Annotated in this window: 114 protein-coding genes, 1 pseudogene and 1 other annotated feature (2 of these 116 only partly in view); of the genes and pseudogenes, 101 read left to right on the plus strand and 14 right to left on the minus strand. The window is 41.2% G+C overall.

Annotated features, from left to right (window positions below; all coding sequences use genetic code 11):
* Window positions 1-79: the final stretch of a PhoH family protein gene (locus tag ACXAD1_RS07045; RefSeq protein WP_474911289.1), read on the plus strand. It extends 1,253 nt beyond the left edge of the window; 79 of the gene's 1,332 nt are visible here — the last part of the coding sequence; its start codon lies beyond the left edge, outside the window; it ends in the stop codon at window positions 77-79.
* Window positions 80-174: 95 nt separating this feature from the next.
* Here ACXAD1_RS07045 and ACXAD1_RS07050 read toward each other — a convergent pair whose 3' ends face one another.
* Window positions 175-672, minus strand: coding sequence for a molybdopterin-binding protein (locus ACXAD1_RS07050; protein WP_370225108.1), 498 nt, complete (start codon window positions 670-672; stop codon window positions 175-177).
* A gap of 272 nt (window positions 673-944) precedes the next feature.
* Here ACXAD1_RS07050 and ACXAD1_RS07055 point away from each other — a divergent pair, with 272 nt between their 5' ends.
* The 3 genes from ACXAD1_RS07055 (at window position 945) to pyc (ending at window position 6,308) form a co-directional block, all read left to right on the plus strand.
* Complete coding sequence (locus ACXAD1_RS07055; RefSeq protein ID WP_206836024.1) at window positions 945-1,226, plus strand: Fpa/YlaN family protein; 282 nt, start codon at window positions 945-947, stop codon at window positions 1,224-1,226.
* Window positions 1,227-1,484: 258 nt separating this feature from the next.
* On the plus strand, window positions 1,485-2,687 hold the full coding sequence (locus ACXAD1_RS07060; protein WP_206836026.1) for an FtsW/RodA/SpoVE family cell cycle protein: 1,203 nt from the start codon (window positions 1,485-1,487) through the stop codon (window positions 2,685-2,687).
* Window positions 2,688-2,867: 180 nt separating this feature from the next.
* Window positions 2,868-6,308 (plus strand): pyruvate carboxylase, encoded by a 3,441-nt coding sequence (gene pyc / locus ACXAD1_RS07065; RefSeq protein ID WP_474909724.1) that lies wholly within the window; start codon window positions 2,868-2,870, stop codon window positions 6,306-6,308.
* A 150-nt stretch (window positions 6,309-6,458) separates the two neighbouring features.
* Here the strand turns inward: pyc and ACXAD1_RS07070 are convergent, their stop codons facing one another.
* Window positions 6,459-7,436, minus strand: a complete 978-nt coding sequence (locus ACXAD1_RS07070) for a COX15/CtaA family protein (RefSeq protein WP_206836032.1) — start codon at window positions 7,434-7,436, stop codon at window positions 6,459-6,461.
* Between the two features lie 647 nt (window positions 7,437-8,083).
* Here ACXAD1_RS07070 and cyoE point away from each other — a divergent pair.
* From cyoE to ACXAD1_RS07110, 8 genes are all read left to right on the plus strand, one after another.
* The gene (gene cyoE / locus ACXAD1_RS07075; protein ID WP_474909725.1) at window positions 8,084-9,022 is read left to right on the plus strand and encodes a heme o synthase; all 939 of its coding nucleotides are present in this window, start codon (window positions 8,084-8,086) and stop codon (window positions 9,020-9,022) included.
* A gap of 111 nt (window positions 9,023-9,133) precedes the next feature.
* On the plus strand, window positions 9,134-10,210 hold the full coding sequence (coxB, locus tag ACXAD1_RS07080) for a cytochrome c oxidase subunit II (RefSeq protein WP_474909726.1): 1,077 nt from the start codon (window positions 9,134-9,136) through the stop codon (window positions 10,208-10,210).
* A 27-nt stretch (window positions 10,211-10,237) separates the two neighbouring features.
* Window positions 10,238-12,106, plus strand: a complete 1,869-nt coding sequence (gene ctaD, locus ACXAD1_RS07085; RefSeq protein ID WP_370225106.1) for a cytochrome c oxidase subunit I — start codon at window positions 10,238-10,240, stop codon at window positions 12,104-12,106.
* Entirely contained in the window at window positions 12,106-12,735 is a 630-nt protein-coding gene (locus ACXAD1_RS07090) for a cytochrome (ubi)quinol oxidase subunit III (RefSeq protein ID WP_009330943.1), read from the plus strand. Before ctaD ends, ACXAD1_RS07090 begins: the two co-directional genes overlap by 1 nt.
* Window positions 12,736-12,739: 4 nt before the next feature.
* Window positions 12,740-13,075, plus strand: coding sequence for a cytochrome c oxidase subunit IVB (ctaF, locus tag ACXAD1_RS07095; protein ID WP_206836034.1), 336 nt, complete (start codon window positions 12,740-12,742; stop codon window positions 13,073-13,075).
* 190 nt (window positions 13,076-13,265) lie between these two features.
* Window positions 13,266-14,168 (plus strand): cytochrome c oxidase assembly factor CtaG, encoded by a 903-nt coding sequence (ctaG, locus tag ACXAD1_RS07100; protein WP_206836037.1) that lies wholly within the window; start codon window positions 13,266-13,268, stop codon window positions 14,166-14,168.
* 235 nt (window positions 14,169-14,403) lie between these two features.
* The gene (locus ACXAD1_RS07105; protein ID WP_206836040.1) at window positions 14,404-14,871 is read left to right on the plus strand and encodes a DUF420 domain-containing protein; all 468 of its coding nucleotides are present in this window, start codon (window positions 14,404-14,406) and stop codon (window positions 14,869-14,871) included.
* 131 nt (window positions 14,872-15,002) lie between these two features.
* Window positions 15,003-16,175, plus strand: coding sequence for a GNAT family N-acetyltransferase (locus tag ACXAD1_RS07110; protein ID WP_474909727.1), 1,173 nt, complete (start codon window positions 15,003-15,005; stop codon window positions 16,173-16,175).
* A gap of 72 nt (window positions 16,176-16,247) precedes the next feature.
* Here ACXAD1_RS07110 and ytvI read toward each other — a convergent pair whose 3' ends face one another.
* Complete coding sequence (gene ytvI, locus ACXAD1_RS07115) at window positions 16,248-17,306, minus strand: sporulation integral membrane protein YtvI (RefSeq protein ID WP_206836046.1); 1,059 nt, start codon at window positions 17,304-17,306, stop codon at window positions 16,248-16,250.
* Window positions 17,307-17,463: 157 nt separating this feature from the next.
* Here ytvI and ACXAD1_RS07120 point away from each other — a divergent pair, with 157 nt between their 5' ends.
* On the plus strand, window positions 17,464-17,820 hold the full coding sequence (locus tag ACXAD1_RS07120) for an Asp23/Gls24 family envelope stress response protein (protein WP_244671069.1): 357 nt from the start codon (window positions 17,464-17,466) through the stop codon (window positions 17,818-17,820).
* 98 nt (window positions 17,821-17,918) lie between these two features.
* Here ACXAD1_RS07120 and ACXAD1_RS07125 read toward each other — a convergent pair whose 3' ends face one another.
* Window positions 17,919-18,278, minus strand: coding sequence for a YugN family protein (locus tag ACXAD1_RS07125; protein WP_206836047.1), 360 nt, complete (start codon window positions 18,276-18,278; stop codon window positions 17,919-17,921).
* 234 nt (window positions 18,279-18,512) lie between these two features.
* Between ACXAD1_RS07125 and ACXAD1_RS07130 the strand changes: the two genes are divergently transcribed.
* The 3 genes from ACXAD1_RS07130 to ACXAD1_RS07140 all read left to right on the plus strand — a co-directional run bounded on the left by ACXAD1_RS07130 (window position 18,513) and on the right by ACXAD1_RS07140 (window position 20,862).
* Window positions 18,513-19,154 (plus strand): CAP domain-containing protein, encoded by a 642-nt coding sequence (locus ACXAD1_RS07130; RefSeq protein ID WP_474909728.1) that lies wholly within the window; start codon window positions 18,513-18,515, stop codon window positions 19,152-19,154.
* Between the two features lie 3 nt (window positions 19,155-19,157).
* On the plus strand, window positions 19,158-19,589 hold the full coding sequence (locus ACXAD1_RS07135) for a CBS domain-containing protein (RefSeq protein ID WP_370225100.1): 432 nt from the start codon (window positions 19,158-19,160) through the stop codon (window positions 19,587-19,589).
* A gap of 247 nt (window positions 19,590-19,836) precedes the next feature.
* Window positions 19,837-20,862, plus strand: coding sequence for a CAP domain-containing protein (locus ACXAD1_RS07140; protein ID WP_370225098.1), 1,026 nt, complete (start codon window positions 19,837-19,839; stop codon window positions 20,860-20,862).
* 14 nt (window positions 20,863-20,876) lie between these two features.
* Here ACXAD1_RS07140 and ACXAD1_RS07145 read toward each other — a convergent pair whose 3' ends face one another.
* The gene (locus tag ACXAD1_RS07145) at window positions 20,877-21,254 is read right to left on the minus strand and encodes a hypothetical protein (protein ID WP_474909729.1); all 378 of its coding nucleotides are present in this window, start codon (window positions 21,252-21,254) and stop codon (window positions 20,877-20,879) included.
* A 14-nt stretch (window positions 21,255-21,268) separates the two neighbouring features.
* Window positions 21,269-21,766, minus strand: coding sequence for a PaaI family thioesterase (locus ACXAD1_RS07150; RefSeq protein ID WP_474909730.1), 498 nt, complete (start codon window positions 21,764-21,766; stop codon window positions 21,269-21,271).
* Between the two features lie 162 nt (window positions 21,767-21,928).
* Between ACXAD1_RS07150 and ACXAD1_RS07155 the strand changes: the two genes are divergently transcribed.
* The 5 genes from ACXAD1_RS07155 to ACXAD1_RS07175 all read left to right on the plus strand — a co-directional run bounded on the left by ACXAD1_RS07155 (window position 21,929) and on the right by ACXAD1_RS07175 (window position 24,096).
* Complete coding sequence (locus ACXAD1_RS07155) at window positions 21,929-22,336, plus strand: YlbD family protein (RefSeq protein ID WP_206836059.1); 408 nt, start codon at window positions 21,929-21,931, stop codon at window positions 22,334-22,336.
* 12 nt (window positions 22,337-22,348) lie between these two features.
* Complete coding sequence (locus ACXAD1_RS07160; RefSeq protein WP_009330929.1) at window positions 22,349-22,591, plus strand: YlbE-like family protein; 243 nt, start codon at window positions 22,349-22,351, stop codon at window positions 22,589-22,591.
* A gap of 178 nt (window positions 22,592-22,769) precedes the next feature.
* The gene (locus ACXAD1_RS07165) at window positions 22,770-23,198 is read left to right on the plus strand and encodes a hypothetical protein (RefSeq protein WP_474909731.1); all 429 of its coding nucleotides are present in this window, start codon (window positions 22,770-22,772) and stop codon (window positions 23,196-23,198) included.
* A gap of 59 nt (window positions 23,199-23,257) precedes the next feature.
* A complete protein-coding gene (locus tag ACXAD1_RS07170) occupies window positions 23,258-23,698 on the plus strand; it encodes a YlbF/YmcA family competence regulator (RefSeq protein WP_206836065.1) in 441 nt (146 codons plus the stop codon).
* Window positions 23,699-23,820: 122 nt separating this feature from the next.
* Window positions 23,821-24,096, plus strand: coding sequence for a YlbG family protein (locus ACXAD1_RS07175; protein ID WP_474909732.1), 276 nt, complete (start codon window positions 23,821-23,823; stop codon window positions 24,094-24,096).
* A gap of 40 nt (window positions 24,097-24,136) precedes the next feature.
* On the opposite strand, the gene ACXAD1_RS07180 is transcribed toward ACXAD1_RS07175, so the two are convergent.
* Window positions 24,137-24,526, minus strand: coding sequence for a DUF7147 family protein (locus ACXAD1_RS07180; protein WP_370225094.1), 390 nt, complete (start codon window positions 24,524-24,526; stop codon window positions 24,137-24,139).
* 128 nt (window positions 24,527-24,654) lie between these two features.
* Between ACXAD1_RS07180 and ACXAD1_RS07185 the strand changes: the two genes are divergently transcribed.
* From ACXAD1_RS07185 to coaD, 4 genes are all read left to right on the plus strand, one after another.
* A complete protein-coding gene (locus tag ACXAD1_RS07185; RefSeq protein ID WP_206836071.1) occupies window positions 24,655-24,969 on the plus strand; it encodes a hypothetical protein in 315 nt (104 codons plus the stop codon).
* Between the two features lie 177 nt (window positions 24,970-25,146).
* Entirely contained in the window at window positions 25,147-26,559 is a 1,413-nt protein-coding gene (locus ACXAD1_RS07190; protein WP_474909733.1) for a stalk domain-containing protein, read from the plus strand.
* A 344-nt stretch (window positions 26,560-26,903) separates the two neighbouring features.
* Window positions 26,904-27,455: a 16S rRNA (guanine(966)-N(2))-methyltransferase RsmD gene (gene rsmD, locus ACXAD1_RS07195; protein ID WP_206836077.1), complete on the plus strand. Its 552-nt coding sequence runs from the start codon at window positions 26,904-26,906 to the stop codon at window positions 27,453-27,455.
* A 63-nt stretch (window positions 27,456-27,518) separates the two neighbouring features.
* On the plus strand, window positions 27,519-27,998 hold the full coding sequence (gene coaD / locus ACXAD1_RS07200) for a pantetheine-phosphate adenylyltransferase (RefSeq protein ID WP_206836079.1): 480 nt from the start codon (window positions 27,519-27,521) through the stop codon (window positions 27,996-27,998).
* 82 nt (window positions 27,999-28,080) lie between these two features.
* Here the strand turns inward: coaD and ylbJ are convergent, their stop codons facing one another.
* The gene (gene ylbJ / locus ACXAD1_RS07205) at window positions 28,081-29,298 is read right to left on the minus strand and encodes a sporulation integral membrane protein YlbJ (protein ID WP_206836083.1); all 1,218 of its coding nucleotides are present in this window, start codon (window positions 29,296-29,298) and stop codon (window positions 28,081-28,083) included.
* Window positions 29,299-29,615: 317 nt separating this feature from the next.
* Here ylbJ and ACXAD1_RS07210 point away from each other — a divergent pair, with 317 nt between their 5' ends.
* Entirely contained in the window at window positions 29,616-30,407 is a 792-nt protein-coding gene (locus tag ACXAD1_RS07210) for a patatin-like phospholipase family protein (RefSeq protein WP_206836086.1), read from the plus strand.
* Entirely contained in the window at window positions 30,404-31,414 is a 1,011-nt protein-coding gene (locus ACXAD1_RS07215; RefSeq protein ID WP_206836090.1) for a SepM family pheromone-processing serine protease, read from the plus strand. The genes ACXAD1_RS07210 and ACXAD1_RS07215 overlap by 4 nt, the downstream gene beginning before the upstream one ends.
* A 116-nt stretch (window positions 31,415-31,530) precedes the next feature.
* On the opposite strand, the gene ACXAD1_RS07220 is transcribed toward ACXAD1_RS07215, so the two are convergent.
* Entirely contained in the window at window positions 31,531-32,745 is a 1,215-nt protein-coding gene (locus ACXAD1_RS07220) for a nucleotidyltransferase (protein ID WP_206836092.1), read from the minus strand.
* Window positions 32,746-32,947: 202 nt separating this feature from the next.
* Here ACXAD1_RS07220 and ACXAD1_RS07225 point away from each other — a divergent pair, with 202 nt between their 5' ends.
* The 4 genes from ACXAD1_RS07225 to ACXAD1_RS07240 all read left to right on the plus strand — a co-directional run bounded on the left by ACXAD1_RS07225 (window position 32,948) and on the right by ACXAD1_RS07240 (window position 35,432).
* Window positions 32,948-33,472: a YceD family protein gene (locus tag ACXAD1_RS07225; protein WP_206836095.1), complete on the plus strand. Its 525-nt coding sequence runs from the start codon at window positions 32,948-32,950 to the stop codon at window positions 33,470-33,472.
* Between the two features lie 118 nt (window positions 33,473-33,590).
* Window positions 33,591-33,764 (plus strand): 50S ribosomal protein L32, encoded by a 174-nt coding sequence (gene rpmF, locus ACXAD1_RS07230; RefSeq protein ID WP_009791160.1) that lies wholly within the window; start codon window positions 33,591-33,593, stop codon window positions 33,762-33,764.
* A gap of 141 nt (window positions 33,765-33,905) precedes the next feature.
* The gene (locus ACXAD1_RS07235; RefSeq protein ID WP_206836097.1) at window positions 33,906-34,664 is read left to right on the plus strand and encodes an enoyl-CoA hydratase/isomerase family protein; all 759 of its coding nucleotides are present in this window, start codon (window positions 33,906-33,908) and stop codon (window positions 34,662-34,664) included.
* Window positions 34,665-34,799: 135 nt separating this feature from the next.
* Window positions 34,800-35,432: an RsfA family transcriptional regulator gene (locus tag ACXAD1_RS07240; protein ID WP_206836100.1), complete on the plus strand. Its 633-nt coding sequence runs from the start codon at window positions 34,800-34,802 to the stop codon at window positions 35,430-35,432.
* 76 nt (window positions 35,433-35,508) lie between these two features.
* Here the strand turns inward: ACXAD1_RS07240 and ACXAD1_RS07245 are convergent, their stop codons facing one another.
* Window positions 35,509-35,982: an N-acetyltransferase gene (locus ACXAD1_RS07245; RefSeq protein ID WP_206836102.1), complete on the minus strand. Its 474-nt coding sequence runs from the start codon at window positions 35,980-35,982 to the stop codon at window positions 35,509-35,511.
* Between the two features lie 264 nt (window positions 35,983-36,246).
* On the opposite strand from ACXAD1_RS07245, the gene ACXAD1_RS07250 reads away from it, so the two are divergent.
* From ACXAD1_RS07250 to ftsZ, 24 genes and pseudogenes are all read left to right on the plus strand, one after another.
* Window positions 36,247-37,590, plus strand: a complete 1,344-nt coding sequence (locus ACXAD1_RS07250; RefSeq protein WP_206836105.1) for an acetyl-CoA carboxylase biotin carboxylase subunit — start codon at window positions 36,247-36,249, stop codon at window positions 37,588-37,590.
* A 15-nt stretch (window positions 37,591-37,605) separates the two neighbouring features.
* On the plus strand, window positions 37,606-37,818 hold the full coding sequence (locus ACXAD1_RS07255) for an acetyl-CoA carboxylase biotin carboxyl carrier protein subunit (RefSeq protein ID WP_009330910.1): 213 nt from the start codon (window positions 37,606-37,608) through the stop codon (window positions 37,816-37,818).
* Between the two features lie 117 nt (window positions 37,819-37,935).
* A complete protein-coding gene (locus ACXAD1_RS07260; protein ID WP_206836108.1) occupies window positions 37,936-39,477 on the plus strand; it encodes an acyl-CoA carboxylase subunit beta in 1,542 nt (513 codons plus the stop codon).
* Window positions 39,478-39,665: 188 nt separating this feature from the next.
* Window positions 39,666-40,562: a 2-dehydropantoate 2-reductase gene (locus ACXAD1_RS07265; protein ID WP_474909734.1), complete on the plus strand. Its 897-nt coding sequence runs from the start codon at window positions 39,666-39,668 to the stop codon at window positions 40,560-40,562.
* Between the two features lie 10 nt (window positions 40,563-40,572).
* On the plus strand, window positions 40,573-40,959 hold the full coding sequence (locus ACXAD1_RS07270) for a DUF3397 domain-containing protein (RefSeq protein ID WP_312886137.1): 387 nt from the start codon (window positions 40,573-40,575) through the stop codon (window positions 40,957-40,959).
* A 142-nt stretch (window positions 40,960-41,101) separates the two neighbouring features.
* Window positions 41,102-42,736, plus strand: a complete 1,635-nt coding sequence (bshC, locus tag ACXAD1_RS07275) for a bacillithiol biosynthesis cysteine-adding enzyme BshC (RefSeq protein ID WP_206836117.1) — start codon at window positions 41,102-41,104, stop codon at window positions 42,734-42,736.
* A 278-nt stretch (window positions 42,737-43,014) separates the two neighbouring features.
* Window positions 43,015-43,446 carry a division/cell wall cluster transcriptional repressor MraZ gene (gene mraZ, locus ACXAD1_RS07280; RefSeq protein WP_206836120.1) on the plus strand — a complete coding sequence of 144 codons (432 nt, stop codon included), beginning with the start codon at window positions 43,015-43,017 and terminating at the stop codon, window positions 43,444-43,446.
* A 111-nt stretch (window positions 43,447-43,557) separates the two neighbouring features.
* Window positions 43,558-44,490 (plus strand): 16S rRNA (cytosine(1402)-N(4))-methyltransferase RsmH, encoded by a 933-nt coding sequence (rsmH, locus tag ACXAD1_RS07285; protein ID WP_370225081.1) that lies wholly within the window; start codon window positions 43,558-43,560, stop codon window positions 44,488-44,490.
* 53 nt (window positions 44,491-44,543) lie between these two features.
* Entirely contained in the window at window positions 44,544-44,909 is a 366-nt protein-coding gene (ftsL, locus tag ACXAD1_RS07290; protein ID WP_206836127.1) for a cell division protein FtsL, read from the plus strand.
* Window positions 44,909-47,131 carry a penicillin-binding protein gene (locus tag ACXAD1_RS07295; RefSeq protein WP_206836129.1) on the plus strand — a complete coding sequence of 741 codons (2,223 nt, stop codon included), beginning with the start codon at window positions 44,909-44,911 and terminating at the stop codon, window positions 47,129-47,131. Before ftsL ends, ACXAD1_RS07295 begins: the two co-directional genes overlap by 1 nt.
* A 97-nt stretch (window positions 47,132-47,228) precedes the next feature.
* A complete protein-coding gene (locus ACXAD1_RS07300; protein ID WP_206836132.1) occupies window positions 47,229-49,145 on the plus strand; it encodes a stage V sporulation protein D in 1,917 nt (638 codons plus the stop codon).
* A 236-nt stretch (window positions 49,146-49,381) separates the two neighbouring features.
* Window positions 49,382-50,842 (plus strand): UDP-N-acetylmuramoyl-L-alanyl-D-glutamate--2,6-diaminopimelate ligase, encoded by a 1,461-nt coding sequence (locus ACXAD1_RS07305; RefSeq protein ID WP_474909735.1) that lies wholly within the window; start codon window positions 49,382-49,384, stop codon window positions 50,840-50,842.
* Between the two features lies 1 nt (window position 50,843).
* Entirely contained in the window at window positions 50,844-51,293 is a 450-nt protein-coding gene (locus ACXAD1_RS07310; protein WP_474909736.1) for a hypothetical protein, read from the plus strand.
* Window positions 51,294-51,295: 2 nt separating this feature from the next.
* Window positions 51,296-52,270, plus strand: coding sequence for a phospho-N-acetylmuramoyl-pentapeptide-transferase (gene mraY / locus ACXAD1_RS07315; protein WP_474909737.1), 975 nt, complete (start codon window positions 51,296-51,298; stop codon window positions 52,268-52,270).
* Window positions 52,271-53,623: a UDP-N-acetylmuramoyl-L-alanine--D-glutamate ligase gene (gene murD / locus ACXAD1_RS07320; RefSeq protein WP_474909738.1), complete on the plus strand. Its 1,353-nt coding sequence runs from the start codon at window positions 52,271-52,273 to the stop codon at window positions 53,621-53,623. It abuts the gene before it with no gap.
* 170 nt (window positions 53,624-53,793) lie between these two features.
* Window positions 53,794-54,894, plus strand: coding sequence for a stage V sporulation protein E (gene spoVE, locus ACXAD1_RS07325; RefSeq protein WP_009330880.1), 1,101 nt, complete (start codon window positions 53,794-53,796; stop codon window positions 54,892-54,894).
* Window positions 54,895-55,196: 302 nt separating this feature from the next.
* Window positions 55,197-56,300 (plus strand): undecaprenyldiphospho-muramoylpentapeptide beta-N-acetylglucosaminyltransferase, encoded by a 1,104-nt coding sequence (murG, locus tag ACXAD1_RS07330; RefSeq protein ID WP_474909739.1) that lies wholly within the window; start codon window positions 55,197-55,199, stop codon window positions 56,298-56,300.
* 66 nt (window positions 56,301-56,366) lie between these two features.
* Window positions 56,367-57,275, plus strand: coding sequence for a UDP-N-acetylmuramate dehydrogenase (murB, locus tag ACXAD1_RS07335; protein ID WP_206836150.1), 909 nt, complete (start codon window positions 56,367-56,369; stop codon window positions 57,273-57,275).
* Window positions 57,276-57,467: 192 nt separating this feature from the next.
* A pseudogene (locus ACXAD1_RS07340) lies at window positions 57,468-58,258 on the plus strand (cell division protein FtsQ/DivIB).
* A complete protein-coding gene (locus tag ACXAD1_RS07345; RefSeq protein ID WP_243508336.1) occupies window positions 58,206-58,937 on the plus strand; it encodes a DUF881 domain-containing protein in 732 nt (243 codons plus the stop codon). The pseudogene ACXAD1_RS07340 and the gene ACXAD1_RS07345 overlap by 53 nt, the downstream one beginning before the upstream one ends.
* 74 nt (window positions 58,938-59,011) lie before the next feature.
* On the plus strand, window positions 59,012-59,743 hold the full coding sequence (locus ACXAD1_RS07350) for a DUF881 domain-containing protein (protein WP_370225072.1): 732 nt from the start codon (window positions 59,012-59,014) through the stop codon (window positions 59,741-59,743).
* Window positions 59,743-60,111 (plus strand): small basic family protein, encoded by a 369-nt coding sequence (locus tag ACXAD1_RS07355; RefSeq protein ID WP_206836162.1) that lies wholly within the window; start codon window positions 59,743-59,745, stop codon window positions 60,109-60,111. The genes ACXAD1_RS07350 and ACXAD1_RS07355 overlap by 1 nt, the downstream gene beginning before the upstream one ends.
* 124 nt (window positions 60,112-60,235) lie before the next feature.
* On the plus strand, window positions 60,236-61,522 hold the full coding sequence (gene ftsA, locus ACXAD1_RS07360; RefSeq protein WP_206836165.1) for a cell division protein FtsA: 1,287 nt from the start codon (window positions 60,236-60,238) through the stop codon (window positions 61,520-61,522).
* Window positions 61,523-61,672: 150 nt separating this feature from the next.
* A complete protein-coding gene (ftsZ, locus tag ACXAD1_RS07365) occupies window positions 61,673-62,818 on the plus strand; it encodes a cell division protein FtsZ (protein ID WP_206836167.1) in 1,146 nt (381 codons plus the stop codon).
* A gap of 114 nt (window positions 62,819-62,932) precedes the next feature.
* On the opposite strand, the gene hmpA is transcribed toward ftsZ, so the two are convergent.
* The gene (gene hmpA, locus ACXAD1_RS07370; RefSeq protein WP_474909740.1) at window positions 62,933-64,162 is read right to left on the minus strand and encodes an NO-inducible flavohemoprotein; all 1,230 of its coding nucleotides are present in this window, start codon (window positions 64,160-64,162) and stop codon (window positions 62,933-62,935) included.
* Between the two features lie 403 nt (window positions 64,163-64,565).
* Between hmpA and spoIIGA the strand changes: the two genes are divergently transcribed.
* From spoIIGA to pyrE, 24 genes are all read left to right on the plus strand, one after another.
* The gene (gene spoIIGA / locus ACXAD1_RS07375; RefSeq protein ID WP_474909741.1) at window positions 64,566-65,504 is read left to right on the plus strand and encodes a sigma-E processing peptidase SpoIIGA; all 939 of its coding nucleotides are present in this window, start codon (window positions 64,566-64,568) and stop codon (window positions 65,502-65,504) included.
* 44 nt (window positions 65,505-65,548) lie between these two features.
* Window positions 65,549-66,268 carry an RNA polymerase sporulation sigma factor SigE gene (sigE, locus tag ACXAD1_RS07380; protein ID WP_009330857.1) on the plus strand — a complete coding sequence of 240 codons (720 nt, stop codon included), beginning with the start codon at window positions 65,549-65,551 and terminating at the stop codon, window positions 66,266-66,268.
* A gap of 167 nt (window positions 66,269-66,435) precedes the next feature.
* A complete protein-coding gene (gene sigG, locus ACXAD1_RS07385; RefSeq protein ID WP_026041699.1) occupies window positions 66,436-67,215 on the plus strand; it encodes an RNA polymerase sporulation sigma factor SigG in 780 nt (259 codons plus the stop codon).
* Window positions 67,216-67,308: 93 nt separating this feature from the next.
* A complete protein-coding gene (locus ACXAD1_RS07390) occupies window positions 67,309-67,578 on the plus strand; it encodes a YlmC/YmxH family sporulation protein (protein WP_206836176.1) in 270 nt (89 codons plus the stop codon).
* 69 nt (window positions 67,579-67,647) lie between these two features.
* Window positions 67,648-68,475, plus strand: coding sequence for a peptidoglycan editing factor PgeF (gene pgeF, locus ACXAD1_RS07395; protein ID WP_474909742.1), 828 nt, complete (start codon window positions 67,648-67,650; stop codon window positions 68,473-68,475).
* Complete coding sequence (locus ACXAD1_RS07400; protein WP_474909743.1) at window positions 68,476-69,162, plus strand: YggS family pyridoxal phosphate-dependent enzyme; 687 nt, start codon at window positions 68,476-68,478, stop codon at window positions 69,160-69,162. It begins immediately after the preceding gene.
* Window positions 69,163-69,166: 4 nt separating this feature from the next.
* Window positions 69,167-69,610 (plus strand): cell division protein SepF, encoded by a 444-nt coding sequence (locus ACXAD1_RS07405; RefSeq protein WP_009330849.1) that lies wholly within the window; start codon window positions 69,167-69,169, stop codon window positions 69,608-69,610.
* 6 nt (window positions 69,611-69,616) lie between these two features.
* Complete coding sequence (locus ACXAD1_RS07410) at window positions 69,617-69,880, plus strand: YggT family protein (RefSeq protein WP_009330847.1); 264 nt, start codon at window positions 69,617-69,619, stop codon at window positions 69,878-69,880.
* Window positions 69,881-69,945: 65 nt separating this feature from the next.
* The gene (locus tag ACXAD1_RS07415; protein ID WP_206836184.1) at window positions 69,946-70,719 is read left to right on the plus strand and encodes a YlmH family RNA-binding protein; all 774 of its coding nucleotides are present in this window, start codon (window positions 69,946-69,948) and stop codon (window positions 70,717-70,719) included.
* Window positions 70,720-70,862: 143 nt separating this feature from the next.
* Window positions 70,863-71,381: a DivIVA domain-containing protein gene (locus tag ACXAD1_RS07420; RefSeq protein ID WP_206836186.1), complete on the plus strand. Its 519-nt coding sequence runs from the start codon at window positions 70,863-70,865 to the stop codon at window positions 71,379-71,381.
* A 51-nt stretch (window positions 71,382-71,432) separates the two neighbouring features.
* Window positions 71,433-71,695, plus strand: a binding site (T-box leader).
* Between the two features lie 94 nt (window positions 71,696-71,789).
* Window positions 71,790-74,561: an isoleucine--tRNA ligase gene (gene ileS / locus ACXAD1_RS07425; RefSeq protein ID WP_474909744.1), complete on the plus strand. Its 2,772-nt coding sequence runs from the start codon at window positions 71,790-71,792 to the stop codon at window positions 74,559-74,561.
* 461 nt (window positions 74,562-75,022) lie between these two features.
* Entirely contained in the window at window positions 75,023-75,310 is a 288-nt protein-coding gene (locus ACXAD1_RS07430; protein WP_206836195.1) for a hypothetical protein, read from the plus strand.
* A 79-nt stretch (window positions 75,311-75,389) separates the two neighbouring features.
* On the plus strand, window positions 75,390-75,887 hold the full coding sequence (gene lspA, locus ACXAD1_RS07435; protein WP_009330836.1) for a signal peptidase II: 498 nt from the start codon (window positions 75,390-75,392) through the stop codon (window positions 75,885-75,887).
* Complete coding sequence (locus ACXAD1_RS07440) at window positions 75,859-76,770, plus strand: RluA family pseudouridine synthase (RefSeq protein ID WP_474909745.1); 912 nt, start codon at window positions 75,859-75,861, stop codon at window positions 76,768-76,770. Before lspA ends, ACXAD1_RS07440 begins: the two co-directional genes overlap by 29 nt.
* A 205-nt stretch (window positions 76,771-76,975) precedes the next feature.
* Entirely contained in the window at window positions 76,976-77,521 is a 546-nt protein-coding gene (gene pyrR / locus ACXAD1_RS07445; RefSeq protein WP_206837642.1) for a bifunctional pyr operon transcriptional regulator/uracil phosphoribosyltransferase PyrR, read from the plus strand.
* Window positions 77,522-77,660: 139 nt separating this feature from the next.
* Window positions 77,661-78,965, plus strand: a complete 1,305-nt coding sequence (locus ACXAD1_RS07450; RefSeq protein ID WP_370221611.1) for a solute carrier family 23 protein — start codon at window positions 77,661-77,663, stop codon at window positions 78,963-78,965.
* Window positions 78,966-79,117: 152 nt separating this feature from the next.
* The gene (locus ACXAD1_RS07455; RefSeq protein WP_474909746.1) at window positions 79,118-80,056 is read left to right on the plus strand and encodes an aspartate carbamoyltransferase catalytic subunit; all 939 of its coding nucleotides are present in this window, start codon (window positions 79,118-79,120) and stop codon (window positions 80,054-80,056) included.
* Entirely contained in the window at window positions 80,019-81,305 is a 1,287-nt protein-coding gene (locus tag ACXAD1_RS07460) for a dihydroorotase (protein WP_474909747.1), read from the plus strand. The genes ACXAD1_RS07455 and ACXAD1_RS07460 overlap by 38 nt, the downstream gene beginning before the upstream one ends.
* Window positions 81,302-82,408, plus strand: coding sequence for a carbamoyl phosphate synthase small subunit (locus ACXAD1_RS07465; protein WP_370221613.1), 1,107 nt, complete (start codon window positions 81,302-81,304; stop codon window positions 82,406-82,408). Before ACXAD1_RS07460 ends, ACXAD1_RS07465 begins: the two co-directional genes overlap by 4 nt.
* Window positions 82,387-85,599 carry a carbamoyl-phosphate synthase large subunit gene (gene carB / locus ACXAD1_RS07470; protein WP_474909748.1) on the plus strand — a complete coding sequence of 1,071 codons (3,213 nt, stop codon included), beginning with the start codon at window positions 82,387-82,389 and terminating at the stop codon, window positions 85,597-85,599. Before ACXAD1_RS07465 ends, carB begins: the two co-directional genes overlap by 22 nt.
* Window positions 85,599-86,375, plus strand: a complete 777-nt coding sequence (locus ACXAD1_RS07475) for a dihydroorotate dehydrogenase electron transfer subunit (protein WP_370221631.1) — start codon at window positions 85,599-85,601, stop codon at window positions 86,373-86,375. Before carB ends, ACXAD1_RS07475 begins: the two co-directional genes overlap by 1 nt.
* On the plus strand, window positions 86,372-87,313 hold the full coding sequence (locus ACXAD1_RS07480) for a dihydroorotate dehydrogenase (RefSeq protein ID WP_474909749.1): 942 nt from the start codon (window positions 86,372-86,374) through the stop codon (window positions 87,311-87,313). The genes ACXAD1_RS07475 and ACXAD1_RS07480 overlap by 4 nt, the downstream gene beginning before the upstream one ends.
* Window positions 87,285-88,001: an orotidine-5'-phosphate decarboxylase gene (gene pyrF, locus ACXAD1_RS07485; protein WP_370221615.1), complete on the plus strand. Its 717-nt coding sequence runs from the start codon at window positions 87,285-87,287 to the stop codon at window positions 87,999-88,001. Before ACXAD1_RS07480 ends, pyrF begins: the two co-directional genes overlap by 29 nt.
* Window positions 87,991-88,623 carry an orotate phosphoribosyltransferase gene (pyrE, locus tag ACXAD1_RS07490; protein ID WP_474909750.1) on the plus strand — a complete coding sequence of 211 codons (633 nt, stop codon included), beginning with the start codon at window positions 87,991-87,993 and terminating at the stop codon, window positions 88,621-88,623. Before pyrF ends, pyrE begins: the two co-directional genes overlap by 11 nt.
* A gap of 55 nt (window positions 88,624-88,678) precedes the next feature.
* On the opposite strand, the gene ACXAD1_RS07495 is transcribed toward pyrE, so the two are convergent.
* On the minus strand, window positions 88,679-90,394 hold the full coding sequence (locus tag ACXAD1_RS07495; RefSeq protein ID WP_474909751.1) for an Rqc2 family fibronectin-binding protein: 1,716 nt from the start codon (window positions 90,392-90,394) through the stop codon (window positions 88,679-88,681).
* Between the two features lie 480 nt (window positions 90,395-90,874).
* On the minus strand, window positions 90,875-91,084 hold the full coding sequence (locus ACXAD1_RS07500; RefSeq protein WP_258743748.1) for a hypothetical protein: 210 nt from the start codon (window positions 91,082-91,084) through the stop codon (window positions 90,875-90,877).
* A 40-nt stretch (window positions 91,085-91,124) separates the two neighbouring features.
* On the opposite strand from ACXAD1_RS07500, the gene ACXAD1_RS07505 reads away from it, so the two are divergent.
* From ACXAD1_RS07505 to spoVM, 17 genes are all read left to right on the plus strand, one after another.
* Entirely contained in the window at window positions 91,125-93,803 is a 2,679-nt protein-coding gene (locus ACXAD1_RS07505) for a calcium-translocating P-type ATPase, SERCA-type (protein ID WP_474909752.1), read from the plus strand.
* A 179-nt stretch (window positions 93,804-93,982) separates the two neighbouring features.
* Window positions 93,983-94,855, plus strand: a complete 873-nt coding sequence (locus tag ACXAD1_RS07510) for a YicC/YloC family endoribonuclease (protein WP_474909753.1) — start codon at window positions 93,983-93,985, stop codon at window positions 94,853-94,855.
* Window positions 94,856-94,915: 60 nt separating this feature from the next.
* Window positions 94,916-95,179, plus strand: coding sequence for an extracellular matrix/biofilm regulator RemA (remA, locus tag ACXAD1_RS07515; protein ID WP_009330821.1), 264 nt, complete (start codon window positions 94,916-94,918; stop codon window positions 95,177-95,179).
* A 10-nt stretch (window positions 95,180-95,189) separates the two neighbouring features.
* Window positions 95,190-95,804 (plus strand): guanylate kinase, encoded by a 615-nt coding sequence (gene gmk / locus ACXAD1_RS07520; RefSeq protein WP_206836237.1) that lies wholly within the window; start codon window positions 95,190-95,192, stop codon window positions 95,802-95,804.
* Window positions 95,805-95,806: 2 nt separating this feature from the next.
* Window positions 95,807-96,028: a DNA-directed RNA polymerase subunit omega gene (gene rpoZ, locus ACXAD1_RS07525; protein WP_206836240.1), complete on the plus strand. Its 222-nt coding sequence runs from the start codon at window positions 95,807-95,809 to the stop codon at window positions 96,026-96,028.
* 197 nt (window positions 96,029-96,225) lie between these two features.
* The gene (coaBC, locus tag ACXAD1_RS07530; RefSeq protein WP_206836243.1) at window positions 96,226-97,434 is read left to right on the plus strand and encodes a bifunctional phosphopantothenoylcysteine decarboxylase/phosphopantothenate--cysteine ligase CoaBC; all 1,209 of its coding nucleotides are present in this window, start codon (window positions 96,226-96,228) and stop codon (window positions 97,432-97,434) included.
* Entirely contained in the window at window positions 97,431-99,845 is a 2,415-nt protein-coding gene (gene priA / locus ACXAD1_RS07535; RefSeq protein ID WP_474909754.1) for a primosomal protein N', read from the plus strand. The genes coaBC and priA overlap by 4 nt, the downstream gene beginning before the upstream one ends.
* A gap of 191 nt (window positions 99,846-100,036) precedes the next feature.
* Window positions 100,037-100,522 carry a peptide deformylase gene (gene def, locus ACXAD1_RS07540; RefSeq protein ID WP_474909755.1) on the plus strand — a complete coding sequence of 162 codons (486 nt, stop codon included), beginning with the start codon at window positions 100,037-100,039 and terminating at the stop codon, window positions 100,520-100,522.
* Window positions 100,519-101,469: a methionyl-tRNA formyltransferase gene (gene fmt / locus ACXAD1_RS07545; protein ID WP_474909756.1), complete on the plus strand. Its 951-nt coding sequence runs from the start codon at window positions 100,519-100,521 to the stop codon at window positions 101,467-101,469. The genes def and fmt overlap by 4 nt, the downstream gene beginning before the upstream one ends.
* Window positions 101,466-102,821: a 16S rRNA (cytosine(967)-C(5))-methyltransferase RsmB gene (gene rsmB / locus ACXAD1_RS07550; protein WP_474909757.1), complete on the plus strand. Its 1,356-nt coding sequence runs from the start codon at window positions 101,466-101,468 to the stop codon at window positions 102,819-102,821. The genes fmt and rsmB overlap by 4 nt, the downstream gene beginning before the upstream one ends.
* Window positions 102,822-103,907: a dual-specificity RNA methyltransferase RlmN gene (rlmN, locus tag ACXAD1_RS07555; protein ID WP_206836258.1), complete on the plus strand. Its 1,086-nt coding sequence runs from the start codon at window positions 102,822-102,824 to the stop codon at window positions 103,905-103,907. It abuts the gene before it with no gap.
* A 4-nt stretch (window positions 103,908-103,911) separates the two neighbouring features.
* On the plus strand, window positions 103,912-104,676 hold the full coding sequence (locus tag ACXAD1_RS07560) for a Stp1/IreP family PP2C-type Ser/Thr phosphatase (protein ID WP_474909758.1): 765 nt from the start codon (window positions 103,912-103,914) through the stop codon (window positions 104,674-104,676).
* Window positions 104,669-106,663, plus strand: coding sequence for a Stk1 family PASTA domain-containing Ser/Thr kinase (gene pknB / locus ACXAD1_RS07565; RefSeq protein WP_206837645.1), 1,995 nt, complete (start codon window positions 104,669-104,671; stop codon window positions 106,661-106,663). Before ACXAD1_RS07560 ends, pknB begins: the two co-directional genes overlap by 8 nt.
* Before the next feature lie 15 nt (window positions 106,664-106,678).
* On the plus strand, window positions 106,679-107,560 hold the full coding sequence (gene rsgA, locus ACXAD1_RS07570; RefSeq protein WP_474909759.1) for a ribosome small subunit-dependent GTPase A: 882 nt from the start codon (window positions 106,679-106,681) through the stop codon (window positions 107,558-107,560).
* 3 nt (window positions 107,561-107,563) lie between these two features.
* Window positions 107,564-108,214 carry a ribulose-phosphate 3-epimerase gene (gene rpe / locus ACXAD1_RS07575; RefSeq protein ID WP_474909760.1) on the plus strand — a complete coding sequence of 217 codons (651 nt, stop codon included), beginning with the start codon at window positions 107,564-107,566 and terminating at the stop codon, window positions 108,212-108,214.
* 63 nt (window positions 108,215-108,277) lie between these two features.
* A complete protein-coding gene (locus tag ACXAD1_RS07580; RefSeq protein ID WP_474909761.1) occupies window positions 108,278-108,925 on the plus strand; it encodes a thiamine diphosphokinase in 648 nt (215 codons plus the stop codon).
* Between the two features lie 177 nt (window positions 108,926-109,102).
* The gene (gene spoVM, locus ACXAD1_RS07585; RefSeq protein WP_019381739.1) at window positions 109,103-109,183 is read left to right on the plus strand and encodes a stage V sporulation protein SpoVM; all 81 of its coding nucleotides are present in this window, start codon (window positions 109,103-109,105) and stop codon (window positions 109,181-109,183) included.
* 147 nt (window positions 109,184-109,330) lie between these two features.
* Here spoVM and rpmB read toward each other — a convergent pair whose 3' ends face one another.
* Window positions 109,331-109,519, minus strand: a complete 189-nt coding sequence (rpmB, locus tag ACXAD1_RS07590; RefSeq protein ID WP_019381740.1) for a 50S ribosomal protein L28 — start codon at window positions 109,517-109,519, stop codon at window positions 109,331-109,333.
* Between the two features lie 447 nt (window positions 109,520-109,966).
* Here rpmB and ACXAD1_RS07595 point away from each other — a divergent pair, with 447 nt between their 5' ends.
* The 5 genes from ACXAD1_RS07595 to plsX all read left to right on the plus strand — a co-directional run.
* Window positions 109,967-110,329 (plus strand): Asp23/Gls24 family envelope stress response protein, encoded by a 363-nt coding sequence (locus ACXAD1_RS07595; RefSeq protein WP_009330806.1) that lies wholly within the window; start codon window positions 109,967-109,969, stop codon window positions 110,327-110,329.
* A 16-nt stretch (window positions 110,330-110,345) separates the two neighbouring features.
* Complete coding sequence (locus tag ACXAD1_RS07600) at window positions 110,346-112,022, plus strand: DAK2 domain-containing protein (RefSeq protein WP_474909762.1); 1,677 nt, start codon at window positions 110,346-110,348, stop codon at window positions 112,020-112,022.
* A 230-nt stretch (window positions 112,023-112,252) separates the two neighbouring features.
* The gene (gene recG, locus ACXAD1_RS07605) at window positions 112,253-114,301 is read left to right on the plus strand and encodes an ATP-dependent DNA helicase RecG (protein ID WP_474909763.1); all 2,049 of its coding nucleotides are present in this window, start codon (window positions 112,253-112,255) and stop codon (window positions 114,299-114,301) included.
* Between the two features lie 111 nt (window positions 114,302-114,412).
* Entirely contained in the window at window positions 114,413-114,973 is a 561-nt protein-coding gene (fapR, locus tag ACXAD1_RS07610; protein WP_206836280.1) for a transcription factor FapR, read from the plus strand.
* Between the two features lie 20 nt (window positions 114,974-114,993).
* On the plus strand, window positions 114,994-115,343 hold the 5' portion of the coding sequence (plsX, locus tag ACXAD1_RS07615) for a phosphate acyltransferase PlsX (RefSeq protein ID WP_206836283.1). Its footprint extends 655 nt past the window's final position; the window shows 350 of its 1,005 coding nt (coding positions 1-350); its start codon is at window positions 114,994-114,996; its stop codon lies off the right edge, out of view.

Consider the following 115,343-nt stretch of genomic DNA (forward strand, 5'->3'; position numbering starts at 1 on the left):
TCAGGTTATCTCAGGCCATGTCAAGCTTGTTAAGGGTGAGAGATCAGGCCTTGCCCAGCTTGCGGCTGACCTATTATAGCCAGCCTGGAAGAGACTGCGAAATCTGCAGTCTTTATGCCGGGGAGGTCTATTATCTTTAAATAAAAAAGGGCGATGCACAATCGCCCTCTCCGGTCATTCCACTCTAAATGCCTTCACTCTTTTTATGGGGGAGCTTTGATTGCTTCCATCCCCATAATAGACATGAACTGGTCCATCTTCTTTTAAAGGTTTACCATCCTGTGAAAACCCCAATATTAATTCCTCGGCTTGAGATAGAGTTAAACGGGCCTCCCCATCTTCGCTTTCGATGATAACGATTTCTGCATTGTCCTTCGGTTCTGCATTCTTTAGGAATGGTTTAAAAGGTATGCCGAATGTGCCTGTAAGAACCTTTTCTTTTTCAAATTTCTTTTCTGTTTTAAGTGTTGGAGGAAATACTGCACCTTCCATGATTTCTCTATCCCAATGCTTTGAGACTGCTTTGGTATATTCCTCAAGTTCATTTTTCCTGATATATTCCTGATTAAAGTATGTTGTTAAATCGATTCTCCGATCATCGAATATCCAGACTCCTGGATCTAAGGTGATTTGGTATTTAACGTTTCCTTTAAAGGCAATTATATTCTCCATTTTGAACCTCCTGGCAGTTCCATGTATGCTTTAAGTATGTATGTTTAAGTATACAGATTTTTAAACTGCTTGTCAGTCGTTCAATTGGTAAAGGCGATATTAATGAACAGGACGAATCCTGGAGTGTGGCTGATGACATGCCATATTAGCGGTGTTCTGCTGAAAAATCAGAATCATTTCTCTTCGGAATCCCTTATTATCCTTGCTTTTTTCCAAGCTTAAGTATAAAATTTATAGATAGGATAATCGCTCGGAAATGGAGGGATTGAAAGTTGGCTTCTGACATGATTATTGATCACAAAGAAAAAGCAAATGCTCTATTAAAGGCGGATGCTGCTAAAATATTAAAATTAATTAAGGTGCAAATGGATAACCTTACTATGCCTCAATGTCCTCTATATGAGGAGGTTCTTGATACCCAGATGTTTGGTTTATCCAGAGAAATAGATTTTGCTGTCCGTCTTGGATTGATTGAAGAGGCTGAAGGCAAGGCTATTTTAGATGAATTGGAAAGGGAGCTATCCATTCTCCACGAAGCCTCAGTAAAAAAATAAAAAAAAACTCAAACATCTTTTAAAGATTGTTTGAGTTTTTTTATAACTGGATGAACTTTTAAAAGAATTGAAATAGTATATCTATAAGAAAAGAATAGTCCTATTTGTATAACTTAATTTTAAATTAGTATGACATAATTATAGAATTTTTTTCTTTGCTGTGTTACAGTTAAATTAACTTTTCTTTTCTTCAAAGCAGGATATTCAATACTATAGTAGAATAAGTAATAAACTTAGAAGATAAGGGAAGAGGGCTGGATGTTTAAAAAAATATTAAAATCATATGATTATACCCTGATTATTGCAGTAGCCCTGTTATCTGTTTTTGGACTCATTATGGTTTTCAGTGCAAGCATGGTAACAGCTGTTCAGATCTATGGTCAGGAAAGCGACTTTTTTTATAATAAGCAAAAAATGCATTTAATTATCTCAGCAATTGTTTTTATTATTGTCGCTCTATTTCCTTACAAAGCTATGCAAAGCAATAAATTTCTTGTTCCGATGGTGTTCATTTCGTTATTCGGCCTGATTGCGCTATTTATCTTTGGAAAAGTAGCCGGAGGGGCGATGAGCTGGTTTGAAATCGGGAGCAGAAGCCTTCAGCCTGCAGAATTTGTCAAGCTTTCAGTTATCATATATTTAGCAGCTGTCTATGCAAAAAAGCAGCCCTATATTAATGAGTTTAATAAAGGGGTTCTTCCCCCGCTTGCATATCTGATTCTAGCCGCTTTGCTTGTTGCAGTTCAGCCAGACTTTGGTTCCGCGATGATTATTTTTCTGGTAGCTGCTGCCGTAATTTTTACATCAGGCATGAATTTCAAAAACATATTTAGACTTGGACTATTCGGAGTATTGTTAGCTGCGCCTTTTATCCTTCTTCTAAAAGATAAGATTTTTGCACCTTATCGAATGGGAAGGGTTGAAGCTTTTAGAGATCCTTTTGGTTCCGAATTCGGGTATCAGCTTTCGAATTCCTATATTGCCCTTGGTGCAGGCGGATTAAAAGGGCTGGGCCTTGGTGAAAGTATACAAAAGCTTGGTTATCTTCCTGAAGCTCATACAGACTTCATAATGGCTGTAATCGCAGAAGAGCTTGGGGCGTTTGGAGTAGGTTTTGTGATATTGCTTCTCGGGTATATTGTCCTGAGGGGAATCTTTATCAGTTTAAAGTGTAAAGATGCTTTTGGCAGCTTATTGGCTATTGGCATATCCGCGATGATAGGAATTCAGGCATTCATCAACCTTGCAGGGATTTCCGGTGTTATGCCGCTGACTGGTGTCACACTTCCTTTTATCAGCTATGGAGGTTCATCTCTGCTTCAGCTTTCGATTGCTATGGGGATTTTAGTAAATGTCTCAATGTTTGTGAATTATGAACAAAAATACAAAAATAAAGATGAGCAGACAAAACCGGAATCCATGGAACTGGCTTCCGAAAAATCATTTTCCATTCGTAAATAAGCACAGAAAATTTTTCAGTGCTTTATTTATACATCAATCAGCAGAAGCTGATTACATAATTGCTTCCATCAGGGAGCAGCCAATCAAGGTAAAATAGGCCGGCTAGCGGGAAACCGACCCGGCCTCAACTTGAATTTGGCAGAATATTGCCAAAAAATACATAAAGACGGGGTGTTTTGATTGAGCCGAAGAATTAACAAGGTATTAGTAGCCAACAGAGGAGAAATTGCCATTCGTGTGTTCCGTGCCTGCACAGAGCTGGATATCCGGACGGTAGCCATCTATTCTAAAGAGGACTCCGGATCCTATCACCGCTATAAAGCAGATGAAGCTTACCTGGTAGGAGAGGGAAAAAAACCGATTGATGCCTATCTTGATATTGAAGGAATTATTGACATTGCGAAAAGCAGTGATGTCGATGCCATTCATCCAGGATACGGATTTCTGTCTGAAAATATAGAATTCGCAAAACGCTGCGAGGAAGAGGGCATCATATTTATCGGTCCTGCATCTAAGCATCTGGACATGTTTGGAGATAAAGTTAAAGCAAGAACGCAAGCACAGCTTGCTGAAATTCCGGTTATTCCAGGCAGTGATGGCCCTGCCGAAACTCTGGATGAAGTGATTAGCTTTGGCAAAAATCATGGATTCCCGATTATCATAAAAGCTTCACTTGGCGGTGGCGGAAGAGGCATGCGCATCGTAAGGAGCCTGGAAGAAATAAAGGAATCATATGAGCGTGCAAAGTCGGAAGCTAAAGCTGCTTTTGGCAATGATGAAGTTTATGTTGAAAGATTCATAGAAAGGCCAAAACATATAGAGGTTCAAATCATTGGTGACCATGAAGGAAATATTATCCACCTATATGAAAGAGATTGTTCAGTCCAGAGGCGTCACCAAAAGGTTGTAGAAGTAGCACCTTGCGTATCCCTTTCTGAAAAATTAAGAGATGATATATGTCAGGCTGCCGTCAATCTTATGAAGAATGTAGACTATATTAATGCAGGAACTGTGGAATTTCTGGTATCAGGTGATCAGTTTTATTTCATTGAAGTAAATCCGCGCGTGCAAGTTGAGCATACGATCACCGAAATGGTAACAGGAGTTGATATTGTACAAACACAAATTTTAGTAGCTGAAGGATATGCGCTGCACAGCAAAGAAGTGGGTGTTCCTGAACAGGAAAATATTCATATTCATGGATTTGCCATTCAATCACGTGTTACAACAGAAGATCCTTTAAATAACTTCATGCCTGATACTGGCCGGTTAATGGCTTACAGATCGGGCGGCGGTTTCGGTGTGCGGCTTGATGCGGGGAACGGTTTCCAGGGGGCAGTGATTACACCTTATTATGATTCACTGCTTGTTAAACTCTCAACACACGCTATGACTTTCCAGCAGGCAGCATCAAAAATGGTGAGGAACCTGCAGGAGTTCCGTATCAGGGGCATTAAAACAAATATTCCTTTCCTTGAGAATGTAGTAAAACACGAGAAATTCTTAAGAGGAGAATATGATACATCATTTATTGATGAAACTCCTGAACTATTCCTGTTCCCGAAAAGGAAAGACCGCGGAACGAAGATGCTTAATTATATCGGGAATGTAACTGTTAATGGATTCCCGGGAATTGAAAAGAAAAAACGTCCGGTATTTGATGAGCCGCGGGTGCCAAAATTAAAATACAGCACAGATTACCAGGACGGGACAAAACAAATTTTAGATAATCAGGGTCCTGAAGGACTAGTTAAATGGATTAAAGAGCAAAAAGAAGTTTTAATTACTGATACAACCTTCCGTGACGCCCATCAATCATTGCTGGCGACAAGAGTAAGGACAAATGACCTGAAGCATATCGCAGAACCGACAGCAAAATTGCTTCCTGATATGTTTTCCTTTGAAATGTGGGGCGGTGCAACTTTTGATGTAGCATATAGATTCCTGAAAGAAGATCCTTGGGAAAGGCTGCTGACATTGCGCGAAAAAATGCCAAATGTTTTATTTCAGATGCTTCTTCGTGCTTCAAATGCAGTGGGATATAAAAACTATCCGGATAATGTAATAAGAGAGTTTGTTGAAAAATCAGCCTATGCTGGCATTGATGTCTTCCGGATTTTCGATAGCCTTAACTGGGTTAAAGGGATGGAAGTTGCAATTGATGCTGTCCGCCAGACAGGAAAAATTGCAGAAGCCTCCATGTGCTATACAGGTGATATTTTGGATCCTGCCAGAACAAAGTACAATCTTAAATACTATAAAGACCTGGCAAAAGAGTTAGAGAATCAGGGAGCCCATATACTGGCAATCAAAGATATGGCTGGTTTATTAAAGCCGCAATCAGCCTACACCCTTATTTCTGAATTGAAAGAGACTGTTGACATTCCGATTCATCTTCATACTCATGATACGAGCGGAAATGGAATTTTCACATATGCAAAGGCTATTGAAGCAGGGGTGGATATTGTGGATACGGCCCTAAGCACAATGGCAGGCTTAACATCCCAGCCAAGTGCTAATTCTTTATATTACGCACTCCAGGGGAATGAAAGACAGCCAAAAATTAATATTCAGGCGCTTGAGCAGTTATCATACTATTGGGAAGATGTGCGCAAATACTACCAGGACTTCGAAAGCGGTATGAAGGCTCCTCATTCAGAAGTCTATCAGCATGAGATGCCTGGCGGACAATACAGTAATCTTCAGCAGCAGGCTAAAGCTGTTGGCCTTGGAGAGAAGTGGGATGAAGTTAAGGACATGTATTCCCGTGTGAATCAAATGTTTGGTGATATTGTTAAAGTTACACCTTCTTCCAAGGTAGTTGGTGATATGGCGTTATTTATGGTCCAGAATCAGCTGACAGAGCAGGATGTTCTGAATAAAGGCAAATCTATGGATTTTCCTGACTCAGTTGTAGAATTGTTTGAAGGCTACTTAGGACAGCCATATGGAGGATTCCCGGCAGAACTGCAAAAGGTCATATTGAAAGACAGGGAGCCAATCACTGTCCGCCCGGGAGAACTTCTTGAAGATGCGGACTTTGATGCCTTAAAAGAAAAACTCTTTAAAGAATTGGGAAGGCAGGTTACAAGCTTTGATGCGATTGCCTATGCACTTTATCCAAAAGTATTTATGGACTATATTAAGACCTGTGAACAATTTGGTGATATTTCTGTTCTTGACACCCCAACATTTCTATATGGTTTAAGACTGGGTGAGGAAGTGGAAATTGAAATTGAGACAGGTAAAACGTTAATCGTAAAATTAGTTTCTATTGGCCAGCCTCAGGCTGATGGCACAAGAATTGTGTATTTTGAGCTAAATGGCCAGCCTCGTGAAGTAAGCATAAAAGATGAAAGTATTAAAGCAACTGTAGCCTCCAAAGCAAAAGCTGACCCGCATAATGAAAGTCATATTGCTGCCAGCATGCCGGGAACTGTAATCAAGGTGCTTGCAGAAAAAGGTGAAAAAGTCGAAAAAGGCGATCACTTAATGATTACAGAAGCCATGAAAATGGAAACAACTGTACAGGCGCCATTCTCTGGAACAGTTAAAGACATCTATGTCTCGAACGGTGAAGCAATTCAAACTGGAGACTTATTGCTGGAGCTCTCAAAATAAAGTGAAACTTCAAATGGGAGGGCTTTTCCCCCGCGTATCCTCCATTATTGATTCCACTCTGTCATGAAGTGGGGGGGTACTGCCCGTTAGACTGCGATAAATAAAACAAAAGAGCTTCGGCGATTGCCGAAGCTCTTTTGTTTTAAGCAATTATGGAATGGAAGTAACGGTCGGGATAGGAGATTCATCATTTTTCTCTTTTTCCCTGACAGCTGAAACAGCAAGCTCATTCTTCCTGCTCCGTGAGGACAGAAGGATAAAATAGCTTAATAGCCCAAATAAGCAGGAAATAAAGAAGGCGTGGGCAAGAGCTATATACAAGTTAAGTCGGGTTAATACAACTAATGCACCAGCAGCAACCTGAAGCGTTACTAAGATAAATGAAATGATCCAGCCCCAATAAACGACTTTCTGTTCCTTGTAATGCTTAATTGCAAGAAAAGTAATGAAACCGATCCATATGAAAATTAATCCGGCAGCAGCCCGGTGGCCCATTTGCACCCATTCATACATATTTTCCGGAAGAGCGAAAGAACCGTTAAAGCAAAGCGGCCAGTCACGGCAGACTAGACTTGCATTAACATGGCGCACAAGCGCGCCTGTGTATACTACGGCATAGCTGTATATAGAAACTCCAATAATATGTTTCCTCATTCTTTTATCAATAATGAGCTTCTCGGCCTCGAATTTCTTATCTACTTCAAAAATAAGCAAAGTCAAAAGCAGTACTGCTGCAAAAGATATTAAAGAAATCCCGAAATGAAGGGCAAGTACAAAATCAGATTGCCCCCACACTACTGCGGCCGCTCCGATTAAAGCCTGGAGGACAAGGAAGAAGAACGAAGTGAGTGATAAAAATTTTGTTTCCCTTATATGTCCCAATTTTCTCCATGTCCAAATCGATAATATCAGGACCATAAAACCAACTGAGCCTGAAACAAGTCTGTGCGCCAGTTCGATAATCAATTCAGGAGTAATGTCGCTTGGAACAAATTCACCATTGCAAAGCGGCCAGGATTTCCCGCATCCCATTCCGGATTCAGTTTTAGTTACCAGGGCACCGCCGAGCAAAATTAAAAGCATGCCGATAGTTGTAAGAACGGCAAACCATTTTAAAGATCGTTGCAAAGCCTTTCACCTTCTTTAAATATTCTATGTCTATCAATGGGAAAACGATTTAATTACTAAGTATTTGTCCGTTATCTATCTTATCAAAGATTCTATAAAAAGCCATATAGTAATGTGCGTCATTTTACTTTTTCGATAGTACAGGAATAAAGCTTTTTTTACAACAGTAATAAAATTAATAAAGTTAATTATAGTAAAAAAGGTTGAAACTTGTAATGGAGTTTGCTAGAAATATAAAGGGGGTATAAAATGGTAAACCCCTGTCGCGGAAAGTATCACAAAATACATAAAAGTGAGTATATTTTTTCTTCCTTAGTTTTCTGAAGCAGTTTTATTATCTCAAAAAAGCAACCATTCTTTAAGTGAATTTAATTTTTGACACAAATTAGTCATAAATTATTCTAAAAAAATTCACAAAAGAGTTTTAAAGTGTGATTTAATATACAGAGAAATGGTTTAGTTTCATTTAGATAATAAACAGTTTGAATACATTATTAATGGTAGAAAACTATTAGGATTATTATTATTCATCAAGGGTTTACCCCTCGTTTTTTATCGCGAACATAGCTTTGCAGGCATTTATGCTTTATAGTAAGTGTAGTGCAAAGATGCTATTGTCTGCGATAAGAGATAAAGGAGGAAAAGATATGTCTAACTCACGGGCTTTGAGTGATGCTGCTATTGAGGACAGTGAGCGAAGCCTTCAAAAAGATATACCTGAGACTACAGTTTGGAAGGATTTCCTTGCCCTTATCAAAATCGGCATTGTAAACTCCAATCTGATTACAACCTTCACCGGTCTTTGGCTTGCACTGCATTTTTCCGGAAAGGGATTTTTCAATAATCTTGATCTGGTTCTTTATACAGTCATTGGCTCCTCATTGATTATTGCAGGCTCGTGCAGCTTAAATAATTATATTGACCGCGACATTGATCCATTAATGGAAAGAACAAAAGGGAGGCCAACTGTTACTGGGAAAGTAAACCCGGGCAAGGTTGCACTTTTGAGCTTTCTGCTTATTGGCCTTGGTACGGCCTTTTTAATGTTTACAACAGCAGCAGCAGCTGCAATTGGATTAATTGGCGTTTTCAGTTATGTTGTTTTATATACAATGTGGACGAAACGCAGATTTGTATCCAATACGATTGTAGGCAGCATTTCAGGAGCGGTTCCCCCGCTGATCGGGTGGGCAGCTGCCGATGGCAATCTCGACCCAATGGCTTGGGTGCTGTTCGCTATCGTTTTTATCTGGCAGCCTCCTCATTTTTATGCTTTAGCAATGAGAAGGGTGGAAGAATACCGGGCTGCGGGAGTTCCCATGCTTCCAGTTGTAAAAGGGTTTAAAACTACCAAAAGGCATATTTACATTTGGGTTGCAGCATTATTGCCGCTGCCATTTCTTATGCCATCGCTTGGATTGCCTTTTTTAATCCTTGCCACAGTTTTGAACATTGGATGGTTATTGACGGGATTTTATGCAAGGAAATTTAACAATGATATAAAATGGGCTACATTAATGTTTGTATACTCCCTGCAATATCTGACCATCATGTTTGTAGCTATGGTGATCATCACACTTATCTAACTTAGTTAGGAAATTCTTTCTTTCGCTAGTAACGAGAGAGGATTTATCCATATTTTTTGATCAAACAATTCAAAAAATGAAATTTTTACGAAAGAGGGGTTTGATTAAGCTATGAAAAGGCTTGCAAAGTGGCGTCTTTTTTCTATGTTTGCAATGATGGCGCTCATTCTTTCCGCTTGCTCCGGCAAACCGTATTTATCTACGCTGAATCCTGCCGGCGAAGTGGCGCAAACACAATTTGATTTGATGGTGTTAAGTACTGCAATAATGGTAGGAGTAATTGCGGTCGTAACAGTAATCTTCTTTATTGTTGTTTTTAAATTCCGCCGCAAGGACGACAGAATTCCAAAACAAGTTGAAGGAAGCCACAAACTGGAAATCATTTGGACTGTTATTCCTATTCTTTTGCTTCTAATTCTTGCTGTACCTACAGTTTCTGCTACCTTTAAGCTTGCAGATGTAAGCCCAATGGAAAAGAAGAATGAAGAAGGCAAAACAGATGCACTTGTTGTTAATGTGCGTGCAAACTTATACTGGTGGGAATTCGAATATCCTAACCAGGAAATTATCACTGGCCAGGAATTAGTTGTGCCAACTGATGAAAAAGTTTATTTCAATCTGATTGCTTCAGATGTTAAGCACTCCTTTTGGATCCCAGCTGTAGGCGGTAAGCTGGATACGAACACTGACAACGTGAACAAATTCTGGCTGAAATTTGATGGTGAAAAAGCTGCTGAGGCTGATAATTTCTTCTATGGAAAATGTGCTGAGCTTTGTGGTCCTTCCCACGCTCTAATGGATTTCAAAGTTAAAGCGGTTCCACGTGATCAATTCGATCAATGGGTAACTGCCATGCAGGACGTTAAAGAACCTAAAAAGGCAGAGACAGATCTGGCTCAAGCTGGTCAGGAAGTCTTCAACAACAGCTGTATCGGCTGTCATGCTGTAACACCGGCTAACACTGCTCCTGAAGCAGCTCGTCTAGCTCCTAACTTGACGAACTTCGGTGATCGTGACCGTATTGCTGGTATCCTTGACCATTCTGAGGAAGATCTTAAGGATTGGTTAAGAGATCCAGAGACATTCAAGCCTGGAAATAAAATGACAGGTACGTATGGCGAATTGACTGAAGAACAGCTTGATGCCCTTACAGAATACTTAATGGGCTTGAAAGTTACCGAACAATAGGGGATTTTTGAAAAGGGAGGTAAAATTGTGAGTACCTTAGCACAAAAAAAAGGTGTCGGAGCGGTTTTATGGGATTACTTAACAACGGTTGACCATAAAAAAATCGCAATCCTTTATCTTATAGCTGGCGGATTTTTCTTCTTGCTTGGCGGATTAGAAGCCATGTTCATCCGTATCCAGCTTGCAGTACCAAATAATGACTTTGTAAGTGCCGGATTGTATAATGAGATATTAACAATGCACGGTACAACGATGATCTTCTTGGCGGCAATGCCACTAATTTTTGCTTTTATGAATGCAGTTATGCCACTGCAGATCGGTGCGCGTGACGTAGCATTTCCATTCTTGAATTCTTTAGGATTCTGGCTGTTTTTCTTTGGAGGAGTTTTCTTGAACCTATCATGGTTCTTAGGCGGAGCTCCTGATGCCGGCTGGACTTCTTATGCTTCTTTATCAATTGCTTCTGAAGGGCATGGGATCGACTTCTATGCACTTGGGCTGCAGATATCAGGTGCTGGTACTTTAATCGGGGGTATCAACTTCCTTGTTACCATCATTAACATGCGTGCTCCTGGTATGACATATATGCGTATGCCAATGTTCACATGGGCAACTTTTGTTACATCTGCTTTGATTTTATTTGCATTCCCTGCTTTAACAGTAGGATTGTTCCTGTTAATTTTCGACCGTATGTTTGGATCTAACTTCTTTGATCCTGCAATGGGCGGTAATACAATTATCTGGGAGCACTTCTTCTGGATTTTTGGTCACCCGGAAGTTTACATCTTGGTATTGCCGGCTTTCGGAATTTTCTCTGAGATATTTTCGATTTTCTCAAGAAAGCGCCTATTCGGATACTCCTCCATGGTATTCGCAACGGTTCTTATTGGATTCTTAGGATTCATGGTATGGGCTCACCATATGTTTACAACTGGTATGGGGCCGATTGCTAACGCGATTTTTGCCGTTGCCACAATGGCGATTGCAGTACCGACTGGTATTAAGATATTTAACTGGCTATTTACAATGTGGGGCGGAAGCATAACGTTTACAACTCCAATGCTTTGGGCTGTTGCCTTTATTCCTTCATTCGTAGCTGGTGGTGTAACCGGTGTAATGCTTGCATCTGCTGCACAGGATTATCAGTACCATGACAGCTACTTTGTAGTTGCTCACTTCCATTATGTTATTGTCGGCGGTGTTGTGTTTGCACTATTTGCTGGTGCACATCTATACTGGCCAAAAATGTTTGGAACAATGTTAAACGAGTTCCTTGGAAAAATTACATTCGTATTATTCTTTATTGGATTCCATTTGACATTCTTTATCCAGCATTTCCTGGGGCTTTGGGGAATGCCGCGCCGCATCTTCACTTTCCTTCCTGGACAGGGACTAGAAACGGCAAATATGGTTAGTACTGTCGGTGCCTTCTTCATGGCAGCTGCAGTAATCATTATGTTAATTAATATTGTCATTACAAGTGTTAAAAATGAAAAAGTTGGCAATGATCCTTGGGGAGATGGCCGTACTTTAGAATGGGCCATTCCATCACCGCCTCCATTCTACAACTTCAAGCAGCTTCCGCTGGTTCGCGGTCTTGATGCATATTGGCTTGAAAAGATGGAAGGCAAACAAGGCATGTCACCTGCTGAACCGCTTGGTGATATCCATATGCCAAATAACTCTTTCATTCCATTTGTAATTTCTTTAGGTCTATTTGTTGCTGCGTTTGGTGCAATGTACCGTGCGGAGCACAGCTGGGGTATTCCAGTTCTAATCGCTGGTATGCTTATTACCTTAGGTTCAATGTTTGTTCGTTCTGTTAAGGATGATCATGGATACCACATTCATAAAGAAGATTTGGAAGATAATAATGATAAGGGGGTTAAGGCATAATGGCTGCTGAACAAAAAATGACTTATGAAACTTGGCCGGCGTCGCCTGAAAAGCAAACCCTCGAAGCCAAGAACAAATTCTTAGGTTTCTGGTTTTTCCTTGGGGGAGAGACGGTTCTATTCGCATCCCTCTTCGCAACATACCTTGCTTTAAAAGATAAAGTACCTAGCAGTGATATGGCTTTAGCGAAGGACTTGTTTGAAATTCCATTGGCATTCATTATGACGATGCTATTATTAACAAGCTCGTTAACAAGCGTGTACGCTATGTACCATATGAAGAATTTTAACTTTAAAAAGATGCAGCTATGGCTTGGAATTACTGTTTTGCTTGGACTTGGATTCCTAGGATTGGAAATTTACGAGTTCAATCACTATGTGCATGAATTTCATCATAGCTTTACAAGCAGCGCCTTTGGTTCAGCTTTCTATACATTAGTCGGCTTCCATGGCGGTCACGTTGCATTTGGTTTACTGTGGATCACTACTTTAATGATCCGCAACAGCAAGAGGGGATTAAGCCTTTACAATGCTCCTAAGTTCTATGTTGCCAGCCTGTACTGGCACTTCATCGACGTTGTTTGGGTATTCATCTTCACTGTAGTATATTTAATGGGAATGGTGGGATAAACTGATGGCCAATCAACAACCAAACTCAGGTAACCCAAGAGTAGACATTGAATATAGACGCAAAAAAAGTGCAGAAGAGATGAAACATCAAGTTATCACATTTGCACTTATGATCTTCCTGACAATTGTTGCGTTCGTAGCAGCAGGTTATGAAGGTTTCTCTGGATGGTTTATTGTTCCATTCATCCTGATTCTTGCTCTCGTGCAAGTAATCTTTCAATTATATTATTTCATGCATATGAGTCACAAAGGTCATGAAGCACCTGCATTGTTCTTATATTCCGGAGCATTAGTCGGATTTATCACAATCATTGCTTTCTTGACTGTTATTTGGTGGTAGTATAAGAGAAAATCGGCTGATGGCCGGTTTTCTTTTTATGTAACGCAGCTTTGGCAATTAATAAGCATTTACTGAATTATTGAGATTGCAGGCTGAAAAGAGTATAATGATACTTGTCAATCTGGAAAGCAGAATATTCATGGCAGGATGCGTTTTTGGCAGTTTGAGCAATATTGAATGAGGTGAAAGCATGTCTTTAGAAATATTCGGTTTTCGTGCACTTTGGAGTCCATATTTCTTTTTATTTGTACTATTGATACTTGCAGGCTACTATATGATTACAATAAAGTACCGCGGAAAGTTCAAAAGTAGTGAGCCTTTAACTAGAAGGCAGGGAGTGTATTTTACAGTGGCGATGGCAGTGTTATATGCCATTAAGGGCTCCCCTGTTGATCTTATGGGTCATTTAATGTTTTATGCTCATATGATTCAAATGGCAATACTGTATCTAGTTGTTCCTCCTCTTGTTGTTATGGGAATCCCTCAGTGGGTGTGGAGAGCAGTGATTAATCATAAAGCTATTAAACCGGTATTCCGTCTTTTTACAAAGCCTTTAGTAGCAATAATCCTGTTTAATGGAGTATTTTCCATGTACCACATACCAGATGTTTTTGATGTGGTCAAAACGGATATGATGCTCCATACTGTGTATACATCTGCTCTATTCCTGCTTGCGATCTTTATGTGGTGGCCAACGATTAATGAGCTTCCTGAAATGGAGTCCCTTGACGGCCTGAGAAAGGTAGGATATGTTTTTGCCAATGGTGTTTTATTGACACCTGCGTGTGCACTGATCATATTTGCAGATACTCCAATGTACAACACATATTCTGATCCGAATGCCTGGGCGCAGGCCCTTCAGTTATGTGTCCCTTCTGCGACACTGGCAAGCCTGAACCTCAGCGGTCCTGAAATGTTTAACTCAATGTCACTTATACATGACCAGCAGCTTGGCGGAGTAATTATGAAGATCATTCAGGAAATTGTCTATGGCATCATCCTCGCACAAATCTTCTATGCATGGTATAAAAAGGAACAGGAAATTACACCTTCAGAGGAAGAACCATTGTTAAATCCGCATTTAGTAAAATAAATGGAAACTCCAGTGTGCAGCTGGAGTTTTTTTTATAAAAAAATGAGTTGCCTCTTTCTTATACCAGCAATGAAATCTATGCTTACTTATTGATAAATATTGAACATTTAAGGAACTTTTATTAAATGCCCTTACAGTTTGTTGAAAAAAACAGTGCACTCTACTAAAATTAACTTTGTAATAATCAATAACATGCTATTGAATTTCAAACCGATATTGGAGAGAGGAAGAATTTATGGAATACTCATTGCCTATACTGCCTACCATCAGCACGACTTTTATTGTGCTAAGTGCAATAACAGTTGCGATTGGCTGGGTTCAAATTAGCAAAAAGAAGCTTGAAGCTCATAAAAAAACAATGACTTTGGCTGCTGTGTTTGCTGTTATTTTCTTTATCATATATGCCAGCAGAACAGTTTTTATAGGAAATACTGCTTTTGGGGGCCCTGATGATATAAAAATTTATTATACGATTTTCTTAATTTTCCATATTACGCTTGCAACTGTAGGAGCAGTGTTAGGGATAATCTCATTATATACAGGCTATAAAAATAAATTGGCTGCCCATAGAAAGTTAGGCCCAGTTACCAGTGTGGTCTGGTTCTTTACTGGCATAACAGGTGTCGCAGTTTATCTGCTGCTGTATGTTTTCTATCACGGTGGAGAAACAACCTCCGTTATAAAGGCGATTTTGGGTACTTAATCGGTTAAGGATACCGCTATCTATTTAGCGGTATTTTTTATGCTCGAAATAATATCCGCTTCCCTATTTTAAAAGGACTTATTAAGTATATGGCGAATATTTATAATGATATATAATTGGGAGTGAGTTTGGTGTCGGTAAGAAAATTATCAGAGAATGAATATATAGAGGCCATGAAGCTTTCCATGTATGCCTTTCAGTACAATGTGCCTGAAGCTGAAATTCCAGCCCGGAAGGAACGATTAGAAAGTCATTCCATTTTTGGTATTTGGGAAGAGGAAAGTTTGGCTGCCAAGCTTCACATCATCCCCCTTAAAGTTCATATTAATGGATTTGAATGGGACATGGGAGGTGTTGCAGGTGTGGCAACATATCCTGAATTCAGAAGAAAAGGGTATGTAAGCAGACTGATTAAGCACGCTTTGGCCGAGATGAACAAAAAGAATCAGCTATTTTCATTTTTGCATCCTTTTAATATTTCTTTCTATCGGAAATACGGATGGGAGATATTCACCGAATATAAGAAAACAATTATTAACAGAATAGATTTAGTAATGGCAGGAAAATCTTCAGGGACCATTAAACGATATACTAAGAACCAGCACACAAAAACCATCGAAAAGATTTATAAAGAATATATGCTGAGGTATTCAGGCGGGCTTGTGAGAGACTCATATTGGTGGGAGAACTTTGTGTATTCTGACTACCAGATTGCTGTGTATTTTGACGAAGCAGGTGAAGGACAGGGCTATATATTATTTAAGGTAAAAGACAATAAAATGGATGTCGAAGAATTTGCAGCATTAAATCAGGATGCCAGAGTGAATTTATGGAATTTTATCTGTCAGCATGATTCGATGGTTGAGGAAGTAAAGATCATTACATCGGTACACGATCCATTTCCTTATTACCTGAATCAGCCTAATTTAAAAATGGAGGTTTTTCCGTACTTTATGGGGAGAATCGTCAATGCTGAAAAGTGTCTCGGCCAATATTCATTCAATGAAAATAGTGAAAATGTCTTTCTGCATATTGAGGATCACCATGCACCATGGAATAATGGAAGCTACTTAATTGCTGACGATGGTGTCAGGGTGTTTAAAGAGAAAGAAGGAAGCCAATGCACAAACCCTCCTGCACGAGGTCTGCATATGTCTATCAATGCTCTTTCAGCGATAATAATTGGCTATAAGAGGCCAATAGAGTTGTATGATCTAGGTGCAATAAAAGGTCCAAGAAATGATGCAGAAATACTTGAAAGAAAAACTCCTGTGCAAAAATCCTTTTTCTATGACTTTTTTTAAGGAAACTCAGTTGAGATGTATTCAGGAAAGAAAAAGCGTCCAGGCGGACGCTTTTTTGCATTTTCATTAAGTTTATATTTTAAAATTCATCTTAATAAGTCCTGCTTCTTTTGCGGAATTAAAGGCAATGACCAGTAATGGGCCAATTATGAAGCCCAGTATTCCAATGAGTTTCAGGCCAAGATACATCGCTATTAGCGTAGCAAGCGGAGATAACCCTATATGGGTGCCCATTACCTTTGGCTCAACTGTCCTGCGGATGATTAAAAGGACGGCTGCGAGAATGGCTAATTGTGTCCCCATAGCTAAATCTCCTGTCAATAAATGAAACAATGCCCACGGGCCAAGAATGACAATGGAGCCAATAATAGGGATAAAGTCAATAACCCAAATGATTATTGACATGATCAATGCCATTTCTGGATTGATGAATAATAATCCAATCAGGGAAACGATAAAGATAATCACACTTACTAGGAATTGAGCCTTGAAAAAGCCAAATCCGACATAAGAGAGCCGTGAGGTCATAAATTTGACTTTATCTGCAGTTCTTTCTGTAAGGTGATTATACAAACCTTTTCTTAATCGCGGAAGATCTATTAAAAACAAAAATAAGGCAATCAAATATACGATGAAACTGACAAGATAGTTCGGGATGTTTGTCAGAAGTGCTTTTAAGCTATCAATATTTACGTATGCGACAAGGTCATTCTTCGTTTTATTAAGGAAGGATTGAATCTGGTTGCTAATTTCAGCAACAAGGTCTTTAGGAAGGTCCTTGGCAGCATTGGAAAAGTCCGCTTCTGCCCTGAGCCATGCTTTTGTAATTTCATTAATGTACATAGGAGCATTTTCAACAAGTTTAATGGCTTCTGTTATCACTTTTGTCGTAATAAAGTAGCCTGATAATCCAATGAAGAGGACAAATCCCAGAAAAGTAATCAGCACGGATACTCTTCGGCTTATTTTTATTTTATTTTGCAGCAGTTTCACAGCTGGCTCCAGGATTAATGCCGTAAAAAATGCAACAATTAGCGGAACAGAAACAGGCAAAATGAAATAAAAAAGGACAGTTATAAGAATTACAGCAATCAATATTAATAAAAAACGTTTTGTGAAAATCGCAGACAAAATAAGTCCCCTTTCCCAATGTTGTTAACCATCAAAAGACCGTAACACTTTGATTATAGTATGCATTAAATATTATAAAAACTAAAAATAATTGGTTTGAAACTGAGAGATTATTGCCCGGAATATAATAAATCGTACAGAAAGAAGTGAAAGAAGGATGCATATTGATCATCTTGACTTCGAGACGATTCAGGCAGCCAGTGATATAATCTCCGCAATCGTAGAATCCAGTCTGCAGGAAAGAGAAAGCGTCATTCCGCTCAATCATAAAAGATTCACATTCTTTAAGAAAATAAAAGATCCGATCTCCATATCTTTTAGGAATACTGAAGTATATTTGAAGATCAAGATTAACTTAATAAAGGGAAAAAATATTTTGGAGGAAACTCTCCAGATTCAGAAAGAAATCAAAGATGAAATTGTTCATGTAACCGGACTGGAAGTTAAAAGAGTTGATCTCTCGATTAAAAAATTATACCTGCCTGAAACAGTCTTCCGGAGCACTGATTACTGAATTTTGAACTCATACAGCTAATGTAAAAAGACGCATGATGTACATGCGTCTTTTCCATGCAGAAAATACATTCATTAATCATAATGAAAAAGCAAAAATTACTCAGCGAATTGGTCAATCTCTGCTTTGATCTCACTTAGAATTTTCTCGCATTGACTTACTAATGATTTTGGGAAGCTTTCACCTTCACCGTATTCTATCCCATGCGGATAATAATGCTTGCCAAGCAGGGGAGTCATAATCTGGATGGTTGCTCTATGTGCTCCTACATCACCTTCAGCAGCATATCCAAATACACGAAGGTAAAAAACACCCTCTTTTAATTCGAACTTGCGGTCATATGTAACTCTTTCATAATCCCATTGCCCTTCACGGACAAGGCCGTGTGAAAGCATTACTTCATCTAAGCGGGTTAAGTCTGCTTTTTTATTTTCCAGACCTGTGTTTTCAAATTTCATTATTGTCCCTCCTGAAAACAATCCATGGTTCAGATGAACGATCCATGCATAATTTTAACAAGTTTATCTCAAATTTAATAATAGTAGAAAAAAGCGTAACATGCAACGGATTCATGCAAGAAAACATCCATATCTCAAAGAACGTTAGTTGAAAAGGAATTAATTTAGGACTGGCTGCCTTATGATAAGCAAATAGAATTCAGAGCTGCCAAACTGTGAAAGGGGAAGCGTCAATTGCAGAAATTCAAAACAATCATTATCTTCTTATTTCTTATATTTTTAACAGCAGATCCTGCGGGCGCTGCAGCAGATTACAGGGTTGAGCAAAAGGACACTCTTTGGGAAATTGCCCTAAGATTCCAGCAGGATTTACAAGATATTATTAATAGCAACCCCCAGATAGAAAACCCTGATTTAATTTTTCCAGGTGAAATTATTATCATTCCTGGCCATGGAAGGAAAAGAGCTATTCCTAAAATGGATGTGAATGAAAATGAGCTTATGGAGCTTGCCAACCAAAAACGAAAAGAATTAAGGTTAAAACCATTGTCTGTAGATTTGCATCTGAATGGTGCAGCAAAGAAAAAATCTTTTGACATGATGAAATTAGAATATGTTTCACATAATTCTCCTACGTATGGAAATCCTACAGAAATGTTAAGGAATCAGCAGATTTCTTTTCTGACCGTAAAGGAGAACATTGGGGCGGGCTATAAAACAGCTGATGAAATGTTTGCTGCCTGGATGAATTCCTTAGTCCACCGGGAAAATATTCTAAGCAAAAAGGCGACACATATTGGTGCTGGATATATTCAAGGAGGCTTGCACGGTCACTATTGGACCATATTCATTGTTGAGAAAAATGAAGGAGGATAAAAAATGGAAAAGATTCGTGATATTATGACCGGCCATGTTGAAAGCTGCTCTCTATTGGACAATGTCTATGAAGTGGCAGTTAAGATGAAAGAATTAAACGTAGGGGCTATCCCGATTGTGGATAACGAAAAGCTAGTAGGAATGATTACTGACCGGGATATTGTTCTCCGCTGTGTTGCAGAAAAACACCCTGCTTCATCCAAAGTAGAAGATATTATGAGCAGCCATTTAGTAACCGTTACCAGGGATACAGAGTCTCGGGAAGCAGCACGCTTGATGGCTGAACATCAGATTCGCAGGCTTCCTGTTGTGGAAGGTGACAAGCTTGTGGGAATCGTATCACTCGGAGACTTTGCCGTCCGTCATTTAACAGATGACCAGGCTGGCGAAGCACTTACTGATATTTCAAAACACGAAAGTGAAGCACATCATTAAGAGGACACCATTAGGGTGTTCTTTTTATTTTAAGTAAAACATTACATACAAGATGTTGTGAAAAGAATAGATAAACAATACACCTAATGGTATGATTAATAGTAAATATTGAGAGAATTTTATTCGGATTTCATTACTCAGTACACCCTGCATGTTATACTTTTAAATACATTGTAAGAGAGAAGGGAGGGACGGTTCTCTGCAGGCACTTTTTCGAATTTTAATATTAATTTCCATTTTTCTTGCAGTGGGCTTTTACATAGATATTGGACGTAATGAGAATGGGGAAATACTTGTCAATCAGGAAAATACACAGCCTGGTGCAGTTAAGGATATAAATAACAATGACAATAGTTTATCTTCCAATACAGGGTTTCCTGAAAAAGGTCTGGCATCACTAATGGGAAAATCCGCCGCGGGACTTAAAGAAAGTTTAGGAGCACCGTCCAGAATAGATCCTTCTTTTTATGGTTACGATTGGTGGATTTATAATAAAAGCAGCACTGAGTATATTCAGGCTGGGGTAAGTAAAAATAAAGTGGTTAGTTTGTTTGCGACAGGTGAAGATGCAGACATTTATCCTTTCAAAATAGGACAGCCCATCGGTGAATTATATGCTTCCGTCTTTTTTGAAACAGATTTCAACTTAAAAGTAAAAGATAGCTCATATCGTTTCGAATTGTCTGAAGATGACCTCAATACAAGGCCCTTGGTTATGATTGGAGAATATTATGCACAGCTGAATATAGATAGATTTACAGGGACACTCTCCAGTGTGAGGGTAATGGATGCAGCCGCCTTAATTAAGCTTCGTCCGTATGAAATGGTTTACCGCGGTGAATTGTTGGAGCCCCCACAGCCATCTCCTGCTTTTGAGGAGGATGTAGAGAGAGCGAAAGAGAAGCAAATTTTTGACCTTACAAATATTATAAGGGTCAGACATCATTTACAGCCGCTGATATGGGATGATATGACTGCAGCCGCAGCTTTTGGCCATAGTAAAGATATGTATGAAAGCAATGACTTTTCGCATACTTCTAAAACTTATGGCGATTTGGCAGACCGGCTCGAAGCTGAAGGAGTCTCATTTGAGGCTGCAGGGGAAAACATAGCTGCAAATTATACAGATGCCCCCGCTGTCGTTGAAGGATGGCTTAACAGCAAAGGCCATCGGGATAGTCTGCTGAACGAAGAATTTACCCATCTTGGAGTTGGAGTTTATAAAAAGCATTATACGCAAAACTTTATAAAAAAAGCTGATGGAGAACCCTGAAATTAAAAAAGAGCCTAAGTAGGCTCTTTTTTTGCTCTAGCATTTCGAATACGGCCAACATGAAAGAAGTCATCTTTCCAATTTCCATATAGGTGAACTGCATCGCCAATTTTCACAGAAGGGATTATGGTATTTTTCATTAAAGGGGTGATTTTTTTTAAATTGGATTGCGTGCTGCTCTTTGTTTGGATGGTCAGCTCAAGAACATGAACATAGCGGCTGTAATTATAGCGCTGCCTGTTTTCGCTGATTTGGACGACTTCACCCGATATTATGGCCTCTTCAGGAACATTTTGTAAACTTGCCCACTTCTCATAACCCTCACGCATTTCCTTTTTTGTCAGCCAAAAAAAATAAAGGCAGATTATTGGTATAACGATAGCGGTGACCATCTTCCCACCTGCTTTTAATTATTAACGTTTTTCTTTTTGATGATAAAAAAGCTGCCTGTTGCCTGTGCAATTTTTCTTCCATCCGAACGGAGTACATCTGCAGATAATACCATGCTTTTTGTGCCCTTATGATCAATCGTCGCTCTGCATGTCACGTATTCCCCTTTACCAACTGCAAGATAATGAATGTTTAACTGTGTCGTAACAGCCCCAAAGCCTTCCGGTAGCAGTGAAGATGCAAGTGTTCCCATGGCAGAGTCAATAATGGTTGCGGTTATTCCCCCATGGACAATGCCAAGCGGATTATTAACTATCTGACTTAAAGGAACAGTCAGAATGCATTCATCCTCAGTTATTTGCCGTTCCATATGAAGAAGTCCCCCGATATAGGAACTGTTTTGACCGGTCTGTCTTTTATGAAAACCTGAAAGCAGGGACTCTAAAGCGTTTAATTCTTCCTCAGTTGCATTCTTGGTGCACTGATCAAATAATTCCATAAGATCTCTATTCATTATAATTCACCTTTCGATAACTTTCTGCATTCATATATTATCATTAATGGCAGAATTTTTGAATTTATTTTAATGACTGAATAGAGCAGGCATTTCATTCACCTTTTCCATTCACTGTCATATGGTATTATAGGCATTTGTATCAGAACGAGGTGATATGGCATGACCAAAACGAAACTTCATCCCTCCGTCGATAAGTTTAAAGAGTTTGTTAAACAGAATCCGCGAATCATCAAGGAAGTCAGGGCTGGAAATACAACCTGGCAGGAATTATATGAGGATTGGTATTTGCTTGGGGAAGAAGATTCAAGGTGGGATTCCTATAGAGAAAACAAAGAAGAAGCACAAAAGCCAGAAGAGAAAAAAAGTGACTGGATGGGCAGTATTATGGGGACTCTTAAGCAAATGGATACGAATCAAATGCAGGGGTACATCAGTAATCTCAGCCAGGCGCTTTCAGCAGTACAGGGTGTTATTTCCCAATTCCAGGGCGGTGGCCAGAAACCATCGGGAGGCTCAAAGCCAAGTGTGACTAAACCAAGCAGCCCTTTTACATTTAAAAAGGATTAAGGGGTTAAAAAGATGAGAAAAGATATTGTCGAGTATCTTGAACAAAAAAAGGAACTAAAGCAATTTATCCGTGAGCAGCCTCATTGGTATAGAACACTAAGCAGAAATCCAAATGAAATTCAATCTCTTGAAGTTGCCGCGCTGCATTATTACAAAAAAACGATTCCCCACCAAGTTGAAAAGTTTACTAATGGTGTGCAAATGGCTTCCATGATGATGAGCATGTTTCAGGCTATGAATTCTCAATCCAGTTAGGAAGCTTTCTCGTAACCGAGAGAGCTTTTTATTGGTTCTGTCCAGCTTTTAAAGCCATTGACTTCTCGAGGGTGGGCAAGGCGCTTTCGCTATAATAATTAAAGAGTAAAAATTAGCTGCGGGGCAAACACTATCTTTATGAAATGGTTACGGATGCCATCATAAGGAGTGTAAAATAATGAAAAGGCAAAAATGCATCTTTTTATCTCTGGTTATTTTTTTACTTGCAGCATGTCAGAAAGATTTACCAGAACCAGAAACAAAAATGGAAGCCATTCCAGTAAAAGAAGTTGAAGCAGCATCGCTTATGCCTCTTTCAGGTGTGGAAAGCGCAGCCAAAGATCCCTTTTTTGTCAGGCACCAGGTGAAAGGAAGAGACATTTTCGTTGAATGCATTGTGCAGGACGTTTCCTTTAGGAAACAAAGCAGCAAAGAAAAGGGAAAAATTCTGCTGTATGTGAACGGAAAGAAGAAGGATGAAATCCATTCAGCTGCTTTTATAGTAAAAGGACTTCCATCAGGCAAACATCGAATTGGACTGGAGCTCATAAAAGGCAACAGTGCTGAGGCATCTTCAAAAAGAGAGTTTATTGTAGTGATCCCTTAGTTTACTTGCTTTAGCTTTAAACCGTTTCATGATAAAATAAGAAACGGAGGTGAGCTGTTTTGCTTGCTACATTAGAAAGAATGGCTATTTTGGACAAAGCTGACGAACTTGCAGCGATGATTACAGAATCTGAAGAAGCGGAACATTACCGCAAAAGTTTATATAAATTAAAGAACAGCCGTGAAACACAAAGGAAGATTCAGGACTTTGTCAAAATGAAAGAACTGTATGAAGAAGTTCAGCGATTTGGCAAATATCATCCCGAATACAAAATGGTGATGATGTCCATAAGGGAGCTAAAGCGTGACATGGATATGGATGCCCATGTGGCAGAGTTCAGAAGAGCCGAAACGGGCCTGCAAAACCTGCTCGATGAGGTAAGCATGCTGATAGGGCGTTCTGTCTCTGAACATATTAAGGTTCCTGCCGGCAATCCCTTCTTTGAATCAAGCTGCGGAGGCGGCTGCGGTTCTGGAGGCAGCTGTGGGTGTTCTGCTTAAAAAAACCAGCATATGCTGGTTTTTGTTTTGAATTAATGCACAGTTTGAACCTTCCCATTGAAAACTGTCATTTTTCTATGCTAGACTAAATAAAACAAACGATCGCTGAAGGGGAAAACTATATGCTTGGTCAAAGGCAAGGAATAATTGTATGGCTTTATTCATTAAAACAGGCGAAAATGTTAAGAAGATTTGGAAATGTACATTATGTTTCAAAACGGCTGAAATATGTAGTGCTATATTGTGATCTTGCCGATACGGAAACAATTATGGAGAAGATAAATTCCTATTCTTTTGTTAAAAAAGTGGAGCCATCCTATAAGCCGTACCTTAAAACGGAATTTGAAAATTCCAAACCGGACAAGGCTAAAGAATATGATTATAAGATGGGAATCTAAAAAGGCGTGAGCATAAGCTCATGCCTTTTTGTAAAATCTTTTATTGCAGTGGTGCAATATAGTGATTAAGCCTTAAGATCCCAATCAAATACTGAAAATATAATTCCTTTTCATTAAAGATAACAGATGGTTTTACTGTCAGCTGAATAATTTCCTTATTCAGGTTTTCCGCAGCATCCGCGAATAATTCATATCGTTTATTTGGTGCTGCCTTTGGATTCGGTATTCCTTCCCGGCATAAATATATAGGCTGAAATCCGCCAGGGTCTGTCGGCTTCAGTATGACTGCCAGGGAAGTCACTTCTTTATTATCAATGCTCGTATGGAAAGCAGCCATGTGGGACAAACGATGCTTATTTCCACGGGCGATTTCAATTAATTCATAAATATCAGAGTATCCTTCACCAATTTCTATAAAACGCTGTATCAAATTAGAACCCCCTTAAAACTCTTAGCATTCACTTCTTAAAAATAAAATACATTTTGTCCATCCATACTTTATCATTTTCAGCATAAAAATAGAAGTAGCACCTAAAAAGCAGAGGGGAGAGTGATTGAATGCTTTACCTTTTTCTTTCGATGACATTTCTTCTATGGGCAGCATACTTAGTAAAATCGGATATTTCTGCTATTGAAAAAAGGGATATTCATCATATGAATGGTTTTATTGTGGTCTCCATCATCGCAGCACTCAGTGCAAAAGGGATGCTGGCAGCAGCAAATAATATGGATGTCTTTTCCCTGACCCTTGGCGAACTTGAAGAATTTATATCGTCACAAGGTGTATCGTTTAATGATTGGGCATCTACCTGTATGAGTATTGGGGATATGAGCTGTATTTTAGATCATGGTATGGACTTTGACTTTGCATAAAATGTACTTAGGAATGCGGCGAAGAAATTTTATGATCATATTATCACCGTTGTTCATGAAAAACTCTATCCGGGCATAAAAGATGAAATTTCATACAAATTATACAAAATAAATGTGACGGATGACCTTCCCTTTGGTATTGTTAGGTTAAAAGAAATTGATTAAGAGGGCATAGCAATGTGGAAGGCATCTTTATTTATTTTTTTAATTTTGTCTGGAATTATTTCAGGCATGCTGTTTTGGCAGTGGCAGGCTTATTCTGAGCATGCGATTGCCTTGGAGAGTTCCGAGGCTATTACACAGGAAATCACAGTAGAAACACGTTTAAAGGAACTTAAAATCACTCAAAAGATAAACGGACTCATGGCACATGAAGAATATAGGCTTGTTATTCCCGACACTCTATTTAAATGGAAATGCAAGAATGGAACGGGAGAAGCCTGTGATTCAGCAGACGAAAATCCTTTTACCTTTTTTTCTTCTGATGATCAGATGATATTTGAATATGCTGTACCGATAAATGAAAGAAATAAAGCATTATTGTTAACAAATTGGTTTGTGAAAATTCCCGGCAAAAAGGCTGAAGGCTTGTCCATAACTCTTACGGATTCTTTCAAAAGAGAGGGTTCATGGGCTGCGGGAATCCGGCTAAAAGCCCGAAAGAAATTAGACCATATTGATTATTATTATTTCGAGGGCAGAGGGGATGTTCCAACACTTTACTGGCAGCAAAAACCGCTGTTGAAGAAAGCTATTAACAACGCAGAGGTATACTCAGAAGACATACAGGCAGCCAGCTTAAATTTCCAAAAACTAAATGACATTGGGAATTTTCCATTCTTGACGATTATCTTTACTGATCAATATCCTGAATATAAGGATGAAAATATCCTTATTGCATCTTCTCGTACTGAGGCCAAAATGCTGGAAAGGGATATTATTACATTGCAGTTTCAAAGAAAGTTTGCAGAAAACACTCAAATGTGGATAATCGATGTTTTAACCTCAGGCTTATTAGATATGAATCCCATTTCATCGAAAGGAAGCGCAGCACTGCAGGAATTGCAGGGCGAGCTAACCGAAGATGAGCTGAAAGCCTTTCTTATGAAAGCAATAAAGGTGAATTCTTTGAATGCAGAAAAACTGGACAAGCTCTTAAGTGATGTGAAAGGTCTTAATACACATTTTTTCACGATGAATACCAAAGGCGATGCTCCAGTTGTTCCTCTGTATTTTCAGAAAGAAAAAAAACTATTGGTGTCTGGTGCTGAGAAAGCAAGCATTGATTTAATCTATAGGGATGGAAAGAGGCTTCTTCCGTTTGCAGTGACGATGAAGGCATTAGGTTATGAGGTTAAGTTCCTATCCAGTGAGGAAACGATGCTTTTGTCAAAGGGGAATAACATTTATCGGTTTTATTTAAATAAAAATGTTTTTATTTATAATGAAGAAGACTATGGACTGCTTGAAAATCCATTAACCAATCAAAACGGAACCGTATTTATGGAATTTCAATGGTTTAAATCTCTCTTCGGAGTCTCTGCTGAAGATAAAGAAGGCGAGATTCAGCTGAATTCCGAACCGGGCTAAATAAATTCAAAATAAAAAGCCCTGCAGATAACTGCAGGGTCCTTCTATATCCTTTTCAGGATAGAAGGCAAAGGGAGAGGAGAAACCGGAGGAAGAACTTATGGGGAAACGTAAGTCTTCTCCGCGGTTGGCAACAACATCCTCGAATAGATGCTGTTAATTACATTATTTCCACAATCCTCACCAATATACACTTCATGTTATATTTTTTTCGGATGATGATTCCGCTTACAATTTGCCGGGTGGCTACCATTTGTAAGATATGGTAGGATAGGATAGAAAAAAGCAGTTTTCCCTTCTCAGCAGGCAGGGAAATTGAAATTTTGCAGGTTAGCGGTGATAGTATGCGAGTGGTATCAGGAACAAGAAAAGGGAAAATATTGAAAGCTGTTCCGGGCAGTTCAACCCGTCCGACTACTGATAAAGTAAAAGAAGCTATTTTTAATATAATTGGGCCGTATTTCGACGGGGGCTATGGGCTTGATCTATTTGCGGGCAGCGGCGGTCTTGGCATCGAAGCCCTCAGCAGAGGAGCAGACAAGGTCATTTTTGTGGATAGGGACGGAAAGGCCATCCAAACCATCCATGAAAATATTCGGACATGCGGTTTTGAAGAAAAGGTGGAAGTATATCGAAATGATGCGGATCGTGCCATTAAGGCAATATTAAAAAGAGATCTTGTTTTCGATTATATATTTCTCGATCCGCCTTATCGCAAGCAGCAGCTTCTTAAGCTTCTGAACGTTATTGATGAGAATGATTTGCTTTCGGGTCAGGGAACGATTCTATGCGAACATGGTTCTGATGTAGAGCTCCCTGATACAGTGGGGAGACTGGTTCAGCGGAAACAGGAAAATTACGGGATAATATCTATCTCTATTTACAGCTGGGCTTAATAATACATACTTAGAATGCTTATGGAAAACGATACATAATAAGAACATGACAGGGGGATATCAATGGGCGGCATCGCGGTTTGTCCAGGCAGCTTCGATCCAATAACTTATGGCCATCTGGATATTATTAAGAGGGCGGCAAAGGTATTTGAACAGGTTTATGTAGTTGTATTGAATAACTCTTCAAAAAAACCTCTTTTCACTGTTGAAGAAAGAATTCAGCTGATAGAAGAAGTTACAAGGGATATTAAAAATGTTAAAGTAGATTCGTTTCAGGGGCTGCTGATGGATTATGCAAAATCTGTTAATGCGAATGCTGTCATCCGAGGCTTGCGGGCTGTTTCTGATTTTGAATATGAAATGCAGATAACATCCATGAACAGAGTCTTGAATGATGAAGTGGAAACCTTTTTTATCATGACTAATAATCAGTATTCGTTCTTAAGTTCAAGCATTGTGAAAGAAGTCGCAAAATATAACGGGGACATATCAGAACTCGTTCCTGACACTGTAGAAAAAGCTCTTAAGAACAAGTTTAGCTAAACATAAAGCGGGGTGTCTTACCCGCAGATTGTACTTTGAATAATATAAAACGGGTGACCGATTGATAGGTACCCGTTTTTTGTTATCTCTTGTCCAAGCGCCTTGCGAGCATAAAGGTATAAACAGAAAGTGCAAGTATGGTTATAAGCGGTCCTGAAGCGGCTATTCCATCAAATAATTTTCCGAAAAATGAATTATTCTCAAAAAACCCGACCGGTATGGCATTGGATGGCTGCTCCGTATTGTAAAACCGTTCATAAATTGGCTGCCAAAGGATGAATGCATAAAAGGCAGCTGCAAAGCCATGAACGATTCTTGCAAAAAAGAAAGGCTTGAAATTAATATCAGTTTGGGCCAGGATGCTTGCAACCTGAGCCTGTACGCTGAAGCCGCTGAATGCGAGTATAAAGCTGACAATAATGACCTGCTGCATTAATGTTGCCTGCTGAACCTGGCTTGTCATCTGGCTGCCAAGTGTTATTTCAAATAAGCCTGAAATGAATGGGATGCTCAATTCTGCTGGCAGACTGAATATTGACAATACAGCTTCTATGCCTTTAGCAAGGAATGCCGTGATTCCAAGATGATATAGAAGTTTGTTAATAACAGAGAATAATATGATAAATCCGCCTATCATCAAAAGTGTTTGGATGGATGACATGACTGCATCCCCAAGAAGCTTGCCTATCGGGCGATTATCTTTTATTCTTGTCCGATGAAGAGCTGATAAGGCTGCCCGTAAAGATGGTTTTGATGTCTTTGCGCCAGGGGGAGACTGTCTGGTTTTTTTTCCGTAGAACCTCATTAATAAACCGACGGTAATATTGCCGAGATAGTGAGCCAGGGCCAATATTACCCCAAGCTTGGCATTATTAAAAAAACCAACTGATACAGCACCGAAGATAAACAAAGGATTTGAACAATTAGTAAAAGAAACCAGGCGCTCTGCTTCTGTTTTTGAGAGCTGTCCTTCCTGCCGCAGTCTTGCGGTCAGTTTGGCGCCGGCTGGATAGCCTGAAGCCATTCCCATTGCCCAAACAAACCCTCCAACTCCAGGTACTCTGAATAAAGGTCTCATCAAAGGTTCAAGGAGTACCCCAATGAATTTTACTACACCGAAGCCGATCAGCATTTCTGATACAATGAAGAAGGGCAGCAATGAGGGAAACACAATTTCCCACCACATATTTAATCCCCTGATTGATGCATCAACCGATTCCTGGGGAAAGGAAATTAATGAGATGGCCATTAAGGTTACAGAGAGTGCAAGAGTAACCGTTTTTAATTTGGAACGAAACACGGACAAGCCTCCCTCAAGTTGTACTGACTGTGAAATGATTTTAAACAATGATAAAATAAAGAAGCGTTTGAAGATATATTTTCTCTGGCCTTTTTCATTTAATGTTAAGGGTATACAAGGGTCAAATTTTTGCTGTAAAGTCTTGTCCCCATATAACTCAATATACTCATAGAAGTTTAAAATAGACCATAGAATTAGGTACAGGCAAATGTGAATTTTCAGCTGAAGATTTTTATTGTATGCTTCTTTTGGAAATAAAAAGAATAGAATAACTTAAAGGCAAAGTTCGGCCATTGGCGTTTTGAGGGGGGAGTCTTTTGCAGCGACCGAAAATAGGTTTGGCACTTGGTTCGGGAGGAGCTCGGGGATTCGCCCACCTCGGTGCCATCAAGGTCTTGAAGGAAGCCGGCATACCGATTGATTATATTGCCGGCAGCAGCATGGGTGCCATGGTAGGCTGCTTTTATGGGGCTGGGCTTGATGCTGACCGTTTATATAAGCTTTCCAAGGCTTTTAAAAGGAAGTATTATTTAGATTTCACCGTGCCTAAAATGGGTTTTATTGCAGGGAAACGAGTAAAGGAACTCATCCGTATATTTACCCATGGAAAAAATCTTGAGGACCTCGATATTCCTGTCAATGTTGTGGCTACTGATTTAATGACTGGAGAAAAGGTTGTTTTTAAGAGCGGCCCGATTTCTGATGCTGTAAGGGCAAGCATTTCCATCCCGGGCATATTTGTGCCTGAAAAATTAAATGGACGCCTTTTAGTGGACGGAGGAGTAGTGGACAGGGTTCCTGTGTCTGTTGTTAAAGAAATGGGGGCTGATATTATCATCGCAATCGATGTCTCACATGTCAAAACGAATGCCGAAATAACTTCAATCTATGACATTATTATGCAAAGTCTGGATATCATGCAGATGGAGCTGGTTACTCACCGGGAAATAGCTTCTGATTTTATGATCAGGCCCCGGGTCGAGATGTATAGTTCCCGTGCATTTACCAATATTGAAGAAATCATCAAAATCGGCGAAGAGGAAGCAAAAAAGCATATTGACAGTATTTATCATTACATAACTAAATGGAAGGAGCATCCTGATAGATGAGAAGCAAGTTTTATACCCGTTCCTTCTTGGTTCTGGCTGTTATTCTTCTGGTCAGTTCGTTTTATTATCTGCCTTACTATGTATCAAAGCCAGGTATGGCTAAAGAGCTGGAACCAATTATTGAGGTTGAAAACGGCAATGATGAACAGGGCAGTTTTATGCTGACGACTGTAAGAATGGGCCGGGCTAACATATATGCATACGTAGCTGCTAAATTCAGCAAGTATCAGGAACTATATCCTGAAGAAGAAATACGTTCCGAAAATGAAACAGAAGAAGAATATAATGTACGGCAGCTGCATCTTATGGCAACTTCCAAAGTGGCTGCTATTGAAACTGCCTATAAAAAAGCTGGTATACCTATTCATTACCATTATAATGGCGTATATGTCCTTAATGTGCTGCCTGATATGCCTGCTCACGGCAAACTGCAGGCTGGTGACCGCATTTTTAAAGTGGGCGGCAAGGAGTTCAAGTCCTCTGATGAATTTATCAGCATGGTATCAAATAAACAGGAAGGCAGTGAAATAACATTAACCTTTGAACGCCAGGATAAGACTAAGGAAACGTCGATTCCTTTAAAGACACTTAAAGAAACAGGAAAGCCGGGCGTGGGAATCACCCTGGTCGATGACAAAGAAATAGAGGTCGAACCAGCCGTGAATATTGACAGTAAAGAAATTGGCGGCCCATCAGCCGGGCTGATGTTTTCACTTGAGATTTACAATCAGCTTATAAAAGAAGATTTGACTGGAGGCTATAAAATAGCTGGAACCGGAACTATTAATTCGGAAGGGACAGTCGGAAGAATAGGAGGCATCGAGCAAAAAATAGTGGCCGCTGACAAAGCCGGAGCAGAAATCTTCCTTGCCCCTAATGAAAAAGGAGCAGAAGACTCAAATTATGTAGCCGCTGTTGCAACAGCCAGGGATATCAAGACTGATATGAAAATTATTCCTGTGGACACTTTTGATGATGCGGTTGAATATTTAAGGAACCTGGATTAATTGGAACATGCACCAATCAATGAAAAGCCAGCGGCAATTAAGAAATGCCGCTGGCTTTTCATTTTTATAAACTGACAAACTCTGCTGTCAGTTTATAAAATTATATAGTTAATGATTTAATCAACCATAATAGGCGGCTGATTAAATTCTTTCTGCATTAGATTTTGGTCCCGAGCACCCTCTATACCCATTGCATATACCCGGGAAGCTTTGATATCCAAATGCAGCTTTTGTGCATTATGTGAAGAAATTCTTGAAATCAGCGGCAGTTTTAAGTCGGATTTATGCCTGTTTAAATACTTTCTGCCGTTCTTGGACATCCCCAAAAGATGCAAATATTTCGCTTTTAATGGTTTATTGGGCATCTCTGATTTTTCTGTATTCGTGAGGATATGTACACAAGCCCGCTGAAGCCTTGTCCAGGTGTACCTCTTCGTTTTAATTTTTTCCATAAACTGCTGAAAACTTTCTGCCTGGAGTGCTGCTGATAGAAATCTATGCTCAAGGCCTTCCTCCATTTCATAAATGCCTCTTAACTTTTCTGGCTGAAGATGGACCAGACGGAATTTTAAAAAAGGCCAGTATTGTTCCCATTGGTGAAATCCGCCAAACTCTTTTTTATAGTGGAGTAAACCCTGATATGTAGTTTCAGGAACATATTGGCGAATGCATTCAATCTCTCCATTCTCGGAAAAAAGTGCTTTTCTGATGCTTGTCGCACTTGCTATGGAATCTGAAGCAAATTGTTCATCATGGTAACCTGCGCTTTTTCTTGCAATTGTAAAAAGCTCCATCGATGAATTTTGTCTTCTGGCTGATTTTAAATATTGAAAGCCAAGAATATTATTTGGTTTTGAAAGGTCTACCAATTCACCTTGGGGGTTCAGGTCCAGGAACGCCATGGATGTTGCTTTTGGATAGCTGAAGCCTGCATCCAGATGCACTCTGACCTTTTCCTGATAATCGGCATTATGTTCCTCCAGAAAAGATAGCGTTTGGTGAAAGCTTTCCATATTACCGGATTCACTTCCGAAACAAAGGCTCCTGCAGCCGGCAGCTTCTAAAATGGATACAGCGCCGCTGGCAAAAATATCTGCCTGCTGAACTGCAAACTGGTATGGAAGCTCAAACACAATGTCTGCACCAGCTCTTAGCGCCATTTCTGCACGCTTCCATTTGGAAACTAATGCAGGTTCTCCCCTTTGCAGAAAGTTGCCGCTCATGACAGCAATGATGGTTTCTGCACCTGAGAATTCTTTTGCCTGCTCCAAATGAAAGGCATGGCCATTATGAAAAGGGTTATATTCTACAATTACACCTGTTGCATTCATATTGACATACTCCTCGAAAAGGTTTAAAAAGAAATGTATTGGAAAAAGTATTAAGAAACAAAATCTAAAAATCCTGCAAAAACTTTTTTACTAAAGAAGCCTTCAATAGTAGGATATTAGCTACATTATAGTGTAAAGAAAAAATATTGACAAATAATTATAGGAAGGCTATAATTACCTTTGTTGCCTTGGGGTGATTCGTATGAAATGGACTTTAAGTCAGTTACAAAAATATCGAAGCAAGGATTTTCCCATTGATGAAACTGTCAATGTTGATGAGGTCATGAAACTGAATCCGGAAATACGCGGTGCATCACCAATGCATGTGACGGGCCGTGCGGATATCGATTCTGCCAAAGTGACTTTTCATTTAAATATAAAGGGTCATTTAATACTGCCTTGTTCTCGTACTTTAGTTGACGTAAATTATCCAATTAATGTTGAAACAACCGAAACTTTCCTCTTAAAAGGTCTTGATTATGAGACTGAAGAGGAGGTTCACCAGGTAAAAGGGGATGTGATTGATTTAAATCCGATCCTTCATGAAATCCTTTTACTCGAAGTCCCAATGCAAGTTTTCTGCGAAGACAGCAGTGAAGAAGGAGCTCCTCAATCCGGCAAGGATTGGGAGGTCATTCAGGAGCAGGATAAACAGGATAAAGTAGATCCTCGTCTTGCCGGACTTGCTCAATTTTTTGATCAGAATGATCCTTCTTCCGATTCATAACGGAAGAAAAACAAGAAGCACTTGAAGACACCAGCTTGCTCTGGCCTTCATAACTTTCTTAATGGGTGTGTCCAATTCCTATGGACATCCTCTAATACTCTTTAAGGAGGTGGGAAGAATGGCTGTACCTTTTAGAAGAACATCTAAAACTGCGAAGAGAAAACGTCGTACCCATTTTAAATTACAGGTTCCTGGTATGGTAGAATGCCCAAACTGTGGTGAAATGAAACTTGCTCACCGCGTTTGCAAAGCTTGCGGAACTTACAAAGGAAAAGAAGTAGTTAACGACTAATCCTTTAGATATAAAGCACAAGAACTTAGTTCTTGTGCTTTTGTCGTTTTTTTGGCATTGATTTGGCTCATCGATAAGTACAAGTCTATGAGTATTTTTGCTAATATTAAAAATAGTTTAACCAAATACAAGGAGGCAGCCATGAACCCTTACATAATTGAAGAATTCGAGAATGGACTTTTAGTATTTAAGATTAACAGGCCTGAGAAAAGAAATGCCATAAGCTATGAAGTTATGGATGGTCTTGAGATCTCACTCCGTAAAGCAGGAGAGAAATCAGTTAAGGCACTTGCGATTACCGGTGAGGGAGGCCGTGCTTTTTGCTCAGGAGGTGATCTATCTTCCTTTCACAGCTTAAAGACTGAACATGAAGCATTTGGAATGTTAAGCAGAATGGCTAGTCTTTTAAAAAAAATACTATTTCTTCCAAAACCAACTATTGCCATATTGAATGGAACAGCTGTCGGCGGCGGCTGTGAGCTGGCTGCTGCATGTGATTACCGGATTGCCAATGCAGGAATAAAAGCCGGTTTTATCCAGGGAACCTTAGCCATAACAACCGGATGGGGCGGCGGTTCCATCATTATGGAAAAGATGCTTCCTGCCAATGCCCTAAGAATGCTGATGGAAGCAAAATTATATTCTGATAAGGAATTAAAAGAATTAGGTTTCATACATTCTGTCATAAAAGGGGATCCAATCGACGGGTGCAGGAGCTTTCTGGAAGAAATGCTCAGGCTTGAGAGTGAGGTTTTGGAAGCTTATAAAGACCTTCTTGTAAAAAAGTGGACTGCTGCTGGCTTAGAAGAGAGAATCGATCAAGAAGTGCGTCGCTGTTCGGTTTTATGGGAGGGAGAAGCGCACCATAATAAAGTTGACAGTTTCCTGAATAAGCGCTAAGCATATTCTTCCGATATAGACAATAACCCATTAATTTCCTGATGATGAATAAAGTTACACTTTATAATATGATATCAGTCTATCTTTTCTAGCATTGGCATATGTATAAAGAAAAACACTAGGAGGGATACACTGATGTCTTCTACACGTCAGGATGCTTGGTCTCAAGATGAAGATTTGCTGCTTGCAGAAGTTGTGCTCCGACATATACGTGAAGGAGGAACTCAGCTTCAGGCATTTGAAGAAGTTGGCAAACAGTTAAGCAGAACCGCGGCTGCCTGCGGATTTCGCTGGAATTCCTATGTAAGAAAACAATATAAAACAGGAATTGAACTGGCAAAAAAACAGAGAAAAGAAATGAAGAAAAACCCGGAGGCTGTTCAAAGAGATCATGAGCTACCTGCTGTTCCAGAGGAAAAGACGGAAAAAAGAAATGAAAACTCAGTTCAGGCAATTAAAAGGACTATCGAGTTTGAGGAATTAGTCTCATTCCTGAAAGAGTTATATGAAAGTGCTCAGAAGCCTGCTGTCTCAGAAGATCCTTTTCCTAAAAAACGCATTCAGGAGCTTGAGAAGCAAATGTACTACCTGGCAGCGGAAAATGAAAAATTAATTAAAGAATTGAATACGATGGAGCAGGATTACAAAGCACTGGTAGAAATTATGGAAAGTGCAAGAAAGATTGTCGGTCTAAAAGACGGCACCCGCCACAAAAACTTGAATTTTACTGTGAATCCCGATATAAAGCCTGAAAAGGTGGAGAAATAGATAACGGTAAATAAATAGAAATAAGCGGACAAAATTAGTCCGCTTATTTAATGTCTTAGCTTTAGTGGACAGCAGCTTAATGGGTTTGTTCTTTAACTCCTGCCGGGAACCAGGCCAGCGGATTCTCACCCAAATCGCGTTCCATATCATAATGGACGGGTTCGAATCCCATTTTCTCCCAGAAAGCTTTCGATTTTACGCGTGGATTTGTTTTGATAGGAAGTCCAAACCCTTTGGAAAATTCTACAAGTGTCTGGCCATAGCCTTTGTTTTGATAGTCAGGCAGGACTTCAAGCTTCCACAACTCCAAATAATCCTGTGCGGGTTCGAAATATCGGTCGAATCTTGCTTCTATCTGGTAAAGGCTCATGCGTGCTACAAGCTTATCCCCAAAATAAATGCCGTAGAAAGGCGACTCGCTGTCATTTTCAATAATATTAGCTTCAAGGTCTTCAAGCATTGACAGCTCCTGCAGTCCATACTCTTTGAATTTCTTAAACTCTTCCAGTGTTTTATAATTTACTTTTAATTTTTCAACTTTATATTTCATAAAATTTCCCCCTTAGCCATAGATGTATAGGAATTCTGCTGATGTAACCGCTTTATAATGCCTTCCTGATAATTGAAAGTTTTTTTCTATATCTATTATTATATAACAAGTAAACAAAAAATTCTGCACATATGAAAAACTTAATATATTTTTAGTTTTTTTATAAAAATCAGAAAGCGTTTACAAAAACAGCAGGAAATAGGCAGAAGATTGTAGAAATATATATTATTGCAGGAATTACTACATTGAGAAAGGGGACAGATTGTGCGAAAAATTCTGATTGCCAACAGGGGAGAAATTGCTTTAAGAATAATAAAAACCTGCCGTGAAATGGGAATTGAGACTGTTGCTATATATTCTGATGCAGACAAAGACCTTCCGTTTGTTAAAGAAGCTACATATGCTTTCCGTATAGGTGAGCCGCCTGTTAATAAATCTTATTTAAAGACAGAAGCCATTCTGGAAATTGCAAAGAATGAAAATGTGGATGGAATTCATCCTGGATATGGATTTTTATCAGAAAACTCCGGCTTTGCAAGAGCTGTACTTGATGCAGGGATTGCTTTTATTGGACCAGATCCTGAAACCATTGAATTGATGGGGGATAAAATTGTATCCCGCAAAACTATGAAGGACGCGGGAGTACCGGTTGTCCCAGGAAGCGGAGAGGGAACATCCACACTTGAGGAAGCATGCAGTCTTGCAAATTCTATGGGCTATCCAGTCATGCTGAAGGCCAGTGGAGGAGGCGGAGGAATTGGAATGGTACGCTGCGAAAATGAGCAAGCGCTCACTAAGTCTTTCGACTCCACAAAAGCCCGCGCCAAAGCTTATTTTGGTTCTGATGAAGTATTTGTCGAAAAATATATAGAGAATGCCAGACATGTCGAAATACAGGTGTTTGGTGACCGTTATGGGAATATCGTACATTTATTTGAAAGAGATTGCTCTATTCAAAGAAGACATCAGAAAGTAGTGGAGGAATCACCATCACCTTTCCTTTCAGAGCAAACAAAACAAAAGATGTATGATACTGCTTTGACTGCAGCCAAAGCGGTCAATTATAAAAATGCCGGAACAATTGAATTTATTGTGGATGAGCAGGAGAACTTTTATTTTCTTGAAATGAACACAAGACTCCAGGTTGAACATCCCGTAACTGAACAAGTAACTGGGCTGGATCTTGTAGAGTGGCAGCTGCTTGCAGCAAGAGGTGAAAAGCTGCCGCTGCAGCAAAATAGCATTAAGCAGTCTGGCCATTCAATTGAATTTAGACTGTATGCTGAGGATCCCGTAAGCTTTATGCCTTCTCCTGGCAAATTGTCTAAATTTGAATGGACAGATTCTCCGCGAATACGCGTTGATTATGGATATGCTTCGAATACAGCAGTCAGCCCATTTTATGATCCAATGATCGCAAAATGCATTATATTTGGTCAAACAAGGGATGAAGCGATAGAAAATGCCTTGCAATTCTTTGATGGACTTAAAATTGAAGGCATTAAAACGAATGCACCTTTATTTAAAGAAATATTAAAAGACGAAGATTTCCGTAAAGGGAATTATTCTACATCATTTCTAGCGCAGAAGGCATTTGCCGTTAACTAAAAGGAGGAAATAACAATGAAAGAAATTACATCATCAATGGCAGGTACTGTATTGAATGTTTTGGTCGAAGCGGGTCAGGAGGTTAATGCAGGCCAGGAAGTATTAATGCTTGAATCAATGAAAATGGAGATTCCGGTTGAAAGCGAAGCTGCTGGAAAAGTAGCTGAAGTGAAGGTAAGCATAGGAGATTTTGTTAATGAAGGCGATGTGCTGATCGTATTCGAATAAAAGGGCTGGGACACGGATATCCAGTGACAGGGGGGCTTGCGCTGAGCAATCTTTGCACCGTGAAGCAATAAGCAAGTTTAACGAAGTATGGAAAATTCATATTTTAGGAGGATGGGAATGACCACTGCAAAGACATTAACTGAGACGCTGCAGGAAAGAAGCAGGGTAATAGAAGCTGGCGGACATCCAAAATATCATGAAAAGAATGAAGCCCAAAACAAACTCTTTGTCAGAAGACGGCTTGAACTTCTTTTTGATGACGGATTCTACGAGGAAGATGGCAAGTTTGCGAACTGCCAGGAAAGTGATCTTCCGGCAGATGGAGTTGTAACAGCAGTTGGAAGAATAAATGGCCAGACAGTTTGCGTAATGGCTAATGATTCCACAGTAAAAGCCGGTTCCTGGGGTGCGAGGACGGTTGAAAAGATCATCCGTATACAGGAAACAGCAGAGAAGTTAAAAGTTCCGATTCTTTACCTGGTTGACTCTGCCGGTGCCCGTATTACGGATCAGCTCGAGATGTTCCCGAATAGACGCGGAGCAGGCAGAATTTTTTATAACCAGGTAAAACTTTCAGGCATGGTACCGCAGATTTGTCTGCTTTTTGGACCCTCTGCTGCAGGCGGAGCTTATATCCCTGCGTTTTGTGATATCGTTGTTATGGTAGATCAAAATGCATCTATGTATTTGGGTTCGCCAAGGATGGCGGAAAAGGTTATAGGAGAGAAGGTTACCCTTGAAGAAATGGGCGGCGCCCGCATGCATTGTTCTGTCAGCGGCTGTGGTGATGTGCTTGCATATAGTGAAGAAGAGGCTATTGAATCAGCAAGAAGATATTTGGCGTACTTCCCTGCAAGCTTCAAAGAGAAATCAGTGAAGCTCGAGGCGGCAATGCCCAAATCCGGCCGCAGTCTTGAAGAAATTATCCCTAAAAATCAAAATGCCCCATTTGATATGTATGAGTGTATTGATTCCGTAATTGATGAAGGCAGCTTTTTTGAAATTAAGAAACTTTTTGCTGCGGAACTCATTACGGGACTTGCTCGGATAGGGGGGAGGCCTGTAGGGATTATTGCCAACCAGCCAAAAGTTAAAGGCGGGGTTTTATTTGTAGATTCCGCTGATAAAGCCGCGAAATTTATTCAGCTTTGTGATGCTTTCCATATTCCGCTATTATTCCTTGCAGATGTCCCTGGATTTATGATTGGGACTAAGGTTGAAAGAGCGGGGATTATCCGGCATGGTGCCAAGCTTATTGCTGCGATGAGTTCTGCAACAGTGCCGAAAATTTCAGTTGTCGTCAGAAAGGCATATGGAGCCGGATTGTATGCTATGGCCGGGCCAGCGTTCGAACCTGATTGCTGTATAGCCCTGCCTACAGCACAAATCGCTGTAATGGGTCCTGAAGCAGCAGTAAATGCGGTTTATTCCAATAAAATCAATGCGATTGAAGACCCGAAAGAAAAGGTTAAATATGTACAGGAAAAACAGCAGGAATATAAAGAAACAATTGATATCTATAAGCTTGCCTCAGAATTAATTGTTGACGATATTGTTGCACCTCAGGAATTAAGAAATGTTTTAATTAACCGTTTTAATCTGTATGAGACTAAAGAATTGACATTCAGCGTTCGCAAACATCCAGTTTATCCAGTTTAATACTTTATCCTTTAAAAAAATCCCTTTTTCGATTTTCGAAAAAGGGATTTTTTTAAAGGATTTATCTGATGAAAAATGGAATTAAGAAAATATATATTGGAATTAATAATTAAAACATTCCATTTTACCCATGAATTTATCTTAATTTGTTAAAATATGCTTAAAAAGTAAAAATGGTGGAGTCAGTTATGAGAATAGCTATTATCGGAGGAGGCGCCATTGGCCTTCTGTTTGCTCATTATTTGAATGAAAATCATGAAGTCCGTGTTTATATTAGAAGAAATAGTCAATTGCAAAAGCTGCGCATTAATGGACTTACAATCGAGAGAAAAGGCATTCGCAGTAATGCCCCCGTCAAGGTATGCCATTTTAAAGCATGGAAGGGGGAAGAGGATTTAACAATCATTGCGGTTAAGCAATACAGCATTCCTGAAGTTGTAAAGGAATTATTGGAAATGAATACCAGTCAGTCTGGATCATTTTTGTTTTTGCAAAATGGCATGGGGCATTTGAAGTGGGCTGAAATGCTTGAAGCGGAAAATCTTTATGTGGGCAGTGTAGAGCATGGAGCTTTAAAGTCAGAGCCTGACACAGTGCGGCATACTGGGATTGGGGTCACCAAAGTGGCTGCTTTAAAGGGGGATGTGGATCTATTATCGAAAATATCCGATTCGGCATCTAGTTATTTTCCTTTTAAATTTGTCGGGGATTACAAAGAAATGCTAATTGAAAAATTAATCGTAAACTGTGTTATAAATCCTCTTACAGCAGTTCTCCGTGTGAGAAATGGTGAGCTCTTAGCAAATAAATATTATCATCAGCTATTTTTGAAGTTATTTGACGAGGTAAGTGCCATATTAGATATTCCTGATAAAGCAGGTGCTCTAACCCATGTGAAAAGTGTTTGTGAGGAAACAGGGATGAACAGATCCTCAATGCTTAAGGATATCGAAGAAGGCAGAGAAACAGAGATAGATGCTATTTTAGGATATATCCTGGAGAAAGCTGAGAAGAAGAAGATGTCTGCTCCATATTCTGAAAGTCTTTATTGTCAGATCAAAGGCAGGGAGAAAAGGGGGAAATGAGTTGAACACTGTGTTCTCAAGCCTAATTGCAACATTGGTGACCATACCGCTGCTCGGATATCTGGCTGTTTTTATTATCAGCAAACAAATTACTAAAAAACACAAAAGATCTGTCCATATTGCCCTGGATGTCAGCACATTATTATTAATTATGGCGGTTCACTATCTAATTATCGTAATCTGGGATAAATCCTATTTGTGGATGATAGTCCTATCCCTGCTGATTACAGCGGTCACTTTTATTATTATGCATTGGAGAATTAAGCAGGAAATCAATCTGCGTGTCTTATTCAAAGGATTCTGGAGATTCAATTTTTTACTCTTTTTCACCGCTTATATAGTTCTGATATTCATAGGGCTTGTTCAAAGGGTAACTTCTGTTGTCTTTATTCCATAGTAAGCATTCTGAGAACATAATTATTTTACATTTAGAATTAAAGCATTTAGGTAAGCAAAGTTTTTTTATTTTCATTTAAGACAATGCTATACTCATAAGATGAAAATTAAAATTGATCAGCTATGAGAAAGGAAGTTCATTAATGGAGATTCTTAATCTCTCATTGCCGGCAACAAACCGGTTTGCAACAGATTATATAGCACAAACAGAAGAAATTATGCAGTTTTTTCATTATCGTTATAATTCCGACTCTGATTATAAAGCACGATTAGCTGAACTGAGGGGCCGGTCGTTTATGAGAAATGAACTTTCTCAATATATTGGAGAGTTTATGGATCAATTTCCTTCTTCCCCTGCTGTTCATGACTCGCTTAAGAAGCTAAAGCAGGAAAATAGTGCAGTGATAATCGGAGGGCAGCAAGCAGGAATTCTGACGGGACCTCTTTACACTATACATAAAATCATCTCAATCATAAATCTTGCAAAGCAGCAGGAAAGTGAGCAGGGAATCCCGGTTGTTCCTGTATTCTGGATTGCTGGGGAAGATCATGACTATCACGAAGTAAATCATATTTTCATCGAGAAGAATAATAAAATGGAAAAAAAGACATATCCTGAAAAAGTTTTAGAGAAGAAGATGGTTTCAAATATCCCTTTGAACCGTGAAAAGTGCAGGGAATGGGTGAGAGACATCATTGAGACTTTCGGAGAGACAAAACACACAAAAAATCTCGTTCTGCGATTAGAAGAAATTATTTCGCATTCTCAAACCTATGTGGAGTTCTTTGCCGGCATAATTATGCATTTATTTAAAGAATCAGGGCTTCTTCTGATTGATTCCGGTGACTCAAAGCTTCGCAGACTTGAAAGCAGCATTTTTGGCAAACAAATCAAAGGTTTTGAATATATTACAAAACGTGTGAAAAGCCAGCAGCAGAATTTAGAGAATTCAGGCTTTCCAAATGCCATTGACTTAAGTGAAAATGCTGCCAACCTATTTTATTATGACGAAAAGCATAAAGAAAGAATTCTTTTGGAGTTCAATCAGGAGAAAAAGGTATTTACGGGTAAGGAACACACTCATGAGTTCACAATGAATGAGCTTCTGGAGATTGCAGAAAACCATCCCGAACGACTGAGCAATAATGTGGTGACGAGGCCCATCACACAGGAATGCCTGTTTCCGGTTCTTTCCTTTATAGCCGGGCCTGGCGAAATTGCCTATTGGGCTGAACTAAAAATGGCATTTGAATGGTTTGGAATGAAAATGCCTCCTATTATGCCCCGTTTAAATATCACAATCTTAGAACGTTCTGTGGAAAGTGATTTGCTGGAATTAGGACTTGATTTGCAGGGCGTGCTTGTATCTGGTACGGAATCAGTTAAAGATGAGTATATGAGGAGTATTAAAAATGAAAGCATAGAAGCTCATTTCCGAAAAACAAAAGCTCAAGTAAAACAAAACTATGAGCTAATCGAAGAGCTTACTATGAAAGAGGTTCACGCCCTACTGCCAATGTTAAAGAAAAATGAAGATCTTTTAATAAGGCAGATGGATTTCATGGAGAATAAAATCCAGAAATCCATCCAGCAAAAACATGATGTAATCATTAAGAAATATGAAAAAGCTGAAAACTCCCTGAGACCGGGTGGAGTTCCTCAGGAGAGAGTTTGGAATGTCCTCTATTACCTTAATAAATATGGGATGGATTTCCTTGAAGAATTTATTGATTACTCCTTTCGTTTTGATGGGACACACAAAGTCATAAAAATTTAATATTCGCCATTATTCTTCGGACCTTTTCCATGCGGATGAGGTCTTTTTTTTGATAGAAAAGGGGTGAATTCCCTTTATCTCCTGACTATTTCCCCACATAAAAATTCTGTGAAAAAACAGTAAAGACTTTAAAGAAAATGTAATAAAAAGACGAACGATAAATGGGGGAATACCTTATGGGAAGCAGGATTTTATATGAAGTGGTAGAATAATTAAAAACATGTGGAGGAAAGTGGGGGATTGTGGTACATTTGAGTTAGAAAGTGGGTGCAGTGGGTATGTTCATGGGTGAGTTCCATCACAACGTTGATAATAAAGGCCGTCTCATCGTGCCAGCCAAGTTTCGTGATAACTTGGGTGAAACATTTGTTTTGACACGAGGACTTGATCAATGTTTGTTTGGCTATCCCATGGATGAGTGGAGGCAGCTTGAAGAAAAATTAAAGGGCCTTCCGCTGACCAAAAAAGATGCCCGTGCATTTACCCGTTTTTTCTTTTCAGGTGCCACTGAATGTGAAATTGACAAACAAGGAAGAATAAATATTGCTTCCCCGCTTCTGCAATATGCAAAATTGGAAAAAGAATGTGTAGTGCTGGGCGTTTCCAATCGGATCGAGATATGGAGCAAAAATCTTTGGGAAGATTATTTTGCAGAATCAGAGGAATCTTTTTCTGATATTGCGGAAAACATGATTGGGTTTGATATATAATGGGAATGTTTTATTAATATAATTTCCCATGATACAAAGATATTTGTTTAGCTCCAGATGCCTATTATGCGTCTCGTGCTTTTCGGATTGGAAAGGTGGATTCATACAACAATGTTTGAACATACAACAGTGCTATTAAAAGAAACAGTAGAAGGCTTAAATATCCATCCTGATGGAGTGTATGTGGATTGTACACTGGGCGGCGCAGGCCACAGTGAATTAATTCTTTCCCAGCTGTCTGAAAAGGGAAAGCTGTACGCATTTGACCAGGATGACACAGCCATTGCTCACGCAAAGGAAAGACTGGCGGAATATGGTGACAGAATTACGATCATCAAAAGTAATTTCAAGTATCTGCAGGAAGAGCTTTCAAATCTTGGTGTATCAAAAGTAGATGGTGTTTTATATGATCTTGGTGTTTCATCACCTCAATTGGATACACCTGAAAGAGGTTTCAGCTATCATAATGATGCCCCGCTTGATATGAGAATGGATACAGGCGCTGACATTTCCGCTTATGATGTGGTAAACAGCTGGGAATATGGTGAACTTGTGAAGATCTTCTTCAGATATGGAGAAGAAAAATTCTCGAAGCAAATTGCGAGGAAGATTGAAGCGGCCAGGGAAGTTTCCCCGATAGAAACAACAGGCCAGCTGGTTGAACTGATTAAAGAGGCAATACCTGCTCCTGCCAGACGAAAAGGCGGACATCCCGCCAAACGTGTATTTCAGGCCATTAGAATAGCTGTTAATGATGAACTCGGTGTATTTGAGGACTCTCTGCACCAGGCTATTGACATATTAAATCCCAATGGAAGAATCAGCGTGATCACGTTTCATTCATTGGAGGACCGGATTTGCAAAGCTGCCTTTAAAAAAGCCAGTGAAACACCAAATCTGCCTCCCGGCCTCCCGATTATTCCAGATGAATATAAACCAATCCTAAAGCTTATTAACAGAAAGCCGATTCTGCCATCAGAAGAAGAGCTGGAACACAATAATCGTGCAAGGTCCGCTAAACTGAGAATAGCAGAAAAGCTTTAAGTAAATACCTATACCGCAGCAGACCATAAATAAAAAATTACAGGAGGGGAATTATGAGCAATTTAGCCCGAAAAATTCAGGAAGAAAAACAATTTGATGTGCAAACCCAGCCCGTCCAGGCCCCCAAAAAATTAAAATCAAAAAAGTCATGGCTTTCCCCCGGGGAAAAAATACTGGGACTGGCTTTTACTGGTATTGTATGTTTTGGTGCAGTGCAAATGGTCTCAAATCAGGCAGCCATCTACGAAGTGAATAAAGAAATTCAGCAAACAGAGGAAGCAATTCAAACGCAGAATAAAGTGAATACAGATCTGAAAATGCAAGTGAGCGAATTAAGTACATACGAGCGCATTAAAGCAAAAGCTGAGGAAATGGGACTTAAATTCAGCGGAAATAATGTCAAGGTCGTGGAAGATTAATGAAGAAACAGCCAAATATCAATTTTGGAGCAGCGATATTATTTTTAATATTCAGCCTGCTCTTTTTTGTATTAATTTTCCGCTTTGTTTCCATTCAGGTTACAGGTGAAGCAGCGGGACATGCACTTGCAGCAAAAGCTCAGCAAAAATATGAACGGGAAAAGACAATTCAAGCCAAAAGGGGTACTATTTATGACCGCAATGGTGAAGTCATTGCCGAGGATACTATTTCCTACAAGCTTGTAGCAATCCTCGATAAAAGCATGAAACCGGATTATGTGAAAGACCCTGAAAAAACAGCAGCGGCGCTTTCAAAAGCTATTGATCTGGAAGAGTCGGAGATATATAGGATCCTAACGAAGAAAACAAAAGATGGGGAAACACCATTCCAGGTGGAATTTGGTAAAGAGGGTCGCGATCTTCCTTTAAAGACTAAAAGAGAAATTGAAGATTTAAAATTACCGGGGATTACATTCATAACTGATTCAAAACGGTTCTACCCGAATGGGGTCTTCGCCTCACATTTAGTCGGATATGTAGAAAAGAAAAAATCGAAGACAAATAAAACCGATACAGTAGGGATGCTGGGCCTTGAACAGAGCTTGAATGATGTGCTCACAGGAAAAGATGGAATGTTCAGCTACGAAAGTGATATATGGGGCTATCTCCTCCCGAATGGAGATCAAAAAATCCAGCCTGCTCAAAATGGTAAAGATGTGTATTTGACAATCGATAAAAAGATCCAGACTTTCCTCGAAGATTCCATGAATAAAGTAGACGAAGAGTATAAGCCGAAAAAGATGGTTGCCGTAGTCGCGGATGCCAAAACGGGCGAGATTCTGGCAATGGGACAGAGGCCATCCTTCCATCCGAAAACAAAAGAAGGCATTGAAGATACGTGGCATAATGAAGTGATCGAAAATTCATTTGAGCCTGGCTCCACGATGAAGATCTTTACTTTGGCTGCAGCCATTGAGGAAGGAAAATTTGATCCGAATGAATGGTATAAATCAGGAAGTTATAAAGTAACAGAAAACTCACCAGCTATACGCGATCATAACCAGGGACGGGGCTGGGGGTCCATTACTTACCTTGAAGGCGTTCAGCGTTCGTCGAACGTGGCTTTCGCGAAAATAGTTAAAGAGAAGCTTGGTTATGAAAAATACAGGGAATATATAACAAAGTTTGGATTTGAAAATCCAACTGGAATTGACCTGCCGAATGAAACAGGCGGAAAAATCGCTTACGAGTGGCCGCTTGATAAGGTAACGACCGGATTCGGGCAAGGTTCTGCCATTACGCCGATTCAGCAGGTACAGGCAGCTACTGCCATTGCAAATGACGGCAAAATGATGGAGCCTCATGTGATCAGCAGTATTGTTGATGCTGATAAAAATGAAGTCTTAAAAAAAACAAAGCCGGAAGTGAAGGGGAATCCAATCTCGGCAGAAACGGCTAAGAAAACAAGGGATATCCTGGAAACGGTGGTATCTTCCGAAAATGGAACGGGCTACAAAAGGTATAATATTGAGGGCTATGAGGTTGCCGGAAAAACGGGGACTGCTCAAATCCCTGACCCAAATGGCGGAGGATATTTAACGGGACATGAAAATTTTATCTTCTCCTTTTTAGGCATGGCTCCAAAAGATGATCCTGAGCTGATCATCTATGTAGCGGTCCAGCAGCCGGATATTGACCTCAGTACAAACGGTGCTGAGCCGGTTTCCAAGATTTTTACTCCTGTGATGAAAAGCAGTCTTCAATATTTAAATATTGAGCCGGCAAAGGAACTGAAGGCAAACTCTGAACAAGCACCTGAAGTGGAAGGCAAAACAATTGAGGAAGCAAAAGCAGAATTGAAAAAATCCGGTTTCGAAGCTATTGTACTGGGAAAGGGAAGCAAGGTTGAAAGACAGGTCCCTGGAAATATGTACAATTTGCTGGAAGGAGAACGTGTAATCTTAAAAACGGAAGGCGAGTTAACGGTGCCTGAAATGAATGGATGGTCGCTTAGGGACGTTATGAAGGTGGCAAAGCTTGCTGACTTAAAGCTGAATACTGTAGGAAGCGGATATGTGGTGAAACAAAATCTGAAGGCTGGTTCTGCACTCAGGGAAGGTGACTATTTAATCGTAGAACTTGAGCCGCCTGCAGAGAAATACAATGAGGAAAACTTAGAATCAGAAGAGCAGAAGGATGAAGAGGAAGCAGTGCTGGATTAATTTAGAACGTACTGCCGGATGAGCGGCAGTGCGTTCTATTCATTTATGTACAAGCATATATTGGAACGAGCCATAATCTAAGGAGGTTCGTCCGTACATGCGTGTTTCAAATGTAACCGTTCGAAAACGGCTGACTGCAGCGTTGTTTGTTGGTATTCTCGTTTTTTTTATTATTGATTTGCGTCTTGGATATGTTCAATTCTTTCTGGGCAATTTGCTTACAGATGGCGCAAAGGAACTGTGGAGCAGAGACATCCCTTTCGAACCGGAAAGAGGGGAAATCGTCGACCGCAACGGTGTTCCGCTGGCTACGAATGTCAGTGCCCCAACTGTCTATGTTGTCCCCAGGCAAATAAAAGATCCTGGGGATGCTGCAGAGAAATTGGCTGCAGTGCTGAATATGTCAAAAGAAAAAGCTTACCAGCTTATCACAAAAAGAGCATCAAGTGTGAAAATCCCTGAAGGCCGAAAGATTTCCCATGAAAAAGCGAAAGAAATCCGTGCCCTGGAAATTGAAGGCATATATATCGGAGAAGATTCAAAACGCCATTATCCTTTCGGGAATTATCTCTCGCATGTTTTGGGATTTTCGGGAATTGATAATCAGGGTCTTATGGGTCTTGAATTATATTATGATGAAGAACTAAAGGGAAAAAAAGGATCTGTTAAGTTTTATGCGAATGCAAAGGGTGAACGGATGAACGATATGGCGGATGACTACAAGCCGCCAGTTGATGGAATGGATTTAAAGCTCACCATTGATTCCAAGATTCAGACAATCGTAGAAAGGGAGCTTGATATTGCCCAGGCTGAATACAACCCTGATGGAATAATAGCAATTGCCATGAATCCGAATAATGGAGAAGTTCTTGCCATGGCCAGCAGGCCCGATTTTGACCCTGCAAATTTCAGGAATGTACCCCCGGAAATTTACAACCGCAACCTGCCAATCTGGAGTACATACGAGCCTGGTTCTACATTCAAAATTATCACTCTGGCAGCTGCGTTAGAAGAGGGAAAGGTAGACTTGGAAAAGGATCATTTCCACGACCCGGGGTCTGTTGAAGTTGGCGGTGCCAGATTAAGATGCTGGAAAAAGGGAGGCCATGGCAGCCAGACTTATCTGGAAGTAGTCCAGAATTCCTGTAACCCTGGTTTTGTAGAGCTGGGTGAGCGATTAGGCAAAGAAAAACTGTTTAAATATATCCGCGACTTTGGGTTCGGCGAAAAGACCGGTATCGACCTGCAGGGCGAAGGGAAAGGGATTCTATTTAACCTCGATCGGGTTGGTCCTGTTGAGCAGGCAACTACTGCTTTTGGACAGGGAGTTTCCGTTACCCCGATTCAGCAGGTAGCAGCCATTTCGGCAGCCGTTAATGGCGGAACACTATATACCCCTTATATAGCCAAAGAGCTTATTAATCCTGCTACCGGGGAAATATTGATGAAAAAATCACCTGATGCAAAGAGAAAAGTAATCTCAAAGGAAACATCAGATGAAATCCGAAAAGCGCTGGAATCAGTTGTAGCAAAAGGATCAGGAAAAAAGGCTTTTGTAGACGGGTACCGAGTAGGCGGTAAAACTGGGACTGCACAAAAAGCGCAAAATGGCCGGTACCTGGAAAATAACCATATTGTATCATTTATAGGATTCGCACCTGCTGATGATCCGCAGCTTGTTGTTTATGTGGCTGTGGATAATCCAAAAGGAACTGTTCAATTTGGCGGCGTAGTTGCTGCACCTATTGTAGGGGAGATCATGGGGGACAGCTTGCGGGCAATGGGAGTAAAGCCGCGGAAAAATCAAATTGAAAAAGAGCTTACATGGATGGATTCCCCAATGATAGAAGTTCCTGATATGGTCGGTCTGACAAAGAAGGATCTGGGTGAGCTCTACCTTAACCTGAAAATTGATGCGAGCGGCACAGGAAATACAGTGGTCAAGCAAACGCCTCAGCCTGGCATCAAGCTAAAAGAAGGGTCAACGATCCGGTTGTATTTTGACGACAAATAAGAATAGAACTGAGGGCGGCATGATCCTGCGCCGCCTGAATTTTTTTTGTTTGTAAGGAAACCGCAACATACTTTCTGGGTTTAGGTTCTATATATTAAATAGCTAAATAAGCAATTATCATGTACAATATATATCGCCATCATTTAGAATATTAGTTTGGGGATTTAAAAATGAATATGGCCAGAATCATTAAAAAGGATTAGATTTTTTTGTTTAACACGAGAGGATTGGTAGAAATGGAATTACATAAATTGCTGCGATTTTTGCAGCCTTATATGACTTATAAAGGGGAAAACCCGGAAATTACAGCAATTGTTAACGATAACAGGAAAGTTACACCTGGAAGTCTGTTTGTTTGTATTGAGGGGTATACGGTGGATGGCCATGACTTTGCGGCTTCTGCAGCAGAAAAAGGTGCTGCAGCTGTCATTTCCCAAAGAGAATTGGATTTGGATATCCCAGTTATAGTGGTAAAGAATACAAAACGGGCCATGGCCGTGCTGGCTGATGCTTTTTATGGACAGCCGAGCAAGCAGCTTCATTTAATTGGCATAACAGGCACGAATGGCAAAACAACAACAAGCCATTTAATAGAGAAGATACTTGCCGATGCAGGAAGGCAAACAGGCTTAATTGGCACGATGTATACGAAGATTGCCGATGAAACCTTTGAAGTGAAAAATACCACTCCTGAAAGTTTGACTCTGCAAAGTACATTTAGAAAAATGGCAGATGCAGGTGTAGATTCAGCCGTAATGGAAGTGTCTTCGCATGCACTTGTTGAAGGGCGTGTTCATGGCTGTGATTTTAATATAGCCGTATTTACAAACCTGACTCAGGATCATCTGGATTATCATAAAACAATGGATGAATATAGGAGAGCAAAAGGGCTGCTTTTTGCCCAGCTCGGAAGCGCCTATAATCATGGGGAGCCTAAGTATGCCATATTAAATTCAGATGACCCCGCTTCTGCAGAATATGAAAAATCTACGGCTGCTCATGTCATAACCTATGGGATTGATCAGGAAGCTGACATTCGGGCCATTAATATTCAGATGACTGCTGGCGGTACGGAATTTGACTTGATCTCTCCATTCGGGAAGCATAAAGTTTCTCTTAAAATGATAGGCAAGTTCAGCATCTATAATGTTCTTGCCAGTATAGGTGCAGGAATTGCTTCAGGAATATCAATCTCGCAAATCATCAAATCTGCTGAAGAAGTTAAAGGTGTAGCAGGCAGATTTGAAACCGTTGATGCAGGTCAGGATTTTTCTGTGATTGTTGATTATTCACATACTCCCGACAGCCTGAAAAATGCTTTGGAAACAGTAAAGCAATTTGCCCAGAAACGCATTTTTGCCATCGTAGGATGCGGCGGAGACAGAGACAGGTCCAAGCGGCCGCTAATGGCTGAAATTGCATGCCAGTACAGTACAGACCCGATCTTTACTTCTGATAATCCCCGAAGTGAAGACCCAATCCAAATCCTTAGGGATATGGAAGAGGGAGCAAAAGGTGAAAGTTATAAAACAATCGCCGATCGAAAAGAGGCCATTCACTATGCCGTGAAAAATGCCAGTAAAGGAGACGTTATTTTAATAGCTGGCAAGGGCCATGAGACATATCAGCAGGTAGGGAACCAGGTTTTCGACTTTGATGACCGTCTTGTCGCAAAAGAGGCTATAGAGGAGCGATAAAATGTATTTGATGTATCGGGATATAGCGGTATTGTTTCCGTCCGTAAAAGGGATAAAGGATAATGAGCTTGAATTTCATACGGTCGCTTCCTCCTCTTCCGCTCTGCAGCCAAAAGGAATTTATATTCCTTTTGGAGAGGCCGGTAATCTGAAAGAAGCTATAGAAAATGGGGCTGTTGCTGCTCTCTGGCATGAGAATGCAGAGACACCGGCATATACCCCAAATCATTTCCCTATTTTTTATACTAACGACTTAACGAAAGGCTTAAAGGACATCATGAAATTATATATAGAAAAATTAAACAAATCAGAAGAAAAGATGAACACAACTAATTTCCTTATTTCAGGTGAAAAAAGTCTTAAAGAAAACGAAGCAACATATGATATTGCTGTGATGGCTGAAAGATTAGCGGAAGCTGCAGGAAATGCCATGCGGGAAAGGAGGGGATAAGTATGATGGAGCAAGTTATTTTTTTCACAATATTGGCAGGCTTTTTAATAACTGTTTTGCTGTCTCCCATTTTTATTCCCTTCCTGAGAAGACTGAAATTCGGGCAGAGCATCCGTGAAGAAGGCCCTAAATCCCATCAGAAAAAGACAGGTACCCCGACAATGGGCGGAATCATGATTCTTCTTTCTGTTACGGTGACCACTTTGCTTATGACCGGGAAATTTTCAGGGCCTACTGTAGAAACTTATTTGCTGCTGCTGGTTACCCTGGGCTTTGGACTCCTCGGTTTTCTTGATGACTTTATTAAAGTAGTATTAAAGCGCAACTTAGGTCTGACTTCAAAGCAGAAGCTTCTGGGCCAAATCATTATTTCTGTTATTTTTTATTTTGTTTTCAAGCAAAATGATTTTTCAACAGAAGTGCATATTCCGCTGACAAACATTTCGATTGATTTGGGCTGGTGGTATGTTTTATTTATTATTTTCTGGCTGGTCGGATTCTCGAATGCTGTCAATCTGACAGATGGACTTGATGGTCTTGTTTCAGGAACTGCTGCAATCGCTTTTGGAGCATTTGCAGTACTGGCATGGAATCAATCCCAATTTGAAGTTTCCATTTTTTCTGTAGCTGTAGTGGGAGCGGTATTGGGTTTCCTTGTCTTTAATGCCCACCCTGCAAAGGTGTTTATGGGAGATACAGGATCACTGGCTTTGGGAGGGGCTATTGCGACCATAGCCATCTTGACAAAACTTGAAATCATCCTGATTATTATCGGCGGTGTTTTTGTTATTGAAACATTATCTGTTATTTTACAGGTGGCATCTTTTAAGGCCACCGGGAAGCGGATCTTCCGTATGAGCCCGCTCCATCATCATTATGAATTGGTGGGCTGGTCAGAATGGCGTGTTGTCGTTACATTCTGGACCGTAGGCCTATTATTTGCAATCTTAGGAATCTATATTGAGGTGTGGGTGTAAGTGAAAGAAGTCAATCGCTATCGACATAAAAAAATATTAGTACTGGGTCTGGCCAAAAGCGGAGTGAGTGCAGCTTCCCTTTTACATAAGCTTGGAGCATTTGTAACTGTTAACGATTTTAAGCCTCTTGCGGAAAATCCTGAAGCTCAAGGACTGCTTGAACAAGGGATCACGGTTATATGCGGGGGCCATCCAATTGAACTTCTGGAAGAGGGGTTCGAGCTGATTGTAAAAAATCCGGGTATTCCTTACCATAATCCAATGATAAAAGGAGCTCTTGAAAAGGGCATACCGGTCATTACAGAGGTAGAGCTTGCCTTTCAGGTCTCTGAAGCTCCTTTTATTGCGATTACAGGTACAAATGGTAAAACCACCACAACTACTCTTGTGTTTGAAATGCTTCAGGCAGGAAGCAAAATGCCGCTGATAGCAGGAAATATTGGAACAGTAGCTTCCGAGGTTGCCCAGAATGCTGCAGAAGAAAATAATATCGTGATTGAGCTTTCATCGTTTCAGCTGATGGGTATTCAGGATTTCAGGCCGAGAATCTCCATTTTAACAAATTTATATGATGCCCATTTGGATTATCATGGCACTAGAGAAGAGTATCATGCAGCCAAAGCCAATATTACGATGAATCAGACTGAAAAGGATTATTTCATAGTCAATGCCGATCAAGATAAAGTAATGGAAGCCGCTGCACGGTCAGAGGCGAAAATAATACCTTTTTCAACTTCCAGAGTCCTGTCTGAAGGGGCATATGTCAAAGATGGCTGGATTTATTTTAATGATGAACAAGTGATGAAAAGAAAAGATGTTTCATTGCCGGGAGAGCACAATCTTGAGAATATCCTGTCCTCAGTGGCTGCTGCCAAGCTGACCGGTGTCGGGAATGAAGCCATTAGCGAAGTTCTAAGTTCGTTTACCGGGGTCAAGCACCGCCTGCAGTATGTAGGCGAATACCAGAGCAGGAAATTTTATAATGATTCTAAAGCAACGAACATTTTAGCAACGAAGAATGCAGTGTCAGCATTTGATCAGCCTGTCATTCTTCTTGCAGGCGGTCTTGACCGCGGAAATGGCTTTGATGAACTCATCCCATCTCTCAAAAAGGTAAAAGCTCTTGTAACCTTTGGACAAACAGCTGAAAAGATTGAAAATGCAGCGATGGAAGCGGGAATAAAAACAATTGAGCGTGTCGATAATGTTGAAAAAGCCGTACCTGCCGCCTTTAAGCTTTCAGAGCCAGGAGATGTGATTCTGCTTTCTCCTGCTTGTGCAAGCTGGGACCAATATAAAACTTTTGAGGTTCGGGGAGACATGTTTATAGATGCGGTGCATAAGCTTAATTAAGGGCTTGTCTGCGGGACTATGGGAACTTCAGCAAAGGCATACATCTGCTTCGCGTGACATTTAGAGCTTTAATAAGGAACGCAATAAGACTTCCGGAAAACAGGTAAGTTTATTTGCGGCAGGAAAAAGGTTCCTTGATAGCCCTAAAACTTGCATTCGAGGTGTTTTCGTTGCCGACCAAAAAAACCACTCCCGATGTTATATTAATGATCGTCACTTTTATGCTGCTTGCTGTAGGATTGACTATGGTATATAGTGCAAGTGCAATTTGGGCAGATTATAAATTTGATGATTCTTTCTTTTTTGCGAAAAGGCAAATGCTTTTTGCCGGAGTTGGAATTATTGCGATGTTTTTTATCATGAATGTGGATTATTGGACCTGGAGAACATGGGCAAAGGTTTTAATCATTGTCTGTTTTGTACTTTTGCTCCTGGTGCTCATTCCGGGAATCGGCAATGTACGTAATGGCTCGCGGAGCTGGATTGGTGTAGGAGCATTTTCTGTTCAGCCTTCCGAGTTTATGAAGCTTGCCATGATTGTGTTTATGGCAAAATTCCTCTCTGAAAAACAAAAGCTGATCACCTCTTTCAGAAAAGGTCTTGTTCCATCTTTAGGGCTTGTATTTTTAGCATTTGGATTAATAATGCTGCAGCCTGATTTAGGCACTGGAACAGTAATGGTGGGTACTTGCGTCGTCATGATTTTTATTGCGGGAGCGAGGATCAGCCACTTTGTCTGGTTTGGCGTTGCAGGCTTGGCCGGATTTGTCGCACTTGTTCTGTCGGCCCCATACAGGATAAAGCGGATTACTTCATTTCTAGACCCATGGGAAGATCCTCTGGGCAGCGGATTTCAGATTATCCAGTCCTTATATGCAATAGGGCCTGGAGGATTGTTTGGCCTTGGTCTGGGACAGAGCAGACAGAAGTTTTTTTATCTTCCTGAGCCGCAGACAGATTTTATTTTTGCTATTTTAGCTGAGGAACTGGGATTTATAGGCGGATCCTTTGTCATTTTATTATTTGCACTTCTTTTATGGCGAGGCATCCGCATAGCACTGGGCGCCCCTGATTTATATGGGAGTTTCTTGGCTGTTGGGATCATAGCAATGGTCGCTATTCAGGTAATGATAAATATTGGAGTAGTAACAGGACTGATGCCTGTTACTGGCATCACACTTCCGTTTCTGAGCTACGGGGGATCGTCTTTGACACTGATGCTCATGGCTATAGGGGTTCTGCTTAATATAAGCAGATATGCAAGGTACTAGCGCATTTTATAACATGCATTTCGGAAACCCTGTGAAGCAGGGTTTCTTTTTTGGAAGAAATAATTTATCCAGCATAGGAGAATTATCAAACTTCTTTGCAATTTTGCACATTATTACATTTCTTTAACATTATGATGTACGTTCCTATCTATTTGTTTTGAATATAGTAGAATAGGGAAAAGAGGGGGAGTGTTTTCCGCTCGAACGCTGGATGACCTTCACTAAATCTGTAAGCTTTATATTTGTTCATAAAATAAAGCTTTGATTTCTTTGATAATTAGACTCTTTTTTGAGGTGAAAGAATGAAAATTGCTGTTAGCGGCGGAGGAACTGGCGGACATATATATCCGGCACTTGCGCTTATAAGACAAATAAAGAAAGAACACAAAGATGCCGAATTTTTATATATTGGAACTGAAAAAGGGCTTGAAAATACGATTGTCAATCGTGAAAATATCCCTTTTAAATCAATACATATTACGGGTTTTAAAAGAAAACTTTCTTTGGAAAATGTTAAAACTGTTTTAAGGTTCCTGAAAGGCGTTCGTGAAAGTAAAAAGATGCTTAGGGAATTTAATGCGGATGTCGTCATCGGCACCGGCGGTTATGTTTGTGGTCCTGTTGTATATGCTGCATCAAAGCTTGGCATCCCAACCATAATCCATGAGCAAAACAGCGTCCCGGGATTAACCAATAAGTTTTTAAGCAGATATGTTGATAAAATCGCAGTCTGCTTTGAAGAAGCAAAGGCTTTTTTTCCGGATACTAAAACAGTCATGACAGGGAATCCGCGTGCTTCAGAGGTGCTGGGACAGGATGGAATCAGGGGGAGACTTTCAGCAGGATTAAAAACGGGTGTCCCTGCTGTGTTAATTTTTGGAGGGAGCAGAGGGGCAAGGCCAATTAATGATGCAGTTCTAAAAACTCTGGCTGAGCTGGGTGAAAAGCCTTATCAGGTTCTATATATTACAGGGGATGTCCATTATGAGGATGTACAAAAAGAAGTAGTACTGGTCGGAAGCCCTGAAAATGTAATGATTAAACCATTTATTCACAATATGCCAGAAGTGCTGGCCGGAGCAGACCTCGTCGTATCACGTGCGGGAGCCACCACTTTGGCAGAGATCACCTCTTTAGGAATACCGAGCATTTTAATCCCAAGCCCATATGTTACAAACAACCATCAGGAGAAAAATGCAAAAGCGCTAAGTGACCATGGTGCTGCAGAATTATTGCTTGAAAAAGAGTTAACAGGCAAAAAGCTTATTGACAGCATCGACCGAATCATCCTAGATAAAGAAAAGATGAGTAACATGAAGGAAGCTTCGAAAAAACTTGGAATACGTGATGCATCAAATAGGCTTTATACAGTAATGGCCGAATTGGTTTCAAATAATGGGAAGTAGCCCTGAATAGTAAATTTGCATAGAATAAATAAATTTAGGTTGAAATCAATAGAAAGGGAGGTAAATATGGACGAATTTATCAGCAAGCTTAGAGAGTTAAACATCGGAACAGTTAAAGAAAATGAGCCGATGGCTAACCATACAACAATGAAAATTGGCGGACCCGCCGATTTGTTTATTGAGCCTTCTTCCATAGAAAACCTGGCAAAAGCGATGGAATTGATCCATCGCTATGAACTGAAATGGAGAGCAATTGGAAGAGGATCTAATTTGCTCGTATCTGATGGAGGCATAGAAGGTGTGGTCATTAAATTAGGCCGGGGCATGGATCACCTGGATCTTAATGAAACGGAGCTAAGGGCAGGCGGCGGTTATTCATTGGTTGCCCTCTCCACAATTATCAGCAAAAAAGGCTTGTCAGGTCTTGAATTTGCCAGCGGGATTCCCGGGTCTGTAGGCGGAGCAGTTTACATGAACGCTGGTGCTCACGGTTCTGATATTTCACAAATCCTGACCAAGGCACATGTCCTTTTTGAGGATGGGAAGATGGAGTGGCTCACGAATGAAGAAATGACATTTTCTTATAGAACATCCGTCCTTCAAACGAAGCGTCCAGGGATTGTTCTTGAGGCCGTTTTCCGGCTTACAGAGGGAGACCGGGAGAGAATATCCTCTGCAATGCAGAGGAATAAGGACTATAGGAAGGAAACCCAGCCCTGGAACTTCCCATGTGCAGGCAGTATTTTCCGTAACCCGCTTCCAGAATATGCTGGCCAGCTTATTGAAAAAGCCGGCATGAAGGGGCATTCCATCGGCGGTGCGCAAATTTCAAATATGCATGGAAATTTCATCGTGAATGCAGGAGATGCCAAAGCGGAAGATGTACTTGCTCTTATCCAGCATATTAAGGATACAATCTTTGATTTGTACGGAGTAAAAATGGAGACAGAAGTGGAAATAATCGGTCGAAAGTAACGGGGAATAATACCTTACGGATACCATTTATTGTGATATAATAATTTATTAGATAACAGTAAATGTAGTAAAAACGGCATGGCTCACATGCCGTTCTCTTCCCTAATTTGGTATTGCATAAGTTGTGCTGGGACAAGCTGCTAAATTGTTGTAATACATTGTCCTTGCGCTTTTCTTAATGGGGTGATAAAAGTGGAGAAAAGTAAGGTTGTCTCGCTGGAGGATCGAATACCGAAGCTTAAACAGCAAAGAAAGAAGAAAGCGAACAGAAGACTGATCTTTTTGCTGCTGCTTTTTTCTCGCTGATTGTTTTAGTTATTTATTTTCAATCGCCCTTAAGCCATATTAAACAAATCAAGGTTTCCGGCAATTCAATTTATGATAATGAAGAAATTATTCAAATCAGCGGTGTTACTGAAAAAACAAATATTTGGAAGGTTGACGAAGAGGGCATTGAGGGTAAGCTTAAAGAGCTGCCTGAAATAAAATCTTCAAGTGTTAAAGTTCAGCTGCCAAGCACAATTAACATACAGGTAGATGAACTGAAGCGCATTGCCTACATAGCGAAAGAGAAGCACTATCTTCCTGTTATGGAGAATGGGAGCATATTAAAGGATGAAAAAGTTGCGGAGATCCCTGTCAACGCTCCTATCCTCAATGACTTTTCTGAGGGTGACATCCTTGATATGATGATTGGAGAGCTTGAATCACTGCCTGAAGAGGTGTTAAATTCGATTTCCGAAATCCATCATTCTCCTAAAAAAACTGATTCCAACCATATTACTTTGTATATGAATGATGGTTTTGAAGTCAGTGCTACTTTAAGAAGTTTTTCAGAAAAAATGGCACACTATCCTTCTATCATAAGCCAGCTGGATCCCGAGAAAAAAGGAATCATCGACCTGGAAGTAGGCTCTTATTTTAAAGCTTATGAAACAGAGGGAGCTGAAGAAGTTGAAAAAGAAAATGAAGGTGAAGGGTAATCATGTAATATTCTCCCTGGTGTTTCTAGTACTGGGTTACATGATGGCATTTTCCTATCACCTTACACAGGGAGAAGAAGAAAAGCCGGCACTAAGCGGAAAACAGTGGGAAAGAGATTTGGAACTTCGTAATCAGCTTGTTGAACTGGAGGAAAAAAACAGAGCTCTTCAAAAAGAATTAAATACAAAACAGGAAAACGTTCTTGATATTGAAAAAGAGCTTTCACAGGAAGCGCAGGTTTATTTTAATCTTGCTGAGGATGCTGAGAAATATAGGATGCATCTTGGCAAAGTAAAAGTAAAGGGCTCAGGAGTGGAAGTCACTCTGGCAGATGGTGACTACGATCCGGATGAAGATAATATTAACAACTATATCGTCCATGAACACCATGTCTTTAAGGTGATTAATGAACTCTATATTTCGGGTGCTTCCGCAGTTGCCATAAATGGCCAACGACTATCGCACAGTTCCTATATTGTTTGCAATGGACCTGTAATAGAAGTTGACGGCTACCAGCATCCTGCCCCTTTTGTCATTACTGCCATTGGTGATGCCGAGGTGCTTTCTTCTGCTCTGAACCTGACAGGCGGAGTAAAAGACACATTGGTAGATGAAAATATCCAATTCACATTAGAGAAAAAGGGCGAAATCATCATGGAACCATTACTGGGTTCGTAAAGCCAAACCAGCATTTGTATATAGTAAAATTTGTCCACAGAATAATTTATTCGGGAAAGCAAGGTGGAATGAAAGTGGACAGCAATAAGAAATTCAGCTTTACCTTTATAACAGTTGTAATTGGCTTTATGATTGCCATACAGTTTCAAACAGTTAAGGAACCGGCTGTACGTGATACAAGGGATACCTGGCAGCTTAGAGCTGATATCCTTAAGGAAAAGGAACTGCAATTAAAACTTTTGCGTGAAATCAGTTCAAATGAAGAAAAAATTGCCCAATATGAAACAAAGCGCAAACAAAGCAAAGAGCAGGTGCTTCGCGATACGCTGGAGGAACTAAAAATGGAAGCCGGATTAAGTGAAGTGACGGGACCAGGCATAATCATAAGCATTGAACCGGTACATGAGGAGCTTCTTCTGGGCAAGCAGGCTGATTCTGTTTCCCCGGATTTGCTCAAGCGCCTTGTCAACGAGTTAAATATGTATGATGCCCAGCACATTTCCATTGGAGGAAGAAGGATCATCAACACTACTGTCATAAGGGATATTAACAGAGAAACCATGATAGACGGTTATGCCTTAAATCGCCTGCCTATTGAAGTGAAAGTAATAACTGAGAATGTCCAATCTGCGGAGAAGCTTTTTAATCGCATGCAAGTATCAAATTCTGCTGAAGAATTTTTCATTGATAATTTGCGGGTAAAGGTGGAAAAATCTGCAGAGCCTATCACGATTCCTTCATATGACGAGGCATTGAGAATCAGATATATGGAGCCTGTGAAACCCGAAGAAGGAGGCAAATCATAATGTGGCTTCCCGTATTAGGATTGATCATAGGTGTGATACTAGGACTTATGACAGAAATAAAAGTGCCGGATGAATACTCGAATTATCTTTCCATTGCTGTTCTTGCGGCATTGGATACTCTATTCGGCGGGATCAGGGCACAGCTTCAAAATATTTATGATGAAAAAGTTTTCGTTTCCGGTTTCTTTTTTAACATCCTGCTGGCAGCAAGTTTAGCTTTTCTGGGTGTCCATCTTGGTGTAGACTTGTACTTAGCAGCAGTATTTGCTTTTGGGGTCAGACTATTCCAAAATATTGCCGTCATCAGAAGAATTTTAATCGCAAAATGGTCCCAAAACAGAGAAAAAACAGAAAAAAATGATATTTAAAAAAGGGAAAATATTAGTTTTGACGAATAATTTTATAGATAAACTAACTTATTAAATCACGCAACAGCAAAAAAATGATTGTTGTTCAATAATCGTAATTGCAAAAAAAAGGAGGTGCCAGAGAATGAACAGCAATGAAATATATGTTAGTCTTGACATCGGTACATCCAGTGTAAAAGTAATCATTGGGGAAATGGTCAATGACTCTTTAAATATTATTGGTGTTGGCAATGTACATTCAGAAGGGTTACGCAAGGGGTCCATTGTTGATATAGACGAAACCGTTCATTCTATTAAAAAGGCAATCGAACAGGCTGAGAGAATGATAGGAATGGAGATAAAAAATGTGATTGTAGGAATTACCGGCAATCATGTTATGCTTCAGCCATCCCATGGTGTTGTTGCAGTCTCGAGTGAAAATAGGGAAATTACAGACGAAGATGTTGCTAGAGTTATAGACGCGGCACAAGTTGTATCAATCCCGCCGGAAAGAGACATCATTGATGTCATTCCAAAACAGTTTATCGTTGACGGATTGGACGAGATCAGTGATCCCCGCGGAATGATTGGTGTGCGGCTGGAAATGGAAGGCACCATTATTACAGGATCGAAAACGATTTTACATAACACCCTGCGCTGTGTTGAACGCGCTGGCCTTGAAATCATGGATATTACACTTCAGCCACTGGCAGCAGGTGCATTCGCTTTATCAAAGGATGAGAAAAGTCTAGGAGTTGCACTTGTTGATATTGGCGGCGGCTCCACAACCATTGCCATATTTGAAAATGGGTCTTTAAAGGCAGCCAGTGTTCTACCTGTAGGGGGAGACCATATCACAAAAGACTTATCCATCGGACTCCGCACATCTACAGAAGATGCAGAAAAAATCAAAACAAAGTATGGCTATGCGTTTTATGACCATGCATCTGAAGATGAGGTATTCAGTGTTCCCATCATCGGAAGCGATCAGCACCAGCAATTTAATCAGCTGGAAATATCAGATATTATAGAAGCACGCATGGAAGAGATTTTTGATCTTATCCAGCACGAAGTGAAACGTCTTGGAGCAAAAGATCTTCCAGGGGGCTATGTATTATCTGGAGGCGTAGCGAATACACAGGGAATCCTCGAACTGGCACAGGATGTTTTCCAAAATAGAGTCCGCATCGCAATTCCTGATTATATTGGCGTGAGGGAGCCGCAGTATACGACTGCTGTTGGATTGATTAAGTTCGCGTATAAAAATGCTAAAATACAGGGCAGAAAAATGGAACAGCCAGTGACTGTCCCTGAAGCAAAAGAAAAACGAGTGCAAAAACCGCAACCGCAACCGAAAACAAAGCCGGAAAAACAGCCGGAAGAAAAAATCACATCAAGAGTTAAAAAGTTCCTCGGATACTTTTTCGAATAACTTGATTTGATTCGCAAGGGTTAGGGAAACGGAATCAAAAGCCATTCGGCGGATAGAAAAAAGCACTGAAAAACCATTTTGGGAGTGCGAATAAAAAAGCGAATCAAAAAAGGTGTTCTTAGGAATATCGACGAATTAGGAGGATTAGTCATGTTGGAATTTGATACAAATTTGGATTCATTAGCAACTATAAAAGTCATCGGCGTTGGAGGCGGCGGTAACAATGCAGTAAACAGAATGATTGAGCATGGTGTTCAAGGCGTTGAGTTTATTGCTGTTAACACGGATGCTCAGGCGCTGAATTTATCAAAAGCAGAAGTGAAAATGCAAATCGGAGGCAAACTTACAAGGGGACTAGGAGCTGGTGCCAACCCAGAGGTAGGTAAAAAAGCTGCAGAAGAAAGTAAAGAGCAGGTAGAAGAAGCATTGAAGGGTGCGGATATGGTCTTCGTCACAGCTGGAATGGGAGGAGGAACTGGAACAGGGGCGGCTCCAGTAATCGCCCAGATTGCACGAGATTTAGGAGCTCTGACTGTTGGTGTTGTTACGCGCCCATTCACTTTTGAAGGCCGTAAGCGATCCACTCAGGCAGCCGGCGGTATTGCTGCTATGAAGGAAGCGGTTGATACACTGATCGTTATTCCTAATGACAGGCTATTGGAAATCGTGGATAAAAGCACTCCGATGCTTGAAGCATTCCGTGAAGCGGATAACGTTCTGCGCCAGGGTGTTCAGGGTATTTCCGACTTGATTGCTGTTCCGGGATTAATTAACCTCGACTTTGCAGATGTAAAGACAATCATGTCCAATAAAGGTTCTGCACTTATGGGTATTGGTGTCGCTGCAGGAGAAAACCGTGCAGCAGAAGCTGCGAAAAAGGCGATTTCATCACCTTTGCTTGAAACATCAATTGATGGTGCACAAGGCGTCTTAATGAATATCACTGGCGGCTCAAATCTAAGCCTGTATGAAGTACAGGAAGCAGCTGACATTGTTGCTTCTGCTTCAGATCAGGATGTGAATATGATCTTCGGTTCCGTTATTAATGAAAACCTTAAAGATGAGATTGTTGTAACGGTCATTGCGACTGGATTTAATGAAGAAGTGATCCAGCCTAAGCCATTAAGGCCAACTTTCGGACAGCCTAAATCTTCTCCAGGCATGGGAGCTCCTATGAAGCGTGAGCAAAAGAGAGAGGAAGCTCCGCAAGAACCTGTGAGAAGCAGCCAATCTCAACAGCCTGAAGAAACTTTGGATATCCCGACGTTCCTCCGCAACCGCAACCGCAGAAGATAATATTTGATGTAAAAAACCCTTGGAATCAACTCGATTCCAAGGGTTTTTTACAATTTTCATCAGGTTTTTACATAAATAAGCATGGCTCAAAGTTTGGGCCATGCTTATTTATATTTATACAGTCTGAGTTTCCTTTAATTGCATAGAAGGCCCAAAGAATTCGTAGCGGATATTTTCCTTCTGGAAGCCTGCCTCAAGCAATGCCTCGTACATTGCCTGCATAAAAGGAACTGGCCCGCACATATAAACCATACTATCTTTATTAGGCACTATCATGTTTATCCATTCTGAAGTAATATAACCATCCTTGCTGTAGATTTTTTCGACTTTATCTTCTTCTGTTGGACTTTCATAACAGAAATATGTCTTTACCAATGGATTCTTTTTTTCAATTTCCTGTACTTCCTCTGAAAATGCATGTACTTTCCCGTTGAGTGCAGAATGAACAAAAATTGTTTCATGCTTTACTCCTGTTGCATCAAGATGACACAGCATGCTGTGCATTGGTGTAATGCCTACCCCGCCGCTAAGCAGAACAACAGGACTATCCATTTTATCCAGAACGAATTCTCCTGCAGGAGCACTGATCTCTATACAGTCGCCTTCTTTCAGGTCATTGTGAAGATAGCTGGAAACCTTTCCGTCCGGCTTTTCAGAATTACCTTCTTCTTTCTTTACAGAAATTCGGTAATAAGATTTTTCCGGAGAGTCGGATAGGCTATATTGGCGGATATGTGTATATTCTTCTCCTGGAATTGTTAATTTCACACTAATGTACTGGCCCGGAAGGTAGCTGGAAATATTTCCTCCATCTTCAGGTGTAAAATAGAAGGAAGTAATTACATCACTTTCTTTCTCCTTTTTTGCAACAGTAAATGTTCTGAAGTCATCCCAGCCTCCTGGCTTCTCTGCGGCATCAACATAAAGGCTCCTTTCTAATCCGATGAATGCATCCGCAATCACACCATATGCTTTCATCCAGGCATCAATAATTTCTTCGGTAGCAGCTTCTTTTAGCACTTCCTTGATTGCAAGAATTAAATGTTCTCCAACAATCGGATAATGTTCAGGCTTAATGCCTAAAGATCGGTGCTTATGAGCAATTTGTGTGACAACCGGGAGAATAGCTTCCAGGTTATCGATATATTTTGCAGCAGCATATATTGAGTTTGCCAGAGCTTTTTGCTGACGGCCCTGTTTTTGATTAGCATGATTAAAGATGTTCAGCAGTTCAGGGTGATTTGTAAACATTAACTTATAAAAGGTTTTCGTTATATCTTCGCCATGTTTTTCAAGTACAGGTACAGTACTTTTAATAATTTCAATTGTTTTTGTGTCCAGCATAACAGCAAAACTCCTTCTTATTATTTTCACTGTCATTATAGTTGATATAGAGAACAAAAAATGTGATATAAATCACACCCAGCGAAAAAATGAAGGAGCAAAAAATAGAAATTTAATGACAAAATCCGTTGGGAATAGGGAAAATTTCTATCTTTTTGCATACAGAAAGCGACACACTTCCATTACTGAAATGCGCTATACTTTTTTCTAACAGAATCATAACACTTTTAATATACGAGAGAATTTAACCTTAAAGTCTATCTATCAAATGCTGAATTTGAAGAGGAAACCAAAAGAATAACTTTATCTTTGATAACAGTCTAGCTCCAGCGCCTGCCCCCTCAAGGTCACTTGTCGGCGGTGGGCAAGGCGGTTGCACTTTTCTACTAAAGGGGGAAGATAATTGACGGTCTATTTGGATATTATCTGGGCGTTAAATTTTATGTTTGACAGCCTTCTCCTTTATTTAACAGCCATAATACTAAAAAGAGAAATCAGGCTTTGGAGGATTTTTGCAGGCGGCTTAATAGGATCAATCATCATTTTATTAGTATTTACACCATTTAATGAATATTCAGGCCATCCGGTCACTAAATTATTATTCTCGGTTGCAATGGTATTGGCTGTTTTTGGCTTTAAGCGTTTGCGCTACTTTCTAAAAGGGCTCATGACTTTTTATTTTGCTACTTTTTTAGTTGGAGGCTCCTTAATAGGCATTCATTATTTTGTTAACTTTGATTTTCAGCTTTCTTCATCCGTCATGCTGGCCAGTGTTAAAGGCTTTGGTGATCCAATCAGCTGGCTGTTTGTTCTTCTTGGTTTTCCTCTTGCCTGGCATTTCTCAAAAAGAAACGTTGAAGGAATTGAGATGACAAAAATTCAGTATGACTCACTAATTAGGGTGCGTGTTGTCATCAATGAAACAGAATACCGTTTCAAAGGCCTGATTGACAGCGGCAACCAGTTATATGATCCCATATCGAAAATGCCGGTGATGTTTATATCCATTAAAGACAGGCTTGACGAGTTCCCGCCTGAAATTATTAAAATGGCAGGGCAGCCAGAAGATATCATCATGGGCAATGATTCAATTGGCGGAGATTGGGAGCATAAAATGAGGGTTATTCCATGTAAGGTTGTTGGACAAGAACACCAATTGATTATAGGATTTAAGCCTGACTGCATTTTCCTTGAAAAAGAGAATGAAATAATAGAAGCGGAGCGTGGATTAGTTTCCTTTTCCATGCAGCAGCTTTCTGCCGACGATGCGTTTCAGTGCATCGTTCACCCTAAGATGCTTACAGGTACAAGTACAATGAAGCCGGATGCAAAGGTAAGTTAATATACTATACTCTGCAAAAACATAATTTAGAAGGAGGACAAATCATGAAAAAGTTAAAACTTCGCTTATCCTACTATTGGTATAAATTATTGATTAAGCTGGGGATTAAAACAGATGAAGTATATTATATAGGCGGCAGCGAAGCACTACCTCCTCCACTCAGTAAGGAAGAAGAAGAAATGCTTCTGATTAAGCTTCCAAAAGGAGATAAAGCTGCAAGATCCATATTAATTGAAAGAAATCTGCGTCTTGTTGTATATATCGCCAGAAAGTTTGAAAATACTGGCATCAATATAGAGGACTTAATCAGCATTGGAACCATTGGGCTTATTAAAGCTGTAAATACGTTTAATCCAGAGAAAAAAATCAAGCTGGCTACATATGCATCCCGCTGTATCGAGAATGAAATACTAATGTATTTAAGAAGGAATAATAAAATCCGTTCTGAAGTTTCCTTTGATGAACCTTTAAATATCGATTGGGATGGCAATGAACTGCTTCTATCCGATGTGCTTGGCACTGAGGATGACATTATCACAAAAGATCTCGAAGCAAATGTTGATAAAAAGCTGCTGTTAAAGGCATTGCATCAGCTTTCAGATCGGGAAAAACAAATAATGGAACTTAGATTTGGCCTCGGATCGGGTGAAGAAAAAACTCAGAAGGACGTGGCAGATATGCTGGGTATTTCCCAGTCCTATATTTCGCGTCTGGAAAAACGAATAATAAAAAGACTAAAAAAAGAATTTAATAAGATGGTTTAGAATTTAAACAGGAATATTTTTTTTACAAAATTTTGCAAGGAGAAAACCTAGTGTTTATGATGCTTTGACCGATTCCCCATCCGGCAGTTGAATTTGCCGGTGCATATTTTTCCTTTCCAAGGAGATACTGTTTTTTGTACAGCAGCTCCTTTGAGGAGGGAAATGGATTGACTCGAAATAAAGTAGAAATTTGCGGTGTTGATACTTCAAAGCTTCCAGTTTTAAAAAACGAAGAAATGAGAGAGCTCTTCAAGCAAATGCATAAGGGGGATATTACCGCACGGGAAAAACTCGTCAACGGCAATTTGCGTCTCGTATTAAGTGTGATTCAGCGTTTTAATAATAGAGGCGAATTTGTTGATGACCTTTTCCAGGTCGGCTGTATCGGTCTAATGAAATCTATTGATAATTTTGATCTAAGTCAAAACGTTAAGTTTTCCACCTATGCAGTTCCGATGATCATTGGGGAAATACGCAGGTATCTGCGTGATAATAACCCGATCCGCGTATCGCGTTCATTAAGGGACATTGCTTATAAAGCTCTGCAAGTAAGAGAACGCTTAATGAGCAAAACATCAAGAGAGCCTACAGCGGAAGAAATAGCAAAAGAGCTGGATGTGCCTCATGAAGAAATCGTTTTTGCATTGGATGCGATTCAGGATCCTGTCTCCTTATTTGAACCGATTTATAATGATGGCGGGGATCCGATCTATGTGATGGATCAGCTGAGCGATGAACGGAACAAAGATATTCAATGGATTGAAGAGATAGCGCTAAAAGAGGGAATGAGAAGACTGAATGAACGGGAAAAACTGATTCTTAGAAAACGCTTCTTCCAGGGCAAAACTCAAATGGAAGTGGCCGAGGAAATCGGCATTTCCCAGGCTCAAGTCTCACGGCTTGAAAAAGCGGCAATCAAACAAATGAATAAAAATATTCAAAGCTAGCAGCCAATTTGGCTGCTTTTTATTTTTACAAACATTTTTCCTATAGGGGCAAACATATATTGAATAAGAACATAAATTGGGAGTGAAGTGTCGATGGTGAAAATATCTGAATTTCAAATGAAGGATGTTGTAAATGTAGCTGACGGCAAAAAGCTTGGAAATATTGGGGATATAGATATTAATATAAATACAGGGAAAATTGAAGCCGTCATAATCGGAGGAGCGGGGAAGGTGTTGGGTTTTTTTGGGAGAGATGCTGATATTGTCATACCGTGGAAAAACATTATAAAAATTGGTGAAGATGTCATACTGGTCCGCTATCAGGATGCGAGTGAGCCAAAATATATTGAGGAGGAAGCATAGGAGTTGTTAATGGTGTCATCACTGCCTGCCTTGTGGTAAACTATAGAAAAATATGATGGGGTTAATCTGATGGAACCATTTTCTTTAAAAACTGAAGAGTATTTTGTCATAAAAGAGTGGGCGGATCGTTTTCCTAATATTACGGCCGGTTTTACAACTAAAAATGGCGGATACAGCCGTAAAGAATACAAAACGCTTAATGTAGGATTGCATGTGAACGACAGCTATGAAGCAGTCAGCCGAAATCGGCAGCATGTGGCTGACTTGCTTGGATTTTCTCATGAAAAGTGGGTTGGTGCTGAACAAACTCATGAAATAAATATAAAAAAAGTTACCAGAAATGATAAAGGGAAAGGTGCACTAATTTACGAGGATTCTTTTTCTGGTACTGACGGGTTTTTCACTTATTCTAAAGATGTCATGCTGACCCTCTGTTATGCGGATTGTGTGCCGCTTTACTTTTTGCATGAAAAGACAGGAGCCATAGGTATGGCACATGCAGGCTGGAAAGGTACTGTCGGGGGGATTGGGAGGAAGATGGCTGAGCTATTTGCAAAAGAAGGAATGGACATAAGTGAGGTTCAGGCTGTAATTGGCCCTTCCATTTGCGGAAATTGTTATATAGTTGATGATCGTGTTATTTCAAAAGTGCAAAAAATACTAGAAGATGTCGATATAAAGCCATATAATCAAATTAGTGACAATCAATTCCAGCTTGATTTGAAGGAACTAAACCGGACAATTCTGATAAATGCAGGAATTCCTCATGAAAATATCATGATTACTGATTATTGCACAAGCTGTCATGAAAACTATTTTTTCTCTCACAGAAGAGATAGAGGAAGTACAGGCAGAATGATGAGCTTTATTGGCTGGAAGGAGGAAGACGGAAGCTAAATGAGAGTAGAAGAAAATTTAAAGCAAATTGAGTCAGCTATTCAGGAAGCGTGCATGAAGGCCAACCGTAAGCCCGAAGAAATTACCCTCATTGCTGTTACTAAGTACGTATCAGCGGAAAGGGCACAAGAAGCCCTTGAAGCAGGTATTGTTCATTTAGGTGAAAACAGAGATGAAGGACTCCTTGCCAAGTGGGATGTGTTAAAGGACAAGCCAACCTGGCATTTTATTGGTACGCTGCAAACGCGCAAAGTGAAAAATATAATTGATAAAGTGGATTATATCCATTCACTGGACAGGCTTTCCCTCGCGAAGGAAATCGACAAGCGGGCGAATCGAAAGATAAATTGTTTTGTTCAGGTTAATGTCTCAGGAGAAGAGTCGAAACAGGGGATAAATCCTGAAGAGGTAGCTGACTTTATTTCATGCCTGGCAGATTATAAAAATCTCAATATCATCGGCCTTATGACAATGGCACCTCTTTCATCAGACGAGGATTTGCTTCGTTCCTGTTTCCGTAAGCTTAAAGACATGCAAACAAAGGTAAAAGATCTGGGATTTGATTTTGCTCCTTGTACTGAGCTTTCAATGGGCATGTCCAATGATTTTTCCCTGGCAATTGAAGAAGGTGCCACAATGGTGAGGATTGGTACTGCTTTAGTAGGCCAAAAGAGTCAGGAGGTTTGATAAAATGAGTATAAAATCAAAATTTAAAACATTTTTCTTCCTGGATGATGAATATGACTATAAGGAAGAGGAAATCATCGAAGAAGAAAGAGAGCCGGTGAAGCAGGTGCAAAAGCAGCAGCCAGTTCAAAAACAGAACATCGTCAGCCTCCAAAGTGTGCAGAAATCTTCTAAAGTAGTTCTTGTTGAACCGCGTGTCTATGCAGAGGCACAGGATATTGCGGATCAGCTGAAAAACAGAAGAGCTGTTGTTGTCAATCTGCAGAGAATAGAAAAAGATCAGGCAAAGCGGATTGTTGACTTCCTAAGCGGAACCGTTTATGCCATTGGCGGAGATATTCAAAAGATTGGAACTGATATTTTTCTATGTACACCTGACAATGTTGAGGTATCAGGAAACATCTCTCAGCTGATGAAAGAACAAGAATTAGAAAATACGAGGTGGTAGCATTTAATGGAATTAGTATTTGGAATATTGTCATCTGCAATTTATTATTACTCGTGGGCACTGATTATTTATATTCTGCTGTCCTGGTTCCCTAATGCCAGGGAATCAGCATTTGGCCAGTTTCTTGCAAGGATTTGTGAACCGTACCTTGAGCCTTTCCGCAAAATCATTCCTCCGCTTGGAATGATTGATATTTCTCCAATTGTGGCTATCTTAGTTTTGCGATTTGCCACTGGAGGATTACAGCAGCTTTTTTATTGGATATCATAAGGTCTACAAACAGGGCTATCAAAATGGCCCTTTTTTATTTGCTTAAAATGGAGGTTTACTTAAAAATGACCATTTATCAGCACTTCCGACCGGAAGAAAAAGAATTTATTGACCAGGTTCTTAACTGGAAAGATCTTGTAGAAAATACATATGCACCAAAGCTTACTGATTTTCTTGATCCAAGGGAGCAGCAAATCCTTAAAAGCGTTATTGGACAGGATTCCGGAATCTTATTTTCTTTATTTGGGGGAACCCCAGATGCAGAGAGAAGGAGAGCCCTGATATTTCCGGATTACTATGAAAGCGATGAGAGCGATTTTCAAATTCGGCTGTTTGAACTGGTATATCCTATAAAGTTTGTCACCATAGAACACCCGCAAGTCCTGGGAAGTCTAATGTCTTTGGGGCTAAAAAGAGGGAAGTTCGGTGATATCCTTTTTGAAGATGACAGAATCCAGTTTTTTGCAGCACAGGAAATTGAAGATTACATCAGCCTGCAGCTGCAGTCGATTGGCAGGGCTTCCGTATCGCTGAAAAAACAGCCTTTTTCAGAGGCGATCCAATCAGCAGAAGTGTGGAAAGAAAGCTCCATCACCTCTTCATCCCTGAGATTGGACACAATCATCTCTGCCATCTACAACATCTCAAGACAAAAATCCCAGCTCTATATTCAACAGGGACTAGTCAAAGTCAATTGGACGCAAATAGAAAACCCCTCATTTGAATGCCAGCAAAGCGACATCATATCAGTCAGGGGACAGGGCCGTTCCAAAATCATAGAAATAGATGGAAAAACAAAAAAGGACAAATGGAGGATTATTGCTGGGAGGCAGAGATAACAATTTATTTTTTATAAAATTGAAGGAATTTGAAACAACCTGTCGAATAAATAATCAAAAGACTACGGAGTCTGCTATAATGAAAATGAACCAGCAGGCTCAAACCAATTACATAAGATCAACAGACCTGGGAGGTGGCACACATGCCATTAACACCGTTGGATATTCATAACAAGGAATTCAGCAAAGGATTCCGCGGGTATGATGAAGATGAAGTAAACGAATTCCTTGACCAGATCATCAAAGACTATGAAATCCTGATCAGGGAAAAAAAAGAACTTGAAGAAAAGCTTAATGATACGAACGAACGCATAGGCCACTTTACCACAATTGAAGAAACACTTAATAAATCGATTGTGGTTGCACAGGAAGCAGCAGAGGATGTAAAGCGCAATGCCCATAAAGAAGCGAAGCTAATCATTAAAGAAGCTGAAAAGAATGCTGACAGAATTGTGAACGAATCCCTATCCAAAGCGAGAAAAATCGCGCTGGATATTGAAGATTTAAAGAAACAGTCTAAAGTATTCCGGACACGTTTCAAAATGCTTGTTGAAGCACAGCTGGATATGCTGAACAACGATGATTGGGATCATTTAATGGAATATAAGCTGGATTCCACTGAACTTAAATCATTAAGAGAAGAAGAAGAATCACTGGCTTGACGAAAGCTGGAAATATCGCATATAATTTTAAAACAAAGTAAAATACGATGTTTATCAACAATGAGAGGGACAGTACAGACTTTTCAAAGCTTATGAACAGAATGGATACTCACTCTGTAAGCGAGCCGGGGATGGTGGAAGCCCGGGTATAAGCAAAAGCTGGAAAATCACCCTTGAGTTCCTTGCCGAACATACAACCATCAGTAGGCCAAGGCGGATCATTCACGTTAAGAATTCTTTGAGCGGATGAAATTTAATCATATTTCATCTACAAGGGTGGTACCGCGGGAGAATATAACCTTCTCGTCCCTTTTTGGGATGAGAAGGTTTTTTGTATTTTTCTGTGGTTTTTCTCAGCTCTCATTGGCTATCATGGTATTTAATGAGTTACAAACAGGAGGCAAAGGAATGGATTACAAAGATAGTTTATTAATGCCAATAACAGAATTCCCAATGCGCGGCAATCTTCCAAAGCGCGAACCTGAAATTCAGGCAAAATGGGAAGAAATGAATATTTATGAAAAGGTCCAGGAACGGACAAAAGGCCGTCCGATGTTTGTACTGCATGATGGTCCTCCATATGCAAATGGCGACATCCACATCGGCCATGCGCTGAACAAAATCCTAAAGGATTTCATCGTACGCTCTAAGTCAATGACTGGCTTTAATGCTCCATATGTTCCTGGCTGGGATACACATGGTCTCCCAATTGAGCAGGCTTTGACAAACAAAGGCGTAAAGCGTAAAGAAATGAGTGTTGCTGAGTTCCGCAAGCTTTGTGAAGAATACGCATATGAGCAGATTGACAGCCAGCGCAGCCAATTTAAGCGCTTAGGAGTCCGCGGTGATTGGGAGAACCCATACATCACTCTGAAGCCGGAGTACGAAGCTCAGCAAATTAAAGTATTTGGGGAGATGGCGAAAAAAGGCTATATCTATAAAGGGAAAAAGCCTGTTTATTGGTCTCCGTCATCTGAATCAGCTTTAGCAGAAGCAGAAATTGAATACAAAGATAAGCGTTCACCGTCCATCTATGTAGCATTTAAAGTAAAAGATGGCAAAAATGTATTGGATCAAGATACACATATTGTTATCTGGACTACTACTCCTTGGACCATTCCGGCAAACCTCGGAATTTCAGTTCATCCGGACCTTACCTATAGTGTAGTTGAGGCAAACGGCAAAAAGTTTATGGTTGCTGAAGATTTACTGGCTTCAGTGGCTAAAGAGTTTGAATGGGAAGACTATAAAGTTGTTCAATCAGTAAAAGGGACAGAGCTTGAGAATGTAGTTGCCGAACATCCCCTTTATGGCCGTGATTCCCTTGTCATGCTGGGTGAACATGTTACAACTGATGCTGGTACGGGATGTGTTCATACTGCTCCTGGCCATGGGGAAGACGATTTCCATGTTGGCATGAAGTACGGGTTGGACGTATTATGCCCGGTTGATGATAAAGGAAACATGACTAGTGAAGCACCTGGCTTTGAAGGTTTATTCTATGATGCAGCCAATAAGCCGATTACTGAAAAACTTGAGGAAGCTGGGGCTTTATTAAAACTTACTTTTATTACTCACTCTTATCCGCATGACTGGAGAACAAAAAAGCCAGTTATTTTCCGTGCTACTGCCCAATGGTTTGCATCCATTAAAGATTTCCGCAATGAACTTTTGGAAGCTGTTAAGGAAACTAATTGGTATCCTGCGTGGGGAGAGACAAGACTATTTAACATGGTCCGGGACCGCGGTGATTGGTGTATCTCCCGCCAGCGTGTATGGGGCGTGCCAATTCCTGTTTTTTATGCGGAAAATGGGGAAGAGATTATCACAGATGAAACCATTGAACATGTATCCAACCTTTTCCGTGAGGATGGTTCGAACATCTGGTTCGAGAGAGAAGCGAAAGAACTGCTGCCTGAAGGGTTCACACATCCGGGAAGCCCGAATGGCTTGTTTACAAAAGAAACGGATATCATGGACGTTTGGTTCGATTCCGGTTCTTCCCATCAGGCAGTTCTTTTAGAGCGCGACGACTTGCAGCGTCCTGCAGATTTATACCTTGAAGGCTCGGACCAATACCGAGGCTGGTTTAACTCTTCACTTTCAACTGCAGTAGCAGTGACAGGAAAAGCACCTTATAAAGGTGTGCTGAGCCACGGGTTCACACTTGATGGTGAAGGAAGAAAAATGAGTAAATCCATTGGAAACGTAGTGGTTCCGGCAAAAGTCATGAACCAGCTTGGTGCTGACATTCTGCGCTTATGGGTAGCTTCAGTAGATTATCAGGCTGATGTCCGTGTATCTGATGCTATTCTGAAGCAGGTTGCAGAAGTGTATAGAAAGATCCGCAATACGTTCAGGTTTTTGCTTGGAAATCTGGATGATTTTAACCCGGCAACAGACTCGGTTTCATTTGAAAGCCTGCGTGAAGTTGACCAGTTTATGCTGGTTAAGCTGAACAAACTGATCAAGAATGTTCGCGAGTCTTATGACCGCTATGAATTTGCCAGCATCTACCATGCTGTAAATAATTTCTGTACATTGGACCTTAGTGCATTCTATCTTGATTTTGCAAAAGATGTCCTATACATTGAAGCGAAAGATAATGCAGAACGCCGTGCTATCCAAACTGTTTTATATAAGAGCCTGATTGCTCTGACAAAACTGGTTGCACCTATACTTTCCCATACTTCAGATGAAGTTTGGAGCTTTATTCCGAATGTGAAGGAAGTAAGTGTACAATTGACGGATATGCCTGAATATCAAGAGCTTCCGAACGCAAAGCAGCTGGAAGAAAAGTGGACTGCATTCATGAAGCTTCGCAATGATGTTCTTAAAGCATTGGAAGAAGCACGTAATGAAAAGGTGATTGGCAAATCTCTGACTGCAAAAGTAACCCTTTATGTAAACGATCAAGCAAAAAGCCTTCTGGAGTCAATTCAGGAAAATCTTCAGCAGATCTTTATCGTTTCTGGATTTGAAGTAGCAGGCGGCCTGTCAGATGCTCCTGAAAATGCTGTGAAATTTGAAAACACTGCAATAGTTGTTTCTAAAGCAGAAGGGGAAACTTGCGATCGCTGCTGGACAGTTACTCCAGACGTCGGCCAGATAGAAGGCTATGACACTCTTTGCCCTCGCTGTGCTGAGGTTGTAAAAAATAATTATAGCCACTTGGCTTAAATACTGGCAGTCCCTCAAAAATTGGGGGACTGTTTTTTAATTGGACTTCTTCAAATCCTTTTTATAAAGGCTGTATTCGCAAGGTTTGTTGCTTTTGTATTATATTTACTGAGTTGATTGTAGCGGAAGGTGCGAGATCCTCGAAAATGCTGGCGCATTTCCTTCGTGCGGTGCTTATTCGAGGATGCTTATTCAAAGTCCTGCGGGAGTAGCGGGACAGGTGAGACCTCGCAGGCGCGCAGCGTCGAGGAGGCTCACCGCCGCCCCGCTGAAAGCGAGCAGCCTGGAGCGGAAATCAACGGACAACATTGATAAGCGAAAAACAACAATTTATACGAAAAGAGTCTTAATAAATAATTCCACCTTCACTAAATGTTGTGCCGTTTGCTAAAAGTTTATCCGTGTCTGAAATCCGTTCCGAGAAAATAATAAAGTAAACATCAGAGAACGGAGGAAAAAGCATGGATGCAAAAGCAGAAGGGCTATATACAGAACTCCGTAATACAAGACAGGAAATACTGGAAAGGCTAATGGAAGGCAATAGTTCCGCTTTGATAAAACCGATTTTATTGGAAGAGCTGCATGATATTGAACAAACACTCAGCAAAATTGAATCTGGAAGTTTTGGCAAATGTGAAATTTCAGGTGAACTGCTTCCGCAAGATTTGCTGCAGGTGATCCCTACTTTAAAAACAATGGAGGACTGCAGCAGGCTGGGGAAATTCTACAGAAAATCTATTTTCCACTGAGTTTAGGCGTGTGCTGTGTTTTTTATTCAGTTTGTGCTAAAATGCAAAGGTAATGATATGAGATATGGGGGTTGCCTTTGTGTTTTATTACATAATTGCATTGTTCGTGATTGCACTTGATCAGTTTACGAAGTGGCTGATTGTAAAGAACTTTGAATTAGGGGAAAGTGTTAAAGTTATTGAGGACTTTCTTTATATTACATCGCACCGCAACCGTGGCGCTGCCTGGGGCATCCTGCAGGGGCAAATGTGGTTTTTCTACGTAATAACCGTTATTGTCATAATTGGTATCATTTATTACATTCAAAAAGCTGCCAAAGGCAAATTGCTGCTTGGAGTCTCTTTGGGCCTGATGCTGGGCGGAGCGATTGGAAACTTTATTGACAGGGTATTTAGAAAAGAAGTGGTGGATTTCGTTAACACTTATATTTTTGGATATGACTTCCCCGTTTTCAATATTGCTGACTCGGCTCTGGTTATTGGTGTAGGGCTACTGATGATTCAGATGCTGCTTGAAGAGAGAGAAGCAAAGAAGAAGGAGAAATCTTATGGAGAAAATGGAACACATCATTCCTGAAGAACAGGCAGGAGAAAGAATAGATAAAGTGTTATCCACATTGAATGCGGATTGGTCAAGAACGCAGGTTCAGCAATGGATTAAAGACGGCAATGTTCTTGTAAACGGGCAGAAGCCGAAAACCAATTACAAATGTACGGCAAATGATAAAATTGAAATAACAATACCTGAACCTGAAGAACTGGATGTTGTGCCGGAAAAAATGGAGCTGGATATTTATTATGAAGATAAAGATGTCCTGGTGGTAAATAAACCAAAAGGAATGGTGGTCCATCCGGCAGCCGGGCATGGCACTGGCACTCTTGTAAATGGACTTATGGCGCATTGCACAGATCTTTCAGGAATAAATGGGGTCATGAGGCCAGGAATTGTTCACAGAATCGATAAGGATACATCGGGACTTCTTATGGTTGCAAAGAATGATATGGCACATGAAAGTCTTGTGAACCAGCTGATGAATAAAACCGTTACACGTAAGTACTGTGCCATTGTCCATGGAGTCATTCCCCACGATTATGGTACGATTGATGCCCCAATTGCCCGCGATCCCAAAGACCGTCAAAGCATGACCGTTGTTGACAATGGAAAACATGCGGTTACGCATTTTCAGGTCCTTGAGCGTTTCAGGGATTTTACACTGGTGGAATGCCAGCTTGAAACGGGAAGAACCCATCAAATCCGTGTTCATATGAAATACATTGGCTATCCTCTGGCAGGAGATCCTAAATACGGTCCAAGAAAGACTCTTGATCTTGGAGGACAAGCACTGCATGCAGGTGTTCTTGGATTTAATCATCCAAGAACAGGTGAGTACCTGGAATTTGAAGCACCTATGCCTGCTTATTTCGAAGAGCTATTAGGTAAACTGGCAAATAATCGTTGACAACTGTCCAACTGTGCTATATGATGACTATAGTTGAATAAGTCCTTTAAAACAGTCCCGTGAGGCTGGGAAGGAAACGGATTGAATAAGGAGCATTGTATCCTTATTCTGCAGCAATAAAATCGTTTACCCTCTCGCCAGATCGGTGAGAGGTTTTTTGTATATAACATTAACTGAAGAGAATCAGATAATAGAGGTGATCAGAATGCCGCAGCAAAAGGCAATAGTTTTGGATGACCAGGCAATCAGGAGAGCGCTGACAAGGATTGCTCATGAAATTATAGAGAAAAATAAAGGGATCGAAAATTGCATCCTGATTGGAATCCGTACCAGGGGGATATACCTTGCGAACCGCCTGGCGGAGCGGATCGAACAAATCGAAGGTGCCAAAATTGATGTAGGCGAACTTGATATTACTCTATATAGAGATGATCTTACGAAAAAGACTGAAAATCAGGAGCCGCTTGTCAAAGGCTCAGATGTTCCAAAAGATATAAATGAACAGAAAGTGATACTGGTCGATGATGTTCTTTATACAGGAAGAACAGTTAGAGCCGCCCTTGATGCGCTGATTGATATCGGACGGCCATCGCAGATTCAGCTGGCAGTCCTCGTGGACCGGGGCCATAGAGAGCTTCCGATAAGAGCTGATTATGTTGGAAAAAACATTCCAACCTCCAGTTCGGAAAAAATTGTTGTCGAGCTGAAGGAAGTGGATGAAAGCGATCAAGTTAGCATTTTTGAAAATTAAATAGCCCTTTTAAATACAGTCCAGAGAGGCTGGCAAAGGGGGACTCAGCAAAATCAGTCTATCTTTTGCTGTGCTCTTTTACCCTCTTTGCGACTCTGGCAAAGAGGGTTTTTTAATAAATTGAAGAGGAGAGATTGGCATGCATAAGCCTATTCTAGATATAAAAGATGTTCCAAAACCAGCCCATTGGCTGACATTAAGTTTACAGCACTTATTCGCAATGTTCGGAGCCACTATACTTGTACCTTTCTTAGTAGGATTAAATCCTGCCATAGCTTTAATCTCAAGCGGACTTGCAACCATAGCTTTCCTCATCATAACAAAATGGCAGGTGCCGGCATATTTAGGGTCATCTTTCGCTTTCATTGCTCCAATCATCGCAGCAAAAGCTGCTGGCGGACCAGGTGCTGCCATGATCGGAAGCTTTATGGCAGGACTAGTATATGGAGCCGTAGCGTTGATCATCAAAAAAGCGGGCTACCGCTGGATTATGAATCTGCTTCCGCCAATCGTGGTCGGCCCGGTAATCATTGTAATCGGATTGGCATTAGCAGGCACAGCAGTCGGTATGGCCATGAACAACCCTGAAACGGGTGAATACAGCATGGTGCATTTCTCAGCAGCGCTCATCACTTTAGGTGCAACAATCATCTTCTCCATCTATGCAAAAGGAATGCTCAGCATGGTGCCGATTCTTGCAGGTATCATAATCGGCTATGTATACTCACTGGCAGTGGGCCTGATAGACTTCTCGCTTGTACAGCAGGCATCCTGGTTCGAGATGCCGGAATTCTTAATCCCCTTCGCTGATTATGAAGTGAGGGTAACCCTTGATCTGGCTCTTTTAATGATACCAGTAGCTGTTGTGACAATCTCTGAACATATCGGCCATCAGCTTGTCCTTGGAAAAGTAGTTGGGAGAGATTATATTAAAGAACCGGGACTTCACCGCTCCATCCTTGCTGATGGAACAGGAACAATGATCTCGGCATTAATCGGGGGTCCGCCAAAGACAACTTACGGTGAAAACATAGGCGTACTGGCCATCACGAAAATATACAGTGTCTATGTACTGGCAGGTGCTGCAGTCATCGCCATCATCTTCGGATTCATTGGTAAGGTAACTGCACTAATCAGCTCGATCCCAACTCCAGTAATGGGCGGCGTGTCGATCCTTCTGTTCGGGATCATCGCTTCATCAGGATTAAGAATGCTTGTTGACAGCAAAGTGGATTTTGGAAACAACCGTAACCTGGTTATTGCTTCGGTCATCCTAGTACTCGGAATTGGCGGAGCCCATATCGAAATTTGGGCATTTAAACTGGAAGGAATGGCACTGGCAGCGATCAGCGGCGTTCTCCTGAACCTGATTCTTCCTGGCAGAGAAGAGGCCAAGGAAGATATGTTTGAAGCTGAAAACGAAAAAAAAAATAATGTAGCTTAACGCTTTTTAACTAAGTTCAGAGAGACTTAAAAGGGTGTTGGCGGCAAGCAGGCTATACGGGAACAGTGTATCCGTATATCTGGCTGCCTCAACTATGCAGCACCCTGACCAAATTGTCAGGGTGTTTTTTTACTGAAAGAGGAGGGATAATCTTGAAACATTTGCTCACTACCTCAGAGTTAGAAATTAATGAAATCAATAAAATCCTGGAGGATGCACAATACTTTTTAAACGGCGGGACATGGAGTCCTGAACAAAAGGTGTTTGTCGCAAATCTTTTTTTTGAAAACAGCACAAGGACAAAATGCAGCTTTGAAGTGGCGGAAAGACGGCTTGGACTGGACATAATCCCATTTGAGGTCAGCACATCAAGTGTATCCAAGGGTGAATCATTATACGATACGGTAAAAACGCTTGAAGCAATCGGTGTTCATGCAGTCGTCATCCGCCATAGCCTGGATCGATACTTTGACGAATTGGCAGGTAAAAGCGGTGTTTCCATCCTGAATGCAGGGGACGGCTGCGGCCATCATCCAACACAATCACTGCTTGACCTGCTGACAATTAAACAGGAATTCGGTTCCTTTGAAGGATTAAAAGTAGCCATCATCGGTGATATTGCCCATAGCCGTGTCGCAAGATCCAATGCAGATGCACTTGTACGGCTCGGTGCGAAGGTTGTTTTTTCAGGTCCAAAAGAATGGTTCAATGAAGAATTGCTTGAAAATGGCATGTATGAAGATGTTGACACAGCAATTGAAACTTCTGATGTTGTCATGCTGCTGAGAATTCAGCATGAGAGACATGAATCGAAAGCCAATCAAACGGCTGAAGAATATCACCTGGCATACGGCCTTACAGAAGAGCGTGAAAGAAAAATGAAGCCAAACAGCATTATCATGCATCCGGCCCCTGTAAATCGGGGTGTAGAAATAGCAGATTGCTTGGTGGAATGCGAGCGCTCCAGAATCTTCAAACAAATGCAAAATGGTGTGTACATTCGAATGGCTGTACTAAAAAGATCAATTGAACATATTGAAGGGGGAGCTAATCATGTCAACATTAATCAAAAATGGCCAGTTGCTTACTAAGGAAGGGAATTTTGTAAAGACCGACATTTACATAGAGTCAGGAAAAATCACCGGGATAGGTGCAGGTATCGAGAAAAAGGCACAGGAAGTGATTGATGCAGAAGGCTTATTGATTGCACCAGGCTTTATAGATCTGCATGTACACTTGCGTGAGCCTGGCGGTGAAAAGAAGGAAACCATTGAAACTGGCACAAAGGCAGCAGCCAAAGGCGGTTTCACAACGGTTGCGGCGATGCCGAATACCCGGCCTGTACCTGATACGAAGGAACAGCTTGAAAAATTGAACAGCCGAATTGAAGAGACTGCGTTGGTCAAGGTTCTGCCGTATGCATCGATTACAATCCGTGAGCTTGGCCAGGAATTAACAGATTTTAAAGCACTGAAAGAAGCTGGAGCGTTTGCTTTTACTGATGATGGAGTTGGGGTGCAATCAGCTGCCATGATGCTGCAGGCAATGAGGAACGCCGCAGAGATCAGCATGCCGATTGTTGCGCACTGCGAAGAAAATACCCTCATTAACAAAGGCTCCGTACATGATGGAGTTTTTGCTAAAGAGAATGGTTTAAATGGTATTCCTTCCGTCTGTGAATCAGTGCAAATCGCAAGGGATGTACTCCTTGCCGAAGCTTCTGGCTGCCATTATCATGTCTGCCACATCAGTACGAAAGAGTCTGTCAGGGTGGTAAGAGATGCAAAGCGTGCAGGCATCAAGGTAACGGCCGAGGTGACACCTCATCACCTCCTTCTATGTGAAGAGGATATCCCGGGTTTGGATGCAAACTTTAAAATGAATCCTCCACTTAGAGGTGCAGATGACAGAGCTGCCTTAATAGAAGGGTTGTTGGACGGTACGATTGATTTTATCGCGACCGACCATGCACCTCATACTGATGCAGAAAAAGAAGAGGGGATGGAGCTGGCGCCTTTTGGAATTGTTGGACTTGAAACAGCCTTTCCGCTCCTTTACACACACTTCGTCGAGAAGGGAATGTTCACACTAAAACAGCTGATTGATTTTTTAACAATCAAGCCAGCTGAGGCATTCGGCTTACAATCAGGAAGAGTGGAAGAAGGTAATATAGCAGATCTTGTCCTGCTTGATCTAAACCGCCAGGAAAAAATTGACCCATCCCAGTTCTTATCAAAAGGGAAAAATACGCCATTTACTGGCTGGGATTGTAAAGGGTGGCCGGTTATGACAATAGCAGGCGGAAAAATTGTTTGGAACAGAGGGAGTGTAAGAGCATGAAAAAACAGCTGATTCTGGAAGACGGGACAATTTTTATTGGAAAAGGGTTTGGAAGCGATACGAATTCGATTGGAGAGGTCGTATTCAATACAGGAATGACGGGTTATCAGGAAATCCTCTCTGACCCTTCCTACTGCGGACAAATTGTAACATTGACATACCCTTTAATCGGAAATTATGGAATTAATCGAGATGATTTTGAATCAATCTCTCCTGCAATCTCCGGGTTCATTGTTAAAGAAGCAAGCGAGTTTCCTTCAAACTGGAGAAATGAACAAACAATTGATGAATACTTTAAGATGAAAAACATCCCCGGAATTGCTGGGATTGATACTAGAAAATTAACAAGGATTATCAGGCAGCATGGTACGCTGAAAGGTGCTATATGCAGCATAAATGAAAGCCCGGAATTAATCATCGAAAAACTGCGTGCAACAAAGCTTCGGAACGATCAGGTTAAGCAAGTTTCCACTAAGACACCTTATCCAAGCCCTGGCCGCGGCAGAAGGGTAGTCCTTGTGGATTTTGGCATGAAACACGGTATCTTAAGAGAACTGAACAAACGGGATTGTGATGTGATTGTGGTACCTTATAATACAACAGCTGAAGAAATACTCAGCATGAGCCCGGATGGGGTTATGCTTTCAAATGGACCTGGAGACCCGAAGGATGTTCCGGAAGCTATCACAATGATTAAAGGTCTGTTAGGAAATGTGCCGATTTTTGGGATTTGCCTGGGACATCAGCTGTTTGCCCTTGCATGCGGTGCCAATACAGAAAAAATGAAATTCGGCCATCGCGGTTCAAACCATCCGGTTAAAGATCTGCAAACCGGAAAAGTAGCTTTAACATCTCAAAATCATGGATATTCAGTGGAAGAAAACTCAGTTTCGGGTACTCTTCTGGAAGTAACACATATTGCATTAAACGATGGAACGATTGAAGGCTTAAAACATAAAGAAGTCCCTGCGTTCACTGTGCAATATCACCCTGAGGCTTCACCGGGGCCAGAGGATGCAAATGGATTATTTGAACAATTCCTGCAAATGATTGAATCACATAAAGAGGAAGGTGCTGCAGCATGCCAAAGCGTACAGATATAAAAAGCATTTTAGTAATCGGATCAGGACCAATTGTTATCGGACAGGCAGCAGAGTTTGATTATGCTGGAACACAGGCCTGCATTGCATTGAAAGAGGAAGGTTATCGCGTCATTCTTGTAAACTCAAATCCTGCTACCATCATGACAGATACTGAAATTGCTGACGCAGTATATATAGAGCCGCTTACGCTGGAATTCGTCAGCCGCATCATCCGAAAAGAACGCCCTGATGCCCTTGTGCCTACTCTTGGGGGGCAGACAGGATTAAACCTGGCAGTAGAGCTTGCTGAATCAGGAGTTTTGGATGAATGCGGGGTTGAAATCCTCGGTACAAAATTATCTGCTATTCAAAAAGCGGAAGACCGGGATCTTTTCAGAAATCTGATGAATGAACTTGGCGAGCCGGTGCCTGACAGTGAAATTATCCATAACCTGGAGGAAGCGTATAAGTTTGTAAATAGGATTGGCTATCCGGTCATCGTACGCCCTGCTTTCACATTGGGGGGAACAGGCGGGGGAATCTGCCACGATGAAGAGGAGTTAATCGAAATTGTGACTAGCGGCTTGAAGAACAGCCCTGTAACACAGTGCCTGCTGGAAAAGAGCATTGCGGGCTTCAAAGAAATTGAGTATGAAGTGATGCGTGACTCTAATGACAATGCGATTGTTGTCTGCAATATGGAAAACTTCGATCCTGTAGGTGTCCACACAGGTGATTCCATTGTAGTAGCTCCAAGCCAAACTTTGAGTGATCGTGAGTATCAGCTGCTAAGAAACACTTCATTAAAAATTATCCGGGCTCTTCAGATCGAAGGAGGATGCAATGTCCAGCTGGCACTTGATCCGGATAGTTTCAATTATTACATCATCGAAGTTAACCCGCGTGTCAGCCGTTCATCAGCACTTGCATCAAAGGCAACAGGCTATCCGATTGCCAAATTGGCAGCCAAGATAGCGGTAGGGCTGACACTTGATGAAATGATGAATCCTGTCACAGGAAAAACATATGCCTGTTTTGAACCGGCGTTGGATTATATTGTCTCAAAAATCCCGCGCTGGCCGTTTGATAAATTCGAATCGGCTAACCGTTCGCTTGGAACCCAAATGAAGGCTACAGGTGAAGTAATGGCGATAGGGCGCACATTTGAAGAATCTCTTCTGAAAGCAGTCCGTTCACTTGAAGCAAACATTTATCATCTTGAGCTGAAGGACGCTGACCAAATTTCTAATGAACTGATCGAAAAGCGGATTCGAAAAGCAGGCGATGAACGTTTGTTTTATATCGGAGAAGCCATCAGAAGGGGAGTTACCATCGAGTTGATCCATGAATGGAGCAGGATTGATCTATTCTTCCTTTATAAGATTAAGAAAATCGTAGATTTTGAGAGTGTATTAACAGAAAATCCTTTTGACCCTGAAACAGGGAAAGCTGCAAAGGAAATGGGATTTGCCGACCTGGTAATTGCGAGGTTCTGGGATTCAAGTGAAATGGCAGTTTACAGCTGGAGAAAAGAACAGGATATTGTACCGGTTTATAAAATGGTTGATACGTGTGCGGCAGAATTTGAATCTGAAACACCGTATTTCTATGGAACATACGAGGAAGAGAACGAATCGGAGGTAACTGGCCGCAAAAGTGTTGTTGTCCTGGGCTCAGGTCCAATCCGGATTGGCCAGGGAGTGGAGTTTGACTACTCAACTGTCCATGCAGTATGGGCAATCAAGGAAGCAGGCTATGAAGCAATCATCATTAATAATAATCCGGAAACTGTCTCTACTGACTTTAGCATCTCCGATAAGCTTTATTTTGAGCCGCTTACGATTGAAGATGTTATGCACATCATTGACCTTGAGAAGCCGGAAGGTGTAGTTGTGCAATTTGGCGGACAAACAGCTATTAATCTTGCAGCGGATCTTGTAAAGAGAGGTGTGAAAATTCTCGGGACTTCTCTTGAAAACTTAGACCGGGCAGAAGACCGTGATAAATTTGAGCATGCCCTTGCAGAGCTGGGCATTCCGATGCCAAAAGGAAAAACTGCCCTATCTGTGGAGCAGGCAGTAGCGATTGCCGGTGAAATCGGTTATCCCGTGGTTGTCCGACCATCATATGTACTTGGCGGAAGAGCCATGGAGATAGTTTATAAAGAAGAGGAGCTTCTGCATTATATGGAAAACGCTGTAAAAGTGAATCCGGAGCACCCAGTATTAATCGACCGGTATCTGACTGGGAAGGAGATTGAAGTGGACGCCATTTCGGATGGAGAAAATGTGCTCATTCCAGGCATCATGGAGCATATTGAAAGAGCTGGAGTGCACTCAGGAGATTCCATAGCAGTCTATCCTCCGCAAAACATTTCCGAGGCAATCAAAGACAAGCTCGTTGAGTATACCGAGAAGATGGCTAAGGGCCTTGGCATTATAGGACTCCTGAATATCCAGTATGTAGTGGCAAAAGGGGAAGTATTTGTCCTTGAAGTCAACCCGCGTTCAAGCCGGACCGTTCCTTTCTTGAGCAAGATTACAAATGTGCCAATGGCCAAAATCGCCACGAAGGTTATCATGGGCCAAACTTTGGCTCAGCAGGGCTGCGGTTCCGGACTTCTGCCGGAGAGAAAAGGCGTGTTTGTAAAAGTACCGGTGTTCTCATTTGCGAAATTAAGAAGAGTAGACATCACTTTAGGGCCTGAAATGAAGTCAACTGGAGAAGTTATGGGGAAAGATTCAACGCTTGAAAAAGCCCTTTATAAAGGCCTTGTTGCTTCCGGCATGAAAATCCAGCCGTTTGGAACAGTATTAATGACTGTCGCAGATAAGGATAAAGAAGAAGCTCTGCAGCTGGCAAAGAGATTTGTATCCATCGGCTACAGGCTAATGGCGACAAGCGGAACAGCTTTATTCCTTAAAACTGCGGGCATTCCTGTAAAAGTGACTGGAAAAATAGGGTCAGAAGGGCCAAACCTTCTGGATGTGATTAGAAATGGCGAAGCCCAATTTGTGATAAATACTCTAACAAAAGGAAAACAGCCTGCCAGAGATGGCTTCCGCATCCGCCGTGAATCTGTGGAAAATGGGGTGCCATGCCTTACTTCTCTAGATACGGCAGAAGCAATCCTTCAAGTAATCGAATCAATGAATTTCTCAGCAGATGCGATGGATAAACCAGAACAAGTCCGGGAGGCGGTTTTATCTTGATCAGACAGGAACAATGCACTGTAATATCGCAAAAAAAACTAGCAGAAAACATTTTCGAGCTCACCCTACAAGGTGAGCTTGTTCATGAAATGAAGGAGCCCGGGCAATTTGTACATTTGAAAATTTCCGGGGGTTATGACCCGATGCTAAGAAGGCCGATCAGCATTGCTGAGATTTTACCTGATGAAAGCCAGTTTAAGATGATATACCGTGCTGAAGGCAGAGGAACGAATATGCTTTCAGAAAAAAAACCTGGCGATTACGCAGATGTACTGGGGCCGCTGGGAAATGGGTTTCCTATCAGTGAAGCAGGCCGGGGGGATACAGCACTTCTTGTGGGAGGAGGAATCGGAGTACCCCCTCTATATGAGTTGTCCAAACAGCTTGTAAGCCGTGGTGTTAATGTGATTCATATCCTTGGCTTTCAGTCAGCAAGTGCCGTTTTCTATGAAGAAAAGTTTGCACAGCTGGGCGGGACCTATGTGGCTACAGCTGATGGAAGTGCAGGAACAAAAGGCTTTGTTACAGATGTTATTAAAAGATTTAATATTAATTTCGATGTTTTATATTCCTGCGGCCCGACTCCGATGCTGAAGGCGCTTGAAAATCAATACTCTCATAAAAACGTATACCTGTCATTAGAAGAACGGATGGGCTGCGGCATAGGGGCGTGCTTTGCATGCGTTTGCCATACAGGGGATGACCCTGATGGATACAGTTATAAAAAAGTCTGCAGTGACGGACCGGTCTTTAAAGCAGGGGAGGTAGTTCTATGAACTCGATAAATGTCAGTCTGCCTGGACTGGAATTAAAAAATCCAATCATGCCTGCATCTGGATGCTTTGGCTTCGGCAGAGAATTCAGCCAGCTGTATGATTTGAGCCAATTGGGTGCGATCATGATCAAGGCGACAACCTTTGAGCCCCGTTTTGGAAATTCAACACCAAGAGTGGCTGAGACCTCTGCAGGGATGCTGAATGCAATTGGGCTGCAGAATCCAGGCCTGGAAAAAGTGGTGAATGATGAGCTGGTCTGGCTTGAGCAATTTGATGTACCGATTATTGCCAATGTAGCCGGTTCGCAGGAAGAAGATTATGTTGCAGTTGCCAAAAAAATTTCTGCAAGCCCTAATGTACATGCACTTGAACTCAACATTTCCTGTCCGAATGTAAAAACAGGCGGAATTGCATTTGGCACTATTCCTGAAATTGCTAAAAACTTAACGAAAAAAGTAAAAGAGGTTTCAGAGGTACCTGTTTATGTGAAGCTTTCACCAAATGTCACAAATATTGTAGAAATGGCAAAAGCAGTGGAAGATGGCGGAGCTGACGGTTTAACGATGATTAACACGCTTGTTGGCATGAGAATAGATCTAAAAACAGGCAATCCGATTTTGGCAAATAAAACTGGGGGACTTTCAGGGCCAGCCATTAAGCCTGTCGCGCTCCGGATGATATATGAAGTGAGCCAGCGGGTGTCCCTTCCGATCATCGGAATGGGCGGCATTGAATCAGCAGAGGATGTCATTGAATACTTTTATGCAGGTGCAAGTGCAGTAGCGGTTGGTACAGCTAACTTCGTTGATCCTTTTGTGTGTCCAAAAATTATCGATGGGCTGCCAGAGCTTATTGGGAAGCTGGGATATGAACATATTTCAGAATGTGTAGGAAGGGGCTGGAAGAAACATGAAAAAGCCGCTCATTATTGCTCTTGATTTTCCGGGAAAAATGGAAGTTAATCATTTTCTGAAAAACTTTGAAAATGAAAAATTATTTCTAAAGGTCGGCATGGAGTTATTTTATCAGGAGGGGCCTTCTATCGTTCACGATTTAAAAGAACAAGGACATGAGATTTTCCTTGATCTCAAGCTTCATGATATTCCTAATACCGTTAAAAGTGCCATGAAGCGACTTGCGGGGCTTGGCTGCGATATGGTTAATGTACATGCCTCAGGTGGGAAAGCCATGATGGAAGCAGCATGTGAAGGACTTGAAGCCGGGAGCTCAGGGAAAAGGCCGTCTTGTATTGCTGTGACGCAGCTGACAAGCACATCCGAACAGCAAATGAAATCAGAGCAATTAATTCCTGCTTCATTAAACGAATCTGTTCTTCATTATGCCAATCTTGCCAAAGAAGCAGGACTTGACGGAGTAGTATGTTCAAGCTTTGAGGCAAGGGAAATAAGTTCGCGAATAGGATCTTCTTTTTTGACTGTAACACCGGGAATACGCCTTTCATCTGACGACTCCGGAGATCAGAAAAGAGTAGCCACACCTGAATTCGCCAGAAATGAAGGGGCTTCCGCAATAGTAGTAGGCCGATCGATTACCAGAGCGGAAAATCCTTTTGAAAAATATATGCTATGCAAGCAATCTTGGGAGGGCGTTCTAAATGAAGCGTAAAATAGCAGAAAAATTATTAGATATAAAAGCAGTTGCATTAAACCCAAACGATCCATTTACATGGTCTTCGGGATTGCGTACTCCAATTTATTGTGATAACCGTCTCACATTGTCTTATCCTGAAGTTAGAAAAGAAATTGCTGCCGGCCTTCAGGCAATCATTCAGGATAAATTTCCTGAGGCAGAACTAATTGCAGGAACAGCAACAGCGGGTATTCCGCATGCTGCCTGGGTAAGTGACATTATGGAACTGCCAATGTGCTATGTCCGATCCAAGGCAAAGGGCCATGGGAAAGGGAAGCAAATTGAAGGAAAAGCTGACAGAGGCCAGAAGGTTGTTGTTGTTGAAGACTTAATTTCAACAGGAGGAAGTGCCATTACTGCTGTCAAGGCTTTAAGAGAAGCAGGCTGTGAAGTGCTGGGTGTTGCGGCTATCTTTACATACCAGCTGGAAAAAGGAAAGGAAATGCTGGACGAAGAGAAAATCGAAGCATATACTTTGACTGATATTGAAGCTCTGACAGAAGTAGCCGTTAAAAATGGCTATATCCAGGAAAAGGATATGAAGAAGCTGATTGAATGGCGAAAAGATCCTGCTGAGTGGGGAAAAGTAACACAATAAAGCAGTTTTTGACAAATGAAAAAAGCAAGCATCTGAGCTTGCTTTTTTTATTTGTTTACATACGTTGTTTTAATGACAGAACAGTTTCATCATCAGGCGTAACGTAAACGGTTTGCTGTTGGTCATATATGACAAATCCAGGTTTCGCACCACTTGGTTTTTTTACATGACGGACTTGGGTGAAGTCAACAGGAACCGAACTGGAATGGCGTGCTTTGCTGAAGTATGCTGCTAGGGATGCAGCTTCAAGAATTGTATTTTCTGCTGGTTCCTTGCTTCGGATAACCACATGTGAACCGGGGATATCCTTTGTGTGCAGCCATATCTCATCCCTTGCGGCCAATTTGTTCGTTAAATAATCATTCTGCTTATTGTTTTTTCCAACCAGAATTTCCGTTCCGTCTGAGGCGGTATAGCGGTCAAGTACAGGCTTAAGGTTCTGCTGTTTCTTGTTGCCCCGTTTTTGCCTTTCTCTAATATAACCTCCTTCAACAAGCTCCTCTCTTATTTCAGCAATGTCTCTTGTTGATGCAGTTTCCACTTGCTGCAGAAGAGAATCAAAGTATGACGCTTCCTCTTCTGCTTTCTTTATTTGCTCTTTTACTGCGATTACGGCATTTTTTGCTTTTTGGTATCTTATAAAATATTTTTGAGCATTCTCTGATGGGGTCATCAGGGGATCCAAAGGAATGGTAACTGTCCCGCCATTTTCATCGTAATAATTGATGACTTCGGTTTCCTTCATTCCCTTGTGAATCGCATAAATATTGGCTGTGATCAATTCTCCATACAATTGATGTTTATCAGCATTTTCCGCTTCATGCAGGGTTTTTTTCAGCTTCTCAATTTTTTTCTCATTCTTTTCTTTCTCATTTACTATGAAACGTTCAAGGTCATTGGACTGCTGTTTGACCCGGTCTCTTTCCGCTTTACCAAAATAAAAGCGGTCCAGCATTTCGCTCAAGGTATTAAATTCCCGGCTTTCCCCTTTTATATGCTGGAGGGGCAATAAATAAAAGCTTTCTTTTTGTTCGCCAGCTGTTATGGCCGGTCTTATAGCATGGTCTTTTAGGGAGCTTAATAAATGCTGGAAGCTATTTGGAACAGTTGTCCTGTTAACAAGGCCAGCCTGGTGTATAACTTCTTTTGCAAGTAGCGGTGAGATTCCTGCGAAGTTCGCTACTAGCTGTTTATCAACTTTCCCGCTGTTAAAATCGATCTTTCGCAATAAATCGTTTTTATCTGCCTCAAAAGGATTCATTTTATCCTGAGAAGGGGGGAGAATGTACTCCTGCCCGGGCAAAATCGCACGATGGCTATTAACAGCAAAAGAAACATGTTTGATGCTGTCGAGAATAATATTGCGGGATTTATCCACCAGCGTAATATTGCTGTGCCTGCCCATAATCTCAACAATCAGCTGTTTATAGGATATATCACCAATCTCATTCCTGCCTTTAACTTCAAACACGATTATACGGTCAAGCCCGATTTGATGGACATCTTCAAGTATGTAGCCTTCCAGATGCTTTCTTAAAAGCATGCAGAACATGGGCGGCTCTGAAGGGTTTTCGTGTGCTTCATTAGTAAGCTGGACTCTCGCATAACTTGGATGAGCTGACAGCAAAAGCCTGTGATTCCTCCCATTTGACCGCACAACTAAAATAATTTCATTCTTATAAGGCTGCTGAATCTTATTAATTCTGCCGCCCTTTAAAGTATCTATAAGCTCTTTCGTCATAGCTCTTGTAAACAAACCATCAAATGACATATTGGAACATCCTCTTCTATTAAAAATAACAGCCTATCACTTGCTGCAGATATACATTATTCTTTCATTTAAATAATATAAATCAAGTTTTAAGGCTTGGCTTCAAGTCTGCACAAGGCGCTTCCGCTTTTCTAATACTGTCTAGCTCCAGGCGCCATCGGCACGAGGTCATAAGCTTGGCTAGTTTCGGCTCCTAGGGACTCGAGGCATAAGCTGTTCCCTTCCAGAAGGAAAGAACTCCTTCTTACAGGAACCGTCTTATGCTAGTCGTCCCTGGGCAGTCGCCTCCACATTTCTTTCAATCCGTTCAAAAGGTTAAAGAACAACCTTTCTGCCGGCTCGTCTTATGCTTGAGGCCCGCAGGACAAGGAAGGCTTCGTCAGCATAAACATCGCACGACCGAAAGCGTCAGCTTTTGGGAGGATGTGGGTCATGCAGACGTTGCCACAGGACGTGGCGTTTTTAGTCTGCGTGCCTTCATTAAGCGGGCGCCTTCCGCTTTTCTAATAATAATAGCATTTTTTTGGACAGGGCTGAATATGCTTTCTTTAGAGTGAGATTGGACAACTCTGCTTCACTTGATTTACCAGAAGAAGCAGGACGGTCTGCCATCTGGCGGATTCTCTTAAAGTCTGGCTGTGAGTGCTGATGAATTTCTTTACTATTGTATCCCTTCTCCATGCAGCTCATGGCTTTTCTCAAACTACAAAGGAGGAAGTGTGATGTCCGGATGAAGTTCCATGAAATGAATGAAAGGGAGGTTGAGCAAGCCTTAAATACAGATATTAAGGCGGGCTTAACAGAGGATGATGTAAAAAAACGGCATAAACAATATGGGTATAACGAGTTGAAAGAGGGAGAAAAGCAGTCGGCTTTACTCTTATTTTTTAGTCAATTTAAAGATTTCATGGTTCTTGTCCTATTAGCAGCAACCTTAATATCGGGGCTGCTTGGTGAATATATTGATGCAATTGCCATTATTGCAATTGTAGTCATAAATGGCTTCTTGGGCTTCTTTCAGGAGAGAAAAGCGGAAAAGTCTTTACACGCACTTAAGGAATTATCAGCTCCTCAAGTTATTGCTTTACGTGATGGACAATGGAAAAAGATCCCCTCCAAAGAAGTGGTGGCAGGGGACCTATTGAAAGTTGCAGCAGGGGATAGGATTGGAGCGGATATGAGAATCGTAGAGTCCAATAGTCTGGAAATTGAGGAATCCGCTTTGACGGGAGAATCTCTGCCTGTCCAAAAGAGAACCGGTTCCTTGAAAACTGCAAATCTGGCTATTGGGGATATGGAGAACATGGCTTTCATGGGAACTATGGTAACACGCGGCAATGGGCTGGGTGTAGTTGTCGGAACAGGGATGAATACTGCCATGGGACAGATTGCTGATCTTCTGCAGAATGCGGAAACCATGACCACTCCGCTTCAGCGAAGATTGGAACAGCTGGGCAAAATCCTCATAACGGCAGCTATTTTACTGACTGTTCTTGTCGTTGTGGCTGGTGTTGTGCAGGGGCAGGAATTATATACAATGTTCCTTGCTGGCGTTTCTTTGGCAGTAGCAGCCATTCCAGAAGGACTCCCGGCCATCGTAACAGTAGCTCTGTCGCTTGGGGTACAAAGAATGATAAGAAAAAAAGCAATCGTCCGAAAGCTGCCAGCGGTTGAAACACTGGGCTGTGCATCTGTGATATGCTCAGACAAAACCGGCACAATGACTCAAAACAAAATGACTGTCACGCATCTCTGGAGCGGCGGGAAAGAGTGGAGAGTTGATGGTATCGGCTATGAGCCCCAGGGCCTTTTTTATAGAAATGAGAATCAAATTGAACCGAAGAGTGATAAAGCACTCCAGCAAATGCTGATGTTTGGCATGTTATGCAACCATGCTGAAATACAGCAGAAAAATAATGAGTTTGTGATTGATGGAGATCCGACCGAAGGGGCTCTGCTGGTAGCGGCCATGAAGGCGGGCTATAATCGGAGCAGTCTTTTAAGCCAATTCCAGATTATCAATGAGTTTCCGTTTGACTCTGCCCGAAAAATGATGAGTGTTGTGGTAAAGGATCATAATGGAAGGCAATTTATTGTAACCAAAGGAGCACCCGATGTATTAGTCGGGAAAAGTGAATCGGTTCTTTGGGAGGGCAGGCGGCAGATTCTTTCGGGGGAGCTCTCAGGTGAAATTCAGGGTGCTATAGAAGATCTAGCTTCTCAAGCCTTAAGAACGATAGCAATTGGCTATAAGGAAATCCCTTCAAAAAATGTCATTCTTGATGAAAAAGAGGCTGAGAAGGGATTAACATTTATCGGGCTGCAGGGGATGATTGATCCGCCAAGGCCAGAGGTTAGGGAAGCAGTCAAGGAATGCAAGGAAGCAGGAATTAAAACCATTATGATCACAGGGGATCATGTGATTACAGCACAGGCTATTGCTAAGCAGTTAGGCATTTTAACACAAGGCTCTAAAGTCCTTCAGGGCAAGGATCTGGCTGAGATGCCGGTTGAAGATCTTGAAGATGTGGTTGAAGATGTCGCAGTATTTGCCAGAGTATCACCTGAGCATAAATTAAAAATTGTAAAGGCACTCCAGAATAGAGGTCATATTGTTGCCATGACAGGTGATGGAGTCAATGATGCCCCTGCCATTAAAGCGGCAGACATCGGAATATCAATGGGCATTACAGGGACCGATGTTGCGAAAGAGGCATCCGCACTGGTACTGCTCGATGATAATTTTGCTACCATAAAAGCGGCAATAAAAGAAGGAAGAAATATTTACGAGAATATTCGAAAGTTTATCAGATATCTGCTTGCATCAAATGTTGGTGAAATTCTGGTTATGCTGTTTGCCATGCTACTTGCCCTTCCGCTGCCCTTAGTGCCAATCCAGATTCTCTGGGTGAACTTAGTAACGGATGGACTTCCGGCAATGGCTCTTGGCCTTGACCAGCCAGAGGAAAATGTGATGAAGCGAAAGCCAAGGAGCCCTAAGGAAGGTGTTTTTTCAAGAGGGCTTGGCTGGAAAGTGGTGTCCAGAGGATTTCTAATTGGACTTGTGACATTACTGGCATTCATTTTTGCCTATAGGGCAAATCCTGATCATCTTGCTTATGCACAGACAGTAGCATTTGCTACATTGGTAATGGCACAGCTGATTCATGTATTTGATTGCCGCAGTGAAAAATCAGTGTTCTCAAGAAATCCTTTCGGCAATAAATATTTAGTCTGGGCCGTCATTTCGTCCCTTGCTTTAGTGCTGATGGTCATATACTATCCGCCGCTTCAGCCAATTTTCCACACCGTCCCTATTGAATTGCGCGACTGGTTTATGATCACAGGACTCTCAGCCATTCCAACATTTTTACTGGCAGGCACATTTTTGGCAAGAAAAACAAAATGAAATATGTTATAATCCTTTAGGTAGTAGAGAAGAACTCTATTACCTTTCTTTTTTGCGCAAACATAAATATCTTTGTCATTACTTGATTTTTATACATAGACTGCACAGGCATCATGCCGCTAACTGAAAGTAATAGTGCTTTTTACAAGCTGTGCTTTTCCCAAAAGGAAGTGTGAGAAATGGCAGTAAGCATGACTGGTTATGGAAGAAGCAAGAAAGATTCCGGGCAAAGATCCATTACGGTTGAGATTAAGACTGTAAACCATCGTTTTTCCGAGTTTCAGATAAGAATGCCCAGACAGCTGATGCATATTGAAGACAAAATAAAGAAAATGCTTAACAGGCATATCAAAAGAGGCAGAATTGAGGTTTATATCACCATTGACGGCGATGGCCTGTCCAGCAGGAAAGTTAATGTTGACTGGGAACTATTAGATGAATATTATCAATACATAACTGCAATTCAAACAAAGTACCAAATCCAAACGGATCTATCCATAAGGGATGTTATACGCGAAGAATTGATTGGCATAGAGGAAAAGGATTCCGGCAATGAGGAATTGAGCCAGCTGGTCCTTTCTGCAACTGAAGAGGCGTGCCTGCAGTTAACGGATATGAGGAGGCTTGAGGGGGATGAACTGGAAAAAGATCTCCGTAGCCATCTTAGTCTTTTAAGCAGCAGAGTCCTCAAGCTGAGAGAGTATGCACCACTGGTCGTGCAGTTTTACCGGGAGAGATTGGAAAAGCGTATGAGAGAATTTCTTGATGGCCAGGTGGATGAACCGAGAATCTTAACAGAGGTAGCGATGTTCGCTGATAAAGCGGATATCAATGAGGAGCTGACAAGGCTGCAAAGCCATATAAGCCAGTTTGAGAACACACTTCAGCTTACAGATCCTGCTGGCAGAAAGCTTGACTTTATTCTGCAGGAAATGAATAGAGAGGCCAATACGATCGGCTCTAAGGCAAATAGTGCAGAGATTGCTGCCGAAGTGGTTGAAATAAAGAGTTTATTGGAAAAAATGAAGGAACAAGTTCAAAATATTGAATAGCAGTTGTTTAGATTGCGGCTCTGAGGGTCAAAATAAATAACTGATGATTGGAGGACCCAAATGTCAATTAAACTGATCAATATCGGATTTGGCAATATTGTTTCTGCCAACCGGATAATATCAATTGTCAGTCCAGAATCTGCCCCGATTAAACGGATCATTCAGGACGCACGTGACCGGGGCTCTTTAATAGATGCTACGTATGGCAGGCGCACCCGGGCTGTTATCGTCATGGACAGTGACCATGTTATTTTGTCTGCGGTCCAGCCGGAAACTGTTGCGCACCGATTAAATGACCGTGATGAAATTGTTGAGGAAGGGTAGGATTTTATAAATGAATGAAAAAGGATTATTGATTGTTCTATCCGGACCCTCAGGTGTAGGAAAGGGAACAGTAAGAAAAGAGATATTTGCTCAGCCTGATACTGCGTTTGAATATTCTATATCAATGACAACGAGATCTCCGAGAGCGGGAGAAGTCAATGGAGTTGATTATTTTTTCAAAACGCGTGAGGAGTTTGAAGAGCTGATCAGGCAGGATAAGCTGCTTGAATATGCAGAGTTTGTCGGGAACTACTACGGAACGCCGGTTGATTATGTAAGAGAAACATTGGACCGGGGCAAAGACGTTTTTCTTGAAATCGAAGTTCAGGGTGCACGTCAGGTACGCGAGAAATTCCCGGACGGCTTGTTCATCTTCCTGGTTCCGCCTAGTTTATCTGAGCTTAAGAACCGTATTGTAACCAGAGGGACGGAGACAGAAGATATAATCAACAATCGCATGAGTGCAGCGAAAGAAGAGATTGAAATGATGAACTTATATGATTATGTTGTAGAGAATGATCAAATCGATCTTGCCTGTGAAAGAATAAAATCCATTGTAGTTGCAGAACACTGCCGCAGGGAACGTGTAGAACCTAAATACAAAAAGATGCTGGAGGTAGAATAAATATGCTTTATCCTTCTATTGATTCTCTAATGACGAAGATTGATTCCAAATATTCACTTGTTTCTGTTGCTGCCAAGCGTGCCCGCAAGCTTCAGCTCCATGCCAAACCGCAGCTTGAGAGCTATAAATCACATAAAAATGTGGGGAAAGCACTTGAGGAAATCCATGCAGACCAGCTTCATTACCGACTGGGTGAAAAGACGGCAAATGAATCATACGAGTAAAATCGCTGAATAACAACCTTTTAAAAGGTTGTTATTTTTGTTTGAGGTTTTATTAGATGAAAATTCACTGCTCTTCTTGCATAATAAAACTATCATGAAAGCTAATAGCCATTAAAGGCCAGTGCTTCTTATAGAAATATATAGCCAGGCCGCTTTTCATAGAGATGAATTATTTTTGAGATTGGTGGGGTCATATAATGTTGAGTGGCAAGAAAATATTATTATGCGTAACCGGCGGAATTGCTGTTTATAAAGCTGCAGCCTTAACGAGCAAGCTTACGCAGGCCGGAGCGCATGTGAAAGTTATCCTAAGTGAATCGGCCGCAAAATTTGTTGCACCATTAACTTTTCAGGCTCTTTCAAGACATGATGTTTACACCGACACTTTCGATGAAAAAGATTCGAAGGTTATTGCTCATATAGACCTGGCTGATTGGGCCGACTTGATCCTCGTTGCTCCGGCTACAGCAAATGTAATCGGAAAGCTGGCCAATGGGATTGCAGACAATATGATTACAACAACCCTTTTGGCGGCATCATCACCGATCTGGATTGCGCCTGCAATGAATGTACATATGTACAGCCATCCGGCTGTCCAGAAAAATATTGAAACCTTATATCGTTTTGGCTGCAGATTTATAGAGCCTTCAGAAGGGTATCTTGCATGCGGCTATGTTGGAAAAGGAAGACTGGAAGAACCAGAGAAAATTACAGAAACAATTGGTGAATTTTTTAAGTCTTCCAGATTGGATCTAACTGGACGGAAATTGGTCATAACTGCCGGTCCAACTAGGGAAAAAATTGATCCTGTCCGTTATATTACCAACCATTCTTCGGGCAAAATGGGTTATGCAATTGCGGAAGCAGCTGTATCTGCAGGAGCTGAAGTTGTATTGATATCCGGTCCGGTTACAATTAATGCTCCTGCCGGCTTAAAACTGATAAGGGTAGAATCTGCCGAGGAAATGTATCAAGCAGCAATAAGCGAATTTGATCTTGCAGATGTTGTCATTAAGACCGCTGCAGTCTCCGATTATCGTCCAAAGGTGCCTTCTGACCAAAAAATGAAAAAACAGCCTGGGGATGAAGTACTGGAGCTTGAAAGAACAAAAGATATATTATTCGAACTGGGACAAAAAAAGAAGAAGCAAATCCTTATAGGGTTTGCGGCTGAAACCGAACAGGTTGATGAGTATGCACAGGGCAAGCTAAAAAGGAAAAATGCCGATATGATCGTTGCCAATAATGTAACTGCTGAAGGCGCAGGCTTTGGAACGGATACTAACATAGTGACATTTTTCAAAAAAGATGGGTCTTTAGAAAAGCTCCCCCTTATGTCAAAAAAGGATGTAGCTGTAAAAATTCTTGAAGAAGCTGCGACCTTGCTAAAGGATGAGCATGAATGAATATTGCTAGTGTAATTGTCGATGTACCTGCCAAACAGACTGACCGGGCATTTGACTACAAAATACCCTCTCATCTGAAAGGTATCATTCTCCCCGGCATGAGGGTTGTCGTTCCATTTGGACCAAGAAAGATCCAGGGGTTTGTAACAGCATTAAAAGCAGAGTCGGATTTTCAGCAGTTAAAATCCATTTCAGAGCCAATGGACTTAAATCCAGTTCTTAACCAGGAGCTTTTGACACTTGGTGAATGGCTGACTGAAAAAACATTATGCTACAAAATTTCTGCCTTTCAGGCTATGCTGCCTGCAGGATTGAAGGCAAAATATGAAAAGAAGCTTGTAATGGCAAGGAATGCAGATTGTAAACTGCTTCCTGAAAAATTATGTACTCTCTTCCAGAAAACTGAAGAAATTACATGGGATGATGCAGTAAAGAGCGGAGTTTTGCCGCTTCTTCAAAAGGAAGCATCCCATGGAAATATCGAGATTATATACCAAGTAAAAGAGCGGGTGAAAAAGAAGAAAGTAAGGCAGGTATTCGTGGCTGCTGCCCCTAATAAGCTTGCTGATTACCTTAAGCAGCTTCCAGGCAACGCAACCAAACAGAAAGAAGTACTTGAGTATTTTCTTCATGCGGAGGGACCGGTCGATCAGAAAGAGTTATTTTCCTTGCTTGGAATAACCTCTTCCACCATAAAAGGGCTCATGCAAAAAGGGCTGCTTGGCCAAAGGGACGTGGAAATTTACCGAAACCCATTTGGAGACCGCGAATTCGAAAGAACTGAACTGCTTTCTTTGACCGATGGACAGAGAAAGGCCATAATCCCCATCCTTAATTCTATTGAAGATAACAGGCATGAAACTTTTTTGCTTTATGGGGTAACAGGAAGCGGAAAAACTGAGGTGTATCTGCAATCCATTCAGCGAGTGCTGGAGGATGGCAAAGAAGCCATTGTCCTTGTTCCTGAGATTTCCTTAACTCCGCAGATGGTCAAACGCTTTAAGGGAAGGTTTGGCAATCAGGTTGCCGTCATGCACAGCGGCCTTTCAGCGGGGGAAAAGTATGATGAATGGAGAAAGATTCAGCGGAAGGAAGTCAAGGTTGTTGTCGGAGCGCGATCGGCTATCTTTGCCCCTTTTGAAAACCTCGGAATCATTATCATTGATGAGGAGCACGAAACCAGCTATAAGCAGGAAGAAAACCCAAGATACCATGCAAGGGATGTCGCCATCAAGAGAGCGGGAAATCATAAATGTCCTGTGGTGCTTGGCAGTGCAACTCCCTCCTTGGAATCTTTTGCGCGAGCACATAAAGGAGTTTACCATCTCCTCACTCTCGAAAATAGAATGAACAATCAGGCTCTTCCTTCCGTTGATATCATTGATATGCGGGAAGAGCTGCGTGAAGGAAACCGCTCGATGTTCTCAAGAAAGCTTCTCGAAAAAATTAAAGACCGACTTGAAAAAAAAGAGCAGATTGTATTATTTCTAAATAAAAGAGGGCATTCCTCATTTGTTATGTGCAGGGACTGCGGGTATGTTATTAATTGTCCTCATTGTGATATATCTTTGACTTATCATCAGTATAACCAGCAAATGAAATGCCATTATTGCGGCTATGAGGCACCCGTTCCGAATGCTTGCCCGGAATGTGAAAGTGAGCATATCCGCTATTTCGGAACCGGCACCCAGAAAGTGGAAGAGGAATTGGCAAAAATTCTGCCGGAAGCGAAGGTAATCCGTATGGATGTCGATACAACCAGCAGGAAAGGTGCACATGAAAAGCTCCTGGATCAATTCCAGGAAGGGCATGCAGATATTCTTCTTGGGACTCAGATGATTGCTAAAGGCCTTGATTTCCCCAATATTACATTAGTAGGCGTACTCTCGGCAGACACGATGCTGCACCTGCCTGATTTCCGCTCTTCTGAAAAAACCTTTCAGCTCTTGACTCAGGTAAGCGGGCGTGCTGGAAGGCATGAATTGGAGGGTGAGGTAATTATTCAGACCTACACTCCTGAACATTATAGTATTGAACTGGCGGGGGAGCAGGATTACGATAAATTTTATGAAAGAGAAATGATGGTCCGCAAAATTCATAGATATCCCCCTTTCTACTATATATCCCTTGTCACCGTCAGCCACGAGGAATTAATGAAGGCTGTTTCGGTAACTGAGAAGATCACGCAGTACATTCAGTCAAAATTATCTGCAGAGAGCATAGTCCTTGGTCCAGTTGCATCGCCGATACCGCGGATCAATAATAGATATCGGTATCAATGTCTGATAAAATACAAGCGGGAGCCGGAACTTGGCCAAGCGCTGAAGAAAATTCTGGATAATTATCAGCAGGATATGGCCACTGGGGGCCTTTACGTCTCCATTGACCTGAATCCATATATTTTAATGTAGTTTCTTAAAGCCTTAATAAGGTTTTAATTTTTGAATTTTGAGAAGTGCTGTCCTCGCAAGGAACGCTTCGACAGCTTCATATCGCACGACTGGGCGTCAGATTTTTAGAAGGAGCGGCTCAAGAACTTCCGCTTTTGTGGTTATGAATAAATCCGAATTGGTTGAAAATAGATAAAAATGGAGGAAATGTTTTGGCGGTAAAAAAAATTGTAACTTATCCGGCTGAGATTCTGGAGGCAGAATGCGAACCCGTTAAGGTGTTTGATAAGAAGCTGGGCAAATTGTTAAATGATATGTATGATACGATGATCGAATTCGATGGTGTCGGGCTTGCTGCTCCACAAATCGGAATTAGCAGGCAAATTGCCATTGTTGATATTGATGATGATTTCGGAACAATTGAAATGATTAATCCGCAAATCCTTGAAATAAATGGGAAACAGACAGGCCCTGAAGGGTGTTTGAGTTTTCCTGGGTTATATGGTGAAGTAACAAGGCCTGAATATGTCAAAATCAAGGCGCAGGATCGCAAAGGGAAATATTTCACACTCGAGGCTGAGGATTTCCTGGCAAGAGCGATCCTCCATGAAATTGATCATTTAAATGGGGTGCTATTTACCTCAAAAGTTACAAGATACTTGAACGAAGAAGAGTTGGAAGGATTGGAAGCTGAATGACAAAAATCGTATTTATGGGCACACCCGATTTTTCAGTGCCTGTACTGAAGCAAATAATAAAGGACGGATATGAAGTAATCGGAGTGGTTACTCAGCCTGACAGGCCCGTTGGAAGGAAAAAGGTCCATACTCCCCCGCCTGTAAAAGTTGAAGCAGTAAAACTGGGAATCCCTGTGTACCAGCCCGAAAAAATCCGCAAGCCAGAAGAGCTGGAGAAAGTTCTTGCTCTTAAGCCTGATCTGGTTGTTACAGCTGCGTTTGGGCAAATTTTGCCGAAGGAGCTTTTGGATGCACCCAAGTTCGGCTGCATTAATGTACATGCATCATTGCTTCCTGAATTGCGAGGCGGTGCACCCATTCACTACTCCATTCTGCAAGGGAAAGAAAAAACAGGAATCACCATTATGTATATGGCTGAGAAGCTTGATGCCGGTGATATTTTAACACAAGTGGAAGTGCCGATTACGGAAAAAGATACAGTTGGCACTCTTCACGATAAACTTAGCGCTGCAGGGTCAAAACTTTTATCTGAAACCCTGCCAATGCTCCTGAATGGTGAACTCACTCCCATCAGGCAAAATGATGAAGAAGCCACTTTTGCTTATAATATTAAAAGAGAACAGGAAAAAATCGACTGGGGCAAAACTGGAGAAGAAATCTATAACCACATTAGAGGGTTAAACCCATGGCCGGTTGCTTATACCACTTTTGACGGCAAAGTGATTAAAATCTGGAACTCGGAGAAGGTTAAATCTGCTGAAAGCATAGAACCGGGAACAATTATCAGGCTTGAGGAAGATGGAATCGTTGTGGCAGCAGGGAATGAGACAGCCATTAAAATTACTGAACTGCAGCCTTCCGGTAAGAAAAAGATGCCAGCAGAACAATTTTTAAGAGGCTCAGGGTCCCATCTAACTGCCGGCGGCCGTTTCGGAGACACCGAATGAAAAAGCTAAAAAAGAAAAATGTAAGAGAAACTGCACTGGAACTTCTTGAAGCCATTGAAAAAAATCAGTCCTACAGCAATCTTTTACTGAATAACGCCATAAAAAAGAACGAAATAGACCAGAAGGATATCGGGCTTCTTACGGAGTTGACTTATGGTACCCTTCAGCGCCGGATGACACTCGATTTTTACCTGCAGCCGTTTCTGGCAGGCAATAAAAAAATTGAAAGCTGGGTAAACCAGCTCTTAAGACTGACTCTGTATCAGATGGTTTATCTTGATAAAATTCCCGACCGCGCAGCTATTTTCGAGGCAGTAGAAATAGCAAAACGTTGGGGGCATAAAGGGATTTCCGGCATGGTCAACGGCGTGCTCAGGAATATTCAAAGGAAGGGACTTCCTGATCTTGAACAAATTGAAGACAGTGTTGAGCGTCTTTCCATTGAGACCAGCCATCCCGAGTGGCTGGTAAAAAGATGGGCCGATCAGCTTGGGTTTGAAGAAACTAAGAAAATGTGTGAAATAAATTTGACTGCTCCACTGCAGACTGCAAGGGTAAATGAGGTAAAGGCTTCCAGGGAAGAATGCCTGTTACTTCTAAAGGAAGAAGGATTTGAAGTGGAACCAAGTCCGTTTATACCAATTGCCATTAAATGTTTAAGAGGCAACCTGGCCAATTCCCGTGCCTTCAAAGATGGCCTGATTACGATTCAGGACGAAAGCTCCATGCTTGCTGCTTATGCCCTTGGAGGAAACCCGAATGAAAAGATCCTGGATGCCTGCGCAGCTCCCGGAGGAAAAACCACTCATATAGCAGAAAAACTGCAAAATACCGGACAGGTCATTTCATTGGATCTTCACGAACATAAAGTAAAGCTGATTAATGATAATGCCGATAGACTGGGACTATCAAATATTAAAACAAATGCCCTTGACAGCAGAAAAGTCCAGGAGCATTATGAAAAAGAATCTTTTGACCGCATTTTAGTGGATGCCCCATGTTCAGGCCTTGGAGTTATGAGAAGAAAGCCGGATATGAAATACACAAAAAAAGAAGATGATTTATATCATCTCCATAAGATTCAAAGAAATCTGTTGAATGCCGTTTCACCTTTGCTGAAAAAAGGTGGTATTCTAGTTTATAGTACGTGTACAGTGGACAAGGAAGAAAATCAGCATGTTGTCCAGTCATTTATAAAGGAAAATGCGGAATTTGAGGGGGACGTATCTGTTCGTGAGCGAATGCCTAACCCAATTGCTCCGTTTATAGAGGGTTTTGAACTGCAGATATTACCGCAGGATATTGGTTCGGACGGGTTTTATATTGCCTGTCTGAGAAAGAAGGTGCAATAAATGGAACAAACAGCAGCAGAGAAAATAACAGCAGCCGAACAAAAACCATCCATTTATACTTTACAGCTGCTTGAGCTGAAGGATTGGCTTAAAGAAAATAATGAGAAAGCTTTCAGGGCTGAGCAAATTTTTGATTGGCTATACACAAAAAGAGTCACATCATTTGAGGATATGACGAACCTGTCAAAAGGGTTAAGAGATACGTTATCAGCAAATTTTTCGCTGACAACTCTTAAAACGATCATTCAGCAGGAGTCAGCTGATGGGACAATAAAGTTTTTATTTGAACTTCATGATGGCTATTCAATTGAAACGGTACTGATGAGGCATGACTATGGTAATTCGGTATGTGTAACTACTCAGGTTGGCTGCCGAATCGGCTGTACATTCTGTGCTTCAACTTTAGGCGGATTAAAACGCAATCTTGAAGCAGGAGAAATCGTTGCTCAGGTCGTAAAAGTACAACAGGCACTAGATGAGACAGATGAACGGGTCAGCTCGGTTGTTATTATGGGAATTGGTGAGCCATTTGATAATTATGACAGTATGCTGTCATTCCTGAAAATTATCAACCATGATAAAGGGCTGAATATCGGTGCACGCCATATCACTGTTTCGACAAGTGGAATCATCCCAAAAATCTATAAATTTGCAGATGAAAATATGCAGATCAATTTCGCGATTTCATTACATGCTCCAAACACCGAAATCAGAAGCCGCCTAATGCCAATCAATAGAGCTTATAAGCTGCCGGACCTTATGGATTCAATCAGGTATTATATAAATAAGACAGGCAGACGGGTGAGTTTCGAATATGGGTTATTCGGAGGGGTCAACGACCAGGTGGAACATGCTGAAGAGCTGGCGAAGTTAATAAAAAATGTAAAGTGCCATGTTAACCTGATTCCAGTAAACTATGTGCCTGAACGAGATTATGTAAGGACACCAAAGGATCAAATTTTTGCTTTTGAAAAGACACTGAAGAACCACGGCATTAATGTAACCATTCGCAGGGAGCACGGTCATGATATAGATGCAGCATGCGGACAACTTCGTGCAAAGGAGCGAAAAGAGGAGACGAGGTGACAGAATGAAAGCTGTTTTTATGACAGATCAAGGCAAAGTCAGGCAGCATAATGAAGATAATGGCGGCATCTATGTGAACAGCAAGGGGCAGCGCCTTGCCATCGTAGCAGATGGCATGGGCGGCCACCGGGCTGGCGATGTGGCAAGCGAAATGACATTAACAAGCTTAAAAGGATTCTGGGATGAGACAGATGACTTTCAGACTGCCGAAGAGGCGGAGGGATGGCTGCTGAAGCATATTGCAGAGGTCAACACCATTCTTTTTGAACATTCGAAAGAAAATGAACAATGTGAAGGCATGGGAACAACTGTTGTTGCTGCAATATGTACAGATCGTTTTGCCACGATTGCCAATATCGGTGACAGCAGATGTTATATCTTGAATGAATCGGGTTTTCAGCAGCTGACGGAGGACCATTCCCTGGTGAATGAGCTTGTAAGGTCCGGGCAGATTACGAAGGAGGATGCTGAGCATCATCCAAGAAAAAACGTGCTCCTCCGGGCATTGGGGACTGAAGCAGCGGTTGAGATGGATATCAAGACCATTATTTTTGAAGAAGGCGACTTATTATTATTATGCTCCGACGGATTGTCCAACAAGGTACCTGTGGCTGAAATGAGTGAAATCCTCAAAAGTGGACGTACTCTTGAGGAAAAAGCCGCAGTGCTGATTGATCAGGCCAATGATAATGGCGGCGAAGACAATATTACGCTCGTGATTGCTGAGTATGATGAAAGCAATGAGAGCGGGATGATAAATGATGATTAAGGGAAGAAGATTAAGCGGCCGCTATAAGATTCTTGATATGATTGGCGGAGGAGGCATGGCAAATGTCTACCTTGCCCATGACATGATTCTGGATCGCGATGTTGCCGTGAAAGTGCTTCGGATGGACTTTGCCGAAGATGAAGAATTTATCCGCCGTTTTCATCGTGAAGCCCAGTCTGCTACCAGCTTAGCCCACCCGAACATCGTCAATATCTATGATGTTGGCGAGGAGGATTCAATCTATTATATTGTGATGGAATATGTAGATGGACAAACCTTAAAGCAATACATACAGCAAAACAGCCCGATTCGTATAGATGATGCGCTGGAAATTATGAAACAGCTGACCTCTGCCATATCTCATGCACATCAAAACCATATTATACACCGGGATATTAAACCGCATAATATTTTGATAGATAGGCATGGTAATGTTAAGATTACTGATTTTGGAATTGCCATGGCATTAAGTGCAACCAGTATAACCCAGACCAATTCTGTGTTAGGCTCTGTTCATTATCTTTCTCCGGAACAGGCCAGGGGGGGAATGGCCAACAGAAAATCTGATATCTATTCCCTTGGCATTGTTATGTTTGAGCTTTTAACAGGCAGGCTTCCGTTCTCAGGTGAATCCGCTGTATCAATAGCTCTCAAACATCTGCAGTCAGAGACGCCTTCCCTTAAGAGATGGAATCCCTCCATACCGCAAAGTGTTGAAAATATCGTTTTAAAAGCGACAGCTAAAGATCCTTTTCACAGGTATGATTCCGTTGAAGAAATGGAAGAGGATATCAGAACAGCTCTTGAACCCGAAAGGCTTCATGAAGAAAAGTTTATGGTCCCGATTGACGATGATGCTACAAAGGCTATCCCTGTTATTACAGATGACCGCCCATATCAAAGCATGGACGAAACACTTGTGCATGCAAAGGATCCAAAGGGAGACACGCAGCCTGTGGCAAAACCTCTCCCTGAAAAGAAGAAGAAGGAAAAAAAGAAGAAAAAGAAAAAAAAGAAATGGCCAATTATTCTAGTGTCAGTCTTTTTGTTTATGGCTGTATTAGGCGTGCTGGCCATAACTGTGTTCCCCGATCTTATTGAGCCAAAGGATGTCCAGGTTCCTGATGTGTCCGGTAAAGAGGTGGAAGATGCAGTAGCAGAGCTTATTGCCGCAGGGTTTACGGTTAGGGATACAAAGCCGATAAGTGACCCTGATGTGGAAGAAGGTCTGGTGGTTAAAACCGATCCGAAAGCAGGCAGAACCGTCAAAGAAGGAACTTCCATTGATATCTATGAAAGCACTGGCAAAGAAAAATTTGAATTAGCCGATTACCAGGGAAGGCAATATGATGATGTAGTCCGATTGCTTGAAAGCAAAAATTTTAAAAGCATTGAAAAAACAGAAGAAAATAATGAGAGTGAGCCGCCTGGGACCATCCTGGACCAAAACTTCTCAGAAGGCGACCTTGTCGTTCCTGATGATACGGAATTGATTTTCACTGTAAGCAAAGGCCCTGCGCCAATTGCCTTAAAAGATCTGCGCGGTTATAACGAAAAGGGTCTGCAGGAGTATGAAGAATCGTCCGGATTGAAAGTAGAGTATGGTGAAGAAGAATATCATGAGGAAGTCCCTGAAGGACTAGTCATCAAACAGGACCCGGCACCAGGCACAAACCTGACAAGGGGACAGAAAGTGACAGTGATTCTTTCAAAAGGGAAAAAAGAACTTCTTCCAAAAACTGAAAATATTGAGATCAGCGTTCCATATGAGCCTGCAGCCGAAGGTGAGCCAAATGAAGTTCAGATTATAATCAAGGATATGAATAATCCTGGCTCTGAACCAGTTCATACGGAGCTGATTTATGAAGATACTGTAATACCAATTGATATTACGATTGCTCCTGGACAGAATGCTACTTATAAGGTTCTGCGGGATGGACAGGTTTTTGAGGAAAAGGAAATCCCTTATCCGGAAGAAGAATCATAAGCAAGGAGTGTTGCTATGCCTGAGGGCAAAATTATTAAAGCCTTAGCCGGGTTTTATTATGTTTTAAGCGGAAATGAAACCATTCAGTGCCGAGGCCGCGGAGTTTTCCGGAAAAATAAGGTTAACCCGCTAGTCGGTGATGAAGTTGTGTTTCAGGCAGAAACTATTACAGAAGGATACATCTTAGAGGTAAAAGAACGGAAAAATGAGCTGATACGTCCCCCGATTGCAAATGTTGATCAGGCCATTCTTGTATTTTCAGCTGTTGAACCAGGCTTCAGCACCTCTTTATTAGATCGTTTCCTGGTGCTGGTTGAATTCAATTATATAAAGCCAATCATCTGCATTACTAAAATAGACCTGACAGACGAGGATGAGTATAAGGAAATTCAGCAATATGCATCAGATTACCGCAAAGCCGGCTATGATGTTTTGCTGACCTCCTCGGAAACAGAAGAAGGTGTTAAAGAATTAATGCCATATCTGGAAGGCGAGATATCCGTTTTTGCAGGACAGTCAGGTGTGGGGAAATCTTCTTTGTTAAATGTTTTAAGACCAGACTTGGAGCTGAAAACAAATGATATTTCTTCACATTTGGGCAGAGGAAAGCATACAACCAGGCATGTAGAGCTGATAGAGGTTGGAAAAGGGCTTGTTGCTGATACACCGGGATTCAGCTCCCTTGAATTTACAGATATCGAATTGGAAGATCTAAATTATTGCTTTCCAGAAATTCAGGAGAAAAGCGATCTATGCAAATTTAGAGGCTGTCTGCACATGGCAGAGCCGAAATGCGCTGTAAAGGCCGCCAGTGAAAACGGTGAAATTCCTTCCTATAGATATGAGCACTACAAAACCTTTCTGCAGGAAATAAAAGATAGAAAGCCGAGGTATTAATTCATGATAAAAATCGCACCTTCTATTTTATCGGCAGACTTTTCTAAATTGGGAGAAGAAATTAAAGATGTAGAGATCGGCGGCGCTGATTATATTCATGTTGATGTAATGGACGGCCATTTTGTGCCGAATATTACAATTGGCCCTTTAATTGTTGATGCAATCCGTCCTGTAACAAAGCTGCCCCTGGATGTTCATTTGATGATAGAAGATCCGGATAACTACATTGAGGCATTTGCTAATGCGGGGGCAGATTATATCACTGTACATGCAGAAGCTTGCAAACACCTTCACAGAACAATTCATTTAATTAAATCTTTTGGCGTCAAGGCAGGTGTGGTTCTTAACCCGGCTACACCAGTTAATATGATAGAGCATGTTATTGATGATATTGATATGGTATTGCTTATGTCTGTTAATCCTGGTTTTGGAGGACAAAAATTCATCCATGGGGTTCTTCCTAAGATTGAGGCCGTTAAGAAAATGGCTGACGCAAAAGGTCTAAATATTGAAATTGAAGTGGACGGCGGAGTGAATGAAGAAACAGCACAATTGTGCATTGAAGCTGGAGCCAATGTGCTTGTTGCAGGGTCGGCAATTTATAATCAGAAAGACAGAGCCGGGGCGATTGCTGCTTTAAAAGGTTCAAAATAAAAAAGGGCCAGCTGGAATACAGCTGGCTTTTTATAATTTAAGATATGATAGGAGCAATGTGAAATGATTATAAATATTTTAGCTGGCGGCCCTGAGGATTTGCTGCCTGAACTGTCTTCGTTCAGTGTTGCTTGTGACTTCTGGATCGGAGTAGATAGAGGAGTGCTTACTCTTATTCAAAATGGCATACAGCCGAAAATGGCATTTGGCGATTTTGATTCTGTGTCAAATGAAGAACTATTAACTATTGAAGAAAATGTAAAAGAGCTGAATAGATTCATGCCGGAGAAAGACGAAACCGACATGGAGCTTGCCCTGAATTGGGCACTGGGCCAAAATCCTGAAAAAATCCGTTTGTTTGGCGCCACAGGGGGCCGGCTTGACCACTTATTTGCAAATATTCAGCTGTTAATAAAGCCTGTACTTGCAGAAAACTTTGTTCCTGTCGAAATTATTGACCAAAAAAATAAGATTTATATTAAGGGTCCAGGTGAATATAGAATAAAGCAAAATCCATATTTCAAATACATTTCTTTTGTCCCTATCACGATGGAAATTAAAGGCCTCACTTTAAGAAATTTCAAGTATCCGCTCACATATCGGACCGTCCCTGCAGGTTCTACTCTTTGTATCAGCAATGAACTTATTGATGATTGTGGTACTTTTTCTTTTACTGAAGGCATATTAATGGTTGTAAGAAGCAAGGATTAAGTGCCGGGCCAGTGCTGCCCTGCAAGGTTCTGGGAAGCTAGATATGAGTCTTGGCATGAATTGCTTTCTGATCATTTTTTTTTAATCATGAGTACTCATCTTTCATTATTTGAATAAGATGGTAAAGACGATTTAAGGACAGAATGGATGCGTAGATTGTGAGGAGGGACACGAGTAATGAGATTTTATACAATCAAACTTCCTAAATTTTTAGGGGGCATTGTGCGTGCCATGTTAGGGACCTTCAAAAAAGGGTAAACGCCCATAAATGAAAAAGAAAATAGCATCAAAAAACTGGGCACCTCTATGGGGTGCTTTTATTTTTTGACTGAATGGGGGAGAATGATAGTGGATTATAAAAAGGGAAAATAAAAAGGACATCCTAAAAGGATGTCCCTGAGCAGATTAAACGCGCTCAACTTTACCTGATTTAAGTGCTCTTGCAGAAACCCAAACACGTTTAGGTTTACCGTCTACAAGAATACGTACCTTTTGAAGGTTAGCACCCCAAGTACGCTTGTTAGCGTTCATTGCGTGAGAACGTGCGTTACCTGAAGTTGTTTTTTTACCAGTTACAACACATTTGCGTGGCATGTATGTTTCCCTCCTTACTAAAAGCATAAGCTGAAACTATTTTTCAATGCTTTCATTTGCAATAGTCAGATTCATCCATCTGAATTAATGTGGAATTCCTTTTCGGATTTCGACATTAAAAGATACTTTAATAATTTATCATACAACCCTTCTGATTGCAATAGTTTGCTTTCAAGAAAATTTCCTTGACATAGGGGCATGGAACATGAGCTATAATAGAGATGGGGAAGTATGACTTTCAATATTACAGCCCATATAGTAAAATATCATAAGGTATGCATAAAGCTTTGGAGTTAGTAACGCTGCCCAGCTGAAAAAGGATGCATTAATCCTATAACAGCAAGCTTGCCTCCATATTACAATTAATGGGGAACGCCAGCGCTTCCGTTAAGCGGGAGTGCCTGAAGAAGCTTTTATTAAAAGCAATTTCCAAAGGGGGAACGAACCATGTCCATCGAATTAAAAACGAATTTCGGGCAAATTGATATCTCTAATGACGTAATTGCAACAATCGCAGGCGGAGCAGCAGTTGACTGCTACGGCATCGTAGGGATGGCCTCTAAAAATCAAATTAAAGATGGCCTTACAGATATACTTCGAAAAGAGAATTTTACTCGCGGTGTAATTGTCCGCCAGGAAGAAGATGAAGTACATATCGACATGTATATTATTGTAAGTTACGGAACGAAAATTTCCGAGGTTGCCCACAATGTGCAATCTAAAGTGAAATACACCCTTGATAAAACAGTTGGGCTAAGTACGGACTCGGTTAATATTTACGTTCAGGGAGTTCGTGTAACGAACCCGTAGTGAGGAGGAAAGACTTGTGTCAAAAAGAGATTTAGATGGGAAGCTTTTTGCCGAAATGGTCATACAAGGAGCGAACCATTTATCTGCTAATGCAAAATTAGTGGATGCGTTAAATGTTTTCCCTGTTCCTGATGGAGACACAGGAACAAATATGAATTTGTCAATGACTTCCGGTGCAAAGGAAGTAAAAGCTAATATTCAGGAACATATTGGTAAGGTGGGCTCTGCTCTTTCTAAAGGGTTGCTGATGGGGGCACGCGGGAACTCTGGAGTAATTCTCTCCCAGCTGTTCCGAGGGTTCTCAAAGCACATTGAACAGAAATCATCCATAAATGGCAAAGAGTTTGCTGATGCCTTGAATTCAGGTGTAGAGACTGCTTATAAAGCAGTGATGAAGCCTGTTGAAGGAACGATCTTAACCGTTGCGAAAGATTCCGCCAAAAAAGCGGTGCAGGCTGCAAAAAATGAAGATGATATCGTAGTGATTATGGAGGAAGTTTTAAAAGAAGCCCGGGCTTCTTTAAACCGTACTCCGGATCTTCTTCCAGTCTTAAAGGAGGTTGGGGTTGTAGACAGCGGCGGCCAGGGTCTTGTTTTTGTTTATGAAGGATTCCTTGCCGAGCTCAAGGGCGAAAAACTTCCTGATACACCAGCAGCCCTTCCAAAGATGGATGACCTGGTTAGCGCGGAACACCATAAAAATGTTCATAGTTTTATGAACACTGAAGATATTGAATTTGGTTATTGCACTGAGTTTATGGTAAAGTTCGAAGCTGAAAAGCTATCTGCCAATCCTTTTTCAGAAGACAAGTTCCGCCAGGACTTAAGCAAATATGGCGACTCACTTCTTGTGATTGCAGATGAACAGCTTGTTAAAGTACATATCCACTCTGAACAGCCTGGAGGTTGCCTGACATACGGACAGCGCTATGGCAGTTTAGTCAATATGAAGATTGAAAACATGCGCCAGCAGCACACTAATTTGATCGAAGATGTCCCTACACCATTGGCAGCTGAAGCTAAGCCAAAGGAAAAGCAGGAGTACGGAATAGTGACTGTATCAATGGGCAGCGGTATTGCGGATCTTTTCCGAAGCATAGGTGCACATGCAGTCATTGAGGGCGGCCAGACGATGAATCCCAGTACGGAAGATATCGTAAAGGCCATCAAAGAAGTGAATGCCAAGAAAGTAATCATTTTGCCAAACAATAAGAATATCATCATGGCTGCACAGCAGGCTGCAGAAGTGACTGAAGAAGAAGCAGTGGTTGTTCCTTCCAAGACAGTTCCTCAGGGAATGGCAGCCCTGCTTGCTTTTAACCCAAGTGCCGGACTCGCGGAAAATGAAGAAGGAATGACAGGCGCCCTTCAGCATGTGAAGACTGGCCAAATTACATTTGCAGTCCGTGATACAAGCATCGATGGCCTTGAAATTGAAAAAGATGATTTCATGGGCATCGCAGATGGGAAAATTGTTGTCAAGAACAAGGATAGAGTGCAGGCTGCCAAAGATCTTCTCGATGGAATGATCGATGAAGACTCTGAGATCCTGACCGTATTAAAAGGTGAAGATGCGGCAGAAGAGGAAATGGAGGCACTTATCAGCTATATTGAAGATAAGTATGAAGATGTTGAAGTCGAAGTCCATGATGGCAAACAGCCGCTGTACTCTTTTATTTTCTCAATTGAATAACTAATAAACAAAGCGAGGGCCCAGCCTTCGCTTTTGCCATTTTAAACGTTTATATTTTAGAGAGCTTCGGAAAAATTTATTATTTGGTTAAAGATTACTTACTTGCCTATTTAAATGATAATGTGCTAGTTATAAAGCAGGCGCTGCATAAGCCTGCAGTTAAAAGTAATTGAGCAGGGAGGGGTGGCGGACTGCCTTGAGAAAATATATTTGGCAGCCGTTCAATAAACGTGAATCCAAATTATAATCAGTCTGTTACAGCTGTTAAAGGCATCGGAGAGGAAACAGCAGTATCACTTGCTGAAATGAACATAAATACTGTAAAAGATTTGCTTGAATATTTTCCATATAGATATGAGGATTACAGGCTCAAGGACCTGGAAGAGATTAAGCATGATGAAAGAGTAACTGTGGAAGGAAAGATCCACAGTGAACCTTCACTCGCCTATTATGGAAGGAAACGGTCCAGGCTGACTGTGAGAGTTCTTGCAGGCAGATATCTGATACAAGTGGTCATGTTTAATCAGCCATATATAAAGAACAAAATTACATTGAACGAAACTGTTACTGTGACAGGCAAATGGGACCAGCACCGCCAAATCATAACAGCCAATGAATTAAAAATAGGAAGTGCCTCCAATAACAAGGATTTTGAGCCGGTTTATGCGGTGAAAGGAAGTATCACTGTCAAGGGAATCAGACGTTTTATAAAACTGGCTTTCTCACAGTATGGGAATGAGATATCAGAAACTTTGCCTGAAAAATATCTTTTGAAATATAGGCTTTTGAATAGGCGAGATGCTATGAGATCGCTCCATTTTCCTGCCAATGATCAGGAACTTAAACAGGGAAGACGGCGCTTTGTTTATGAAGAATTCTTCTATTTTCAATTAAAAATGCAGGCACTAAGAAAGATTGAAAGAGAGCAGTCTAAAGGGATTGCGCAAGCTTATGATCTTTCGAGGCTTATAGAGTTTATAGACTCTCTGCCATTTGCCTTAACCAGTGCCCAGAAAAGGGTGGTTAATGAGATTCTGTCTGATATGAAATCGCCTTATCGGATGAACAGGCTATTACAGGGGGATGTTGGTTCCGGTAAAACGGCTGTTGCGGCGATCGCCCTATTTGCCAGCAGGACAGCAGATTTCCAGGGAGCATTAATGGTGCCGACCGAAATCCTTGCAGAGCAGCATGCGGAATCTTTAAAAACGATGCTTAAGCCATTTGGCTTACGATGTGAACTCCTGACAAGCTCCGTCAAGGGAAAGCGCAGAAGAGAAATTCTTCAGCATTTAAAGGATGGAGAAATTGATGTTCTTATAGGCACACATGCACTCATCCAGGAAGAAGTGGAATTTAATAAACTGGGGCTTGTTATTACTGATGAACAGCATAGATTTGGTGTCGGGCAGCGGCGCATCCTCAGGGAAAAAGGCGAGAGTCCGGATGTTCTGTTTATGACTGCCACGCCAATCCCGAGAACATTGGCCATTACTGTTTTTGGGGAAATGGATGTTTCCATCATAGATGAAATGCCGGCAGGGCGAAAAGCGATTGAAACTTATTGGGCAAAACCTGAAATGCTGGACAGAGTTCTTGGTTTTATGGAAAAGGAGCTTTCAGCAGGTCAGCAGGTATATGTGATCTGTCCCCTTATTGAGGAGTCAGATAAACTGGATGTTCAAAACGCTATAGATGTCCATGCAACATTGATGCATCATTTTCATGGCCGCTATGATGTCGGCCTCATGCACGGCAGGCTTCATCCAGATGAAAAGGAAAATGTTATGAAAGCTTTCAGCCGAAATGAAAAGCAGATTCTTGTTTCAACGACGGTTGTCGAGGTGGGTGTAAATGTTCCGAATGCAACGATGATGGTGATCTATGATGCGGAGCGCTTTGGACTTGCACAGCTTCATCAGTTGAGGGGCAGGGTAGGAAGAGGAGATAAACAATCTTATTGTGTGCTTCTGGCTGACCCGAAATCGGAAGTTGGAAAAGAACGCATGAAAATCATGACAGAAACCAATGATGGTTTTGCTCTAAGTGAAAAAGACCTTGAGCTGAGAGGTCCTGGAGACTTTTTCGGAAGAAAACAAAGCGGGCTTCCGGAATTTAAAGTCGCTGATATGGTCCATGATTACCGCGCGCTCGAAACCGCCAGAAACGATGCAGCTTCTCTTGTTGAATCACATGAATTTTGGCATTCAGATGAGTACCGGCCATTGAGAAATTATTTAAAGGAAACAGGAGTGCTGGAAGGGGAAAAACTGGACTAGGCACAAGGTAAACAAGCAGATTGCAGAAAAGTTCTTTCTTGCAATCTGCTTTTTTTGATTATATACTACTATTAGTACCTAGTCTTAATATCTCGGACGGTGGGATTTTTAATGAAAAGAAATAAAAAAGAACGCCAGAATTTATTAACGGACACAATAAAAGAAAATCCATTTGTCACGGACGAGGAACTTGCAGAAAAGTTCTCTGTCAGCGTCCAGACAATCAGGCTCGACCGCTTGGAATTATCTATTCCGGAATTGCGGGAGAGAATCAAGCATGTTGCTGAAAAAACTTTCGAGGATGAAGTCCGATCTTTACCCATAGAAGAAATAATCGGTGAAATAATAGATATAGAATTGGATAAAACGGCAATATCCATTTTCGATGTGAAAAATGAACATGTTTTCAAGCGGAATGGAATAGCCCGGGGTCATCACTTGTTTGCCCAGGCTAACTCACTGGCGGTTGCAGTAATAAATGATGAATTGGCATTGACAGCAAAAGCCAATATTCAATTTACAAGGCCAGTGCGATTAAGTGAACGTGTGATAGCAAAAGCCAAGGTTCTTACAATCGATATTGATAGCGGAAGGACGATTGTTGAAGTCAATAGCTTTGTAAATAATGAACAGGTATTTAAGGGCGAATTCGACATGTTCAGAAAAAAATAATCACTAAAGGATGAAACATCATGAAAATTTCCATAGACGCAATGGGGGGCGACAATGCCCCAAAGGAAATTGTCCTTGGCGCAATGAAAGCTGCCGCGGAGTTTAAGGATATACACATTACCCTTGTTGGCGATGAGTCAAAAATAAAGGAATACCTTACTTCAAACGAGCGTATTGAAATTTTACATACAGATGAAGTCATCTTGCCGGATGATGAACCAGTAAGGGCTGTGCGCAGAAAGAAAAATGCTTCAATGGTGCTTGCAGCACAGCTTGTCTCAGATGGTAAAGCGGATGCATGCATTTCTGCAGGAAACACGGGTGCTCTTATGGCTGCAGGCCTTTTTGTGGTAGGAAGGATAGAAGGCAT

Source organism: Cytobacillus sp. ABV4_503 (genome assembly GCF_056158445.1).

Coding starts and splice junctions, on each gene's coding strand:
- ACXAD1_RS07460 (WP_474909747.1), top strand. CDS start 80,019: ATGTCAACATTAATCAAAAATGGCCAGTTGCTTACTAAGGAAGGGAAT.
- ACXAD1_RS07510 (WP_474909753.1), top strand. CDS start 93,983: ATGGCAGTAAGCATGACTGGTTATGGAAGAAGCAAGAAAGATTCCGGG.
- ACXAD1_RS07430 (WP_206836195.1), top strand. CDS start 75,023: ATGGATGCAAAAGCAGAAGGGCTATATACAGAACTCCGTAATACAAGA.
- pgeF (WP_474909742.1), top strand. CDS start 67,648: ATGGAACCATTTTCTTTAAAAACTGAAGAGTATTTTGTCATAAAAGAG.
- ACXAD1_RS07145 (WP_474909729.1), bottom strand. CDS start 21,254: ATGGTCACCGCTATCGTTATACCAATAATCTGCCTTTATTTTTTTTGG.
- ACXAD1_RS07465 (WP_370221613.1), top strand. CDS start 81,302: ATGAAAAAACAGCTGATTCTGGAAGACGGGACAATTTTTATTGGAAAA.
- ACXAD1_RS07260 (WP_206836108.1), top strand. CDS start 37,936: ATGACCACTGCAAAGACATTAACTGAGACGCTGCAGGAAAGAAGCAGG.
- rpmB (WP_019381740.1), bottom strand. CDS start 109,519: ATGCCACGCAAATGTGTTGTAACTGGTAAAAAAACAACTTCAGGTAAC.
- ACXAD1_RS07310 (WP_474909736.1), top strand. CDS start 50,844: ATGTATTTGATGTATCGGGATATAGCGGTATTGTTTCCGTCCGTAAAA.
- ftsZ (WP_206836167.1), top strand. CDS start 61,673: ATGTTGGAATTTGATACAAATTTGGATTCATTAGCAACTATAAAAGTC.
- rsmD (WP_206836077.1), top strand. CDS start 26,904: ATGCGAGTGGTATCAGGAACAAGAAAAGGGAAAATATTGAAAGCTGTT.
- ACXAD1_RS07150 (WP_474909730.1), bottom strand. CDS start 21,766: ATGAATAGAGATCTTATGGAATTATTTGATCAGTGCACCAAGAATGCA.
- ACXAD1_RS07560 (WP_474909758.1), top strand. CDS start 103,912: ATGAAAGCTGTTTTTATGACAGATCAAGGCAAAGTCAGGCAGCATAAT.
- sigE (WP_009330857.1), top strand. CDS start 65,549: ATGAAAAAGTTAAAACTTCGCTTATCCTACTATTGGTATAAATTATTG.
- murG (WP_474909739.1), top strand. CDS start 55,197: ATGAAAATTGCTGTTAGCGGCGGAGGAACTGGCGGACATATATATCCG.
- ACXAD1_RS07185 (WP_206836071.1), top strand. CDS start 24,655: ATGCTTTACCTTTTTCTTTCGATGACATTTCTTCTATGGGCAGCATAC.
- rpe (WP_474909760.1), top strand. CDS start 107,564: ATGATAAAAATCGCACCTTCTATTTTATCGGCAGACTTTTCTAAATTG.
- carB (WP_474909748.1), top strand. CDS start 82,387: ATGCCAAAGCGTACAGATATAAAAAGCATTTTAGTAATCGGATCAGGA.
- fmt (WP_474909756.1), top strand. CDS start 100,519: ATGACAAAAATCGTATTTATGGGCACACCCGATTTTTCAGTGCCTGTA.
- ACXAD1_RS07415 (WP_206836184.1), top strand. CDS start 69,946: ATGACCATTTATCAGCACTTCCGACCGGAAGAAAAAGAATTTATTGAC.
- ACXAD1_RS07175 (WP_474909732.1), top strand. CDS start 23,821: ATGCTTGGTCAAAGGCAAGGAATAATTGTATGGCTTTATTCATTAAAA.
- ACXAD1_RS07265 (WP_474909734.1), top strand. CDS start 39,666: ATGAGAATAGCTATTATCGGAGGAGGCGCCATTGGCCTTCTGTTTGCT.
- ftsL (WP_206836127.1), top strand. CDS start 44,544: ATGAGCAATTTAGCCCGAAAAATTCAGGAAGAAAAACAATTTGATGTG.
- fapR (WP_206836280.1), top strand. CDS start 114,413: ATGAAAAGAAATAAAAAAGAACGCCAGAATTTATTAACGGACACAATA.
- ACXAD1_RS07505 (WP_474909752.1), top strand. CDS start 91,125: ATGAAGTTCCATGAAATGAATGAAAGGGAGGTTGAGCAAGCCTTAAAT.
- rpmF (WP_009791160.1), top strand. CDS start 33,591: ATGGCTGTACCTTTTAGAAGAACATCTAAAACTGCGAAGAGAAAACGT.
- ACXAD1_RS07580 (WP_474909761.1), top strand. CDS start 108,278: ATGATTATAAATATTTTAGCTGGCGGCCCTGAGGATTTGCTGCCTGAA.
- ACXAD1_RS07300 (WP_206836132.1), top strand. CDS start 47,229: ATGCGTGTTTCAAATGTAACCGTTCGAAAACGGCTGACTGCAGCGTTG.
- ACXAD1_RS07105 (WP_206836040.1), top strand. CDS start 14,404: ATGGAATACTCATTGCCTATACTGCCTACCATCAGCACGACTTTTATT.
- ACXAD1_RS07305 (WP_474909735.1), top strand. CDS start 49,382: ATGGAATTACATAAATTGCTGCGATTTTTGCAGCCTTATATGACTTAT.
- ACXAD1_RS07480 (WP_474909749.1), top strand. CDS start 86,372: ATGAACTCGATAAATGTCAGTCTGCCTGGACTGGAATTAAAAAATCCA.
- ACXAD1_RS07135 (WP_370225100.1), top strand. CDS start 19,158: ATGGAAAAGATTCGTGATATTATGACCGGCCATGTTGAAAGCTGCTCT.
- ACXAD1_RS07345 (WP_243508336.1), top strand. CDS start 58,206: ATGAAACAGAGGGAGCTGAAGAAGTTGAAAAAGAAAATGAAGGTGAAG.
- ACXAD1_RS07060 (WP_206836026.1), top strand. CDS start 1,485: ATGTTTAAAAAAATATTAAAATCATATGATTATACCCTGATTATTGCA.
- gmk (WP_206836237.1), top strand. CDS start 95,190: ATGAATGAAAAAGGATTATTGATTGTTCTATCCGGACCCTCAGGTGTA.
- ACXAD1_RS07215 (WP_206836090.1), top strand. CDS start 30,404: ATGAGAAGCAAGTTTTATACCCGTTCCTTCTTGGTTCTGGCTGTTATT.
- ACXAD1_RS07595 (WP_009330806.1), top strand. CDS start 109,967: ATGTCCATCGAATTAAAAACGAATTTCGGGCAAATTGATATCTCTAAT.
- priA (WP_474909754.1), top strand. CDS start 97,431: ATGAATATTGCTAGTGTAATTGTCGATGTACCTGCCAAACAGACTGAC.
- ctaG (WP_206836037.1), top strand. CDS start 13,266: ATGTCTTTAGAAATATTCGGTTTTCGTGCACTTTGGAGTCCATATTTC.
- ACXAD1_RS07245 (WP_206836102.1), bottom strand. CDS start 35,982: ATGAAATATAAAGTTGAAAAATTAAAAGTAAATTATAAAACACTGGAA.
- ACXAD1_RS07190 (WP_474909733.1), top strand. CDS start 25,147: ATGTGGAAGGCATCTTTATTTATTTTTTTAATTTTGTCTGGAATTATT.
- ACXAD1_RS07155 (WP_206836059.1), top strand. CDS start 21,929: ATGACCAAAACGAAACTTCATCCCTCCGTCGATAAGTTTAAAGAGTTT.
- ACXAD1_RS07500 (WP_258743748.1), bottom strand. CDS start 91,084: ATGAGCTGCATGGAGAAGGGATACAATAGTAAAGAAATTCATCAGCAC.
- ACXAD1_RS07050 (WP_370225108.1), bottom strand. CDS start 672: ATGGAGAATATAATTGCCTTTAAAGGAAACGTTAAATACCAAATCACC.
- rsgA (WP_474909759.1), top strand. CDS start 106,679: ATGCCTGAGGGCAAAATTATTAAAGCCTTAGCCGGGTTTTATTATGTT.
- mraY (WP_474909737.1), top strand. CDS start 51,296: ATGATGGAGCAAGTTATTTTTTTCACAATATTGGCAGGCTTTTTAATA.
- ACXAD1_RS07495 (WP_474909751.1), bottom strand. CDS start 90,394: ATGTCATTTGATGGTTTGTTTACAAGAGCTATGACGAAAGAGCTTATA.
- ACXAD1_RS07440 (WP_474909745.1), top strand. CDS start 75,859: ATGGAGAAAATGGAACACATCATTCCTGAAGAACAGGCAGGAGAAAGA.
- ctaF (WP_206836034.1), top strand. CDS start 12,740: ATGGCCAATCAACAACCAAACTCAGGTAACCCAAGAGTAGACATTGAA.
- ACXAD1_RS07420 (WP_206836186.1), top strand. CDS start 70,863: ATGCCATTAACACCGTTGGATATTCATAACAAGGAATTCAGCAAAGGA.
- coxB (WP_474909726.1), top strand. CDS start 9,134: ATGAAAAGGCTTGCAAAGTGGCGTCTTTTTTCTATGTTTGCAATGATG.
- murB (WP_206836150.1), top strand. CDS start 56,367: ATGGACGAATTTATCAGCAAGCTTAGAGAGTTAAACATCGGAACAGTT.
- hmpA (WP_474909740.1), bottom strand. CDS start 64,162: ATGCTGGACACAAAAACAATTGAAATTATTAAAAGTACTGTACCTGTA.
- pyrE (WP_474909750.1), top strand. CDS start 87,991: ATGAAGCGTAAAATAGCAGAAAAATTATTAGATATAAAAGCAGTTGCA.
- ACXAD1_RS07160 (WP_009330929.1), top strand. CDS start 22,349: ATGAGAAAAGATATTGTCGAGTATCTTGAACAAAAAAAGGAACTAAAG.
- ACXAD1_RS07410 (WP_009330847.1), top strand. CDS start 69,617: ATGGAATTAGTATTTGGAATATTGTCATCTGCAATTTATTATTACTCG.
- ACXAD1_RS07255 (WP_009330910.1), top strand. CDS start 37,606: ATGAAAGAAATTACATCATCAATGGCAGGTACTGTATTGAATGTTTTG.
- ACXAD1_RS07120 (WP_244671069.1), top strand. CDS start 17,464: ATGCATATTGATCATCTTGACTTCGAGACGATTCAGGCAGCCAGTGAT.
- ACXAD1_RS07400 (WP_474909743.1), top strand. CDS start 68,476: ATGAGAGTAGAAGAAAATTTAAAGCAAATTGAGTCAGCTATTCAGGAA.
- rsmB (WP_474909757.1), top strand. CDS start 101,466: ATGAAAAAGCTAAAAAAGAAAAATGTAAGAGAAACTGCACTGGAACTT.
- ACXAD1_RS07295 (WP_206836129.1), top strand. CDS start 44,909: ATGAAGAAACAGCCAAATATCAATTTTGGAGCAGCGATATTATTTTTA.
- ACXAD1_RS07090 (WP_009330943.1), top strand. CDS start 12,106: ATGGCTGCTGAACAAAAAATGACTTATGAAACTTGGCCGGCGTCGCCT.
- ACXAD1_RS07450 (WP_370221611.1), top strand. CDS start 77,661: ATGCATAAGCCTATTCTAGATATAAAAGATGTTCCAAAACCAGCCCAT.
- pknB (WP_206837645.1), top strand. CDS start 104,669: ATGATTAAGGGAAGAAGATTAAGCGGCCGCTATAAGATTCTTGATATG.
- rsmH (WP_370225081.1), top strand. CDS start 43,558: ATGTTTGAACATACAACAGTGCTATTAAAAGAAACAGTAGAAGGCTTA.
- cyoE (WP_474909725.1), top strand. CDS start 8,084: ATGTCTAACTCACGGGCTTTGAGTGATGCTGCTATTGAGGACAGTGAG.
- rlmN (WP_206836258.1), top strand. CDS start 102,822: ATGGAACAAACAGCAGCAGAGAAAATAACAGCAGCCGAACAAAAACCA.
- pyrR (WP_206837642.1), top strand. CDS start 76,976: ATGCCGCAGCAAAAGGCAATAGTTTTGGATGACCAGGCAATCAGGAGA.
- ftsA (WP_206836165.1), top strand. CDS start 60,236: ATGAACAGCAATGAAATATATGTTAGTCTTGACATCGGTACATCCAGT.
- pyrF (WP_370221615.1), top strand. CDS start 87,285: ATGAAAAAGCCGCTCATTATTGCTCTTGATTTTCCGGGAAAAATGGAA.
- bshC (WP_206836117.1), top strand. CDS start 41,102: ATGGAGATTCTTAATCTCTCATTGCCGGCAACAAACCGGTTTGCAACA.
- remA (WP_009330821.1), top strand. CDS start 94,916: ATGTCAATTAAACTGATCAATATCGGATTTGGCAATATTGTTTCTGCC.
- ACXAD1_RS07240 (WP_206836100.1), top strand. CDS start 34,800: ATGTCTTCTACACGTCAGGATGCTTGGTCTCAAGATGAAGATTTGCTG.
- ACXAD1_RS07405 (WP_009330849.1), top strand. CDS start 69,167: ATGAGTATAAAATCAAAATTTAAAACATTTTTCTTCCTGGATGATGAA.
- ACXAD1_RS07390 (WP_206836176.1), top strand. CDS start 67,309: ATGGTGAAAATATCTGAATTTCAAATGAAGGATGTTGTAAATGTAGCT.
- ACXAD1_RS07165 (WP_474909731.1), top strand. CDS start 22,770: ATGAAAAGGCAAAAATGCATCTTTTTATCTCTGGTTATTTTTTTACTT.
- coaBC (WP_206836243.1), top strand. CDS start 96,226: ATGTTGAGTGGCAAGAAAATATTATTATGCGTAACCGGCGGAATTGCT.
- ACXAD1_RS07235 (WP_206836097.1), top strand. CDS start 33,906: ATGAACCCTTACATAATTGAAGAATTCGAGAATGGACTTTTAGTATTT.
- ACXAD1_RS07225 (WP_206836095.1), top strand. CDS start 32,948: ATGAAATGGACTTTAAGTCAGTTACAAAAATATCGAAGCAAGGATTTT.
- ACXAD1_RS07355 (WP_206836162.1), top strand. CDS start 59,743: ATGTGGCTTCCCGTATTAGGATTGATCATAGGTGTGATACTAGGACTT.
- mraZ (WP_206836120.1), top strand. CDS start 43,015: ATGTTCATGGGTGAGTTCCATCACAACGTTGATAATAAAGGCCGTCTC.
- ACXAD1_RS07220 (WP_206836092.1), bottom strand. CDS start 32,745: ATGAATGCAACAGGTGTAATTGTAGAATATAACCCTTTTCATAATGGC.
- ileS (WP_474909744.1), top strand. CDS start 71,790: ATGGATTACAAAGATAGTTTATTAATGCCAATAACAGAATTCCCAATG.
- spoVM (WP_019381739.1), top strand. CDS start 109,103: ATGAGATTTTATACAATCAAACTTCCTAAATTTTTAGGGGGCATTGTG.
- rpoZ (WP_206836240.1), top strand. CDS start 95,807: ATGCTTTATCCTTCTATTGATTCTCTAATGACGAAGATTGATTCCAAA.
- ACXAD1_RS07125 (WP_206836047.1), bottom strand. CDS start 18,278: ATGAAATTTGAAAACACAGGTCTGGAAAATAAAAAAGCAGACTTAACC.
- coaD (WP_206836079.1), top strand. CDS start 27,519: ATGGGCGGCATCGCGGTTTGTCCAGGCAGCTTCGATCCAATAACTTAT.